At 57.1% G+C, this 114,093-nt stretch carries 111 protein-coding genes (1 of these 111 running past the window's edge); 66 read left to right on the top strand and 45 right to left on the bottom strand.

Annotation, left to right across the window (positions count from 1 at the left end):
* The first annotated feature begins 165 nt into the window (after positions 1–165).
* Positions 166–1,596 (top strand): wax ester/triacylglycerol synthase family O-acyltransferase, encoded by a 1,431-nt coding sequence (locus ACTG20_RS12255; protein WP_439987688.1) that lies wholly within the window; start codon positions 166–168, stop codon positions 1,594–1,596.
* 115 nt (positions 1,597–1,711) lie between these two features.
* On the opposite strand, the gene ACTG20_RS12260 is transcribed toward ACTG20_RS12255, so the two are convergent.
* The 4 genes from ACTG20_RS12260 to ACTG20_RS12275 all read right to left on the bottom strand — a co-directional run bounded on the left by ACTG20_RS12260 (position 1,712) and on the right by ACTG20_RS12275 (position 5,023).
* A complete protein-coding gene (locus ACTG20_RS12260) occupies positions 1,712–2,500 on the bottom strand; it encodes a hypothetical protein (protein ID WP_194494761.1) in 789 nt (262 codons plus the stop codon).
* Positions 2,501–2,525: 25 nt separating this feature from the next.
* Positions 2,526–3,167 (bottom strand): TetR/AcrR family transcriptional regulator, encoded by a 642-nt coding sequence (locus ACTG20_RS12265; RefSeq protein ID WP_194494760.1) that lies wholly within the window; start codon positions 3,165–3,167, stop codon positions 2,526–2,528.
* A 1-nt stretch (position 3,168) separates the two neighbouring features.
* The gene (locus ACTG20_RS12270) at positions 3,169–4,356 is read right to left on the bottom strand and encodes a patatin-like phospholipase family protein (protein WP_194494759.1); all 1,188 of its coding nucleotides are present in this window, start codon (positions 4,354–4,356) and stop codon (positions 3,169–3,171) included.
* Between the two features lie 94 nt (positions 4,357–4,450).
* Positions 4,451–5,023, bottom strand: a complete 573-nt coding sequence (locus tag ACTG20_RS12275; protein WP_194494758.1) for a phasin family protein — start codon at positions 5,021–5,023, stop codon at positions 4,451–4,453.
* Between the two features lie 248 nt (positions 5,024–5,271).
* On the opposite strand from ACTG20_RS12275, the gene ACTG20_RS12280 reads away from it, so the two are divergent.
* Positions 5,272–7,245: an SDR family oxidoreductase gene (locus ACTG20_RS12280; protein ID WP_021230119.1), complete on the top strand. Its 1,974-nt coding sequence runs from the start codon at positions 5,272–5,274 to the stop codon at positions 7,243–7,245.
* Positions 7,246–7,335: 90 nt separating this feature from the next.
* Here ACTG20_RS12280 and ACTG20_RS12285 read toward each other — a convergent pair whose 3' ends face one another.
* Positions 7,336–8,211 carry an esterase/lipase family protein gene (locus ACTG20_RS12285; protein WP_439987689.1) on the bottom strand — a complete coding sequence of 292 codons (876 nt, stop codon included), beginning with the start codon at positions 8,209–8,211 and terminating at the stop codon, positions 7,336–7,338.
* Between the two features lie 170 nt (positions 8,212–8,381).
* Here ACTG20_RS12285 and ACTG20_RS12290 point away from each other — a divergent pair, with 170 nt between their 5' ends.
* The 5 genes from ACTG20_RS12290 (at position 8,382) to ACTG20_RS12310 (ending at position 13,367) form a co-directional block, all read left to right on the top strand.
* Positions 8,382–8,684 carry a YebG family protein gene (locus ACTG20_RS12290; protein ID WP_042055032.1) on the top strand — a complete coding sequence of 101 codons (303 nt, stop codon included), beginning with the start codon at positions 8,382–8,384 and terminating at the stop codon, positions 8,682–8,684.
* 378 nt (positions 8,685–9,062) lie between these two features.
* Entirely contained in the window at positions 9,063–10,340 is a 1,278-nt protein-coding gene (locus ACTG20_RS12295; RefSeq protein WP_194494816.1) for a tyrosine-type recombinase/integrase, read from the top strand.
* 373 nt (positions 10,341–10,713) lie between these two features.
* Entirely contained in the window at positions 10,714–11,052 is a 339-nt protein-coding gene (locus ACTG20_RS12300) for a hypothetical protein (RefSeq protein ID WP_181222366.1), read from the top strand.
* A gap of 568 nt (positions 11,053–11,620) precedes the next feature.
* Positions 11,621–11,890 carry a hypothetical protein gene (locus tag ACTG20_RS12305; RefSeq protein ID WP_194494756.1) on the top strand — a complete coding sequence of 90 codons (270 nt, stop codon included), beginning with the start codon at positions 11,621–11,623 and terminating at the stop codon, positions 11,888–11,890.
* 314 nt (positions 11,891–12,204) lie between these two features.
* Positions 12,205–13,367 (top strand): IS3 family transposase gene (locus tag ACTG20_RS12310; RefSeq protein WP_194494941.1). Its coding sequence is split into 2 segments (ribosomal slippage): positions 12,205–12,460 and positions 12,460–13,367, totalling 1,164 coding nucleotides; the frame shifts between segments, so codons are not numbered across the junction.
* A gap of 566 nt (positions 13,368–13,933) precedes the next feature.
* Here the strand turns inward: ACTG20_RS12310 and ACTG20_RS12315 are convergent.
* The gene (locus ACTG20_RS12315) at positions 13,934–14,143 is read right to left on the bottom strand and encodes a hypothetical protein (RefSeq protein ID WP_234915500.1); all 210 of its coding nucleotides are present in this window, start codon (positions 14,141–14,143) and stop codon (positions 13,934–13,936) included.
* A 141-nt stretch (positions 14,144–14,284) separates the two neighbouring features.
* Here ACTG20_RS12315 and ACTG20_RS12320 point away from each other — a divergent pair, with 141 nt between their 5' ends.
* From ACTG20_RS12320 to ACTG20_RS12360, 9 genes are all read left to right on the top strand, one after another.
* Entirely contained in the window at positions 14,285–16,186 is a 1,902-nt protein-coding gene (locus tag ACTG20_RS12320; protein ID WP_439987691.1) for a phage/plasmid replication protein, II/X family, read from the top strand.
* Positions 16,183–16,509, top strand: coding sequence for a hypothetical protein (locus ACTG20_RS12325; protein ID WP_440008018.1), 327 nt, complete (start codon positions 16,183–16,185; stop codon positions 16,507–16,509). Before ACTG20_RS12320 ends, ACTG20_RS12325 begins: the two co-directional genes overlap by 4 nt.
* Positions 16,510–16,573: 64 nt before the next feature.
* Positions 16,574–16,798 (top strand): major capsid protein, encoded by a 225-nt coding sequence (locus ACTG20_RS12330; RefSeq protein ID WP_439987692.1) that lies wholly within the window; start codon positions 16,574–16,576, stop codon positions 16,796–16,798.
* Between the two features lie 17 nt (positions 16,799–16,815).
* Positions 16,816–17,130 (top strand): hypothetical protein, encoded by a 315-nt coding sequence (locus ACTG20_RS12335; RefSeq protein ID WP_263086283.1) that lies wholly within the window; start codon positions 16,816–16,818, stop codon positions 17,128–17,130.
* Positions 17,131–17,200: 70 nt separating this feature from the next.
* On the top strand, positions 17,201–18,487 hold the full coding sequence (locus ACTG20_RS12340; RefSeq protein WP_439987693.1) for a virulence factor TspB C-terminal domain-related protein: 1,287 nt from the start codon (positions 17,201–17,203) through the stop codon (positions 18,485–18,487).
* Complete coding sequence (locus tag ACTG20_RS12345) at positions 18,484–18,753, top strand: DUF2523 domain-containing protein (RefSeq protein ID WP_236318139.1); 270 nt, start codon at positions 18,484–18,486, stop codon at positions 18,751–18,753. The genes ACTG20_RS12340 and ACTG20_RS12345 overlap by 4 nt, the downstream gene beginning before the upstream one ends.
* On the top strand, positions 18,750–19,781 hold the full coding sequence (locus ACTG20_RS12350) for a zonular occludens toxin domain-containing protein (protein WP_439987694.1): 1,032 nt from the start codon (positions 18,750–18,752) through the stop codon (positions 19,779–19,781). The genes ACTG20_RS12345 and ACTG20_RS12350 overlap by 4 nt, the downstream gene beginning before the upstream one ends.
* Before the next feature lie 121 nt (positions 19,782–19,902).
* Positions 19,903–20,196, top strand: a complete 294-nt coding sequence (locus ACTG20_RS12355; protein WP_439987695.1) for a hypothetical protein — start codon at positions 19,903–19,905, stop codon at positions 20,194–20,196.
* A gap of 22 nt (positions 20,197–20,218) precedes the next feature.
* Positions 20,219–20,557: a hypothetical protein gene (locus ACTG20_RS12360; RefSeq protein ID WP_439987696.1), complete on the top strand. Its 339-nt coding sequence runs from the start codon at positions 20,219–20,221 to the stop codon at positions 20,555–20,557.
* A gap of 642 nt (positions 20,558–21,199) precedes the next feature.
* On the opposite strand, the gene ACTG20_RS12365 is transcribed toward ACTG20_RS12360, so the two are convergent.
* Complete coding sequence (locus tag ACTG20_RS12365) at positions 21,200–21,409, bottom strand: hypothetical protein (protein ID WP_234915500.1); 210 nt, start codon at positions 21,407–21,409, stop codon at positions 21,200–21,202.
* A gap of 141 nt (positions 21,410–21,550) precedes the next feature.
* Between ACTG20_RS12365 and ACTG20_RS12370 the strand changes: the two genes are divergently transcribed.
* The 9 genes from ACTG20_RS12370 (at position 21,551) to ACTG20_RS12410 (ending at position 27,823) form a co-directional block, all read left to right on the top strand.
* Positions 21,551–23,452, top strand: a complete 1,902-nt coding sequence (locus ACTG20_RS12370; protein WP_439987691.1) for a phage/plasmid replication protein, II/X family — start codon at positions 21,551–21,553, stop codon at positions 23,450–23,452.
* The gene (locus tag ACTG20_RS12375; RefSeq protein ID WP_440008018.1) at positions 23,449–23,775 is read left to right on the top strand and encodes a hypothetical protein; all 327 of its coding nucleotides are present in this window, start codon (positions 23,449–23,451) and stop codon (positions 23,773–23,775) included. The genes ACTG20_RS12370 and ACTG20_RS12375 overlap by 4 nt, the downstream gene beginning before the upstream one ends.
* Before the next feature lie 64 nt (positions 23,776–23,839).
* Positions 23,840–24,064, top strand: coding sequence for a major capsid protein (locus tag ACTG20_RS12380; protein ID WP_439987692.1), 225 nt, complete (start codon positions 23,840–23,842; stop codon positions 24,062–24,064).
* Positions 24,065–24,081: 17 nt separating this feature from the next.
* The gene (locus ACTG20_RS12385) at positions 24,082–24,396 is read left to right on the top strand and encodes a hypothetical protein (RefSeq protein WP_263086283.1); all 315 of its coding nucleotides are present in this window, start codon (positions 24,082–24,084) and stop codon (positions 24,394–24,396) included.
* Between the two features lie 70 nt (positions 24,397–24,466).
* Complete coding sequence (locus tag ACTG20_RS12390; RefSeq protein ID WP_439987693.1) at positions 24,467–25,753, top strand: virulence factor TspB C-terminal domain-related protein; 1,287 nt, start codon at positions 24,467–24,469, stop codon at positions 25,751–25,753.
* Positions 25,750–26,019: a DUF2523 domain-containing protein gene (locus ACTG20_RS12395; RefSeq protein WP_236318139.1), complete on the top strand. Its 270-nt coding sequence runs from the start codon at positions 25,750–25,752 to the stop codon at positions 26,017–26,019. The genes ACTG20_RS12390 and ACTG20_RS12395 overlap by 4 nt, the downstream gene beginning before the upstream one ends.
* Positions 26,016–27,047, top strand: a complete 1,032-nt coding sequence (locus ACTG20_RS12400) for a zonular occludens toxin domain-containing protein (RefSeq protein ID WP_439987694.1) — start codon at positions 26,016–26,018, stop codon at positions 27,045–27,047. The genes ACTG20_RS12395 and ACTG20_RS12400 overlap by 4 nt, the downstream gene beginning before the upstream one ends.
* A gap of 121 nt (positions 27,048–27,168) precedes the next feature.
* The gene (locus ACTG20_RS12405; protein ID WP_439987695.1) at positions 27,169–27,462 is read left to right on the top strand and encodes a hypothetical protein; all 294 of its coding nucleotides are present in this window, start codon (positions 27,169–27,171) and stop codon (positions 27,460–27,462) included.
* Positions 27,463–27,484: 22 nt separating this feature from the next.
* On the top strand, positions 27,485–27,823 hold the full coding sequence (locus ACTG20_RS12410; protein WP_439987696.1) for a hypothetical protein: 339 nt from the start codon (positions 27,485–27,487) through the stop codon (positions 27,821–27,823).
* A gap of 642 nt (positions 27,824–28,465) precedes the next feature.
* Here ACTG20_RS12410 and ACTG20_RS12415 read toward each other — a convergent pair.
* Positions 28,466–28,675 (bottom strand): hypothetical protein, encoded by a 210-nt coding sequence (locus ACTG20_RS12415; RefSeq protein WP_234915500.1) that lies wholly within the window; start codon positions 28,673–28,675, stop codon positions 28,466–28,468.
* A 141-nt stretch (positions 28,676–28,816) separates the two neighbouring features.
* On the opposite strand from ACTG20_RS12415, the gene ACTG20_RS12420 reads away from it, so the two are divergent.
* The 11 genes from ACTG20_RS12420 (at position 28,817) to fabA (ending at position 38,013) form a co-directional block, all read left to right on the top strand.
* Complete coding sequence (locus ACTG20_RS12420) at positions 28,817–30,718, top strand: phage/plasmid replication protein, II/X family (RefSeq protein ID WP_439987691.1); 1,902 nt, start codon at positions 28,817–28,819, stop codon at positions 30,716–30,718.
* Positions 30,715–31,041: a hypothetical protein gene (locus ACTG20_RS12425; RefSeq protein ID WP_440008018.1), complete on the top strand. Its 327-nt coding sequence runs from the start codon at positions 30,715–30,717 to the stop codon at positions 31,039–31,041. Before ACTG20_RS12420 ends, ACTG20_RS12425 begins: the two co-directional genes overlap by 4 nt.
* Before the next feature lie 64 nt (positions 31,042–31,105).
* Complete coding sequence (locus ACTG20_RS12430; protein ID WP_439987692.1) at positions 31,106–31,330, top strand: major capsid protein; 225 nt, start codon at positions 31,106–31,108, stop codon at positions 31,328–31,330.
* Positions 31,331–31,347: 17 nt separating this feature from the next.
* Positions 31,348–31,662, top strand: coding sequence for a hypothetical protein (locus ACTG20_RS12435; protein WP_263086283.1), 315 nt, complete (start codon positions 31,348–31,350; stop codon positions 31,660–31,662).
* Between the two features lie 146 nt (positions 31,663–31,808).
* Positions 31,809–33,017 carry a virulence factor TspB C-terminal domain-related protein gene (locus ACTG20_RS12440; protein ID WP_440008020.1) on the top strand — a complete coding sequence of 403 codons (1,209 nt, stop codon included), beginning with the start codon at positions 31,809–31,811 and terminating at the stop codon, positions 33,015–33,017.
* Positions 33,014–33,283 (top strand): DUF2523 domain-containing protein, encoded by a 270-nt coding sequence (locus ACTG20_RS12445; RefSeq protein ID WP_236318139.1) that lies wholly within the window; start codon positions 33,014–33,016, stop codon positions 33,281–33,283. Before ACTG20_RS12440 ends, ACTG20_RS12445 begins: the two co-directional genes overlap by 4 nt.
* A complete protein-coding gene (locus tag ACTG20_RS12450) occupies positions 33,280–34,311 on the top strand; it encodes a zonular occludens toxin domain-containing protein (protein ID WP_439987694.1) in 1,032 nt (343 codons plus the stop codon). The genes ACTG20_RS12445 and ACTG20_RS12450 overlap by 4 nt, the downstream gene beginning before the upstream one ends.
* Positions 34,312–34,432: 121 nt before the next feature.
* A complete protein-coding gene (locus tag ACTG20_RS12455; protein ID WP_439987695.1) occupies positions 34,433–34,726 on the top strand; it encodes a hypothetical protein in 294 nt (97 codons plus the stop codon).
* Positions 34,727–34,748: 22 nt separating this feature from the next.
* Complete coding sequence (locus tag ACTG20_RS12460) at positions 34,749–35,087, top strand: hypothetical protein (protein WP_439987696.1); 339 nt, start codon at positions 34,749–34,751, stop codon at positions 35,085–35,087.
* Between the two features lie 311 nt (positions 35,088–35,398).
* A complete protein-coding gene (locus ACTG20_RS12465) occupies positions 35,399–37,375 on the top strand; it encodes a Lon protease family protein (protein ID WP_021230104.1) in 1,977 nt (658 codons plus the stop codon).
* A 77-nt stretch (positions 37,376–37,452) separates the two neighbouring features.
* The gene (gene fabA / locus ACTG20_RS12470; protein WP_005336586.1) at positions 37,453–38,013 is read left to right on the top strand and encodes a 3-hydroxyacyl-[acyl-carrier-protein] dehydratase FabA; all 561 of its coding nucleotides are present in this window, start codon (positions 37,453–37,455) and stop codon (positions 38,011–38,013) included.
* An 84-nt stretch (positions 38,014–38,097) separates the two neighbouring features.
* Here fabA and rmf read toward each other — a convergent pair whose 3' ends face one another.
* The 15 genes from rmf to ACTG20_RS12545 form a co-directional block, all read right to left on the bottom strand.
* Entirely contained in the window at positions 38,098–38,277 is a 180-nt protein-coding gene (rmf, locus tag ACTG20_RS12475) for a ribosome modulation factor (protein WP_005315693.1), read from the bottom strand.
* A gap of 158 nt (positions 38,278–38,435) precedes the next feature.
* Positions 38,436–40,349, bottom strand: coding sequence for an ATP-binding cassette ATPase Uup (gene uup, locus ACTG20_RS12480; RefSeq protein WP_150995843.1), 1,914 nt, complete (start codon positions 40,347–40,349; stop codon positions 38,436–38,438).
* Positions 40,350–40,422: 73 nt separating this feature from the next.
* The gene (locus tag ACTG20_RS12485; RefSeq protein ID WP_005351911.1) at positions 40,423–40,653 is read right to left on the bottom strand and encodes a glutaredoxin family protein; all 231 of its coding nucleotides are present in this window, start codon (positions 40,651–40,653) and stop codon (positions 40,423–40,425) included.
* A complete protein-coding gene (gene rlmKL / locus ACTG20_RS12490; protein WP_194496444.1) occupies positions 40,653–42,848 on the bottom strand; it encodes a bifunctional 23S rRNA (guanine(2069)-N(7))-methyltransferase RlmK/23S rRNA (guanine(2445)-N(2))-methyltransferase RlmL in 2,196 nt (731 codons plus the stop codon). The genes ACTG20_RS12485 and rlmKL overlap by 1 nt, the downstream gene beginning before the upstream one ends.
* Before the next feature lie 139 nt (positions 42,849–42,987).
* Positions 42,988–43,113, bottom strand: coding sequence for a ribosomal protein bL36 (locus ACTG20_RS12495; RefSeq protein WP_194496443.1), 126 nt, complete (start codon positions 43,111–43,113; stop codon positions 42,988–42,990).
* A complete protein-coding gene (locus ACTG20_RS12500) occupies positions 43,114–43,377 on the bottom strand; it encodes a type B 50S ribosomal protein L31 (RefSeq protein WP_005336598.1) in 264 nt (87 codons plus the stop codon).
* 380 nt (positions 43,378–43,757) lie between these two features.
* A complete protein-coding gene (locus ACTG20_RS12505) occupies positions 43,758–44,294 on the bottom strand; it encodes a cell division protein ZapC (RefSeq protein WP_194496442.1) in 537 nt (178 codons plus the stop codon).
* A 90-nt stretch (positions 44,295–44,384) separates the two neighbouring features.
* Complete coding sequence (gene pyrD / locus ACTG20_RS12510) at positions 44,385–45,395, bottom strand: quinone-dependent dihydroorotate dehydrogenase (protein WP_005336601.1); 1,011 nt, start codon at positions 45,393–45,395, stop codon at positions 44,385–44,387.
* 77 nt (positions 45,396–45,472) lie between these two features.
* On the bottom strand, positions 45,473–50,311 hold the full coding sequence (locus ACTG20_RS12515) for an NAD-glutamate dehydrogenase (protein WP_194496441.1): 4,839 nt from the start codon (positions 50,309–50,311) through the stop codon (positions 45,473–45,475).
* A 278-nt stretch (positions 50,312–50,589) separates the two neighbouring features.
* Complete coding sequence (locus tag ACTG20_RS12520; protein ID WP_033136823.1) at positions 50,590–50,811, bottom strand: DUF2835 domain-containing protein; 222 nt, start codon at positions 50,809–50,811, stop codon at positions 50,590–50,592.
* 70 nt (positions 50,812–50,881) lie between these two features.
* Complete coding sequence (gene pepN / locus ACTG20_RS12525; protein ID WP_439987700.1) at positions 50,882–53,506, bottom strand: aminopeptidase N; 2,625 nt, start codon at positions 53,504–53,506, stop codon at positions 50,882–50,884.
* A gap of 144 nt (positions 53,507–53,650) precedes the next feature.
* Positions 53,651–55,666 (bottom strand): carboxy terminal-processing peptidase, encoded by a 2,016-nt coding sequence (gene prc / locus ACTG20_RS12530; protein ID WP_194496439.1) that lies wholly within the window; start codon positions 55,664–55,666, stop codon positions 53,651–53,653.
* 8 nt (positions 55,667–55,674) lie between these two features.
* Positions 55,675–56,313 carry an RNA chaperone ProQ gene (proQ, locus tag ACTG20_RS12535; RefSeq protein WP_005351923.1) on the bottom strand — a complete coding sequence of 213 codons (639 nt, stop codon included), beginning with the start codon at positions 56,311–56,313 and terminating at the stop codon, positions 55,675–55,677.
* 102 nt (positions 56,314–56,415) lie between these two features.
* On the bottom strand, positions 56,416–56,874 hold the full coding sequence (locus ACTG20_RS12540) for a GAF domain-containing protein (protein WP_005360536.1): 459 nt from the start codon (positions 56,872–56,874) through the stop codon (positions 56,416–56,418).
* A 93-nt stretch (positions 56,875–56,967) separates the two neighbouring features.
* Positions 56,968–57,429 carry a hypothetical protein gene (locus tag ACTG20_RS12545; RefSeq protein ID WP_194496458.1) on the bottom strand — a complete coding sequence of 154 codons (462 nt, stop codon included), beginning with the start codon at positions 57,427–57,429 and terminating at the stop codon, positions 56,968–56,970.
* Positions 57,430–57,710: 281 nt separating this feature from the next.
* Here ACTG20_RS12545 and ccoN point away from each other — a divergent pair, with 281 nt between their 5' ends.
* The 11 genes from ccoN to ttcA all read left to right on the top strand — a co-directional run bounded on the left by ccoN (position 57,711) and on the right by ttcA (position 67,952).
* Positions 57,711–59,135, top strand: a complete 1,425-nt coding sequence (gene ccoN, locus ACTG20_RS12550; RefSeq protein WP_005336616.1) for a cytochrome-c oxidase, cbb3-type subunit I — start codon at positions 57,711–57,713, stop codon at positions 59,133–59,135.
* A gap of 16 nt (positions 59,136–59,151) precedes the next feature.
* Entirely contained in the window at positions 59,152–59,766 is a 615-nt protein-coding gene (ccoO, locus tag ACTG20_RS12555) for a cytochrome-c oxidase, cbb3-type subunit II (RefSeq protein WP_005336618.1), read from the top strand.
* 10 nt (positions 59,767–59,776) lie between these two features.
* Positions 59,777–59,956, top strand: coding sequence for a CcoQ/FixQ family Cbb3-type cytochrome c oxidase assembly chaperone (locus ACTG20_RS12560; protein WP_005336620.1), 180 nt, complete (start codon positions 59,777–59,779; stop codon positions 59,954–59,956).
* Entirely contained in the window at positions 59,956–60,939 is a 984-nt protein-coding gene (gene ccoP, locus ACTG20_RS12565; protein WP_021230094.1) for a cytochrome-c oxidase, cbb3-type subunit III, read from the top strand. Before ACTG20_RS12560 ends, ccoP begins: the two co-directional genes overlap by 1 nt.
* A 140-nt stretch (positions 60,940–61,079) precedes the next feature.
* Positions 61,080–61,580, top strand: coding sequence for a FixH family protein (locus tag ACTG20_RS12570; RefSeq protein WP_194496438.1), 501 nt, complete (start codon positions 61,080–61,082; stop codon positions 61,578–61,580).
* Positions 61,581–61,666: 86 nt separating this feature from the next.
* The gene (locus tag ACTG20_RS12575) at positions 61,667–64,051 is read left to right on the top strand and encodes a heavy metal translocating P-type ATPase (RefSeq protein WP_194496437.1); all 2,385 of its coding nucleotides are present in this window, start codon (positions 61,667–61,669) and stop codon (positions 64,049–64,051) included.
* 138 nt (positions 64,052–64,189) lie between these two features.
* On the top strand, positions 64,190–64,378 hold the full coding sequence (gene ccoS / locus ACTG20_RS12580; RefSeq protein WP_194496436.1) for a cbb3-type cytochrome oxidase assembly protein CcoS: 189 nt from the start codon (positions 64,190–64,192) through the stop codon (positions 64,376–64,378).
* On the top strand, positions 64,362–65,048 hold the full coding sequence (locus ACTG20_RS12585; protein ID WP_194496435.1) for a sulfite exporter TauE/SafE family protein: 687 nt from the start codon (positions 64,362–64,364) through the stop codon (positions 65,046–65,048). Before ccoS ends, ACTG20_RS12585 begins: the two co-directional genes overlap by 17 nt.
* A gap of 68 nt (positions 65,049–65,116) precedes the next feature.
* The gene (locus tag ACTG20_RS12590) at positions 65,117–65,872 is read left to right on the top strand and encodes an FNR family transcription factor (RefSeq protein ID WP_005351934.1); all 756 of its coding nucleotides are present in this window, start codon (positions 65,117–65,119) and stop codon (positions 65,870–65,872) included.
* Positions 65,873–66,021: 149 nt separating this feature from the next.
* Entirely contained in the window at positions 66,022–66,969 is a 948-nt protein-coding gene (gene uspE, locus ACTG20_RS12595) for a universal stress protein UspE (protein WP_005345417.1), read from the top strand.
* Positions 66,970–67,043: 74 nt separating this feature from the next.
* Positions 67,044–67,952, top strand: a complete 909-nt coding sequence (gene ttcA / locus ACTG20_RS12600) for a tRNA 2-thiocytidine(32) synthetase TtcA (RefSeq protein ID WP_005336634.1) — start codon at positions 67,044–67,046, stop codon at positions 67,950–67,952.
* Between the two features lie 103 nt (positions 67,953–68,055).
* On the opposite strand, the gene ACTG20_RS12605 is transcribed toward ttcA, so the two are convergent.
* Positions 68,056–68,742, bottom strand: a complete 687-nt coding sequence (locus ACTG20_RS12605) for a DUF2987 domain-containing protein (protein WP_194496434.1) — start codon at positions 68,740–68,742, stop codon at positions 68,056–68,058.
* Between the two features lie 16 nt (positions 68,743–68,758).
* Positions 68,759–69,496: a hypothetical protein gene (locus ACTG20_RS12610; protein ID WP_439987888.1), complete on the bottom strand. Its 738-nt coding sequence runs from the start codon at positions 69,494–69,496 to the stop codon at positions 68,759–68,761.
* A 201-nt stretch (positions 69,497–69,697) separates the two neighbouring features.
* Here ACTG20_RS12610 and potA point away from each other — a divergent pair, with 201 nt between their 5' ends.
* From potA to ACTG20_RS12630, 4 genes are all read left to right on the top strand, one after another.
* Entirely contained in the window at positions 69,698–70,801 is a 1,104-nt protein-coding gene (potA, locus tag ACTG20_RS12615; protein WP_042083132.1) for a spermidine/putrescine ABC transporter ATP-binding protein PotA, read from the top strand.
* Entirely contained in the window at positions 70,788–71,675 is an 888-nt protein-coding gene (gene potB / locus ACTG20_RS12620) for a spermidine/putrescine ABC transporter permease PotB (RefSeq protein ID WP_194496433.1), read from the top strand. Before potA ends, potB begins: the two co-directional genes overlap by 14 nt.
* Positions 71,672–72,442, top strand: coding sequence for a spermidine/putrescine ABC transporter permease PotC (gene potC / locus ACTG20_RS12625; protein WP_005345410.1), 771 nt, complete (start codon positions 71,672–71,674; stop codon positions 72,440–72,442). Before potB ends, potC begins: the two co-directional genes overlap by 4 nt.
* Before the next feature lie 81 nt (positions 72,443–72,523).
* Positions 72,524–73,591, top strand: coding sequence for an extracellular solute-binding protein (locus tag ACTG20_RS12630; protein ID WP_194496432.1), 1,068 nt, complete (start codon positions 72,524–72,526; stop codon positions 73,589–73,591).
* Positions 73,592–73,982: 391 nt separating this feature from the next.
* On the opposite strand, the gene ACTG20_RS12635 is transcribed toward ACTG20_RS12630, so the two are convergent.
* Complete coding sequence (locus ACTG20_RS12635; RefSeq protein ID WP_194496431.1) at positions 73,983–74,774, bottom strand: hypothetical protein; 792 nt, start codon at positions 74,772–74,774, stop codon at positions 73,983–73,985.
* A gap of 443 nt (positions 74,775–75,217) precedes the next feature.
* Between ACTG20_RS12635 and ACTG20_RS12640 the strand changes: the two genes are divergently transcribed.
* The 7 genes from ACTG20_RS12640 (at position 75,218) to ACTG20_RS12670 (ending at position 81,970) form a co-directional block, all read left to right on the top strand.
* A complete protein-coding gene (locus tag ACTG20_RS12640) occupies positions 75,218–75,835 on the top strand; it encodes a glutathione S-transferase family protein (protein ID WP_194496430.1) in 618 nt (205 codons plus the stop codon).
* 233 nt (positions 75,836–76,068) lie between these two features.
* The gene (gene rbsD, locus ACTG20_RS12645) at positions 76,069–76,488 is read left to right on the top strand and encodes a D-ribose pyranase (protein WP_194496429.1); all 420 of its coding nucleotides are present in this window, start codon (positions 76,069–76,071) and stop codon (positions 76,486–76,488) included.
* A gap of 36 nt (positions 76,489–76,524) precedes the next feature.
* On the top strand, positions 76,525–78,054 hold the full coding sequence (rbsA, locus tag ACTG20_RS12650) for a ribose ABC transporter ATP-binding protein RbsA (RefSeq protein WP_075114653.1): 1,530 nt from the start codon (positions 76,525–76,527) through the stop codon (positions 78,052–78,054).
* Complete coding sequence (gene rbsC / locus ACTG20_RS12655; protein WP_005336670.1) at positions 78,051–79,019, top strand: ribose ABC transporter permease; 969 nt, start codon at positions 78,051–78,053, stop codon at positions 79,017–79,019. The genes rbsA and rbsC overlap by 4 nt, the downstream gene beginning before the upstream one ends.
* Before the next feature lie 30 nt (positions 79,020–79,049).
* Positions 79,050–79,925, top strand: coding sequence for a ribose ABC transporter substrate-binding protein RbsB (gene rbsB, locus ACTG20_RS12660; RefSeq protein WP_005336672.1), 876 nt, complete (start codon positions 79,050–79,052; stop codon positions 79,923–79,925).
* A gap of 108 nt (positions 79,926–80,033) precedes the next feature.
* Positions 80,034–80,966: a ribokinase gene (rbsK, locus tag ACTG20_RS12665; protein ID WP_194496428.1), complete on the top strand. Its 933-nt coding sequence runs from the start codon at positions 80,034–80,036 to the stop codon at positions 80,964–80,966.
* Positions 80,966–81,970 (top strand): substrate-binding domain-containing protein, encoded by a 1,005-nt coding sequence (locus tag ACTG20_RS12670; RefSeq protein ID WP_194496427.1) that lies wholly within the window; start codon positions 80,966–80,968, stop codon positions 81,968–81,970. Before rbsK ends, ACTG20_RS12670 begins: the two co-directional genes overlap by 1 nt.
* 83 nt (positions 81,971–82,053) lie before the next feature.
* Here the strand turns inward: ACTG20_RS12670 and ACTG20_RS12675 are convergent, their stop codons facing one another.
* From ACTG20_RS12675 to ACTG20_RS12740, 14 genes are all read right to left on the bottom strand, one after another.
* A complete protein-coding gene (locus ACTG20_RS12675; protein ID WP_194496426.1) occupies positions 82,054–83,703 on the bottom strand; it encodes a GGDEF domain-containing protein in 1,650 nt (549 codons plus the stop codon).
* A complete protein-coding gene (locus ACTG20_RS12680; RefSeq protein WP_194496425.1) occupies positions 83,703–84,179 on the bottom strand; it encodes a hypothetical protein in 477 nt (158 codons plus the stop codon). Before ACTG20_RS12680 ends, ACTG20_RS12675 begins: the two co-directional genes overlap by 1 nt.
* Positions 84,180–84,270: 91 nt before the next feature.
* A complete protein-coding gene (cobB, locus tag ACTG20_RS12685) occupies positions 84,271–85,044 on the bottom strand; it encodes a Sir2 family NAD+-dependent deacetylase (RefSeq protein WP_005351956.1) in 774 nt (257 codons plus the stop codon).
* A 60-nt stretch (positions 85,045–85,104) separates the two neighbouring features.
* A complete protein-coding gene (locus ACTG20_RS12690) occupies positions 85,105–85,746 on the bottom strand; it encodes a GNAT family N-acetyltransferase (protein WP_194496424.1) in 642 nt (213 codons plus the stop codon).
* Positions 85,747–85,749: 3 nt separating this feature from the next.
* Positions 85,750–86,994: a response regulator gene (locus ACTG20_RS12695; protein ID WP_164536857.1), complete on the bottom strand. Its 1,245-nt coding sequence runs from the start codon at positions 86,992–86,994 to the stop codon at positions 85,750–85,752.
* Positions 86,981–90,970, bottom strand: a complete 3,990-nt coding sequence (locus ACTG20_RS12700) for a response regulator (RefSeq protein ID WP_194496423.1) — start codon at positions 90,968–90,970, stop codon at positions 86,981–86,983. Before ACTG20_RS12700 ends, ACTG20_RS12695 begins: the two co-directional genes overlap by 14 nt.
* 15 nt (positions 90,971–90,985) lie before the next feature.
* The gene (ihfA, locus tag ACTG20_RS12705; RefSeq protein ID WP_005300715.1) at positions 90,986–91,282 is read right to left on the bottom strand and encodes an integration host factor subunit alpha; all 297 of its coding nucleotides are present in this window, start codon (positions 91,280–91,282) and stop codon (positions 90,986–90,988) included.
* Between the two features lie 3 nt (positions 91,283–91,285).
* Entirely contained in the window at positions 91,286–93,673 is a 2,388-nt protein-coding gene (gene pheT, locus ACTG20_RS12710) for a phenylalanine--tRNA ligase subunit beta (RefSeq protein ID WP_005360606.1), read from the bottom strand.
* A gap of 12 nt (positions 93,674–93,685) precedes the next feature.
* Complete coding sequence (pheS, locus tag ACTG20_RS12715; RefSeq protein ID WP_338774869.1) at positions 93,686–94,669, bottom strand: phenylalanine--tRNA ligase subunit alpha; 984 nt, start codon at positions 94,667–94,669, stop codon at positions 93,686–93,688.
* Positions 94,670–95,048: 379 nt separating this feature from the next.
* A complete protein-coding gene (gene rplT / locus ACTG20_RS12720) occupies positions 95,049–95,405 on the bottom strand; it encodes a 50S ribosomal protein L20 (protein WP_005336687.1) in 357 nt (118 codons plus the stop codon).
* Between the two features lie 15 nt (positions 95,406–95,420).
* Complete coding sequence (gene rpmI, locus ACTG20_RS12725) at positions 95,421–95,618, bottom strand: 50S ribosomal protein L35 (RefSeq protein WP_005336688.1); 198 nt, start codon at positions 95,616–95,618, stop codon at positions 95,421–95,423.
* 86 nt (positions 95,619–95,704) lie between these two features.
* Positions 95,705–96,253: a translation initiation factor IF-3 gene (gene infC / locus ACTG20_RS12730; protein WP_026034907.1), complete on the bottom strand. Its 549-nt coding sequence runs from the start codon at positions 96,251–96,253 to the stop codon at positions 95,705–95,707.
* A 3-nt stretch (positions 96,254–96,256) separates the two neighbouring features.
* A complete protein-coding gene (gene thrS / locus ACTG20_RS12735; protein ID WP_064336042.1) occupies positions 96,257–98,185 on the bottom strand; it encodes a threonine--tRNA ligase in 1,929 nt (642 codons plus the stop codon).
* 232 nt (positions 98,186–98,417) lie between these two features.
* The gene (locus tag ACTG20_RS12740) at positions 98,418–99,005 is read right to left on the bottom strand and encodes a tetratricopeptide repeat protein (RefSeq protein ID WP_338774868.1); all 588 of its coding nucleotides are present in this window, start codon (positions 99,003–99,005) and stop codon (positions 98,418–98,420) included.
* Between the two features lie 172 nt (positions 99,006–99,177).
* On the opposite strand from ACTG20_RS12740, the gene ACTG20_RS12745 reads away from it, so the two are divergent.
* Positions 99,178–100,233 carry a PA0069 family radical SAM protein gene (locus tag ACTG20_RS12745; RefSeq protein WP_439987701.1) on the top strand — a complete coding sequence of 352 codons (1,056 nt, stop codon included), beginning with the start codon at positions 99,178–99,180 and terminating at the stop codon, positions 100,231–100,233.
* A gap of 158 nt (positions 100,234–100,391) precedes the next feature.
* Here ACTG20_RS12745 and ACTG20_RS12750 read toward each other — a convergent pair whose 3' ends face one another.
* Positions 100,392–100,778 (bottom strand): hypothetical protein, encoded by a 387-nt coding sequence (locus ACTG20_RS12750; protein WP_194496459.1) that lies wholly within the window; start codon positions 100,776–100,778, stop codon positions 100,392–100,394.
* Positions 100,779–100,808: 30 nt separating this feature from the next.
* On the opposite strand from ACTG20_RS12750, the gene ACTG20_RS12755 reads away from it, so the two are divergent.
* A complete protein-coding gene (locus ACTG20_RS12755; RefSeq protein ID WP_439987702.1) occupies positions 100,809–102,206 on the top strand; it encodes an alpha-amylase family protein in 1,398 nt (465 codons plus the stop codon).
* A 118-nt stretch (positions 102,207–102,324) separates the two neighbouring features.
* On the opposite strand, the gene gyrA is transcribed toward ACTG20_RS12755, so the two are convergent.
* Positions 102,325–105,072, bottom strand: a complete 2,748-nt coding sequence (gyrA, locus tag ACTG20_RS12760) for a DNA topoisomerase (ATP-hydrolyzing) subunit A (RefSeq protein ID WP_106843360.1) — start codon at positions 105,070–105,072, stop codon at positions 102,325–102,327.
* A gap of 198 nt (positions 105,073–105,270) precedes the next feature.
* Here gyrA and ubiG point away from each other — a divergent pair, with 198 nt between their 5' ends.
* The 5 genes from ubiG (at position 105,271) to yfaE (ending at position 111,107) form a co-directional block, all read left to right on the top strand.
* Positions 105,271–105,987 (top strand): bifunctional 2-polyprenyl-6-hydroxyphenol methylase/3-demethylubiquinol 3-O-methyltransferase UbiG, encoded by a 717-nt coding sequence (gene ubiG / locus ACTG20_RS12765; protein ID WP_058058173.1) that lies wholly within the window; start codon positions 105,271–105,273, stop codon positions 105,985–105,987.
* Positions 105,987–106,682, top strand: a complete 696-nt coding sequence (locus ACTG20_RS12770) for an HAD family hydrolase (RefSeq protein ID WP_439987703.1) — start codon at positions 105,987–105,989, stop codon at positions 106,680–106,682. The genes ubiG and ACTG20_RS12770 overlap by 1 nt, the downstream gene beginning before the upstream one ends.
* Before the next feature lie 623 nt (positions 106,683–107,305).
* The gene (gene nrdA / locus ACTG20_RS12775; RefSeq protein ID WP_019838757.1) at positions 107,306–109,573 is read left to right on the top strand and encodes a class 1a ribonucleoside-diphosphate reductase subunit alpha; all 2,268 of its coding nucleotides are present in this window, start codon (positions 107,306–107,308) and stop codon (positions 109,571–109,573) included.
* A gap of 80 nt (positions 109,574–109,653) precedes the next feature.
* Entirely contained in the window at positions 109,654–110,787 is a 1,134-nt protein-coding gene (gene nrdB / locus ACTG20_RS12780) for a class Ia ribonucleoside-diphosphate reductase subunit beta (protein WP_194496416.1), read from the top strand.
* Positions 110,784–111,107: a class I ribonucleotide reductase maintenance protein YfaE gene (gene yfaE, locus ACTG20_RS12785; RefSeq protein WP_194496415.1), complete on the top strand. Its 324-nt coding sequence runs from the start codon at positions 110,784–110,786 to the stop codon at positions 111,105–111,107. Before nrdB ends, yfaE begins: the two co-directional genes overlap by 4 nt.
* 128 nt (positions 111,108–111,235) lie before the next feature.
* On the opposite strand, the gene mltA is transcribed toward yfaE, so the two are convergent.
* Positions 111,236–112,387 (bottom strand): murein transglycosylase A, encoded by a 1,152-nt coding sequence (gene mltA / locus ACTG20_RS12790; protein ID WP_019445143.1) that lies wholly within the window; start codon positions 112,385–112,387, stop codon positions 111,236–111,238.
* A 150-nt stretch (positions 112,388–112,537) separates the two neighbouring features.
* On the opposite strand from mltA, the gene ACTG20_RS12795 reads away from it, so the two are divergent.
* Complete coding sequence (locus tag ACTG20_RS12795; protein ID WP_149152909.1) at positions 112,538–112,789, top strand: DUF1289 domain-containing protein; 252 nt, start codon at positions 112,538–112,540, stop codon at positions 112,787–112,789.
* A 19-nt stretch (positions 112,790–112,808) separates the two neighbouring features.
* Here ACTG20_RS12795 and ACTG20_RS12800 read toward each other — a convergent pair whose 3' ends face one another.
* Together ACTG20_RS12800 and ACTG20_RS12805 are read right to left on the bottom strand one after the other, a co-directional pair.
* Positions 112,809–113,972: an AGE family epimerase/isomerase gene (locus ACTG20_RS12800; protein WP_439987704.1), complete on the bottom strand. Its 1,164-nt coding sequence runs from the start codon at positions 113,970–113,972 to the stop codon at positions 112,809–112,811.
* Between the two features lie 74 nt (positions 113,973–114,046).
* Positions 114,047–114,093, bottom strand: the 3' portion of a protein-coding gene (locus ACTG20_RS12805; protein WP_064341275.1) for a PTS system mannose/fructose/sorbose family transporter subunit IID. 802 nt of this gene lie beyond the right edge of the window; the window shows 47 of its 849 coding nt (coding positions 803–849); its start codon lies beyond the right edge, outside the window; its stop codon occupies positions 114,047–114,049.

Consider the following 114,093-nt stretch of genomic DNA (forward strand, 5'->3'; position numbering starts at 1 on the left):
TATTCGGCGAGGTCTTGATTCTATTTTGTAAGTAATCTTTCATCTTTATTTCATATTTCGAGTCGGCACTCATTAATGTCATTCTGATTGCATCAAGCCTTCATCCGGATATGAGGGAAGGAGCAATTTGCCGCCTCGGTAAATTCATTTTGTAGGGAAACAACCATGCCACTGAGTGAATTTATCTCCTGCGTCGATACCGCCTGGTTACGCATGGACAGACCCAACAACCTGATGCAGATCATCGGTGTCCTGATGTTTGAAGGAGAGCTTGATGAAGCGCGTCTGCGGGCCGGATTACGCCATACCATTTCGGTGCAACCCCGCTTCCACCAGCGGGCCGTGCTGGAGGGGGGCTCCTACTACTGGCGCCATGATCCCGATTTCGATCTCGATCAGCACCTCAAGCGAGTGATCCTGCCGGGTGAAGCAGGCAAGCTGGAGCTGGAGAAGCTGGTGGCCGATCTCGCCTCGACGCCGCTCAACCACCAGCGCCCCCTGTGGGATATGCACCTGACCGACACGTCGCTGGGTGGACAAGCGCTGGTGGTGCGCATTCACCACGCCATGGGCGACGGCTTCTCGCTGGTGCGGGCCATGCTGACCATGATGGATAACACCCCGGAAGGGGCGCCGCGACCACCGTCACCGGAGCCACTGGATGACAGCGATGACGAGGATGAGGAGGATTGCCACCAGGGCAGCCGTCTGGTGCGGGCCGGTCTCAAGCTGACCGGTAGCCTCTGGTCCAAATATGTCGAAGTGGTCACCCATCCCACCAAGGCGGTGGATTACCTCAAGACCGGGCGGGATGTAGCGAGCGAGCTGTGCAATATCGCCACCCTCGGTGATGATTCACCCTGCCGCCTGCGTGGCAAGACCACCAGCACCAAGCGGGTGGCCTGGTCGGAGCAAATTGATCTGCCGGATATCAAGGCAGTGGGCAAGGTACTGGGCTGCTCGGTCAACGATCTGCTGATCGCCGCCACTGCAGGGGCGTTTCGCCACTACCTGCAGGAGAAGGGGGATGATGTCAACAAGGTCAAGATCCGCGCCCTGGTGCCAGTCAATATGCGTGCACCGGACGATGAGGGGGCACTTGGCAACCGCTTCGGACTGGTGGCCCTGGACTTGCCACTTGATGTTGAACACCCGTTACAGCGGCTCTATACCGTACGTGACCGGATGCAGGCGCTGCGCACCTCGCTACAACCCGTGGTAGTGCTCAACCTGTTACATGCCCTTGGCATGGCCCCCAATGCGGTGCAGCAGCAGGCCGTCGAGCTGCTCACGGCCAAGGCCACTGCAGTGATCACCAACGTGCCCGGCCCGCAGCAGACCCTCTATCTGGCTGGAGCAAAATTGCGTCAGCCGCTGTTCTGGGTGCCGCAATCGGGCGATATCGGCGTCGGCGTCTCCATCCTCTCTTACGATCACAAGGTGCAACTGGGCCTAATCACCGACAAGAAGCTGGTACCGGATCCGGATCGGGTGGTCGAGCGGTTTGCAGTGGAGTTCGAGCAACTGCTGTTGCTGGTGCTGATGGAGCCGGAGCTGTTGTTCGACCCGAACGGCCTTGATGCGCTGCTGGGTTGAGCGTGCACTTGAGCGACCGGTGACGACGTAGCCAACCGGTCAGCCCCCATCATAAAAGAGGCCAACCCGCGGGTTGGCCTCTTGTTTTACTACCTCTTAGTGGCAGGAGTGGCGGTTAATCCTCCAGCTCTTCCCGCGCCGCCTCCACATCGAGGCGCTCCATGGCATCCATGGGTTCGCACTCGGCCGCTTCAGCATAGAGGGCTTCGGCTGCTTTCAGGCGGCTCTTGCCGTGCAGCATCACCTGAGCGTTGGCGTACTCCATGCGAGCGATAGCCGATTCGGGGATCAGCGCCAGCGCCTCCTTGAAGTGACGCTCGGACTCCTCCTTCTTGGCGCCATAGGTGAGGCCGCCGATCATGGCCCCCAACTTGTCGACGATCTCGGCGTGCCAGGCGCCAAAGGCAATATGGGCCTCGGCGTGATCTGGCGCCAGCTCCAGCGCCTTCTCAAGGCTTGCCTTGATCTTGTCGCCAATGCCTTGCGAGAGGGCCTTGGAGATGGAGATCACCTGGCTGTAGCGCCCGAGGGCCAGAGCGTGGAAATACCAGGCGTTGGCGTTCTTGGGTTGGCGCTTTTGCAGCTTCTCGGCATGGCTGGCCGCCCGCTCGAAGGCGGCGCGCTTGGCATACTTGTCTTCCAGCAGATAGCTGGCGTGGATCACCAGCGCCTTGTTTGCCACATTGAGGCCCGCCTCACCGGCCGCTTCGCCAAGGGCGACGGCCCGGGCAAAATCCCCGGCATGATAGGCCCGCCAGGCATCCTGTACCTGCTCATCCTCGGGCCAGGGTTCGGCATCCCCCTGATGGAGACGCTCCCAGTTGTCCGCCAGCTTCTGGCCAGCATACTCATAGGCCGCATCCGCGTAGGGGAAGGGGACAAATTCGAGTTGTGAAGTGGTCATGCTTGTTCTCCCTGTAGCATGTGAATCAAACCTTGTCGGTGTAGTGGTGGGCGAGGGCGCCCAGATGAGCGCGGGCATCGGCCCGCAAATAGGGTGCGACCAGTTGCATCACCTGAAAGACGCCGAGGGCGATATCGGCGTCCGCCTTGGGGTACAGTGCCCGCTGGTAAGAGATCCAGAATGTGCCCACCAGCGCCACATTGGCCGCCAGCGTGCGCATCTGTTGCGCCGTGCCCTCCATCAGCCCGACCGTTTGCAGATGGTTGCAAATGGCGATGGCGGTCTGCTCCTTGCGGCGCAGCAGGGCGGAAAAGCGCTGTTCCACCTGATGATAACCACTCATCAGGGTCGCGATATCGTAGTAGAGGAAACGGTACTGCCAGATGGCTTCAAACATCAGGTGGAGAAAGAGCCAGATATCTTCGGGCTCATCGGACGGGGTGCTGACCGCCTCCAGCAGGCGATCCATCTGCTGTTCAAATTCGCAGAACAGGGCGTTGACGATCTCCTCCTTGTTGTGGAAGTGATAGTAGAGATTGCCCTGGCTGATCTCCATCTCGGCCGCAATGGCCGAGGTGGTGACGCTGGGTTCCCCTTGTCGATTGAAGCAGGCGAGGGCAGTGATCAGGATCCGCTCCCGGGTACGGCGTTTGGGTTTGCGATCCATGCTACTCCTTTGGTGATGAACGGTGCACGCCGTGGCGATAGCGTTTGGCAAGCCAGTGCTGCAACTGCTCCAGCGACTTGTCGAGGGCGGCAACCGAGCCAATGCCGGGGGCCAGCAGGGTGCGATCTTCATCGGCCAGCGCGGCCAGATTGAGCTCGAGGCCATGCTTGGCCAGCACCGGCGCCAGCTCGTCACGACGCTGCCAGAGATCGCGACGGGTATGCTGGTAAGCGTGCTCGCAGAGGCGACGACGATCCCGGTAACTGAACACATTGGTGAAGAACATCTCGCCATCGGCAGAAGAGGGCTCAAACAGCAGGGCGTCGGCGTCGGGATATTGGTGTCTGTAGCGATCCATCCCCACATGCATGCGGGAGTGGATGATGGCGCGAAAAGTCTGGGCCAGCACCACCGGCAGACCGCTGTCCACCAGATTGGTCGGCGCGCCGGCGGCCATGTCCGCATCATAGGGCACCAGCGGATTGATGCAGAACACCAGATCCGCCCCCTCTTCCAGCGCTACCGAAGCGTGCAGAGTCTTAATCAGCGCCCCGTCCACATAGTAACGTCCGTTAATCAATGAAGGGGGAAAGAGGCCGGGCAGAGCGGCCGACGCCTGTACCGCCGCCGAGATGGGCACGTCATCGAGCCCCGGGCTACCGAAGGCGACCGGATGGCCGGTGTCGAGTTCGGTGGCGACCACAAACAACCGACTGCGCAGCTGGCGGAAATCGTTGCTGCGACCGGGACGAGAAAAAAACTGGGTCAGGGTGCGATCCACCCCGCGGTTGTCGAACAGTCCGGTCGGAATGGCCTTGGAGAGCCCCTGCAGCGATTCAAACAGGCTGCGCTTCCAGGGCGCCGCCAGATAGTAAGTCAGGCTCTGCCACGCCAGTGGCGGGATCGAGGTCAGGCGGTCGGCATATTCACGAAAGGCGGGTCGCAGCAAGGTGGCCGGGTCAAACATCTCCCCCGAGTCATCGCTGAGCAGGATCCGTACCAGCTTAGCCGGCGAGATACCGTTGGCCAGCGCCGATGCCACTACGGCCCCCGAGCTGACGCCAACATAGATATCGGCATGGTCAAGGCGCAGGCCGTTGATGCTGTCAGAGAGGGCTGCGCAGGCACCGATCTCGTAGATGCCGCCGAGCGGCCCGCCGCCAGCAAGGGCAATTGCGATGGTACTCATAGCGTCGCCTCTCTATCCATGACATTCACCATGACAAGACCGGCCCAGCGCAGGGCATGGGCCGGTATCAATCACCTTCCGTCACCGCGAGGGATCAGGGCAGGACGCTCTCTGCTTTGGCCTTCACCTCTTTCACCGCATCTTCCGCAGCGGAGAGGAGATCGGCGGCCTGCTCAACCACGGCCTCTTTAGCCTTGGCTACCGGTGCCTTCTTTACCGGAGGCTTGCGGGCAGCGGGCTTTTTGGCGGCAGCCGGTTTGGCTTCTGCGGCCGGGGTTTCCTCTTCCTGTGCATCCAGCAGTTGCTGGACCACGTCGGTCAGCTCGGCCATGCGCTTGGAGAGCTTGTCGATATCCTTGCGGGTCGGAATGCCGAGGCTGGCCACAGCGCGGGCCACGCGATCTTCAAACACCTGCTCCAGACGGCCCCAGGTATTGGCGGTCTTGTCGGTCACCGCGGCAATCTTCTCATCTGCGCTCTGACGGGTTTTGGCCTGCAATGCTTCCCCTTCCTGCACCAGGGCTTCAAAGATCTTGCCACCCTCTTCCTGCGCCTTGGCATAGGCACCCAGACCCGCCAACCAGATCTGCTGGGTGGACTCCTTGATGGTGGAGGTGAGTTGGTTGTCGGTCACTGACCCTGCCAGCGCTTTCAATTTCTTAGCCATGATCTTCTCCTTGAATAACGACAGTTAAATGTAATGGCGACAACGAAACTGCAATCGGGTTGTGGCATTACTGATTTTTCAACTTCAGTCTAGGGAGAAAAAATAGAGGGTTCTACCTAATAACGGAACAGGCACACCACCGAAATTAGGGTTTGCTCACGAACCGACAATCAAATTGCGGATTCCCATATGAATCGTGATATATCTAACAACCTAGTAACACCCTAATCAGTAGCAGGATTCTCTTTATGAACTATTTCATTACTGGCGGTAGTGGTTTTATCGGGCGTCGATTGATCAAAAAGTTATTCCAACAGCATCCCGACTGTATCGTCTATTTTCTGATGCGCGCCTCTCATCAGGATAAATTGCCGGAGTTATTTGCATTCTGGAATGTGGATGAATCGCGCGCAGTCCCGGTTTTTGGCGACATGACACAACCGCTGCTGGGGGTCTCGGTCGAGATGCAGGAGCAGTTGATCGGCAAGATCGACCACTTCTTCCATCTGGCGGCCATCTATGACCTCAACGCCAAGGCAGGGATCCAGCAGCAGGTCAACACCGAAGGGACCCGTCAAGCCGTTCAACTTGCCGAGCGGCTGGGGGCGGGGCAGTTCCACCACTGCAGCTCCATCGCTGCAGCGGGCCTGTTCGATGGTCTGTTTCGCGAGGACATGTTCGATGAGGCCGAACACCTCGACATGCCTTATTTCCAGACCAAGCACGAAGCGGAAGGGATTGTGCGAAACGAGTGCACAGTTCCGTGGCGAGTCTATCGACCGGGGATCGTTGTCGGTGACTCCAACACCGGCGAGATGGACAAGATCGACGGCCCTTACTACTTCTTCAAGACCATCCAGAAGCTGCGCCGTCTGCTGCCGCCCTGGATGCCCGCCATCGGAGTTGAGGGCGGGCGCATCAATATCGTGCCGGTCAACTTTGTGGTCGATGCCATGGTGCATATCGCCCATCAGGAGGGAGAGGAGAACAAAACCTTCCACCTGACCGACCCCAACCCGATGCGGGTCGGCGATATGCTGAGCACCTTCTCCCGCGCCGCCCATGCGCCGGAGCCTGCGATCCGCATCAACGCCTCCCTCTTTAACTTCATTCCCCGCCACCTGACCGCCATGCTGATGACCATGGCGCCGGTGCGCCGTATCCGCGATGCCGCCATCGCCGATCTGGGTCTGCCCAAGGATGTGTTCCGCCTTATCAGTTACCCCACCCGTTTCGACAGTCGCGAAACTCAGCGGGTACTGAAAGGGACCGGCATCGAAGTGCCGCCGCTGCACAGCTACGCCTGGCGGCTGTGGGATTACTGGGAACGTCACCTCGACCCGGAGCTCTTCATCGATCGCTCCCTGCGTGGTCGGGTAGAGGGCAAGGTGGTGCTGGTGACCGGGGCCACCTCCGGCATTGGCCGTGCAACCGCGCGCAAGCTGGCGGGGGCGGGGGCCAACGTCGTTACCATCGCCCGCGACGAGCAGAAGATTGCCGAGACTAAAGCGGAGTTTGCCGAGCTGGGGCTGACCATCGAGATCTATCAGGGGGATCTCTCCAATCTGGCGCAAGCCGAGGAGATCACCGCTCGCATCGTGGCCGATCACGGTGGAGTCGATATTCTGGTCAACAATGCCGGCCGCTCCATCCGCCGTTCCATCGAGGACTCCTTCGATCGCTTCCACGATCTGGAGCGCACCATGCAGCTCAACTACTTTGGTGCGCTCAAGGTGATCATGGGGGTACTGCCCACCATGATCGAGAAGAAAAAAGGGCACATCATCAACATCTCCTCCATCGGGGTGTTGACCAATGCGCCGCGCTTCTCCGCCTATGTTGCCTCCAAGTCGGCCCTCGATGCCTGGGTGCGTACCGCCGCCTCCGAGTTTGCCGACAAGGGGGTCAGCTTCTCCATCATCAATATGCCGCTGGTGAAAACGCCGATGGTCGCGCCGACCAAGGTCTATGAGCAGGTGCCGATGATGACGCCGGAAGAGGCGGCTGATCTGGTGTGCGATACCATCATCAACAAACATGTGCGACTGGCCACTCGCCTCGGGGTGTTTGGTCAGGTGGTGCATGCCCTGGCACCTCGCGTTGCGCAGGTGATCATGAACACCAGCTTCCGCACCTTTGCCGATCCCAAAGATGGCGACAAGTCCAAGGCGACCGCCGATCAGGTTGCCGTCTCGACCCTGATCAAGGGGATCCACTTCTAACCGGATGATGGGATAAAGAGATCAACAGGGGCCTGAGCAATCAGGCCCCTGTTTTATTTGGAATAACAGTTGAAGGACGAATAAGGAGGATCAGACTCGGGACAGCAGATCAAGCACCAGATCAGTCGTGCGACGGGAGTAGAGCAAAGAGAGATGGCCAATGGCGGGCAACTCGATATCCTCCATTCCCACCAATCGTTGCCGCTCTTGCGGCATCACCACATTGTCGTGACTGGTGCGCACTGAGATGCCGGGCACGCAAAGCGGCACAGAGGCAAAACGTTGCAACCAGCCGGAACCGGGCTCCATCTCGCGGGCATTGGCCCCAAGCCCAAGGGCGGCCAGCTGACTCCCCTGATGAGGCGTAGCCAGAGTGATCAGGCGCGCGACCTTGTCACCACCATGGATAGCCAGATAGTCGCGGCAGACCAGCCCCCCCATACTGTGGCCGACCAGCACCAGCTTGTCAGCCCCGGTCTGCGCCAGCACATCGTCAATCCGGGTGGCCAGCAGCGGCACCATCTCATCGATATGACCAAATGGTGGCATCAGGGTAATGGTGGCAACCACATGGCCTGCGGCCTCCAGTCGGGTGCGCTGGGTGCGCCAGATACCGCGGCTGCAACCGTAACCATGTACCAGCAATACGGGACGCTGGCATGGACGCAGCCGATCGGGTGCCATCAACAAAGGCTCGAACGGTAACAACAAGGTGAAGGTGTAAAGGTAGGCCAGCATCTCCTGCGCCATCATCTTCACCCTGCGCCAGGGGCCGATAGCCGGGGAGGGGTAGAAGCGGGTAAACAGCCAGCTGCCGAGCACCACCAGACAGCGCAACCCAAGCAGGGCAAACACCACAAACAGCAGGGTCAGCAACCAGGGGAGTCCCACGACCAAGTGGGCGATACTCCCGAGGAGCAGCACCTCTACCATCAGCAGGATAAACAGGTGTCGTACGATCGTCATAAGGCCATGATCCGACCAGTCAGGCGTGGAAGTCAAATGGCACTTTGAGACAACTTGATCCAGCGCGGCTTTTGTCGCTAAACCCCGGCGAACTCTTTTCCGGTGAGGTTATTTGCAATACTGTATATCCATACATATACTCTATCCATCATCACCAAGAGGAGGCCATCATGGCTGTCGAGATCAAATATGTGGTTGTTCGTGGGGGAGTGGAAAAAATGACCTTTGCCAGCAAAAAAGAGGCCGATGCCTATGACAAGCTGCTGGATACGGCCGATGAGTTGATGACCCTGTTGGCTGGCGCCCCGATCGAGCTGGCGCCAGAGCAGCAAGAGAGTCTGGCATTCTACCTGGCAGAGCAGCGCGATGTGCTGCAAACCCTGCTGCGCGGCGGCAAGGTTCAGGCTGGCACGAAAGAGGAAGAGACTCCAGCAGCCAAGCGCAAGGAGAAGCCACTCAAACAGGTGGCCTGATGGCACAGACCTTATTTCTCGGGATAAACAGCTCGCAGCATTCACTTTATTTGCATTTAAAACCATTTTTACGGCTATTTACCCCGAGAATTTTTTAACAACGACGCATATCCCATGCATAACTGAATAGCGTGCACCACTGAGCGACACCAGCCAGATCTATGAGGAAATAATGAGCAAACAGTGGAGAGAACGTTATCCAGATCGCTCCCGGTTACCTTAATCAGCAACAACAAGAGGCAGTACCAATCCCAATAGAAGCCGCATTCATGTATCACGAGCCCTTTTCTAGCAACTCGGCTCACAGGCTCATATCGATTCATCTCAGCATCAACAAGCAACACCATGACTCAACAACCATTATCCTTGCCGCCCGCCATGCCGCTGTTTGACAGCCTTATCTATCTGGAGGCCGGTAACCCACAGGTCAATCAGTACCTTGCCAACCTCAGCCTCAACGATGTGCCCGATGCCGGGCTGGTTTACGAACTGGCGGTCGATTGGCTGCTAGAGCAGCGCAACAGCGAAAACAACTACAAAACCTATCGCAGCGAACTGACCACTTTTTTACACTGGTGCTTTCGCGAGGCGGCCATCAGCCCGAAAGATCTCACTCGCCGCATCATGATCCGCTATCTCGACTACTGTCAGTCGCCCCCTAAAGAGTTGATCGCCTATCGCAACGTGGCGCAGTTTGTCCTCGACAAGGAGTGGGGAGAGCGGTTGCCTAATCCGCAATGGCGACCGTTTCTCGGCAAGCGGGAGCTGGGCCGCACCTTGCCCTATCGTCTTAGCGAGCAGGCGATGAAGACCAAGCTCGCCATCCTGTCGGCCTTCTTCCAGTTCCTGATCCAGGAGGAGTACATGGACAGGAATCCCGCTCTGCTGCTGCAGCGGGTCAAACGGCCGCAACAACAGGAGGCCGATGATCAGGTGCAGGCCTTCAGCGAGTTGCAGTGGTCATACGTGATGCAGGCTGCCGATACCCTTGCCAACGACCATCCGGAGCAGCACGAGCGCAGCCGTTTTCTCACTATTCTGATGTACGCCTGCTATCTGCGGATCTCTGAGGTTGCAGCCCGGCCGGGCTTTACCCCTGTGATGGGGCAGTTCAGACGAGATCGCAAAACCGGCGTCTGGGGCTACTTTATTCCGCAAAGCAAAGGGGGCAAACGGCGTACCGTAGCGGTATCCCAAGCGCTGTTGGCGGCACTCGAACGCTACCGCCGTTTCCTCGGTCTCTCTCCCTTGCCGACACCGGATGAACAGACGCCACTGTTCGTTCGCCATAAAGCGGCAGCCCACGGCCGCGAGCAGGGTGAACTAAACGCCAACCTGGGAATTCGCCAGCTACGGGATTTGATCATGGTGATCATCGGTAAAGGTGCAGAATTGGCAGAGCAGGATGGATTTGCCCAGGATGCAGCCGAAATGCGGCAACTCTCTCCCCATGCAATCCGCCATACCGGGATCACCCATGACATCAATCTGCACGGGCGGCCGCTCTCACACGTACAGGCCGATGCAGGACATGACAGCATCGACACCACTTCGAAATACCTGCACACCAGCAACAGTGAACGACATGAGAGCGCCCAGCAAAAGCCGCTGGACCGACTGAACCAACAAGTGAGAGATAACGTTCACAAAAGCTAACGAACAAGGTGACATGACCTTGATTTGTATTGACTGCTCTTAGAAAACAGAATGGCTTGTTTGGGGTGTCATAGAAGTTGGCTCGGTAATGTTGTACTTCTCTGGATAACAATCGGTTCAGGAAATATTTTTGGCTCACATGGATGATTAAGAACAGGCACCTTCTCATCTGCGGCATAGATATTTATCGCGTAACAGAGAAGCAAAAAACGAAATTGCTTGCTGAAACACCGAGACCACCTGATGCCGAAAGCTAAGTAACATGCCGGAAGCAATCATATTCGGTTTGAACAGCGCCTTGTTATCACACTTGCATATACAGTCATCATTGGTGATATTGATGTCAATATTAATGAGATACCAAGGAGCAGGTATGCAAGTGGCAGTGGTGGAAAAGACCTTCAGGATCGTTGGCAAAGGGTCGCTCATGGCCCAGTTCACCTTTATCTCTTCAGGCACGCTGCATATCTGGTTTCCGGATGTGGGCCTGCAGATGGAGGCCCACTGCAAAGAGTTGCGTATCGAAGATTGCACCATTATCTATACCAATGGCCTCCATCACGGCCAGCCCAGAGCACTCTGGTCCTTAACCCTCCATCCCGATGATATGAACGAGCTCAAACGCATATTGCAGCAGTTCAACAGCAACCTCTACTTGACCTGCCAGCCACCCACATTGGCCATCACCAAGCGTGCCTTGAACATGAATTGACCCAACTTCCAAAAAGAAATGCAAAATACTATTCAAGCCGCAATCATACCAGCCACAACTATAAACCGTGACGATTAAGGGGAGGGGGAATCTATCGTGATAATCGGCATTTTTTATGGCTGTTTTACAAGAAGGAGTATCAACATTTCCAGAGAGAGACCTCTCAAGTAGGGGGCAGATATTTCTAAGAATATTCACGGTAATGACGTTGGTTATAACGGTGCAAATCAATCTTAACGCTCCATTGGTGAGGGGTATCCAGCGCGACGTACTGATTTAATAGTGGACTCTTGTATCAAAATGGGACATTTCGGTGATGTGGGGCAGGGCGGTTGACTGTGTTATTCTATTGTCGCTTCAAGAGCATCTGCAGGAGGAATCAACCAGATATTGTCCTTCTGCTTTGGGCAGTCAGATCGCTGGAGGTCTGTGTGTAGCCTCGATCCTGATCGATTTCCGAACCTTTAAGCTAAGGAAAAGCTGCGGGCTGCAGCTTTCAACAAGCCCTGTTATCTCTCACGATGATGCCGATAACCCTATTTATCGGCATCGGCTGAAAAGGTCAGGCATGTCCGAACATCAAAAAGATCCATTGATTCAGCGGCTGGAATTGTCCATGGCAGATATAGAACAGGGGCTCACTTACAGCCTGTCTGAAGCACGGTCAGCTCTTGCTCAGCGCAGTTCTAGATCAGTGCCGTCAAATTCACGTGACTTGAATGGTTTTTTTGATACCGAACTGGCATCCCTAGATTTCCAGACTGATCGCGAGGATGTCATCACAGTGCGTGGGCCAGACCAGGAAGAACATCCGTCAGAAGCTGCTCCTGATGAGTAATTCTTTATTGTTCAGTTGATTTCGGTGACTTGTCGGATGCATCCCAATCCCAACCGATTTCGTCAGGATCGACCTTGGCCAGTAGCTCCGGCGATAATCCTGGCGCTCTAAACCCACATCGGTCTAAACCCGCATCGGTCCCCAATCTGTTTCACCTGGTGACGTGGCATTGGGGTCACACTGAGCCAACAGTTCTTCCAGCGTGTAGCACGGCTGACCATTCAGTTTTACGCGAGCACGTTCTACTGTAGTGGTCTAATCATCCCGGACATCATTTTAGGTGGTACAGTCGCCACCATGACCTGAGGTGTTCAATGACAAGATTACGTCGCTCATTTACTGCCGAATTCAAACTCGAAGCCGCATCCCTGGTGCTCGACCAGGGATATTCAGTCCCCGAAGCCAGCCGTTCACTGGATGTCGGTGAAACCGTACTGCGCCGCTGGGTTCAGCAGCTCCAATCCGAACGCTGCGGCACAACCCCGATTAGTAAAGCTCTGACCCCGGAACAGCAGAAAATCCAGGAGCTAGAAGCCCGTATCAATCGACTCGAACGTGAAAAGGACATTCTAAAAAAGGCTACTGCTCTCTTGATGACGGACGAGTTCACACGTACGCGCTGATAGACCGATTAAGGGAGCAAGCCCCCATCACTCTGGTCTGCTGCGCCTTCGATGTTCCCACCTCCTGTTTTTACGATTATCTGGCTCGCAGGCGGACGATTAACCGTGAGCGCATGCAACAGCGCTGTGAGTTGCGCCGTTTGTTCAAAGAAAGCCAGAACTCAGCGGGCAGCCGCGCCTTGATGTCGATGATGCGGGAGTTGGGGTATCAGATTGGTCGATTCAAAGTACGTAACCTGATGAAGGAAGCCGGGCTGGTATCCAAGCAACCGGGCGCTCATCGCTATCAGGTCGCTCGGTCTGAACGACCGGACATTCCCAATCTGCTGGCCCGCGAATTTGATGTCCAGCAGCCCAATCAGGTGTGGTGTGGCGATATCACCTACGTCTGGGCCGGTGGTCGTTGGCATTACCTAGCCGCAGTGCTCGACCTGCATACCCGGCGGGTCGTAGGCTGGGCGATGTCTGATAAGCCTGATGCAGAGCTGGCCATCAAAGCACTGGAGATGGCCTATCAGCAGCGGGGTTGCCCATCCGGTGTGCTATTTCACTCCGACCAGGGCAGCCAATATGGCAGTCGGGCATTTCGGCAACGACTGTGGCGCTATCGCATGACCCAGAGTATGAGTCGGCGTGGCAACTGCTGGGATAACGCCCCGATGGAACGGTTGTTCAGAAGCCTGAAGTCAGAGTGGCTCCCGGCTATGGGATATATGAGCTTGCGAGAGGCAAAACGAGATATCAGTTATTACCTGATGAATTACTACAACTGGCGGCGTCCACATCAACACAATGACGGGATACCGCCAGCAAAAGCCGAAGAACGGCCTAACCAAGTGTCCGGATTTAGTTGACCACTACATACATCATCCAACGCAGCTTTCAGCAGCGCCGGATCACCATCTTCAAGAGCTGCCAGCAGATAGGCAACCATGTCGGCCTTTGTTCAGTTCTCTTCATTCCGTCCTCCCGCATCCGCCATTGCGCATAATGTCCAGCGTTTATGTTTAGCGCTGCCGGCCTGCTAACCTGCGAAGCAGCAGGACGCCCGAAGGGGCGTTGAATATAAACCGCATTATGCGCAGCCGTGCGTAACCCCCCCCCCAGAACCCCCACCAAACAGCACCAGATAGACGTAGCTCGCCTTTCTTCGGAGGGGTAGGGACGTACACGCCCTGGGGGATGCGCTTGCGCGCCCCGGGGGCGGGGACGGCCCGACCCTCGGGGTCGGCGAAGCCACGAACTCTAACTGTGGCTTGGACTCCGAGAGCCGGACGCATCAGCTGGACTAATGTTTAGTCTTTTCAGATGGTTAGCGTTAAAAATGAGGGTAGGGGAGTTACTCGGGGGTTCGGGGGTCCCGCGGGGGGCGTAGCCCCGCAGGCCTCGTGATTCAGTACACCTAGATCACGGCCATCAGCTACTTCTCCTTCTTCTTCCGCAGGTAGTTCAGGTAGTCTTCCTCCCTGATCTCCTGGAGCCCCTTCTGTATCAGGATCTTCAGCACCTCTGTGTCCTTCAGGCTCGTCTTTGTGGCGATCACTGCCTTTACAGTCTCAGATTCAACCCGTCTCCACGTCGCGTCATCTATGTGTTTGGTAGGCATATCAACCCTTTCAATTTCAACCATGTGTATCCATACAGTCTAACCGTCTTTGAATCTGAGATTCATAGTTTCTTGACATCTAAGCTCTGAGAACCTAATGTTCCGTGTAATCCTAATTTCTTAGAAAATTAGGCAAAAACGATAATCGGCACGGGACGCCAAAACATGTACGACTTCTGGGAAATCCACATTCCGTTTCAACAACGGTTCTGCACAGTGCAGCGCATCGGCGCTGGTGCATCCGACATCGTTGGAATAGTGGATCTCGAAGAGTGTGGGCGCCGTGGCTTAAGACTGGGCTCGAAGAGAGTCGATTTCTCAATTGACCCGGAGGGGAAACTCCATGACCTGTACCATCCCTGGGAGTCAGTCCCTAGTTCGTTCACTGACATTACCTGCAAGCTCCATCAAGCCCAGCTCAATAGAAGTTGGCCTTGCATTGCTATCAAGGGGTCACCGGCTAAGCTGCTCCAGGGTCACAACGTGTTCGGGCCAGACTGTGCTGCTACTGGCATCCTCGAGCTTATCGCGGCTTTCACTCGAGCCCTGCCCCGAGTCGCTGAAATGCTCGACTTCGGCTCTGCTCACATACGCCGCGTAGACTGCACATACAGCATCCAGCTCCCTGATTCCGAGACAATGGCCAACTGCCTGAGCGCCATCGGCCAGCTGTCTCACCGCCATATGCGCCCATCCAAAGAGGCTGATTACGCCTCTACTATCTACTTCAATCGCCGCACCAAAGACATGCAGGACGCTGGACGTGCTCATGTGCTCGTTGTCTACGCCAAAGACTACGAGATGGAGAATCAGCTTAAGAACCTTCAGGCCGCCGCCCGCAAAGAAAAGACCTCCCGCTATGACTCCGTTATCAAGGCCATGCAATCGCCTGAGCTTCAGGAGTTCGCGCAGCATCGTCTGCGTCTTGAGGGCAGGGGGTACACTCGCTGGTTTGAGAAGAAGCAGATCCCGCGCAACGTGTGGCAGTTCCTGAGCTTTGTCTCTGAGTTCGAGAAGCGTGAGGGCATGAGCTTCTGCGAGTGGGCTTGGCGTGACATGTTCGCCGATATGATGACCGCCCTTGGCGATAGCAAAGTTCACCTGACTCAGGATGCCAAGGTGCAGGAAAAACTGCGTCAGACATATGGAAGATGTAAACAGATTTTAAACCCTGATGGGTCATTCACCGACAAATGGAACTACACCCGCGCCGACAGGCTGATGATGTTCTATCGCTCCCTGGCTACCGATGGCTGGGATAAGGTCAAGCGCCTCACGGCTTCCAGCTCGTTTTATGACTCTGTTAAAGCCTTGATGGATGTTGGTATCACTAAGGCTCAGATGCAGAACCTCCGCGCCAAGAAGACCGTTAAGCTGCTGCACCTGATCAAGATGGACTTCAACAACCAGCGCCCTGCGAACTATGTCGAGCCTGTGGGCACCGTCCTTGATTCAGCCGGTGATATGTCGAGCATTGGCAGCAAGTTCGGCAAGGGCTTCGTCCAGGCACTCGGCGAATCCCGCGAGCAGCTGATAGCCAAAGAGGTCAGCAAGGTCTCCGGTCTGCCGCTCGATGTCGCCGGTTCCTGTGTATCTCACCTTATCGCCGGTCGGCCTATTCGCCTCAATGGCGACCTCGGCGGTATGGGTGGCGAGCAGCTGCACTTGGCTGTGTTTGACGATGGCACGTTCGAGCTGGTTCGTGGCAACGTCACCCAGTACCGCGCAGACAACAAGCTCCCCGAACCTGAGCAGCCGCCCGAGTATGACGATGAGCAATTGGCCATCGACTTTGCCGACTACCTGGGCGCTCCGAAGTCCACCGAATTTGATGCCCGTTCATACGCCGACACCGAGCACCGCAAGTTGTCCATTGTGCTCGATGCTCTTCGCTCTGAACTGGCCGACGCCGAACAAGACCACGAGAAAATCCCGCAGGCCATCGCGCTGCGTGAACGTATTCGCCACACGAAAGCACGGTTAGACCGGCTTTGGTACTGGGCACATCAGGCCACCGACTCACGGGGCCGCACTATCAAAAGCGAGGAAGAGATATGGCAGGCATGAACATGGTTGTGAACGCCCTTCAGGTGCGTTTTGGCTCAATGGATGAGCCGGGCAAAGAGGCCTTTGACTGGGCCAATATGCACGTGATCGAGGATGAGCTGATGATTGATAACGGCTTTGCCGGTGTGAACATCGGTAAGCTCCCGCTCGATACCTCCAACGGCAACAAGCTGGCTAAGGATCTGCACGCAGCAGCTCGGGCCGGTGGTGTTCTGCCTGGCCTTATCGAAGTTCAGTTCGCCCCCCAGTTGGGCATGAAGCAGACCAAGCTGCTCGTTGTCGGCTGGAAGCCAGTGAGCCAAGCCGCTCACGCTAAGGTGTAGTTTCACCGCTCCTTGCCCATGGTCGGGGCAGGGGGTTTAACCAACCCTATAGGGAGATAAGACCATGGAAAAGCAAAATCAAGCTGTTGCTCTGCTCAAGAAAATCGGTGCCACTGCTGTTGTGGCTACTGCGTCCGTTCCGGCCTTCGCTGCTGAGGGTGACATCGATGTGTCAGCAGTTCTGGCTGTTATCGCCAAGGTCGGTACTGCTGCCGGTTTGATTGGTGTCGCCGTTCTGGGGATCTTGGCGGCCATCAAGGGATACAAGATGGTCCGTGCGGCCATGTAATAGCTCGGGGGTGTTGTATGTCATTTCAGTACAAAGGCGTCTGTTATAACACCCCCGAGTCAACGTTGGCCGCCATGGCCGCCGACATGTCAGGGGTAGGAACCGACCAGAACGGCAATCCTACCCCTTACTTTACCCAGGTCGAAGGCTCCTCCCTCAAGACCATATCCAGTACCGGAACGGTCGTTGTATCTACTCCCCAGCTTGTGAACTGCCAGATGATCACCGCCTATCAGGCTGGTGCAATCTGCATTGCTATCGGTGTTGTCTGGGCTATCGCATGGGCCTATCGAACCCTGGCTTCTTCAATGCATGTAGGGGGTGATTCATGACGCCCGAGGCCGTATATGTGTCCATCGCTATGCTGGGCATGTTTTTTATATTCTTCACGTCGAGGTAAATATGGTTACCAAATACAAGGCCGCCGTGTTTATCATCGCGGCCATGTTTTCGTCTATCGTCAGTGCCGGTTATACGACAATGACCCTTGAGGGCGTTAAACAAGTTGATGGTGTTTGGACTGCTGCTGGCGTAATCGATAATATGGGTTTCGTCAGAACTACAGGAGCGGTAACCGTTTCTGGAACTACTGCGTCAACTGCTGTTGCTTTGGCTGTTGAACGTAATATTGCTCGCAATACGTTTCGTAACGTAGTTAGTAAACTTGGCCCCGCTGGTGTAACTGCTGTTGGCGCGTATGAGGTTTATAACTGGTTAACTTCTGATGGTCTTGTTCCCTGTGATGATACTGGCACTGCTTGGTGCCATGCTCCTGATTTAACTGGATACGATAATTCATATCAGTATGGTCAGGCATACAAGGCCTGTTCAGGCACCTGTTATTTTGGTTCAACTCGCACTCAGGCTTGCACTAAAGCAGTTGCCGCCAACCCTTCTTATAAACTCACGAATATCACTGATACAAAGTGTAACGTCTCTTTTACTAATGGTAGTCCCGCTGGTTATTTCGAGCTTGTTGCTGTTTCTTGCACTATCGTCGGCAACGTTGCTACATCCTGCACCAATCCAAAAGACCCTAATAAACCCTCTCCAACTCCATTGCAGTCTGGTTATTTTGATTCCAGAGATATTCCAGATGGAGTTCTTTCTGATGGATTTAATCACATCCCATCACTTAGAGATGGTGGCGTTCCTATTTCATCAACTAGCTTTCCTCCGTTTTCATCTTGGCTCGGTGACCCTTACTTTAAAAATGGCAACTGGTATAGAGACCGCGTTGATATATCTCCCGCGCCCACTCCATCCCAGCCTAACAGGGTTCGCGTAGATGTTGGCCCCGTTAAAATTGAAGGCGCTACCAACCCTAATGTTGTCCCTGATACTGGCCCCGCCGGTGGTTCTGGCGGCACTCAACCAGAGAAGGAAAAACCGACGTTCTGTGAGGCTAACCCTATGTCGATAGCTTGTGCTGAGATGGGTGAACTCAAGGATGAAAAACTCGAGGTCGAGGAACGGCCCGTTGATGTTTCCTATACCCCGTGGGGTTCCTCAACGTCACAATGCCCCGCTGATAAGGTCATACCGCTTTGGGATGAGCACTCCTTGAAGATCTCTTATTCGCCGGTCTGCCAGTTCGCTAGCCTGCTGCGTCCGCTGGTCATTGCGCTGGCCTTCGTGGCTGCTGGCTTTATCGTTGCTGGAATTACTCGCAAGGGGGCTGAATCATGAATATTGCTGCGTGGCTTTTATCCATTGCTGGCCCGATAGTCACTCGGGTTCTTATTCAGTTGGGAGTCGGTGTTGTTAGCTATGCGGCTGTTGTGGCCGCTGTAAATACGCTTATATCCAGAGCGCGGGGAAATTACGACAACCTGCCATCGGATATATTGCAGGTGTTCGCAATCGCGGGTTTCAATGACGCCTTTGGCATTGTTGTAGCTGCCATCATGGCCCGTTTATCAATCCAAGTTTGGAAGAGGTTTCAAATAAAATGATTACTCTGATAACAGGTGTTCCAGGTGGCGGAAAAACGCTTTACGCCGTAGACCAAATATTGCAGCCGGAAGCTAAGGCAGGCCGCCAACTTTACGTTGATGGTATTCCTGACTTGCTGATACCTCATGAAGTAGCCCCTGATATGCTCGACTGGCCAGACTGGGCACCCCAAGGTGCTCATTTGGTCGTTGATGAGGCTCAACGTATTTGGCGGCCAGAGTCAGCGGGCAAAGCGCCGCATCGTTCCATTGCTGAGTTTGAAACTCACCGGCACCGCGGCCTTGATTTCACAATAATCACTCAGCACCCGAACCTTATTCACGCGAATATCCGCCGCTTGGTTGGTCGCCATATTCACGTTCGTAGAACCGCCCTTGGCGTAATGGTCTACGAGTGGAGCGAATGCAAGGCGAGCCCTGATACCGCATTCAAGACAGCGCTCACTAAATTAAAATGGAAGCATCCAAAGCGCTCCTTTGGTTTATATAAGAGCGCCAGTATTCACCAGCAGGTGAAATTCAGAATCCCGAAGGCAGTTTGGTTTATTGTGGTTCCCATCCTGCTGTCGCCGTTGATAGGGTGGGGGATCTACAAGGTATTCAGTGAGGGGTTTGCCCCGCCAGTACCAGGAGCGCCGGTTGCAGCAGCTGCTGCACCTCAAGGCAGTTCCCCGTTTGCAATGTCGTCAACTGGTGAGGCTGGGGCAGGGGTTCAGACCGTGCCGGCCGCGCCAGTTCGTGAGGTGAGGGAAGTCGATATCAGGGAGACTTTCATCCCGAGAGTACAGGGGGAGCCGAACACGGCACCGGCCTATGACCATCTTCGCAACGTGGTCACAATGCCCGTTGTGGCTGCCTGTATCGCTGATGCTGACCGCTGCATGTGTTACACGCAGCAGATGACCAAGGTTGAGATGAGCGATGGCCAGTGCCGCGAACGTGTGGCCCGTGGCACCTTTGACCCATACCGCGAGCCCGAACCCACCAAGACCGATACCAGGACGCCGGTGCAGCAAGTCGAGTCCTGATGTTATCTCTCACCAGATGCCGATAACCCCATTTATCGGCATAAAGTAACTGTTACTTTATCTTGCTCATTTCTTGGTCTGAGCTATAATTAAGTAACAGTTACCAAATGGAGTGATGAACATGGCCAAGCAAAAGGAAGTGCAGCTCGAACTCGGTGTGACTCGTTCCCCAGGGCGTCCATGTTTGGGGGATGCACCGTTGACCCCAGCAGAGAAGCAGCGCCGTTATCGCGAGCGCCAGCACCACAAAAACATAACTCTTACTGTTAATCGGGATGACGTTTCTACGTTGAGTTCTCTGTTGACCGCCGCCAAGTTCTACGGGCCGCGTATCGGTGTAGACCTCGATGCCAAATCTATACAGCGCTTGATCGATGCACTTGATGTATCGTGTTGTGGAATCACTTCTAAGTAACTGTTACTTAAATGGAGTTTCCATGAATTTACTTTTGCTCCGGATGGGAGCCAAAGCTCGGTACATGATCTCTGACATGTCAGAGTCCGTCAGTGAAGACGCTGTTATGAAGCACGCATTGTCATATCTATTTGATATGACAAATGGTTTTGAGATTTTCCGCAGGCCTTCTGAGGCTCTTCCGCTACTAGATTCGTTAATTACGCCGCGTGAGTTGGAACGTTGGGCCTATGAAGGGCCTGATGGCGTTCTTGTGTTTGAGCTTTTGGTTAGTTTTGTTTCCTCATATCAGTCCAGCTCTCTGATGCGTGAATTGATGACCATCCAGGTTGATGATGTCTACGGTCACGAGCGGCCGTAGGCCATGGCGAGTATAAGGCGGCCCTCTGCGGCTGATTGTCGTGACGTAGGTGGGCCCGCCGAAACTTCTTTGGAATGCTGCTGTGAGGCAAGCACCACTCCTTTCCCTGCAAAACCGGCCTTTGAGGCTTTCCGGCACTGAGGGAGGCAAACGCCTCAGCGCATCACGAACGTTGAGGACGCCTTTCCCAGAGGCTTGTGCGACTGCGCATAATGTCCAGCGTTTATGTTTAGCGCTGCCGGCCTGCTAACCTGCGAAGCAGCAGGACGCCCGAAGGGGCGTTGAATATAAACCGCATTATGCGCAGCCGTGCGTAACCCCCCCCCCAGAACCCCCACCAAACAGCACCAGATAGACGTAGCTCGCCTTTCTTCGGAGGGGTAGGGACGTACACGCCCTGGGGGATGCGCTTGCGCGCCCCGGGGGCGGGGACGGCCCGACCCTCGGGGTCGGCGAAGCCACGAACTCTAACTGTGGCTTGGACTCCGAGAGCCGGACGCATCAGCTGGACTAATGTTTAGTCTTTTCAGATGGTTAGCGTTAAAAATGAGGGTAGGGGAGTTACTCGGGGGTTCGGGGGTCCCGCGGGGGGCGTAGCCCCGCAGGCCTCGTGATTCAGTACACCTAGATCACGGCCATCAGCTACTTCTCCTTCTTCTTCCGCAGGTAGTTCAGGTAGTCTTCCTCCCTGATCTCCTGGAGCCCCTTCTGTATCAGGATCTTCAGCACCTCTGTGTCCTTCAGGCTCGTCTTTGTGGCGATCACTGCCTTTACAGTCTCAGATTCAACCCGTCTCCACGTCGCGTCATCTATGTGTTTGGTAGGCATATCAACCCTTTCAATTTCAACCATGTGTATCCATACAGTCTAACCGTCTTTGAATCTGAGATTCATAGTTTCTTGACATCTAAGCTCTGAGAACCTAATGTTCCGTGTAATCCTAATTTCTTAGAAAATTAGGCAAAAACGATAATCGGCACGGGACGCCAAAACATGTACGACTTCTGGGAAATCCACATTCCGTTTCAACAACGGTTCTGCACAGTGCAGCGCATCGGCGCTGGTGCATCCGACATCGTTGGAATAGTGGATCTCGAAGAGTGTGGGCGCCGTGGCTTAAGACTGGGCTCGAAGAGAGTCGATTTCTCAATTGACCCGGAGGGGAAACTCCATGACCTGTACCATCCCTGGGAGTCAGTCCCTAGTTCGTTCACTGACATTACCTGCAAGCTCCATCAAGCCCAGCTCAATAGAAGTTGGCCTTGCATTGCTATCAAGGGGTCACCGGCTAAGCTGCTCCAGGGTCACAACGTGTTCGGGCCAGACTGTGCTGCTACTGGCATCCTCGAGCTTATCGCGGCTTTCACTCGAGCCCTGCCCCGAGTCGCTGAAATGCTCGACTTCGGCTCTGCTCACATACGCCGCGTAGACTGCACATACAGCATCCAGCTCCCTGATTCCGAGACAATGGCCAACTGCCTGAGCGCCATCGGCCAGCTGTCTCACCGCCATATGCGCCCATCCAAAGAGGCTGATTACGCCTCTACTATCTACTTCAATCGCCGCACCAAAGACATGCAGGACGCTGGACGTGCTCATGTGCTCGTTGTCTACGCCAAAGACTACGAGATGGAGAATCAGCTTAAGAACCTTCAGGCCGCCGCCCGCAAAGAAAAGACCTCCCGCTATGACTCCGTTATCAAGGCCATGCAATCGCCTGAGCTTCAGGAGTTCGCGCAGCATCGTCTGCGTCTTGAGGGCAGGGGGTACACTCGCTGGTTTGAGAAGAAGCAGATCCCGCGCAACGTGTGGCAGTTCCTGAGCTTTGTCTCTGAGTTCGAGAAGCGTGAGGGCATGAGCTTCTGCGAGTGGGCTTGGCGTGACATGTTCGCCGATATGATGACCGCCCTTGGCGATAGCAAAGTTCACCTGACTCAGGATGCCAAGGTGCAGGAAAAACTGCGTCAGACATATGGAAGATGTAAACAGATTTTAAACCCTGATGGGTCATTCACCGACAAATGGAACTACACCCGCGCCGACAGGCTGATGATGTTCTATCGCTCCCTGGCTACCGATGGCTGGGATAAGGTCAAGCGCCTCACGGCTTCCAGCTCGTTTTATGACTCTGTTAAAGCCTTGATGGATGTTGGTATCACTAAGGCTCAGATGCAGAACCTCCGCGCCAAGAAGACCGTTAAGCTGCTGCACCTGATCAAGATGGACTTCAACAACCAGCGCCCTGCGAACTATGTCGAGCCTGTGGGCACCGTCCTTGATTCAGCCGGTGATATGTCGAGCATTGGCAGCAAGTTCGGCAAGGGCTTCGTCCAGGCACTCGGCGAATCCCGCGAGCAGCTGATAGCCAAAGAGGTCAGCAAGGTCTCCGGTCTGCCGCTCGATGTCGCCGGTTCCTGTGTATCTCACCTTATCGCCGGTCGGCCTATTCGCCTCAATGGCGACCTCGGCGGTATGGGTGGCGAGCAGCTGCACTTGGCTGTGTTTGACGATGGCACGTTCGAGCTGGTTCGTGGCAACGTCACCCAGTACCGCGCAGACAACAAGCTCCCCGAACCTGAGCAGCCGCCCGAGTATGACGATGAGCAATTGGCCATCGACTTTGCCGACTACCTGGGCGCTCCGAAGTCCACCGAATTTGATGCCCGTTCATACGCCGACACCGAGCACCGCAAGTTGTCCATTGTGCTCGATGCTCTTCGCTCTGAACTGGCCGACGCCGAACAAGACCACGAGAAAATCCCGCAGGCCATCGCGCTGCGTGAACGTATTCGCCACACGAAAGCACGGTTAGACCGGCTTTGGTACTGGGCACATCAGGCCACCGACTCACGGGGCCGCACTATCAAAAGCGAGGAAGAGATATGGCAGGCATGAACATGGTTGTGAACGCCCTTCAGGTGCGTTTTGGCTCAATGGATGAGCCGGGCAAAGAGGCCTTTGACTGGGCCAATATGCACGTGATCGAGGATGAGCTGATGATTGATAACGGCTTTGCCGGTGTGAACATCGGTAAGCTCCCGCTCGATACCTCCAACGGCAACAAGCTGGCTAAGGATCTGCACGCAGCAGCTCGGGCCGGTGGTGTTCTGCCTGGCCTTATCGAAGTTCAGTTCGCCCCCCAGTTGGGCATGAAGCAGACCAAGCTGCTCGTTGTCGGCTGGAAGCCAGTGAGCCAAGCCGCTCACGCTAAGGTGTAGTTTCACCGCTCCTTGCCCATGGTCGGGGCAGGGGGTTTAACCAACCCTATAGGGAGATAAGACCATGGAAAAGCAAAATCAAGCTGTTGCTCTGCTCAAGAAAATCGGTGCCACTGCTGTTGTGGCTACTGCGTCCGTTCCGGCCTTCGCTGCTGAGGGTGACATCGATGTGTCAGCAGTTCTGGCTGTTATCGCCAAGGTCGGTACTGCTGCCGGTTTGATTGGTGTCGCCGTTCTGGGGATCTTGGCGGCCATCAAGGGATACAAGATGGTCCGTGCGGCCATGTAATAGCTCGGGGGTGTTGTATGTCATTTCAGTACAAAGGCGTCTGTTATAACACCCCCGAGTCAACGTTGGCCGCCATGGCCGCCGACATGTCAGGGGTAGGAACCGACCAGAACGGCAATCCTACCCCTTACTTTACCCAGGTCGAAGGCTCCTCCCTCAAGACCATATCCAGTACCGGAACGGTCGTTGTATCTACTCCCCAGCTTGTGAACTGCCAGATGATCACCGCCTATCAGGCTGGTGCAATCTGCATTGCTATCGGTGTTGTCTGGGCTATCGCATGGGCCTATCGAACCCTGGCTTCTTCAATGCATGTAGGGGGTGATTCATGACGCCCGAGGCCGTATATGTGTCCATCGCTATGCTGGGCATGTTTTTTATATTCTTCACGTCGAGGTAAATATGGTTACCAAATACAAGGCCGCCGTGTTTATCATCGCGGCCATGTTTTCGTCTATCGTCAGTGCCGGTTATACGACAATGACCCTTGAGGGCGTTAAACAAGTTGATGGTGTTTGGACTGCTGCTGGCGTAATCGATAATATGGGTTTCGTCAGAACTACAGGAGCGGTAACCGTTTCTGGAACTACTGCGTCAACTGCTGTTGCTTTGGCTGTTGAACGTAATATTGCTCGCAATACGTTTCGTAACGTAGTTAGTAAACTTGGCCCCGCTGGTGTAACTGCTGTTGGCGCGTATGAGGTTTATAACTGGTTAACTTCTGATGGTCTTGTTCCCTGTGATGATACTGGCACTGCTTGGTGCCATGCTCCTGATTTAACTGGATACGATAATTCATATCAGTATGGTCAGGCATACAAGGCCTGTTCAGGCACCTGTTATTTTGGTTCAACTCGCACTCAGGCTTGCACTAAAGCAGTTGCCGCCAACCCTTCTTATAAACTCACGAATATCACTGATACAAAGTGTAACGTCTCTTTTACTAATGGTAGTCCCGCTGGTTATTTCGAGCTTGTTGCTGTTTCTTGCACTATCGTCGGCAACGTTGCTACATCCTGCACCAATCCAAAAGACCCTAATAAACCCTCTCCAACTCCATTGCAGTCTGGTTATTTTGATTCCAGAGATATTCCAGATGGAGTTCTTTCTGATGGATTTAATCACATCCCATCACTTAGAGATGGTGGCGTTCCTATTTCATCAACTAGCTTTCCTCCGTTTTCATCTTGGCTCGGTGACCCTTACTTTAAAAATGGCAACTGGTATAGAGACCGCGTTGATATATCTCCCGCGCCCACTCCATCCCAGCCTAACAGGGTTCGCGTAGATGTTGGCCCCGTTAAAATTGAAGGCGCTACCAACCCTAATGTTGTCCCTGATACTGGCCCCGCCGGTGGTTCTGGCGGCACTCAACCAGAGAAGGAAAAACCGACGTTCTGTGAGGCTAACCCTATGTCGATAGCTTGTGCTGAGATGGGTGAACTCAAGGATGAAAAACTCGAGGTCGAGGAACGGCCCGTTGATGTTTCCTATACCCCGTGGGGTTCCTCAACGTCACAATGCCCCGCTGATAAGGTCATACCGCTTTGGGATGAGCACTCCTTGAAGATCTCTTATTCGCCGGTCTGCCAGTTCGCTAGCCTGCTGCGTCCGCTGGTCATTGCGCTGGCCTTCGTGGCTGCTGGCTTTATCGTTGCTGGAATTACTCGCAAGGGGGCTGAATCATGAATATTGCTGCGTGGCTTTTATCCATTGCTGGCCCGATAGTCACTCGGGTTCTTATTCAGTTGGGAGTCGGTGTTGTTAGCTATGCGGCTGTTGTGGCCGCTGTAAATACGCTTATATCCAGAGCGCGGGGAAATTACGACAACCTGCCATCGGATATATTGCAGGTGTTCGCAATCGCGGGTTTCAATGACGCCTTTGGCATTGTTGTAGCTGCCATCATGGCCCGTTTATCAATCCAAGTTTGGAAGAGGTTTCAAATAAAATGATTACTCTGATAACAGGTGTTCCAGGTGGCGGAAAAACGCTTTACGCCGTAGACCAAATATTGCAGCCGGAAGCTAAGGCAGGCCGCCAACTTTACGTTGATGGTATTCCTGACTTGCTGATACCTCATGAAGTAGCCCCTGATATGCTCGACTGGCCAGACTGGGCACCCCAAGGTGCTCATTTGGTCGTTGATGAGGCTCAACGTATTTGGCGGCCAGAGTCAGCGGGCAAAGCGCCGCATCGTTCCATTGCTGAGTTTGAAACTCACCGGCACCGCGGCCTTGATTTCACAATAATCACTCAGCACCCGAACCTTATTCACGCGAATATCCGCCGCTTGGTTGGTCGCCATATTCACGTTCGTAGAACCGCCCTTGGCGTAATGGTCTACGAGTGGAGCGAATGCAAGGCGAGCCCTGATACCGCATTCAAGACAGCGCTCACTAAATTAAAATGGAAGCATCCAAAGCGCTCCTTTGGTTTATATAAGAGCGCCAGTATTCACCAGCAGGTGAAATTCAGAATCCCGAAGGCAGTTTGGTTTATTGTGGTTCCCATCCTGCTGTCGCCGTTGATAGGGTGGGGGATCTACAAGGTATTCAGTGAGGGGTTTGCCCCGCCAGTACCAGGAGCGCCGGTTGCAGCAGCTGCTGCACCTCAAGGCAGTTCCCCGTTTGCAATGTCGTCAACTGGTGAGGCTGGGGCAGGGGTTCAGACCGTGCCGGCCGCGCCAGTTCGTGAGGTGAGGGAAGTCGATATCAGGGAGACTTTCATCCCGAGAGTACAGGGGGAGCCGAACACGGCACCGGCCTATGACCATCTTCGCAACGTGGTCACAATGCCCGTTGTGGCTGCCTGTATCGCTGATGCTGACCGCTGCATGTGTTACACGCAGCAGATGACCAAGGTTGAGATGAGCGATGGCCAGTGCCGCGAACGTGTGGCCCGTGGCACCTTTGACCCATACCGCGAGCCCGAACCCACCAAGACCGATACCAGGACGCCGGTGCAGCAAGTCGAGTCCTGATGTTATCTCTCACCAGATGCCGATAACCCCATTTATCGGCATAAAGTAACTGTTACTTTATCTTGCTCATTTCTTGGTCTGAGCTATAATTAAGTAACAGTTACCAAATGGAGTGATGAACATGGCCAAGCAAAAGGAAGTGCAGCTCGAACTCGGTGTGACTCGTTCCCCAGGGCGTCCATGTTTGGGGGATGCACCGTTGACCCCAGCAGAGAAGCAGCGCCGTTATCGCGAGCGCCAGCACCACAAAAACATAACTCTTACTGTTAATCGGGATGACGTTTCTACGTTGAGTTCTCTGTTGACCGCCGCCAAGTTCTACGGGCCGCGTATCGGTGTAGACCTCGATGCCAAATCTATACAGCGCTTGATCGATGCACTTGATGTATCGTGTTGTGGAATCACTTCTAAGTAACTGTTACTTAAATGGAGTTTCCATGAATTTACTTTTGCTCCGGATGGGAGCCAAAGCTCGGTACATGATCTCTGACATGTCAGAGTCCGTCAGTGAAGACGCTGTTATGAAGCACGCATTGTCATATCTATTTGATATGACAAATGGTTTTGAGATTTTCCGCAGGCCTTCTGAGGCTCTTCCGCTACTAGATTCGTTAATTACGCCGCGTGAGTTGGAACGTTGGGCCTATGAAGGGCCTGATGGCGTTCTTGTGTTTGAGCTTTTGGTTAGTTTTGTTTCCTCATATCAGTCCAGCTCTCTGATGCGTGAATTGATGACCATCCAGGTTGATGATGTCTACGGTCACGAGCGGCCGTAGGCCATGGCGAGTATAAGGCGGCCCTCTGCGGCTGATTGTCGTGACGTAGGTGGGCCCGCCGAAACTTCTTTGGAATGCTGCTGTGAGGCAAGCACCACTCCTTTCCCTGCAAAACCGGCCTTTGAGGCTTTCCGGCACTGAGGGAGGCAAACGCCTCAGCGCATCACGAACGTTGAGGACGCCTTTCCCAGAGGCTTGTGCGACTGCGCATAATGTCCAGCGTTTATGTTTAGCGCTGCCGGCCTGCTAACCTGCGAAGCAGCAGGACGCCCGAAGGGGCGTTGAATATAAACCGCATTATGCGCAGCCGTGCGTAACCCCCCCCCCAGAACCCCCACCAAACAGCACCAGATAGACGTAGCTCGCCTTTCTTCGGAGGGGTAGGGACGTACACGCCCTGGGGGATGCGCTTGCGCGCCCCGGGGGCGGGGACGGCCCGACCCTCGGGGTCGGCGAAGCCACGAACTCTAACTGTGGCTTGGACTCCGAGAGCCGGACGCATCAGCTGGACTAATGTTTAGTCTTTTCAGATGGTTAGCGTTAAAAATGAGGGTAGGGGAGTTACTCGGGGGTTCGGGGGTCCCGCGGGGGGCGTAGCCCCGCAGGCCTCGTGATTCAGTACACCTAGATCACGGCCATCAGCTACTTCTCCTTCTTCTTCCGCAGGTAGTTCAGGTAGTCTTCCTCCCTGATCTCCTGGAGCCCCTTCTGTATCAGGATCTTCAGCACCTCTGTGTCCTTCAGGCTCGTCTTTGTGGCGATCACTGCCTTTACAGTCTCAGATTCAACCCGTCTCCACGTCGCGTCATCTATGTGTTTGGTAGGCATATCAACCCTTTCAATTTCAACCATGTGTATCCATACAGTCTAACCGTCTTTGAATCTGAGATTCATAGTTTCTTGACATCTAAGCTCTGAGAACCTAATGTTCCGTGTAATCCTAATTTCTTAGAAAATTAGGCAAAAACGATAATCGGCACGGGACGCCAAAACATGTACGACTTCTGGGAAATCCACATTCCGTTTCAACAACGGTTCTGCACAGTGCAGCGCATCGGCGCTGGTGCATCCGACATCGTTGGAATAGTGGATCTCGAAGAGTGTGGGCGCCGTGGCTTAAGACTGGGCTCGAAGAGAGTCGATTTCTCAATTGACCCGGAGGGGAAACTCCATGACCTGTACCATCCCTGGGAGTCAGTCCCTAGTTCGTTCACTGACATTACCTGCAAGCTCCATCAAGCCCAGCTCAATAGAAGTTGGCCTTGCATTGCTATCAAGGGGTCACCGGCTAAGCTGCTCCAGGGTCACAACGTGTTCGGGCCAGACTGTGCTGCTACTGGCATCCTCGAGCTTATCGCGGCTTTCACTCGAGCCCTGCCCCGAGTCGCTGAAATGCTCGACTTCGGCTCTGCTCACATACGCCGCGTAGACTGCACATACAGCATCCAGCTCCCTGATTCCGAGACAATGGCCAACTGCCTGAGCGCCATCGGCCAGCTGTCTCACCGCCATATGCGCCCATCCAAAGAGGCTGATTACGCCTCTACTATCTACTTCAATCGCCGCACCAAAGACATGCAGGACGCTGGACGTGCTCATGTGCTCGTTGTCTACGCCAAAGACTACGAGATGGAGAATCAGCTTAAGAACCTTCAGGCCGCCGCCCGCAAAGAAAAGACCTCCCGCTATGACTCCGTTATCAAGGCCATGCAATCGCCTGAGCTTCAGGAGTTCGCGCAGCATCGTCTGCGTCTTGAGGGCAGGGGGTACACTCGCTGGTTTGAGAAGAAGCAGATCCCGCGCAACGTGTGGCAGTTCCTGAGCTTTGTCTCTGAGTTCGAGAAGCGTGAGGGCATGAGCTTCTGCGAGTGGGCTTGGCGTGACATGTTCGCCGATATGATGACCGCCCTTGGCGATAGCAAAGTTCACCTGACTCAGGATGCCAAGGTGCAGGAAAAACTGCGTCAGACATATGGAAGATGTAAACAGATTTTAAACCCTGATGGGTCATTCACCGACAAATGGAACTACACCCGCGCCGACAGGCTGATGATGTTCTATCGCTCCCTGGCTACCGATGGCTGGGATAAGGTCAAGCGCCTCACGGCTTCCAGCTCGTTTTATGACTCTGTTAAAGCCTTGATGGATGTTGGTATCACTAAGGCTCAGATGCAGAACCTCCGCGCCAAGAAGACCGTTAAGCTGCTGCACCTGATCAAGATGGACTTCAACAACCAGCGCCCTGCGAACTATGTCGAGCCTGTGGGCACCGTCCTTGATTCAGCCGGTGATATGTCGAGCATTGGCAGCAAGTTCGGCAAGGGCTTCGTCCAGGCACTCGGCGAATCCCGCGAGCAGCTGATAGCCAAAGAGGTCAGCAAGGTCTCCGGTCTGCCGCTCGATGTCGCCGGTTCCTGTGTATCTCACCTTATCGCCGGTCGGCCTATTCGCCTCAATGGCGACCTCGGCGGTATGGGTGGCGAGCAGCTGCACTTGGCTGTGTTTGACGATGGCACGTTCGAGCTGGTTCGTGGCAACGTCACCCAGTACCGCGCAGACAACAAGCTCCCCGAACCTGAGCAGCCGCCCGAGTATGACGATGAGCAATTGGCCATCGACTTTGCCGACTACCTGGGCGCTCCGAAGTCCACCGAATTTGATGCCCGTTCATACGCCGACACCGAGCACCGCAAGTTGTCCATTGTGCTCGATGCTCTTCGCTCTGAACTGGCCGACGCCGAACAAGACCACGAGAAAATCCCGCAGGCCATCGCGCTGCGTGAACGTATTCGCCACACGAAAGCACGGTTAGACCGGCTTTGGTACTGGGCACATCAGGCCACCGACTCACGGGGCCGCACTATCAAAAGCGAGGAAGAGATATGGCAGGCATGAACATGGTTGTGAACGCCCTTCAGGTGCGTTTTGGCTCAATGGATGAGCCGGGCAAAGAGGCCTTTGACTGGGCCAATATGCACGTGATCGAGGATGAGCTGATGATTGATAACGGCTTTGCCGGTGTGAACATCGGTAAGCTCCCGCTCGATACCTCCAACGGCAACAAGCTGGCTAAGGATCTGCACGCAGCAGCTCGGGCCGGTGGTGTTCTGCCTGGCCTTATCGAAGTTCAGTTCGCCCCCCAGTTGGGCATGAAGCAGACCAAGCTGCTCGTTGTCGGCTGGAAGCCAGTGAGCCAAGCCGCTCACGCTAAGGTGTAGTTTCACCGCTCCTTGCCCATGGTCGGGGCAGGGGGTTTAACCAACCCTATAGGGAGATAAGACCATGGAAAAGCAAAATCAAGCTGTTGCTCTGCTCAAGAAAATCGGTGCCACTGCTGTTGTGGCTACTGCGTCCGTTCCGGCCTTCGCTGCTGAGGGTGACATCGATGTGTCAGCAGTTCTGGCTGTTATCGCCAAGGTCGGTACTGCTGCCGGTTTGATTGGTGTCGCCGTTCTGGGGATCTTGGCGGCCATCAAGGGATACAAGATGGTCCGTGCGGCCATGTAATAGCTCGGGGGTGTTGTATGTCATTTCAGTACAAAGGCGTCTGTTATAACACCCCCGAGTCAACGTTGGCCGCCATGGCCGCCGACATGTCAGGGGTAGGAACCGACCAGAACGGCAATCCTACCCCTTACTTTACCCAGGTCGAAGGCTCCTCCCTCAAGACCATATCCAGTACCGGAACGGTCGTTGTATCTACTCCCCAGCTTGTGAACTGCCAGATGATCACCGCCTATCAGGCTGGTGCAATCTGCATTGCTATCGGTGTTGTCTGGGCTATCGCATGGGCCTATCGAACCCTGGCTTCTTCAATGCATGTAGGGGGTGATTCATGACGCCCGAGGCCGTATATGTGTCCATCGCTATGCTGGGCATGTTTTTTATATTCTTCACGTCGAGGTAAATATGGTTACCAAATACAAGGCCGCCGTGTTTATCATCGCGGCCATGTTTTCGTATCGTCAGTGCCGGTTATACGACAATGACCCTTGAGGGCGTTAAACAAGTTGATGGTGTTTGGACTGCTGCTGGCGTAATCGATAATATGGGTTTCGTCAGAACTACAGGAGCGGTAACCGTTTCTGGAACTACTGCGTCAACTGCTGTTGCTTTGGCTGTTGAACGTAATATTGCTCGCAATACGTTTCGTAACGTAGTTAGTAAACTTGGCCCCGCTGGTGTAACTGCTGTTGGCGCGTATGAGGTTTATAACTGGTTAACTTCTGATGGTCTTGTTCCCTGTGATGATACTGGCACTGCTTGGTGCCATGCTCCTGATTTAACTGGATACGATAATTCATATCAGTATGGTCAGGCATACAAGGCCTGTTCAGGCACCTGTTATTTTGGTTCAACTCGCACTCAGGCTTGCACTAAAGCAGTTGCCGCCAACCCTTCTTATAAACTCACGAATATCACTGATACAAAGTGTAACGTCTCTTTTACTAATGGTAGTCCCGCTGGTTATTTCGAGCTTGTTGCTGTTTCTTGCACTATCGTCGGCAACGTTGCTACATCCTGCACCAATCCAAAAGACCCTAATAAACCCTCTCCAACTCCATTGCAGTCTGGTTATTTTGATTCCAGAGATATTCCAGATGGAGTTCTTTCTGATGGATTTAATCACATCCCATCACTTAGAGATGGTGGCGTTCCTATTTCATCAACTAGCTTTCCTCCGTTTTCATCTTGGCTCGGTGACCCTTACTTTAAAAATGGCAACTGGTATAGAGACCGCGTTGATATATCTCCCGCGCCCACTCCATCCCAGCCTAACAGGGTTCGCGTAGATGTTGGCCCCGTTAAAATTGAAGGCGCTACCAACCCTAATGTTGTCCCTGATACTGGCCCCGCCGGTGGTTCTGGCGGCACTCAACCAGAGAAGGAAAAACCGACGTTCTGTGAGGCTAACCCTATGTCGATAGCTTGTGCTGAGATGGGTGAACTCAAGGATGAAAAACTCGAGGTCGAGGAACGGCCCGTTGATGTTTCCTATACCCCGTGGGGTTCCTCAACGTCACAATGCCCCGCTGATAAGGTCATACCGCTTTGGGATGAGCACTCCTTGAAGATCTCTTATTCGCCGGTCTGCCAGTTCGCTAGCCTGCTGCGTCCGCTGGTCATTGCGCTGGCCTTCGTGGCTGCTGGCTTTATCGTTGCTGGAATTACTCGCAAGGGGGCTGAATCATGAATATTGCTGCGTGGCTTTTATCCATTGCTGGCCCGATAGTCACTCGGGTTCTTATTCAGTTGGGAGTCGGTGTTGTTAGCTATGCGGCTGTTGTGGCCGCTGTAAATACGCTTATATCCAGAGCGCGGGGAAATTACGACAACCTGCCATCGGATATATTGCAGGTGTTCGCAATCGCGGGTTTCAATGACGCCTTTGGCATTGTTGTAGCTGCCATCATGGCCCGTTTATCAATCCAAGTTTGGAAGAGGTTTCAAATAAAATGATTACTCTGATAACAGGTGTTCCAGGTGGCGGAAAAACGCTTTACGCCGTAGACCAAATATTGCAGCCGGAAGCTAAGGCAGGCCGCCAACTTTACGTTGATGGTATTCCTGACTTGCTGATACCTCATGAAGTAGCCCCTGATATGCTCGACTGGCCAGACTGGGCACCCCAAGGTGCTCATTTGGTCGTTGATGAGGCTCAACGTATTTGGCGGCCAGAGTCAGCGGGCAAAGCGCCGCATCGTTCCATTGCTGAGTTTGAAACTCACCGGCACCGCGGCCTTGATTTCACAATAATCACTCAGCACCCGAACCTTATTCACGCGAATATCCGCCGCTTGGTTGGTCGCCATATTCACGTTCGTAGAACCGCCCTTGGCGTAATGGTCTACGAGTGGAGCGAATGCAAGGCGAGCCCTGATACCGCATTCAAGACAGCGCTCACTAAATTAAAATGGAAGCATCCAAAGCGCTCCTTTGGTTTATATAAGAGCGCCAGTATTCACCAGCAGGTGAAATTCAGAATCCCGAAGGCAGTTTGGTTTATTGTGGTTCCCATCCTGCTGTCGCCGTTGATAGGGTGGGGGATCTACAAGGTATTCAGTGAGGGGTTTGCCCCGCCAGTACCAGGAGCGCCGGTTGCAGCAGCTGCTGCACCTCAAGGCAGTTCCCCGTTTGCAATGTCGTCAACTGGTGAGGCTGGGGCAGGGGTTCAGACCGTGCCGGCCGCGCCAGTTCGTGAGGTGAGGGAAGTCGATATCAGGGAGACTTTCATCCCGAGAGTACAGGGGGAGCCGAACACGGCACCGGCCTATGACCATCTTCGCAACGTGGTCACAATGCCCGTTGTGGCTGCCTGTATCGCTGATGCTGACCGCTGCATGTGTTACACGCAGCAGATGACCAAGGTTGAGATGAGCGATGGCCAGTGCCGCGAACGTGTGGCCCGTGGCACCTTTGACCCATACCGCGAGCCCGAACCCACCAAGACCGATACCAGGACGCCGGTGCAGCAAGTCGAGTCCTGATGTTATCTCTCACCAGATGCCGATAACCCCATTTATCGGCATAAAGTAACTGTTACTTTATCTTGCTCATTTCTTGGTCTGAGCTATAATTAAGTAACAGTTACCAAATGGAGTGATGAACATGGCCAAGCAAAAGGAAGTGCAGCTCGAACTCGGTGTGACTCGTTCCCCAGGGCGTCCATGTTTGGGGGATGCACCGTTGACCCCAGCAGAGAAGCAGCGCCGTTATCGCGAGCGCCAGCACCACAAAAACATAACTCTTACTGTTAATCGGGATGACGTTTCTACGTTGAGTTCTCTGTTGACCGCCGCCAAGTTCTACGGGCCGCGTATCGGTGTAGACCTCGATGCCAAATCTATACAGCGCTTGATCGATGCACTTGATGTATCGTGTTGTGGAATCACTTCTAAGTAACTGTTACTTAAATGGAGTTTCCATGAATTTACTTTTGCTCCGGATGGGAGCCAAAGCTCGGTACATGATCTCTGACATGTCAGAGTCCGTCAGTGAAGACGCTGTTATGAAGCACGCATTGTCATATCTATTTGATATGACAAATGGTTTTGAGATTTTCCGCAGGCCTTCTGAGGCTCTTCCGCTACTAGATTCGTTAATTACGCCGCGTGAGTTGGAACGTTGGGCCTATGAAGGGCCTGATGGCGTTCTTGTGTTTGAGCTTTTGGTTAGTTTTGTTTCCTCATATCAGTCCAGCTCTCTGATGCGTGAATTGATGACCATCCAGGTTGATGATGTCTACGGTCACGAGCGGCCGTAGGCCATGGCGAGTATAAGGCGGCCCTCTGCGGCTGATTGTCGTGACGTAGGTGGGCCCGCCGAAACTTCTTTGGAATGCTGCTGTGAGGCAAGCACCACTCCTTTCCCTGCAAAACCGGCCTTTGAGGCTTTCCGGCACTGAGGGAGGCAAACGCCTCAGCGCATCACGAACGTTGAGGACGCCTTTCCCAGAGGCTTGTGCGACTGCGCATAATGTATATTATGTTAAATTAGATATCTTGTTTCCTGTCACCACTAATTGAACTGTGTATAATGGCAACAATTGATCCTATCTTCGACCGGATGTCTTAAGTGGCTGAATTAACATCAGAACAATTAAAACCCGCTTTTGCGATTGAACAGTTCTCCAAGCTTAGCGAGCTTGAACCTATCCCCTTTGCTGCGCTGCAACCCAGAGCCATTTCCGGCATCAAACGTCTTGCCAGTTTTGATGGTGACTGTCCGGTCATGCTGCTCAACGGATTCCCCGGCGCAGATTACGAAGGCGTTTGCCAGACGCTGATTGCCGACTCTAATGGCAAGGATGGTGACCTGTTTGATCTCTGCTACACCGAGAATCTGAACAACCCCTACAAACCTATCTGGCTGCGCCTGCAACCGGGCACCGGCGTTGAGTTTTGCGAAATGGTTGGCGAGCTGCTCAAGCTGTTGAGCCACCATCTCGATGCCGAACGCATCGTGACCCGCATCATGCGCAAGCAGAACAATGATCCGAAAATCGATGATTTCCTCTCCGATCTGGCGGCTCACGTGGCATTGGGTCTGGAGTTCCAGCACCCCATTCTGATCAACCTGCTGATCCACCACGAAGCGCAGGAAGCGCCGGTAATTTATGGCCGTGACCTCAACTGGGATACCCTGTTTGGCTCCATCAACTACCAGACCGAGCAAGGCTCTGTCTATGCTAACCAGCACCTGCTGGAGCCTGGCTTGCTGCGCGAAGCCAACGGCGGTTACCTCATTTTGCAACTGGATGAGCTGCTGGATCAGCCGCACCTCTGGTTCAAACTGAAAAATGCCATGCAAAAAGGCGAGCTGGACTGGAACGCCTATCAGGAAGGGAAAACTCTGACCCCCTTCTTCGCGCCTGAAGCGACCCCCATCAAGCTCAAGCTGATCCTGGTCGGTGACCGACTCGACGTGGCCGAGTTCCAGATGCTGGATCGCGATATGTCCGAGCGCATCTTCCTGCGCGCGGATCTGGTGTCAGAGGTGAATATTGAAGAGGATCTGCAGGAATTTCTGCAGTACCTGGCCTGGCTGCGCCAGCGCTGGAGCCTGCTGGACTTCACGCCAGCCGCCCTCGCCGCCCTTTGTCGTCATGCCAGCCGCCTCTGTGACCATCAGGAGTGGTTGTCGCTCTCCGAAGTGCAACTCTCCGCCATCATGCGGATGGCTGACAGTCTGGCCCGGGAGCTGGAATCTGATGTGGTCACCGACGAGCATATTCGCGGCGCACTGGAAGAGCAGGATTACCGCCTCAACTATCTGGTTGAGCAGTCCGATCAGGGGGTTATCGACGGCCAGATCCTGCTGCAAACCGATGGCGAAGAGATTGGCCAGATCAACGGCCTGTCTGTCATTCAGGTCTCCGGTCACCCTTATGACTTCGGCGAGCCGGTGCGCCTCACCGCGACCGTACACCTTGGTGATGGCGATGTGGCGGATATCGAGCGCAAAGCGGAGCTGGCCGGTCATATCCACGCCAAGGCGATGATGATTATCCACGGCTATCTCTCCAACAAATTTGGTGCAGAGAACCCCTCCCCCCTGTCGGCCAATCTGGTGTTCGAGCAGTCTTACCACGAAATTGATGGCGACAGCGCCTCCCTGACCGGCTTGTGTGCCCTGCTCTCTGCCCTCGCCCGCCAGCCTATCTATCAGCACTTCGCCGTGACCGGTGCGGTCGATCAGTTTGGCAATGTGCAGGCCGTTGGTGGCGTGAACGAGAAGATTGAAGGCTTCTTCCGGGTGTGCAAAATCCACGGCATCACCGGCAAGCAAGGGATCATTTTACCGGGCACCAACATCCAGCAGCTGAACCTCTCTGACGAGGTGATAGCAGCGGTTGAAGCGGGCCAGTTCCATATCCACCCGGTGGATCATGTGGAAGAGGCCATCGAGTTGCTGACTGGCTGTGTCGCCGGTGAGCCTGATATGCCCGATACCCTGTTTGGCCGTATTCAGGAGCGGTTGGACGAGTTGAACGGCTCCACTGCCAAAGTCGGACTGCTGCAATCCCTGCTGGGGCGCCTGTTTGGCCGCTGATGAAGTGATCGGAGTTGTTTAGCGAACAACTGTAAGCTAAATTGGCCCGGCTTTGACCCATTTGAAGGAAATACCGCGTGACCGTAGACAATACCACCATGGAAGCCCGCCTTTCCCTGTGCGAACAGGGCAAGAACTCTTTTACCCGTGAAGAGCTGCTGGCTTGCAGCCGTGGCGAACTGTTTGGTGAGGGTAACAGTCAGCTGCCAGCCCCCAACATGTTGATGATGGACCGCATCGTCAAGATCAATGACAACGGCGGCGAACACGGCAAGGGCGAGATCCTGGCTGAGCTCGACATTACTCCGGATCTCTGGTTCTTCGATTGCCACTTCCCGGGTGATCCTGTGATGCCTGGCTGTCTCGGTCTGGACGCCATGTGGCAGCTGGTTGGCTTCTTCCTTGGCTGGAAAGGTGGCCCCGGCAAGGGTCGTGCTCTGGGCGTAGGTGAAGTGAAATTCACCGGCCAGATCCTGCCGACTGCCAAAAAAGTGACCTACAAGATCACCTTCAAGCGCGTCATCAACCGTAAGCTGGTGATGGGAATTGCTGATGGTGTGGTCGAAGTCGACGGCCGTCCGATCTACAGCGCCACCGACCTGAAAGTGGGCCTGTTCAAAGATACCACCGCATTCTGATCTCTCTGATTGGTGGTTAAACAGCATTAACGCAAAGGGGCCACAACGGCCCCTTTCCTTTTGTAATGAGTGATGAAGTACCTGCTACTTCATGAAGAGGCCTGAGCCCCGCCCTTCCATGGCGTCACGCCAACCACCAAGCCAATGCCCTCGGGCATCCAGGCATTGATACGGACACGCTTCTTTCTGTTTGCCGACCACGCCAGCCTGATAACCACGAGCACGAGCTCTTTCCAGACGGTCCCGCTTCTGTCTCTTCATCATCTACGACCCTCTTCGTGGAACAAAAAAAGCGACCAATTCTGCATCGGTCGCTTTCATCTTTACTCCTGCGAGCGCACTGGGTCAAACAAAAACTTCCACCCTAACTGGGCTATGTGACACAAGGCACTGAACTGGATTAAGTTTTAATTACAGGGAACTTACTCCTGATTTTTGAGTCCTTCCAGCTCTTCCCAGCGAGCAAATGCCTGCTCCAGCGCGGCTTCAGCGGCATTGAGCGCATCCAGTTTCGGCTGGGTTTTATCTGCCGGAAGCGAGAAGAACCCGGGCTGGTTGATCTCGCTTTGCAGCGCATCCAGCTCGGCTTCCAGCTGCTCAAGACGAGCAGGCAACCCTTCTAGTTCAAGCTGCAGCTTGTAGGAGAGCTTCTTGCTTTTCTTCGGCGCTTCTGGCGCGGCGGCAACGACCGGCTCGGGCGCCTTGACCGGTGCACTCTTGGCCTGTTGTTGAGCGTTCTGCTGCTCGCGGGTCGCCATCATGTCGGCGTAACCACCCACGTAATCGCTGATGCGGCCATCCCCTTCAAACAGCCAGCAGCCGGTCACTGTGTTGTCGATGAAGCGACGATCGTGACTCACCAGCAGCAGGGTGCCGGGGTAGTCGGAAAGCAGTTCTTCCAGCAGCTCCAGAGTCTCGACGTCGAGGTCGTTGGTCGGTTCATCGAGGATCAGCAGGTTGCTCGGCTTGAGGAACAGCTTGGCCAGCAGTAGCCGGTTCTTCTCACCACCGGAGAGCGCCTTGACCGGCGTACGGGCCCGCTTGGGCTCGAACAGGAAGTCCTGCAGGTAACCGAGGATATGACGGGAGCGGCCACGCACCATCACCTCCTGCTTGCCCTCCCCGACGTTGTCCACCACCGTCTGCTCGGGATCAAGCTGCTCGCGGTACTGATCGAAGTAGGCCACCTCCAGATTGGTGCCCCCCTTGACGGTGCCACGGGTCGGCTCAAGCTGCCCCAGCAACAGCTTGATCAGGGTCGATTTGCCGCAGCCATTGGGACCGACCAGCGCAATCTTGTCGCCACGCAGCACTTGCAGATCGAGCCCCTTGAACAGGGTGCGATCGCCAAAGTCCAGCCCCAGCCCTTCGGTCTCGAACACCAGCTTGCCGGAGCGATTGACCTCGTCCAGTTGCAGCTTGGCCTTGCCCTGCAACTCGCGACGCTGGGAGCGCTCCATCCGCATCGCCTCAAGGGCGCGCACCCGGCCTTCGTTACGGGTACGGCGAGCCTTGATACCCTGACGCACCCACACCTCTTCCTGCGCCAACTTGCGGTCGAACTCGGCATTTTTCAGCTCTTCGACCCGCAGCCACTCCTCTTTCCCCTGCAGGTACTCGTCGTAGTTACCCGGCCAGGAGGTGATGGCGCCGCGATCGAGATCGATGATCCGGGTAGCCAGCTTGTGGATGAACTCCCGATCGTGAGAGATAAAGACGATGGCGCCGCGAAAATCCTTGAGGAAATCTTCCAGCCAGTTGATGGCTTCGATATCCAGGTGGTTGGTCGGCTCATCGAGCAGCAACAAGTCGGGATCGCAAGCCAGCGCACGGGCCAGCGCCACTTTGCGCAGCCAGCCACCGGAGAGGCTATCGAGGGTCACATCGGGATCCAGCCCCAGCAGGGTCAACACCTGACTGATGCGGGTCTCGAACTGCCAGCCGTTCTGATAGTCGAGCTGCTCTTGCAACTCGCTCATCTTGCGAATGTTGGCATCTGACGGATCATGCGCCAGTTCCATGGAGATATGGTGATACTGTTTGAGCAGCTCCCCTACCCCGGCCAGTCCTTCGGCGGCATAGTCAAACACCGTCAGCTCGCTGGAAGCAGGCGGATCCTGCTCAAGGCGGGTCACTTTCAAATCTTGTTGCAGCACCAGACGCCCGTCGTCCAGCGGCAATTCGCTGGCAATGACCTTCATCAGGGTGGACTTGCCCGCCCCGTTGCGGCCAACCAGACAGAGGCGCTCGCCCCGCTCGATGGTCAATTCGGCATTGTCGAGCAGCGGGAAATCACTGAACGACAGACATGCGCCGTGCAATGTTAAAAGAGCCATGTGTGTTCCTTATTTCATATGAAAAAAACGGGCAGCAGACTGGGTCTGCCCCCGTTTTATCGTCAAATCACTCTCACCCCTGACAGGCGGCCCAGCTTTTTAGCTCGGCCAGTGTGAAGGGCCAACCGAGCTCGCGGCCTGCTTCGTCACGCAGCACCGGAATGCGCACCCGATAGGCGGCAAGCCACTGCTCATCATCCATGATGTCGCACTGGCGGGTGGCGGTGGCAAGACCAGCCTCCTCCACCAGCGCCCAGGCCTGCTCGCACAGGTGGCAACCGTCGGTATGAAACAGGGTCAGCATCACGCCTCGCCTTGCTCAGGCGCATGGGTGATGATCCAGCAGTTGTGGATGTGCTGGTTACGTTCGAAATCCATCGGTCGCGTCTTCTGGGTGATGTTCTGGGCCTTGAGACCAGTGGCCTCGAGACCGGCCAGATCCATCTTGAAGTGACGCTTGTTGTTGGAGAAGACCAGAGTGCCGTCCGCCGCCAGCAGGCGCTTCAGGTGCTGCATCAGCAGCAGGTGATCGCGCTGTACGTCGAAGCTCTCGTCCATCCGCTTGGAGTTGGAGAAGGTGGGCGGATCGATGAAGATGAGGTCGTACTGCTCATCGGCTTCAGACAACCACTTCAGGCAATCTGCCTGCACAAACTTGTGCTGACGGCCCACCAGCGAGTTGAGACGCATGTTGTCCTGCGCCCAGTTCAGGTAGGTGTGGGACATGTCCACCGTGGTGGTCTCGCTGGCACCGCCAAGACCCGCGTGCACGGTGGCACTGCCGGTGTAGGCAAACAGGTTCAGGAAGCGCTTGCCCTTGGCCATCTGGCCCAGCATACGGCGAGTCTGACGGTGGTCGAGGAACAGACCGGTATCCAGATAGTCATAGAGGTTGACCCACAGACGGGCGCCGTACTCCTGCACTTCCATCCGGTGCTGCTCTTCGGAGAGCTTCTGATATTGCTGTTTGCCCTCCTGACGCTCACGCACCTTCAGGATCACCTTCTCGCCATCCATGCCGGTCACCTTGATGGCGGCCTGAACCATGTCAAGCAGACGCTGACGGGTCTTCTGGGCGGGGATGTCCTTGGGCGCGGCATACTCCTGCACCACCAGATAGTCCTGATAGCGGTCGATGGCGGCGTTGTATTCCGGCAAGTCGGCATCGTAGATGCGATAGCAATCGATGCCCTCTTTGTTGGCCCATTTCTCGAGGGTTTTCAGATTCTTGCGCAGACGGTTTGCAAAGTCCTGTGCCACCTCTTTTTGGGAAGCCACGGAGTCCAGTGCGATCTGGTAGTTACGCAGCTGACACTCGAGGGCGCCGTTGAACAGGCGATATTGCTTGTCGGCGCGCAGGCGCAGACAGCTGAGCAGCTCGGGCGATGCGGAAAGAATGGAGACTTTCCAACCCTGGAAGCTGCGACGCAGGGCATCGCCGAGGGCCTGATGCACTTCCAGCAGCGCCGGAAATTCGCCAAGACGCTCGCCATAAGGCGGGTTGGAGATCAGCATACCGACCTGGCGGGCCTCCCCTTGACCTTCTTCCCCTTCAACAGGGGCAGGCATCGGCAGCGGGTTTTCCAGCTTGGTGACATCGGCCTGCTTGAAGGTGATGAGATGGGCCACACCGGCCGCTTTGGCATTGTCGCGAGCTTTGAGCAGCACGCGCTGGTCGGCATCACAGCCAAACAGCTTCACTTCGCAACGTTGCATGCCGCGTTTGGCGCGCACTTGCGCTTCCATCATCAAGCTCTGCCACAGCTTACTATCGTGCTGCAGCCAGCGATCGAAACCGAAGCGCTCGCGGCGCAGCGCCGGCGCCATGTCGGCGGCGATAAAGGCCGCTTCAATCAGCAAGGTACCGGAACCGCACATGGGGTCCATCATGGGCTCACCGGCCCAGCCGCTACGGGCAATCATGGCGCAGGCCAGGTTCTCTTTGAGTGGTGCTTCACCTGTGCCTTGACGATAGAAACGCTGGTGCAGCGCCGGGCCTGACAAGTCCAGCGTGATATTGGCCTTGCCTTTGCCCAGGTGCGCCATGATGCGAATATCCGGCGCCTTTTTGTCCACGTCCGGACGCACGTGACCGCGCTTGGTGAAGCGGTCAACGATGGCATCCTTGATCTTCAGCGCGCCATATTGGGTATTGCGAATGGCGGGGTTGGTACCGGTAAAGTCCACCGCGATGGTAGCGGTACCGGAGAAGTGCTCTTCCCAAGGGATGGTGTGGGCACCGAGATAAAGATCCAGATCGTCGTTCATCTGGAATTCGGAGAGCACCAGCACGATGCGGGAGGCAAAACGGCTCCACAGGCAGGCCTTGTAGCCAATCGCCAGTTCGCCTTTGAAATGGACGCCAGCCACGGTCTCACGGACCTGCTCTGCGCCAAGATTGGTCAGCTCATCGGCCAACAGGTTTTCCAGCCCCTTGGGGCAGGTTGCAAAAAATTCTTTCATCACGCTCACGGGGAACCCATAAAAATAGTGCCGCATTATACCTCATCAGGCGGGCTGGAGCATGCAAAAGTCGGCGCAAACAGCAGGATGGAAACAGATTGATAGGTGGCGAAAAGGTAAAAGGCCCCATGACTACCCGATGGCGAGAGCATGGGGCCAAACATCATTTAGCGGATCACTTCATACGAGCCTTGAAAAGGGGATTGCTTTTGCAAATCACGAACAATTTGCCGCGGTGGCGCACCAATTGACAATCGGGATGGCGCGCCCTTGCGGATTTGAGTGAACAGACGACCTGCATTCAGGACTCCTTCTTGCTTGAAAATGCGCCAAAGCGCTTGTTGAAACGGGCCACACTCCCCTCGCTCGATACCTGCTTCTGCTTGCCGGTATAGAACGAGTGCGACTGGCTGGAAACATCGAGCGATACATAGGGATACTCCTTCCCGTCTTGCCACGTATAGCGGCGATCGCTCTTGATGGTTGAACCGACCAGGAAAAAGGCATCTGCCGCCGTGTCATGGAACAGCACCAAACGATAATCCGGGTGAATATGAGGCTTCATGGTAACTCCATTTTGTTATGTTATAACAAAATGTAAGTGAGAATAGCTCTCGTTTCAAGCATAAAATGTCGTATGAAGAAAATCGCTTCAGTGAGTGATGTGTTGATGCTGAGGTGAAGGCACTACACAAGCAGAACGAAACAAGAATGAGACACCATGCTTGCAGAACGGAAGACCAAGATACTGCGTGGGTTAGAACACAAGGTGCAAGTGACTGTAACAAGCCTCAAGAGAGGCTAGATCACAACCATGAAGATCAATGAGAATGGGCAAGATGTTCGCGGATCAATGAAGTATCAGAAACGAGGCACTATGGAGGTGACAACAGTAAAAACAGGCAGCGGTGTAATCACAGAGATAAAAAGATTGATGAAAATATATCAACTGACCTGACGATATTGCTCGGTCACGGTAATACGCGGCTTCATCCGGTTATTCATCACCTTGATCACCCCGAAACGCGGCAAGGTTTTATTGGTGGTCAATACCAGATCGGCAGTGAGGTTCAAACAGACGCTAGCCTGATCCCCTGCCTCAATGACCATAAATTCGCCGTTGCCATGAGGTGTATTCATCAGGACCAGATCACCGTTTTGCGGGATCACTTGCGGATGCTGTTCACTAAAAAACCAGCTTTGCGGCATCAGAGGTTTATAAAAGCGACTGACCGCGATGGCATTAAGCACCAACTGAACCTGATGCGGAACACTCCACTCAAGTTCGGCTGCTTTATCCATCAACTGATAATAGAGGGCGGCATCATCGACACAAAAAGGTTGGGTCGTAAACGAGCTGGGTACCAATTGCCGCCCTTTATACTCGGTCGCAAATAACATGTTATCAGACAGGTCCAACATCAGACGGTCACTCTGGGCATCATAGTGCCATTGCCAGCTATCGGTCGGTTGGATAAACATGTTGGAGCCCTTACTTGATAATTACCAGTTGACTTTATTCCATATGCAGGAAATCAGCAACGTCAAATAAAGGGCTCCGCCATCTATTTCTTAAATATTGGTCACAATCTCTTTGACCAGCCCCGGCCCTTTATAAATAAAGCCGCTATAAATTTGTACCAGACTGGCACCGGCGGCCAATTTTTCACGGGCGGCCATGGCACTATCAATACCACCCACCCCGATAATTGGCAGAGCACCATTGAGCGCCTTGGCCAGATGGCGGATCACCTCGGTACTCTTGTGTTGCAGCGGACGACCGCTCAAGCCACCCGCTTCACCGGCATGAGGCATGTCATAAATCATCTCGCGCTCGAGGGTGGTATTGGTGGCGATAACCCCATCAATGCCATTACGCACCAGCGAAGCAGCCACCTGATCTATTTCCTCAAGGCTTAAGTCAGGGGCAATTTTAACCGCCAGCGGCACATACTTTTTATATTGGGCGGCAAGCTCTTGCTGGCGCACCTTGAGAGCTGCCAGCAATTCATCCAGCGCCTCGCCATATTGCAGCGAACGCAAACCCGGGGTGTTGGGGGAAGAGATATTGACGGCAATATAACCGGCGTGATCATAAACCTTGTCCATGCAGATCAGATAATCATCCTTGCCCTGTTCGATGGGAGTATCTTTGTTCTTGCCGATATTAATGCCGATGACCCCCTGATATTTGGCCTCTTTTACCTTGGCCACCAGATGATCAACCCCCTTGTTGTTGAATCCCATCCGGTTGATGATCCCCTCTGCCGGAATAACCCGGAACAGGCGCGGCTTGTCATTGCCGCTCTGGGGTCTGGGGGTGACGGTACCGACTTCGATAAAACCAAATCCCATGGCGCCCAGCGCGTCAATGCACTCACCATCTTTATCCAGACCGGCCGCCAATCCCACCGGATTGGCAAAAGAAAGCCCCATGACAGTGACGGGGCGTTTCGGCAAATTCTGGCGGAAGAAACAATCGAGTGGCGTACCGAGAAGGCGGGGCAAATATTTCATGGAGAGATCGTGAGCCTGTTCCGGATTGAGTTTGAACAGGAAATGCCTGGCGATGGGGTACAACATCTTTGCTCCTTAAAGAAAGCCCCGGCAACTGGCCGGGGCTTTGGGTGTAGTGTCGGTGTCATGCCTTAATCTGGCAATTAAAGTGCCCGACAATTCAACTGGAGCAGGTTCAACTCTCGCAAGGCCACCGAGAACTTGGCGAACTCGTGAGTGCTGGTGGTCTTGAAGTCGGCCAACATGTGGGTCCAACGGGACAAGAGTTGTTCATGCTCCGAAATCCAGTCGGCCAGTATGGTAGCGCATTCTCCCTGCTCTTTGCACCCTTCCAGTACCACAGAAGTGAGACTGCGCTGCTGCCAGTCCAGATCTTCGCGGAAGGAGGCTCGCGCCATCGCCTGCCAGTGGTTGCCGACCGGCTGATGGTTGATCTGGTCGAGGAACCAGTGCAGATCCAGTTTGGCTCCGAGGCGATAGTAAACGTTGGCGGCGCGCAGGATATCGGTTTTGTGCTCGGCGGCAATCTGCGCCAGATCCAGGCTGGAGAAGAGGCTGCTCATATGGGCGACCTGACGGGCAATGGCCTCCGGCACCTGTTTCTCCATCCACTTGGCAACAGCCTGACGATGCTCGGCTACTTCGCTCTCATCCATCACCTCGTAAAGGTGTGTGCCGAGGGTCTCGAACGCCGGACGGAAGAAGGCGATGTTCTCGCTGATGCTCCAGCTGCGATTGCGGGCACGCAGGAACCAGCGGGTGGCTCGGCGCACAATGCGGCGGCTGTAGAACATCAGCTCGAGCTGAGTCTGGGCATCCACCAGGTTGTCGCACCCTTCGATATCGCGCCACAGCTGGTTCATGCCAAACACTTCGCGGGCCATGGCGAAGCAGCAAGCCACTTCGGCGACCGAGGCACCGGTCTCGTCCTTCATCCGGCTGGCGAAGTTGAGCCCCATGTCGTTAACCAGCATGTTGGCCACCCGGGTAGCGATGATCTCGCCGCGTAGCGGGTGATCGGCCAGCTGGGCACCAAACTGCTGCTGTACTTTGGCCGGGAAGCTGGTGACCAGCATGTTGGCGAGGAAGGGCTCGTCGGTCACTTCCGGGCAGTTGAGCTGCTCTTTCAGCACCATCTTGCCGTAAGCCACCAGCACCGCCAACTCGGGGCGGGTCAGTCCCTGCCCTGCCGCCATCCGTTCGGAGAGCTCCTCGTCAGAGGGAAGGAACTCTAGCGCACGGTCGAGCTTGCCTTCCCGCTCCAGTCCCTGAATAAAGCGCTGCTGCTCTTTGAGTTGTTCAGAGCCGCGGAAGCTGGTGACCGAGATAGACTGGGACTGGCGATAGGCGTTGGTGATCACGATCTGTGCCACGTCGTCGGTCATCTCATACAGCATCTGGTTACGCTGCTTGAGGGTCAGATCGCCAGCAGCCACCAATTGGTTGAGCAGGATCTTGATGTTCACCTCGTTATCGGAGCAATCCACCCCACCCACGTTGTCGGTAAAATCGGTGTTAATGCGACCGCCCTGACTGGCGTACTCCACCCGGCCGAGCTGGGTAAAGCCGAGGTTGCCCCCCTCACCCACGATACGGGCCCGCAGATCGCGGCCGTTGACTCGCAGTGCGTCGTTGCTGCGATCCCCAACTTCCCCATCGCTCTCCCGAGCGCTCTTCACATAGGTGCCGATGCCGCCGTTCCACAGCAGATCGACATTGAGGCAAAGCAGCGCCTTGATCAGCTCGTTTGGCGCCATGCTAGCCTTGTCGGTACCGAGCAGGGTTTGTATTTCCGGGCTCAGCTTGATGGACTTGGCCGAGCGCAGGAAGATGCCGCCCCCCTGTGATATCAGCTCGCGGTTGTAGTCATCCCAGCTGGAGCTCGGCAGATCGAACAGGCGCTGGCGCTCGACAAAACTCTTGGCCGCATCCGGAGCGGGGTCAACGAAGATATGCATATGGTTGAACGCGCCCACCAGCCGGGTGTGCTCGGAGAGCAGCATGCCGTTGCCGAACACGTCGCCGGCCATGTCCCCAATCCCCACGCAAGTGAAGTCGGTGGTCTGGCAGTTGACGCCAATTTCACGAAAATGCCGTTTGACCGACTCCCAGGCGCCGCGGGCGGTGATACCCATCTTCTTGTGGTCGTAACCGACCGAGCCGCCGGAGGCGAATGCATCACCGAGCCAGTGACCGTATTCGAGGCTTATTTCGTTGGCGATGTCGGAGAAGGTGGCTGTGCCCTTGTCGGCAGCGACCACCAGGTAGTAGTCATCCTCATCGTGACGCACCACGGATTTGGGCGGGATCACCTCGCCGCCGATGATGTTGTCAGTCACATCGAGCAGACCGCGGATAAACAGGCGATAACAGGCCTTGCCCTCCTCCTGGATGACGGCGCGAGGCGCCCCCACCGGCATCTGTTTGCAGTAGAAGCCGCCCTTGGCCCCCACCGGCACGATGACGGTGTTCTTCACCTGTTGGGCTTTCACCAGACCCAGCACTTCAGTACGGAAATCTTCTTTACGATCGGACCAGCGCAGGCCGCCACGGGCAACCTTGCCCCAGCGCAGATGCACCCCTTCCACCCGCGGCGAGTAAACGAAGATCTCGAATTTCGGCAGCGGCAGTGGCATGTCGGTGATGCTGGACGGCGCCAGTTTGAAGGAGATGTAGGGCTTGATGTTGCCCGCCTTGTCCAGCTGGTAGTAGTTGGTGCGCAGGGTAGCGTCGATCATCTCCACATAGCGGCGGATGATGCGATCGTCATCCAGGTTGGCCACCTGATCCAGCTTGGCGGCAAGCTCCTCGTGCAGCTTGGCCTGTACCTTGGCGTCCTGCTTGCCGACAGGATCCAGGCGCTGTTCGAACAGAGCAAACAGCAACTGGGCAATGTCGGGGTAACGGGTCAGGGTCTCTTCGATATAGGACTGGCTGAAGGAAACGCCGGTCTGACGCATGTATTTGGCATAGGCGCGCAGCACCGACACTTGGCGGCCGGTAAGTCCCGCCCCCAGCACCAGCCGGTTGAAGCCGTCATCTTCCAGCTGCTTGTTCCAGATGGCGGCAAACGCCTGCTGGAAGCGCTGCTGGCTCTGGGCCAGATCAAAGGGCTGCTCGCCGTGCAGCAACATGGAGAAGTCGAGGATCCAGAACAGATCACCGCCCGGAGTGCGCACCTGATACGGGGTCTCGCCGATCACCCGCAGCCCCATGTTCTCCAGCATCGGCAGCACATCGGAGAGGTGAATGGGCTCGGTGCGATGGAACAGCTTGAGCCGTACCCGACGGTCGTTCTCCTCCTCCTGAGCGCGGTAGAACAGCATGCCCAGCGGCTCGGCTTCGCTCAGGTTATCGAGCGCCATGATGTCGGCCACGGCAGAGCCAGGCAACACATCTTCCTTGTAAGCACGGGGGAAGGCGGTACTGAAACGGCGGCGCAGCTCATTGCCACGGGCCTCGCCATAGTGGGAAAGCAGCACGGAGTCGAGTCTGTCGTCCCAGCTGCGGGCCGCTTCAATCAGGTTGTTCTGTACTTCGTTCACATCCACATCCACGTTGTTGTTGTTGACCCGCACTATGTAGTGGGTCCGCGCCAGCACGCCCTCGGTGAAGTAGACGTTGAACTCCACCTCTTCATTGCTGCCAAAATATTTCTGCAAAATTTGCTGGGTCTTGATCCGCAGCGCCGTGTTGTAGCGCTCCTTGGTGACATAGACCATGCAGGAGAAGAAACGGCCATACACGTCGCGGCGCACGAACAGCCGTAGCATGTCCCGCTCCTGCATCTCCAGCACCCCAAGACCGGTGGCCAACAGCTCCTCTTCACGGGCCTGGATCAGCTCATCGCGCGGGTAGGTTTCCAATACGTTGAGCAGCGCCTTGTAGGCGTGGGAGCCCTTCTCGTGACCGGAGGCGGCCATGATGCGCTCGAGACGATGGCTGATGAGCGGGATCTGGGTCGCGCTGGTGTTGTAGATGGAAGAGGCGTAGAGGCCGATGAAGCGATCTTCCCCGATCACCTTGCCATGCTCGTCAAAGCGCTTGATGCCGATGTAATCCACATAAGCCGGACGGTGCACCCGGGACTTGCTGTTGGATTTGGTGAGGATCAGCAGGTCAGAACTCAGAGCGGCATGACGGGCGCTGGCCGGCATGTTGCCAAGGCGCTGACCCACCTCCTTGATGGAGTTCTTCATCAGCCCAAGGCTGGAGCTCGCCTGCGGCAGGATCTCGTGATCCCCCTCCACCGCCTTGACGTCGTAACGGCGATACCCCATCAGGGTAAAGTTGTGGGCAGCTACCCATTTGAGGAAGGCAACGCAGGAGGCCACCTCCTCCTTGCTGACCGGGTGCTTGCGCTTGGGCAGTTCGTCGATGATCTCATTGAGCTTGGCCAGCATGGGCTGCCAGTCGCCGACTGCCAGCGCCACTTCACCGGCCACGGAGTTGAGCTCGGCAGCCAGCGCGGCCATCTGCTCCTCGCTGGTGAGGTGATCGATCTCGATAAGGAATGCCGTTTCAACCGAGGTCTGCCCGTCGGTGTTGTCGAGCTCCAGGATGGCGTCAATCTTGCCATCCGAACTACGAATGAGGTGCAGCGGTTGGTGCAGCATCATGTGGGCGGTGATATTGAGCCGTTTAAGCGCCATCCGGATGGAGTCCACCAGGAAGGGCGAGTCCTGCAGGATCACCTCGACGATGGTATGGGGCGATTGCCAGCCGTGACGGGTCAGCTCGGGATTGTAGACCCGGATGTAGGGATCGGTACCGCTGCGCTGATTGAGGGCATTCCACAGGCTCAGGGCCGCGCCGTAGAGATCGCTGTCATTGCGATCGTGCAGATCGGAGCTCGCCATGTTGCCGTAGAACTTGGCAACGAAGCGCTCGACCAGAGAGGCGCTGTTTTTGGGCAACTTCTGATGGATCAGGCTGAGAACGTTTTCGAGCAGAACTGAGGTAGGGGCGTCTTTCAATGCCATTTTTATATTCCTTATCGGACGACATTAACCACCGACGCAGAGGCAACCACCCTGGTTACCCGCTGGTGCAGAGTTGTTGCGAAGTGTAATGGCTTGGATAAGGGAAGGCGAGGAAAGGTGCTAACGAGATGTTAAAAACAAGGTGCAGATCACGGCTTAAACTGTGAGAAATTTTGCAAATAACCAAAAATACAGAAATTCCCACTACCTTTGTGCCGGTTTACCGGATAGATAGTGACGCAAAGCAGATAAACAGTCGGTAATCTGTTCGATTTTTGTTAATTTATGCGTTCGAGACTGATAAAGCGGTAATCGTCCTGGGTTTTCAGCCGAAAATAGCCATGCACACCATTGATGGCGACAAAGGGGCGTATTTTTTCTATGCCAAGCTCCAGGGTCAACCCCTGTTCGCTGCGCACCACCAGCCGTCTGGCATGGCCCTGATACATCAGCATCACCTCGTCACTGCTCAATGAGAGCCGAAAAGTAAACTGCTTCACGCTTGCTCCTGATCACACAACAAATCACACAATAGGGGCAGGCGCATTCACGCCCCTGCCCCGTCGACACTTACTGCTGCAGCGCCTTGCTGACCTTCTCGAACAGATCCCGTGCCAGCCCCTCAAGGTTGGCAAGGCGGGTCAACTCGGCGCGGATCAGCGCCTTGCGCGCCTCATCCAGTCGCTTGAACTGGATAAGCGGAGTGATGAGGCGGGAGGCCACCTGCGGATTGACCTCGTTGAGCTCGATCAGCAGATCGGTCAGGAAACGGTAACCGCTGCCATCCACCGCATGGAACTGCACCTGATTGCTCATGGCGAAGCTGCCGATCAGCGCCCGCAGCCGGTTCGGATTGCGAATGCTGAAAGTGGGGTGAGCCATCGCCTGTTTCACTTCGCTAAGCACATCGGCTGCCGGTTTGCTGCCAATCAGCCGCAGCCAGTTGTCCAGCACCAGTCCATCCTTGGCCCACTTGCCTTCAAAATCGGCCAACAGCGCGGCGCGGCATGGCAACAGATATCCGTTGGCCACCTGCAACGCCGCCAGGGTGTCGGTCATGTTGTCGGCAGCTGCATACTGCTCGCGCACCAGCGCATCAGCATGCTCCGCATCCAGTGCCGCCAGATAGCCGAGCACGGCCCCTTTGAGGGCCCGTTTGGCCATGTCGGCATGCACCACCTGATAACCGTTCAGACGCAGGCTCTGATAGGTTGCCGCCAAGCGCGCACCAAAGGCCTCGGCAAGACGGGTGTGGATCGCGTCGCGCACCTGATGGATGGCATCGATATCGGCCACCTCGAACAGCTCGGCCAGGGTCGCTTCACCGGGCAGCGCCAGGATCTCCGCCTTGAGGGCCAAATCCAGTTCACTGTCGTCCAGAATGGCGACGAAGGCGGCCAGCAGGGTTTGGGAGAGCTCAACCCCCTGCCCATGCTGGACCCGTGCCACCCCGTCGATGACCGCTTTGTTGATCAGCATCTGGGCCGCATCCCAGCGGGCAAACTCGTTGCGGGCAAAGCGCATCAGGAAGGCGAGCGCTTCGTCGCTGTAGTCATAGTGCAGCTTGACCGGTGCGGAGAAGTCCCGCAGCAGGGAGGGAACCGGCTTGACCGGCACCCGATCGAATTCGAAGGTCTGCTCCGCTTCCAGCACGTCGAGCACGTTGCCGATGGCCTTTCCCTGATACTGCAACGGGATAACGGCACCCTGCTCGTCATAGAGCTCGATATCGAGGGGGATATGCAGCGGCAGCTTTTGCGGCTGATCCTGAGTCGGCGGGGTGTGCTGGCTCACATGCAGACGGTAAACACCGCTCGCGGAATCGTACTCGTCGGTGACGGTCAGCTCGGGGGTGCCTGACTGGCTGTACCAGCGGCGGAAACGGCCAAGATCGACACCGGAAGCATCCTCCATCGCCTGCACGAAATCATCGCAGGTGGCGGCCGAGCCGTCGTGACGCTCGAAATAGAGGCGCATACCGGCCTGGAAGGCATCTTCCCCCAGCAGGGTGTGCATCATGCGGATCACTTCCGACCCCTTCTCATAGACGGTCAGGGTGTAGAAGTTGTTCATCTCGATCACCACATCCGGGCGGATCGGGTGCGCCATGGGGCCGGCATCTTCGGCAAACTGCGGGCCGCGGACGGTACGCACGTTGTTGATGCGGTTGACGCCACGGGAGCCCAAGTCGGAGGAGAACTCCTGATCCCGGAATACCGTCAGCCCCTCTTTCAGGCTGAGCTGGAACCAGTCTCGACAGGTGACGCGGTTGCCGGTCCAGTTGTGGAAATATTCGTGACCGATCACCCGTTCGATACCGTGGTAGTCGCTGTCAGTGGCAGTGGCCGGATTGGCCAGCACGAACTTGGAGTTGAAGATGTTGAGCCCCTTGTTCTCCATGGCGCCCATGTTGAAGAAGTCCACCGCGACGATCATGTAGATGTCGAGATCATACTCGAGACCGAAACGCTGTTCGTCCCAACGCATGGAGTTGATGAGGCTCTCCATGGCAAAACCGGCGCGATCGAGGTTGCCCTTGTCGACGAAGATCTCGAGGGCCACTTTGCGGCCGCTCTTGGTGGTGTAGTGGCTGCGCTCGACATCGAAATCACCGGCCACCAGCGCAAACAGGTAGCTCGGTTTGGGGAAAGGATCCTGCCACTGCACGAAGTGACGGCCGCCATCCAGATCACCGCTGTCGACCTTGTTGCCATTGGAGAGCAGGAAGGGGAACTGGGCTTTGTCGGCGGTAATGCGGGTGCTGTAGCGCGCCAGAATGTCGGGGCGGTCCAGATAATAGGTTATGCGGCGAAAGCCTTCCGCTTCACACTGGGTGCAGTAGGCATCGCCTGACTTGTAAAGCCCTTCCAGCGCGGTGTTGGCGGCCGGATCCAGCAGGGTGACGATGGTCAGCACACATTCGGCTGGCAGGTTGAACAGGGTCAGACTGCTCTCGCCTTGCTCGTAGTGGTCACAGGGAATGCCATCAATAGCAACGCTTTTGAGGGTCAGCTGCTCACCATCGAGGACGAGCGGCGCATTGTGCTCGCCGTTGCGACGAATGCGAGTGATGGCGGTGACCTGGGTCAGCGGCTCCTGCAGTTGGAAATCGAGGTCGATGGTGTCGATCCAGTAGAGCGGCGCCTGATAATCCTGGCGATATTTGGCCGTCATGGCCTGAGAGTGATCGGTCATTATTGTCTGCTTCCACGCTTGTTAAAGGCGAGAAAGAGGCTGTCACAACCAACTGGCGGGGTCAAACAATTTGCATTACGCCAGATAAGCCAGACAAAAAGAAAGGGCGACCGCAGTCGCCCTTGTGCATTGGAGGTCGCTTTGTCAGCTGCGTTTGCTGACCTTGGCCAGATCTGCCGTGATATTGGCCGCTTCGATGAGATACTCATCCGGCGCTTCAAAATCAGCGGGCAGCTCATCCAGACTCTTCACCGCCGGCTTGCCAAGACGTGCCAGACGCTCGTTGGTACGTTTGAGCGCTTTCTCATCCTGTCTAGCCTGCTCTGCAACACGCTCCGCCTCGTTGAGGGAGACCGACTTCTTGTCTTTCTCCTCCTTGTAGTCGGCGATGTCTTGCATCACATAGGCAAACTCGGGATCCTTGGCGATCCGGGCATCGTGCGCTGCCTGCAACTTGGGCAGTACGCTGGCGAAGTTGCCGAGTTTCTCGTAGTTGGCGGAGGCAATCTTGTCCCACGGCAACGCATTGAACTCACGGCTTTCGCCCGTCTCTTCCGGAGCAACCGGTGTCGGGAAGCTGATATCCGGCGCAACGCCCTTGTTCTGGGTGCTGCCACCGTCGATCCGGTAGAACTTGGCGATGGTGTACTGCACGTGACCGAGCGGCTGCTCGTAGAAGTCATAGACCTTGGCGAGGCTGCGATGCTGCTGCACCGTCCCCTTGCCGAACGAGTTTTCACCCAGGATCAGGGCGCGGCCATAATCCTGCATGGCCGCAGCGAAGATCTCGGAGGCCGAGGCACTGTAGCGGTCTATCATCACCGACATCGGGCCGCCGTAGTAGACGTTGCCATCGTCATCGCCATTGACCGTGATACGGCCCATGTGATCACGAATTTGCACCACGGGACCGCTGGCAAAGAAGAGACCGCTGAGGGCGGAAGCTTCAGTCAGGGCGCCGCCGCCGTTACCGCGCAGATCAATGATCAAGCCATCGATCTTCTTCTTGTTCAGGCTGGAGAGCTCCTTGATCACGTCATCGTGCAGATTGACGTAAAAACTCGGGATCTCGATGACACCAATCTTCTTGCCTTCGGCGTTAATCACCTTGGACTTGGCAGCCCGGTCTTCAAGGCGCACCTTGTCGCGGGTCAGCTCGATCTGCTCGGTCTTGGCAGTTGCGCCCTTGCCGCGCTGGATCTCCAGCTTGACCTTGCTCCCCTTGGGCCCCTTGATGAGCTCGACCACGTCATCAAGACGCCAGCCGATCACATCGACAATCTTGCCATCTTCCTGCCCCACCCCGGTGATCTTGTCATCGGGCTTGAGGTGGTTGGATTTGGCAGCCGGGCCACCGGGCACCAGAGAACGGATGACGGTAAAGTCATCTTCCGCCTGCAACACGGCACCAATCCCCTCCAGCGAGAGGTTCATCTCGGTATTGAAACGATCGGCACTGCGCGGTGAGAGGTAACTGGTGTGCGGTTCGATGGCGCGAGCGAAGGAGTTCATGAAGAGCTGGAAGACATCCTCGCTCTCGGTCTGGGACATCCGCTTGATGGCGTTGTTGTAACGCTTGCCAAGCAGCTCCTTGATCTCGGGCCACTCCTTGCCACTGAGCTTGAGGCTCAGAGCATCAAACTTGACCCGCTGACGCCACAGCTCGTTGAGCTCTGCTTCATCTTTGGGCCAAGCCGCCCCTTCCCGATCAAACACATAGTTGTCGGTCTGGGTAAAATCGAAAGGAGTATCAAGCAGTTTGAGGGCGTATTCGAACCGCTCATAACGCCGCTGCTGACTCAGGTTGAACATCTCGTAGGCGGGAGCCAGACGGCCTCTTTCGAGGTCGGTGTCAAAACCGTTACGGTACTTTTCAAAACGGCTGATATCAGAGGCCAAAAACAGGTTGCGGCTGTAGTCCAGATTCTCCAGATATTTATCGAAAATCACGGAGGAAAAGGCATCGTCCAGCTTGAACTGTTTGTAGTGCGAGCGGGTAAACAGATTGGTAATTCGCTTGCTGGCCGTAGCATGTTGGCTCTCTTGAGCCAACACAGGCAAATCACTCTCCTTGAGCACCGGCTCGATGGCCTGTGCAAGCCCGGCAAGCGCCAGGCTACAGGCAACGAGGGAAAAACGAATTACGCCATGCTTCAACATTTGTCTCCTTAGAGAACCAAGTGCTCTGATTTGACCCGCACCATCATGCCGGTCTGCAGTTGGACCTGTACATCGTCCTTGGTTACTTCCTTGATGGTTGCCGGAACCGGGAATTTACCCATAACGACGCGCACATCCTGGCCCACTTTCAGCGTAGCGGCATCCACTTTAACCAGCGGAGCGTCAGCGACCGGTGCCTTGGCGGCAGCTTTCGGCTTGGCAGCTACATCAGCTTTCTCGGTTTTGCGCACAGCAGGACGACGGGGTTTCTTGGCCTTCTCATCCTTCTCTTTGGTATTGGTACGACGGCTGGCGAATACGCGCTCTTTGCTCTCTTTCAGAGCTTGCTTGGCGTGCTCGATGTGCTCTTCGGTCAGCAGCTCGCCCGGGTTGCCATCCAGATCAACGCGAGCCTGGCCAGCTTTGAGACCGTGCAGGTAGCGCCAGCTGGAGGTGTATTGACGCAGTGCGGAACGCAGCATGGTCTTGGAGACTCTGGCATCGTCAGCAAGACGCTCGGCCAAATCCTGGAAGATGCCAATCTTGAGCGGCTTGGCCTCTCCTTCAGCAACGAAGCAGGCCGGGAATTTCTCGACCAGGTAGGCAACGATCTCTTTACTGTTCTTCAGCTTCTCAGTGTTTTCCATGTATAACCTTGGCTTTCATATAAACGCACGGGCACGTCCCGAGCACAACAAAGGCCCCATTATAGAGAGCTTGGGGCCTTTTGCGAACCATCTAGCAATGACTTAGAGCATGCTTTCCAAAATTTGCACCGTTTCTTCGAGGCCAATCCGGTCTTGCTGGTCGAAACGGTTAAAAATCGGACTGTCGATATCGAGCACCCCGATGATCTCGCCACCACGGCGCACCGGGATCACGATTTCCGAGTTGCTCGCGCCATCGCAAGCGATGTGACCGTCGAACTGGTGGACATCGTCAATGAGCTGGGTTCTCCCCTCTGCCACTGCCGTACCACACACCCCGCGGCCGACCGGGATCCGCACGCAGGCCGGTTTACCCTGAAATGGCCCCAATACCAGGGTCTCGCCCTGCAACAGATAAAAACCGACCCAGTTGATCTCCGCCAGCTCCTGATTAAGCAGTGCGGAGAGGTTGGCCAGATTGGCAATAAGATCGGTTTCCCCCTCCAACAGCGCCTTGGCCTGCTGGTTGAGGGTGCGATAAAACGGTTGTTTTTCAATCATGATTAAATGAACTTCACTCCCTGATGGTTTGGGGAAGGTAACGCCTGGCCGGGAAATTTCAAATATTTTTTCCACTCCCCACCTCTTGCGCCGTTATTCCCGGGCAACGGAAAGCGCCAATTGCTGGCGTTGACCATTACTCCACTCGATATTTAACAACCAGATCATGACGGGTGATGTACAGCTCCCCACCTGGGTCACCCCCTGCCACTGTCCGTCTATTCCTTCAAAGCTCACCGGAATGGTGCCCATAAACATATCTTTGCCTTCGAGTGTCGCTTTCACCGGTTTGATGGCCGGATCGCCGCCGGTAATAGCGATGGCAAAGTCATGTTCGGCGCGCAGCGGTAATTCCTTGATGGCGACCGTCAGCGGCTTGTCACCAATCAGCGCGCTGCAAGGGGTGTGGGAAAGATCACAAATCTGATCTTTTTTCTGGTCAGCAGAGACGCTGTTATCGGCCGAAAACCAGGTGCGATAGGCCATCAGCGCCAATAACAGCGCCAATACCAGTACGAGGTGCAAAACTTTACGTGCGGTAAGTCTCTCTTTCATCAAAAACAGCCCGATTAAGATGCAATTAAAATAGTTTTTTGTGATCTCGAACAAGGTAAAAAACTGCCATATCGAGACCAGACGGAGCCAAATATATCACTGTTTATACTGTTATTTTACCTGTCACTTCAGTATCATTCCCATGCAGTTTTCATTTAGCCATCTTTTGCTTTTCCTTTCGTTAACAGATGTTAACAACTGGTCGGCGGTGGCTGATGAAGCCAGTCCGGTCCTCCGGATACAAAACCAAACAACAGCAGCATCGGAAGCGGAATATAACGATGAGCCATACAACTAACCATCCTGAGTACAACTACACCGTTGTTCGCCAGTTTACCGTCATGACGATTGTCTGGGGAATTGTCGGCATGTCGGTTGGCGTACTGATCGCAGCCCAGTTGATCTGGCCTGCCCTCAACTTCGAGACCCCGTGGCTGACTTACAGTCGTCTGCGGCCCCTCCATACCAACGCAGTGATCTTCGCCTTCGGCGTCAGTGCACTGATGGCCACCTCGTTTTACGTGGTGCAGCGCACCTGTCAAACCAGACTGTTTGGTGGCCCGCTGGCAACCTTCGTCTTCTGGGGCTGGCAAGCAATCATCCTCTCTGCCGCCATCTCTCTGCCGCTGGGTTACACCTCCGCCAAAGAGTATGCCGAGCTGGAGTGGCCGATTGATATCGCCATCACTGTGGTATGGGTCGCCTATGCCATCGTCTTCTTCGGCACCCTGATGAAGCGCACCACCTCCCACATCTATGTGGCCAACTGGTTCTTCGGCGCCTTCATCATCACCGTTGCGGTGCTGCACATTGTCAACAACATGGAAGTGCCGCTCTCCGGCATGAAGTCCTACTCCATGTACTCCGGCGCCATGGACGCCATGGTGCAGTGGTGGTATGGCCACAACGCGGTAGGCTTCCTGCTGACCGCTGGCTTCCTAGGGATGATGTACTACTTCGTGCCCAAGCAGGCCGGTCGCCCGGTTTACTCCTATCGCCTCTCCATCGTCCACTTCTGGGCGCTGATCTCCCTCTATATCTGGGCCGGTCCGCACCACCTGCACTACACCGCACTGCCTGACTGGGCTCAGTCACTGGGCATGGTGATGTCCCTGATCCTGTTCGTCCCCTCATGGGGCGGTATGATCAACGGCATCATGACCCTCTCCGGTGCCTGGCACAAACTGCGTTATGACCCCATCCTGCGCTTCCTGATCGTCTCCCTCTCTTTCTACGGCATGTCGACCTTCGAAGGCCCGATGATGGCGATCAAAACCGTCAACGCCCTCTCCCACTACACCGACTGGACCGTCGGTCACGTGCACTCCGGTGCGCTGGGCTGGGTTGCCATGGTCTCCATCGGTGCGGTTTATCACCTGATCCCGAACTTGTTCGGCCAGGGCCGGATGTACAGCGTCAAGCTGATCAACGTTCACTTCTGGCTGGCGACCGTGGGCACCGTGCTCTACATCGTTGCCATGTGGATTTCCGGCGTGATGCAGGGCCTGATGTGGCGTGCAGTCAACGAAGACGGCACCCTGACCTACAGCTTCGTTGAAGCGCTGCAGGCATCCTATCCCTTCTATTTCGTGCGCTTCCTGGGTGGCTGCTTCTTCGTCACCGGCATGTTGCTGATGGCTTACAACGCCTATCGCACCATCACTGCGCCCAAAGGTTCTCTGGAACCTGTCGCCCAGCCAGCATGATTGAAGAGGTCAACCCATGAGCAACAATAACCGTCACGAAATATTTGAAAAAAGCGTTCCCATGCTGGTGGTCGGCATCATCTTCGCCATCAGTCTGGGGGGCCTGGTTGAAATCACTCCGCTGTTCTTCCAGAAGCAAACCACCGAGCCGGTGGAGGGCCTCAAGCCCTACACCGCCCTGCAGATGGAAGGACGCGACATCTTCATTCGCGAAGGCTGCACCAACTGCCACAGCCAGATGATCCGTCCGTTCCGTGCCGAAACCGAGCGTTACGGTCACTACTCGGTCGCAGGCGAGAGCGTCTGGGAGCACCCCTTCCTGTGGGGCTCCAAGCGTACAGGTCCGGATCTGGCCCGTGTCGGTGGCCGCTACTCCGACGAATGGCACAAGGTTCACCTGATCAACCCGCGCGATGTGGTACCGGAATCCAACATGCCCGCCTACCCCTGGCTTGATACCAATGTGCTGACCGGCGAGATGACCGCCAAGAAGCTGGCGCTGTTCCGCGATCACTTCGGTGTGCCCTATACCGACGCCGATATTCAGGGTGCGGGCGAAGCCGTCAAGGGCAAAACCGAGCTGGATGCGCTGGTGGCCTATCTGCAATCACTGGGTCATGCCCTGAAATAAGGAGGCGAAGATGGACTACGGCACATTTCGCGGTCTGTATACCCTGCTGTTGATGGCCATCATGATTGGCATCATCGTCTGGGCCTACAGCAAACGCCGCAAGACCTCTTTCGACGAGGCTGCCAATCTGGTTTTTGCCGATGATGAGCAACCCGGTGCTGATAAAAAGAACGCAGGAGCGAAACAATAATGAGCACTCTGTTTAGCATTTTTGTGACTGTCATCAGTCTGGGAACCATCCTCGGCTGCTTCTTGCTGCTGATGTGGTGCCGCAAGGACAAGATGGGTGTTGAAGAAGGCAAATCGATGGGTCACTCCTTCGATGGCATCGAGGAGATCAACAACCCGCTGCCGAAGTGGTGGACTTACATGTTCCTCTTCTTCATCGTCACCGGTCTGGTCTATCTGGTCGCCTTCCCGGGGCTTGGCAACTTCAAAGGCCTGCTGGGCTGGCAAAGTTCCAACCAGGACGTGCGCTCGCTGGCCGAGTCCAAGGCTGCAACCGAATCGGCCAAGGCCGAAGGTCGCGCAGTGGAGTATGACCGCGAGGTCGCCAAGGCTGACGAGATCTACGGCGCCAAGTTCCGTGAACTCACCTATGAAGCGGATGGCAAAACCTATCGTGCCATTACCGAGATCGCCAAGGATCCGGAAGCCCTGAAAGTGGGTCAGCGCCTGTTCCTGCAGAACTGCTCCCAGTGCCACGGCTCCGATGCCCGTGGTGGCCGTGGCTTCCCGAACCTGACCGACAGCGAATGGCAATGGGGCGGCCAGCCAGATCAAATCAAGACCACCATCATGGGCGGTCGCCAGGGGATCATGGCTGCCTGGGGTGAAATCCTCGGCAAAGATGGCGTTCAGGAAGTGGCCTCCTATGTGCTGAGCCTCTCAGGTCGCAAAGTCGACCTGGTGGAAGCGAAGAAAGGTGAAGCACGCTTTGCCATCTGCGCTGCCTGCCACGGGGCCGATGCCAAGGGCGGTGTTGCCGTCGGTGCGCCTGATTTGACCAACAACACCTGGCTCTACGGTGGCTCCCGCGAAGTGGTGGTGCAAACCATCACCCACGGTCGTCACGGCGTGATGCCAGCCTGGAAAGACATTCTGGGTGAGGACAAGGTTCACCTGCTGGCCTCCTACGTTTACAGCCTGTCTCATCAACAGTCTGCCAAATAAGGTTCGCCCGTAACGTTGTAACATGTGATAAACACGTGATTACACAGCAAAAAGCCTCGACTCCTCGAGGCTTTTTGTTATCTTGTGTTGCGTAAAAACCATCTTCCACGTTAATCATTCGTTTCATGGCAGTAGCAATCATGACCCAACCTCTATCCAAACCGTGGTATCGCCAATTCTGGCCCTGGTTTATCATCGCCCTCCCCACTGCCGCCGTGGTCGGCAGCATCGCCACCGCCATCATCGCCAGCAAGGATGGGGTCAATCTGGTGGCCGAGGACTATTACAAACAAGGGAAAGAGATCAATCAGGACTTGAGCAAGTTTGACCGCTCCGAAGCGCTCAATATCCGCTTTGGACTGGAGGTTGACGGCAACGAGCTGACCCTCAAACCCATCAGCGGTGACATTCCTGCCGGGCAAGCTCTCTATCTCTCATTGTTTCACCCGACCTTGGCCGGTCAGGACAGCGAACACATGATCACCGCCGATGCGAGCGGCACCTATCGCCTCCATTTCGACAAGCCGCTGGTCGGCAAGTGGCACATTCGGGTCGATGCCTTCGATCATGAGTGGCGATTGCAAGAGACCGTCCAGCTGCCCACCCTGGGCCCTGTCGAACTCGACCCGAAAGGACGCTAAGCCATGACCGGCTGTTCTCACTGTGGCGAGCCGGTGCTCGCCAGCGCCCCTGCTGCTTGCATTCTGCATTCAGGGGGGCATAACGCATGACCCCCTGTTTTCACTGTGGCGAGCCGGTACCCGCCAATAGTGGCTATTCCCTCGAGATAAAGGGGATTGTTCGCCCCATGTGCTGCCCCGGTTGTCAGGCGGTGGCGGAAACCATCATGGAGTGCGGCCTCGCCAGTTACTACGATCACCGCACCGCCCCCGGTACCAAGGGGGATCTGGTACCCGAGGAGCTAGCCGCCCTCACCCACTACGATCTGGCAGAAGTGCAACAGGATTTTGTCACCGACAGCGGTACCCTTCGCGAAATCCAGCTGACAGTTGAAGGGCTCACCTGCGCCGCCTGTGCCTGGCTTATCGAACGCCACCTGATGACCCTTGGCGGCCTGCGCTACATCAACGTCAACACCACCACCCACCGGGCCCGCATCAAGTGGGATCCGGGCCAGCTCTCCCTGAGTGACATTCTCAAGGGATTTGCCCAAATCGGCTATCGTGCCTACCCGTTCCAGACCCATCAACAGGAGGCGCTCTACGCCAAAGAGGTGCGCAGCTATATGTTCCGGCTGGCACTGGCAGGGCTGGGCTCGATGCAGGTGATGATGTGCGCCGTGGCCCTCTATATGGACCTCTTCATCAGCGTTGAAGATGAGTTCATGGTCTACTTCAAGTGGATAAGCCTGTTGCTCTCCACCCCCATCATGATCTATTCAGCCCAACCCTTTTACGTGGGTGCCTGGCGCAGCCTGAAACAGGGCCACCTGTCGATGGATGTGTCGGTGTCGCTGGCGCTGATCGGGGCTTTTATCGCCTCCATGTGGGCCACCGTGTTCAATACCGGTGAGGTCTATTACGACTCCATCACCATGTTCGTCTTCTTCCTGCTGCTGGGGCGCTTTCTCGAGTTGCGGGCCCGGCGTAAGGCGTCGGAATCGAGCTCCAACCTGGCCAGACTGGTGCCCATCATGGCGACCCGCATCGATGATGAAGGGGAGCATGAGGTAGCGGCCAAGACCTTGCAGGTCGGTGATCGGGTACGGGTACTGGCCGGCGCCACCTTGCCGGCGGACGGCATCATTGTCGAAGGGCAAGCCAGCCTCAACGAATCCATGCTGACCGGTGAACAGCTGCCCCTGCTCAAACAGCGCGGTGAGCAGGTCTATGCCGGCACCATCAACACGGATGCGCCGCTGCAGATCCGGGTCAGCCACCGTATTGAAGAGTCGCGGATCGCCCAGATCATGCGGCTGCAGGATCACGCCCTCGACGACAAACCGGCCATCGCCCAGATGGCGGATCAGCTGTCGCGCCACTTTATTCTGGTGTTGCTGATCATTGCCGCTGCGGTCTGGACCTTCTGGCACTTCCATCAACCGGATCAGGCGTTCTGGGTCACCCTCGCCGTGCTGGTTGCCACTTGCCCCTGTGCTCTGTCGCTGGCCACCCCGACGGCGCTGACCTCGGCTACCGCCAATCTGACCCGCAACGGCATTCTGCTGCGCCGTGGTCATGTGCTGGACGTGCTGACCAAGGCCAACCGGATCGTGATGGACAAGACTGGCACCCTGACCACAGGTGAGATCAGTCTGACAGGCACCACTTCCTTGGCAGAGATGGACGAGACGCAATGCCTCGCCATCGCCCGGGCCATGGAGGCGCAATCCGAACACCCCATTGCCCGCGCCTTCCGGCTACCTGCCGACAGCATCGCCGTGCTGCCATCCGCCCGCGAGATCACCCCGGTCATCGGTCACGGCATCACGGCGCTGGTGGATGGCGTACGCTACCGCATCGGCAGTGCCCGCTGGCTTGGGCTGGATCCGGCGCAAGAGCGCGGCCGCGGTCTGGCTATCTATCTGGCCGACGAGCAGCATGTCTTGGCCCGCTTCAATCTGGAAGATACCCTGCGCCCCGATGCCAGGGCGCTGATCGCGGCATTCAAGGCAGCCGGTCTGCAAACTACCGTGCTCACAGGCGACAGCTCTTTGCAGGCAGACGAGATTGCCCGGGAACTGGGGGTGGATGAGCTGGTCAAGGGAGTCTCACCCGATGGCAAGCTGGCCTACCTCAAGGCCCGGGAAGCCCAGGGGGATATCAGCATCATGGTGGGCGATGGCATCAACGACGCCCCGGTACTGGCCGGGGCGCACGCATCGTTCGCCATGGCCGGTGGCACCGATCTGGCGAAAAACAGCGCCGACGCCATCCTGCTGGCCGATGACCTGAGCCGACTTCTCGAGGCCAGAGTGCTGGCAATGCGTACCCGCAAGATCATCATCGAGAACTTCGCCTGGTCCATCGGTTACAACCTGCTGGTGCTGCCGCTGGCAGCCTGCGGCTGGCTGCCCCCCTATCTGGCGGCGGCGGGCATGTCGCTCAGTTCACTCATCGTGGTAACCAACTCCATGCGCCTCAACCGATGAGGCTGGTGGCGGAAAATAGCTGAAAATGTGGCCTGCCTCCGATGCAGGCCACATTTCTCACTGATAGCGGCTGGCCCCCTGCCAGAACAGGGTTACCATAGGGGACGCTTGCCAAGGATGAACGCCAAGGTACCTCCCATGAATATAATTTTTGTCCTGATCCCCATCGCTATCCTGTTTGTGATCATCGCCGGGGTCGTCTTCTTCTGGGCCATTCGCTCCGAGCAGTTTGAAGATCTCGACCGGCAGGGTTCCAACATCCTGTTTGACGAAGAGCAACCTGCCCACAAACCCGTAAAGCCTACTGACCATGACCCACAACCTTGATCTGGCCGGCGCCCTGCTGGTCGGACTGGCAGGCTCCGCCCACTGCTTCGGCATGTGCGGTGGCGTCTCTGCCGCGCTCTCCATGGCGATCCCCGCCAACAAGCAGCATTTTTGGGGGCGGCTTGCCTATCTGCTCAACTACAACCTCGGCCGGATCCTGAGCTATGTCATCGCAGGAGCCTTGGTGGGCGGCCTGCTCGCCACCACCAGCGAGCTGGGCGCAGGCAAACACGCTATTGCCGGCTTACGCCTGGTGGCGGCGTTATTGATGATTGCGCTTGGCCTCTATCTGGCGGGCTGGTGGCAAGGGATCTTGCTGCTGGAGCGGCTCGGCGCCAGACTTTGGCCCCGTATCAAACCGCTGGCGGGCAAATTTCTCCCCTTCACCTCACCGCTGCAGGCATTGCCCTTTGGCATGGTGTGGGGTTGGCTGCCCTGCGGGCTGGTCTACTCCATGCTGACCTGGAGCGCGGCGGCCGGTTCGGCCAGCGGCGGGGCGCTCATCATGCTCTTTTTTGGTCTCGGCACCCTGCCCACCCTGTTCGCGTTGGGCGGGCTTGCCGATCGCCTGAGATACTGGCTCACCCTGCGCAGTTTGCGCCTTGGCGGGGCCCTGCTGCTCATTTTGTTCGGGGTGCATACCTTCTGGATTGGCATTGCTTCCTTTTGAAACCCTATCCAAAACGGATGAGTTGATGGTAAACTTGTTTGATATAAATCAATTATTCGTATGAGCCTATGATCCCGGAAAAGAAACCTGGCAGACGTATCCAGAGCGGTGGCTGTGCAATTCATTGCCAGGATTGCAGCATCAGTCAGCTCTGTATTCCCTTCACTCTGAACGACAACGAGCTTGATCAGCTGGACAGCATCATCGAGCGCAAGAAGCCGATCCAGAAGGGTGAAGAGCTGTTCAAGGCTGGCGATGAGTTCAAATCGCTCTATGCCATCCGTTCCGGGACCATCAAGTCTTACACCATCACCGAGCAAGGGGATGAGCAGATCACTGCGTTCCACCTCGCTGGCGATCTGGTCGGGTTTGATGCCATCAACAAGCAGGCCCACCCCTCCTTCGCCCAGGCGCTGGAAACGGCCATGGTGTGCGAGATCCCGTTTGAAGTGCTGGATGATCTCTCCGGCAAGATGCCCAAACTGCGCCAGCAGATCATGCGTCTGATGAGCAGCGAAATCATGGGCGATCAGGAGATGATCCTGCTGCTCTCTAAGAAGAATGCTGAAGAGCGCCTCGCTGCCTTCCTGCACAATCTGTCGGTACGCTTCTCCGAGCGCGGTTTCTCCGCCAAGGAGTTCCGTCTCTCCATGACCCGTGGTGACATTGGCAACTATCTGGGGCTGACCGTTGAGACCATCAGTCGTCTGCTCGGCCGCTTCCAGAAGTCCGGTCTCATCAGCGTCAAAGGCAAATACATTACCGTGCTGGATCAGGTCGCGCTGGGCATGATGGCCGGTGCAACTCGCCCGCCCTGCGGCTGATTTTCCGCTCCCCTCTCACTTTTCTCCTGCTTTTCCTGCCGGATCCTTTCCTCTGGAATGTGATCCGGTACGTTCCCCATACCCTCCTCCTGCGCTAAGCTGTAATGGCTAAGATTCTGCTGTCATTGGACTTTTCCAAGGAGGAGAAGATGGTCAAATATCAGAATATTCTGGTGGTTATCAATCCAGAAGAGGAGCGTCAAATCGCCCTCGAACGGGCAGTCAAAGTCGCCGAGCTGGACGAAAACGCCCATCTGACCCTGCTGCTCACCATCTATGACTTCTCGTATGAAATGACTGCCATGCTCTCGGTGGACGAGCGGCAAGAGATGCGCGACGGCGTCATTTCACAGCGACGTGAGTGGCTGGACGAGATCCTGACCCCCTATCGGGCACAGGGGATCGAGTGCGAGGTGAAAGTAGTCTGGCACAATCGCCCCTTCGAGTGCGTCATTCAGGAAGTGCTGGAGCAGCGCCACGATCTGGTGGTCAAAGCCACTCATCATCACAGCTTCCTGCAAACCTTCATCTTTACCCCCACCGACTGGCACCTGCTGCGCAAATGCCCCTGTCCGGTGCTGCTGGTCAAGGAGGGGCACTGGCAACGGGGCGGCAACATCATCGCCGCCATCAACTGCTCAAGCGACGATCCGGATCAGAAATTGCTCAACGAACGGATCACCCAGGAAGGAAGCGACATCGCCGAGCTGCTGGGCTCCAACCTCTATCTGGTCAACACCTACCCAGGCACTCCGGTCAACGTGGCCATCGAGCTGCCGGAGTTTGACCCCAACGCCTACAACGAAGCGATCCGCAAACATCACGAAAGCCTGCTGCTAAGCCATGCCGACAAGTTCGGGATCGGTCATCTCTGGACCCGGGTAGCAGAGGGGCTACCGGAAGAGGTGTTGCCGGATATGGCCGAAGAGCTCAAGGCGACCCTGATGATCATGGGCTGCGTCGGCCGTACCGGGCTTTCTGCAGCTTTGCTCGGCAATACTGCCGAACATGTGATTGACCGCCTCTCCTGCGACATCCTGATCCTCAAACCGGCGGACTACAGCTGCCCGGTCGACAGTCGTCGCAATCAATCATAAGGTGCCTGGCACCTTGCCCTCCCCCGGGACATGGCTATAATAACGCGCTTATTTGTGTCCCGGGTTTTACGAGCATGCTAGAAGAGCTGAACGCCAAAGAAAAATACAGTTTTAACAAACTGCAGAAGCGCCTGCGGCGCAACGTGGGTCAGGCCATTGCCGACTTCAACATGATTGAAGAGGGCGACAAGGTCATGGTCTGCCTCTCCGGCGGCAAGGACAGCTTCGGTATGCTCGACATACTGATGAGCCTCAAAGCCAGCGCCCCCATCCATTTCGATCTGGTTGCCGTCAACCTGGATCAGAAGCAGCCCGGCTTCCCCGAGCATGTGCTGCCCGAGTATCTGGATTCCCTCGGCATCGAGTACAAGATAGTCGAGGAAGATACCTACTCCATCGTCAAGGAGAAGGTACCGGAAGGCAAAACCACCTGCTCCCTCTGCTCACGGCTGCGCCGCGGTATTCTCTACCGCACCGCCCAGGAGCTGGGTTGCACCAAGATTGCCCTTGGCCACCACCGCGACGACATCCTCGAGACCCTGTTCCTCAACATGTTCTACGGTGGCAAGCTCAAGTCCATGCCGCCCAAACTGGTGAGCGACGATGGCAAGAACGTGGTGATCCGCCCGCTGGCCTACTGCAAAGAGAAGGATCTGATCCGCTACGCCGACGTCAAAGCCTTCCCCATCATTCCGTGCAACCTGTGCGGCTCGCAGGAGAACCTGCAGCGTCAGGCCATCAAGCAGATGATGCAGGATTGGGATCGCCGCTTCCCCGGTCGTATCGAGACCATGTTCACCGCCATTCAGGACGTGATCCCGAGCCACCTGCTCGACCACAAGCTGTTTGACTTCAAGAGCATCAACCGCGACTCCGGCATCATCGATGGCGGCGACAAGGCGTTTGATCCGCCCGAGATGCCAAAGGCGCCGCTGCTGGACATCGACGAGATGGACATGCTGGATGTGATTGAAGTGCGCTAAGCCGCGCTCACAGTAGTAAACGCCAAACAATAAAAAAGGAGCGAACATCGCTCCTTTTTGCTTTCTGGATTGGCCTGTCACTGCGGTGACAGCGCGACCGATCTCACCCTTTATGCAGCCAGGGGGTCAGTCGCAGCACGTCAGCCTGCAGGCGCAGTTGCCCGGCGGCGAACGCGGCCAGTTGCTCATTGCTCAGCAGCAGGTGGCCTTCCTGCCAGGGTAGTGCTTCCTGACGGGCGCCATCAATCAGATAAGCAGTGCCGCTCTGCTGCACCAGGGTAATGCGCACCCCTTCCATCTTCGGCAGGAAGTGCTTGCCGACCATGCCTGCCATCTTGTCGAGCAGCGACTGCATCTGCAGCTGACGGGCCGCCAGCTCGGCCAAGGGCAGCTCGGGCCCGTTCGGCGCATCTGCCATTACCTGTACCGTCATATCGCATGTGGCGTGCTCTTCTTTCAGGCCGACGGTCACGATCCCCTTGTCGAGGTTGAGATCCTCATCAAAAGGCAGGCGCAGTTCGCTATCGACCGTCACCTCGCCCGCCACTTCCTTGCTGTCGGTTGCAACCCGGGCAAAGGTGAGGCCGCAGCGCTGACCATTTTGCGGATCGGTCAGATAAAACCCCAGTCTGGCGTGACCAAACTCCCCTTTGGCAAAGGTCTTCATCTGGCTGTAGAAGGTGCTGTATTGCAGAGCCAGCACTGGCTCAGCCAGCGCCAGCCCTGGCAGCAAGAGCGTGGCCAGCAGACTCTGGCGCACAGCCTTGGTCACTCCATATCGACGGGTCATTCAACGTCCTTTTGCATCATGCATTGAAATGGTTGGGGCCTTCTGTCACCTCGTTAACCTCTACCCCCACCCCGCAGAGATCCCGATAGAGGATCCCCTTGCAGTTGAAATAGAGCGGTGCCACCCAGATAAGCCCCAACCCCATGGGGATCAGAGCCAGGAAGAAGAGCGCGGTCATCACGCAGTGGAACAGCACAATGCTTGGCCAGCCGCGTGCGAAAAGCTTGAGAGAGACCAGAATGGCCTGGGGCGGCGTCAGGCCGCGCTCCAGCACCAGCGGGACGGTAAAGAGCAGCCCCATGCCGATCAGAGCCGAGGGGATGAAAGAGAGTACTGCGGGCAATCCCAGCAGATCGAACAGCGGGCCAAACAGGCTGGTGAGCAGACTGCCAAGCAGGCTCAACATGCCGAGACGCACAAAGTGGCGAAAGAAGTCGAACACCTGGTTGGCTCTAGCGCGCACCCCGACCGACTGCTGCAACCCCAGCATATCGAGGGAGCTGGTCATGGGGGCCATCACCACCGTCATCAGCAGGCTCAGCACCATGGCCACATTCATCTGGCTGTCATCCCCCAGATAGGGCAACAGCAGCACATTGCTGAGCAGGATCCAGATCGCCGTCACTCCGACAATCGCCAGCAGCAGGCCAAATCCGGTACGGCGGGTCTGTTGCCATCCCTCCTGGATGACCCCTTTCAGATCAAGGCGATAGCCCTGGTTCAGAGACTGCTCAAGGGAGCCGCCAATACGCATTTTATTACTCAATTGACTATCCAATATCGAAAACGACCAAATCAGGTGGCACATTATAGCGATTTGGTCTGCTATTCGTAGCCGTTTTTCCTGCGCACTTGCGGCTAATTCGGGCCAAAAAGCCTTTAATTTCATGTGTCGGCTGCATAGAATGCGGCCCTCTTTCAACACGATGGCCACTGGCTGGGGTGAGACTGGCGGATGATGAACAATCCACAGGTAATTGTCGCGCTGAACAAGATCAGCAAAAAATACGATGGCAAGGTGATCCTGAGTGACCTTGACCTTGAAATCTATGACGGTGAATTTCTTACCCTGCTGGGCCCCTCCGGCTGTGGCAAGACCACCCTGCTGCGCCTGCTGGCCGGGCTAGAATCGGTCGACGGTGGCACCATCCATCTGGCCGGTGACGAGATCACCCATATCCCCGCCGAACACAGGCACATCAACACCGTGTTCCAGAGCTATGCGCTCTTCCCCCATATGACGGTGTTTGAAAACGTCGCCTTTGGCCTCGAGATGCAGAAAGTACCGGCCAGCGAGATCCGCCAGCGGGTCGAGGAGACCCTCGCCATGGTGCAGCTCACCGAGCTGGCCAACCGCCGCCCGGATCAGCTCTCCGGCGGTCAGCAACAACGGGTCGCCATTGCCCGCGCCGTGGTCAACAAGCCGCGCCTGCTGCTGCTCGACGAATCCCTCTCGGCGCTCGACTACAAGCTGCGCAAGCAGATGCAGAGCGAGCTCAAGGCGCTGCAGCGTCGCCTTGGTATCACCTTTGTCTTCGTCACCCATGATCAGGAAGAGGCGCTCACCATGTCTGATCGCATCCTGGTGATGGAAGGCGGCAAGATCATCCAGCGCGGCACCCCGCGCGATATCTACGAATCGCCAGCCAACCTGTTCGTGGCCCGCTTTATCGGCGAGATCAACGTGATGGATGGCAAGCTGATCAGCCAGCGCGAACCCGGTATCTGGCAGGCCGAGGTAGAGGGGCGAGAATGCCTGCTCCATACCGCCTTGCCGTTCCAGCCAGACGACAAGGTGCTGGTGCTGCTGCGCCCGGAAGATCTGCGCATTCTCGATCAGGATGACGATCAAAGTGGCGCGCTGCGGGGCAATATCCGCGAGCGCAACTACAAGGGGGCGACGCTGGATTCGGTGATCGAGCTCGAAAGTGGCAAACAGCTGCTTATCTCCGAGTTCTTCGACGAGGATGACCCCGACTTTGACTATCGCCTGGGTCAGGAGGTGGCGATCCACTGGGTCGACAGCTGGGAGGTGGTGCTGCCCTATGAGCCTCACTAATCTGCGGGTACCACACAGCTTTGCCCACAACGGCTTTCGCAACGGGGCCATCGCGCTGATCCTCGGCTGGCTGACGCTGTTTGTCTTCCTGCCCAACCTGATGATCATCGGCGTCAGCTTCCTGACCCGTGACGAGTCCGAGCTTATCGCGCCGCTCTTTACCCTGAGCAACTATGGCCGCCTGCTAGACCCGCTCTATTTCGAGGTGCTGCTCCACTCCCTCTGGCTGGCGCTGCTCGCTACAAGCATCTGCCTGCTGGTGGGCTACCCCTTTGCCTGGCTGCTGGCTCATCTGCCAGCGCGTATCCGCCCGCTGCTGCTGTTTCTGGTGGTGGTGCCGTTCTGGACCAACTCCCTGATCCGCACCTATGCGCTGAAAGTGCTGCTCGGCACCCGGGGGTTGATCAATGGCTGGCTGCTGGATCTGGGGCTTATCGAACGACCGCTGCAGATGATGTATACCGAGGTGGCCGTCATCATCGGGCTGGTCTACGTACTGCTCCCCTTTATGGTGCTGCCGCTCTACTCCAGCATCGAGAAGCTGGATAGCCGTTTGCTGGAGGCGGCGCGAGATCTCGGCGCCAACGGCTGGCAGCGGCTGGTGCGGATCATCTTGCCCCTCACCCTGCCCGGCATCATCGCCGGTTGTCTGCTGGTGTTCCTGCCCGCCATGGGGATGTTCTACGTCTCCGACTTGCTGGGGGGCGCCAAGCATCTGCTGATCGGCAACCTGATCAAGACCCAGTTCCTCAACAGCCGTGACTGGCCCTTTGGCGCCGCCATCAGCGTGATGCTGACGGTGCTGATGGCGCTCTTGGTCTACTGCTACTGGCGGGCGGGCAAGCTGCTCAGCAAGAAGGGGGAGCTGGCATGATGCGCGCACTGAAGGCTCTGTTCTTGCTGCTGGTGTTTGGCTATCTCTATGTACCCATCGGAGTGCTGATCGCCAACTCCTTCAACCTGTCGAAATATGGCATCGACTGGCGCGGCTTTACCCTGGGCTGGTATGAGAAGCTGTTTGCCAGCGCCAGCCTGATGCAGGCGGCCCAGCACTCCCTGACCATCGCCGCCCTCACCGCCACCGCAGCGACCCTGATCGGCACCCTCACCGCCGTGGCGCTGTTTCGCTATCGCTTTCGCGGCAAGCAGTACGTGAGCGGCATGCTGTTTGTGGTGATGATGTCCCCCGATATCGTGATGGCCATCTCCCTGCTGACCCTGTTTGTGGCCACCGGCATTGCGCTGGGCTTCTGGTCGCTGTTGATCGCCCACATCACCTTCTGCCTGCCGTTCGTGGTGATCACCGTCTACTCGCGGCTGTGCGGTTTTGATGTGCGGATGCTGGAAGCCGCGCGGGATCTGGGGGCTGGTGAGTGGATCATCCTGCGCCGCATCATACTGCCGCTGGCCCTGCCGGCGGTGATGGCGGGCTGGCTGCTCTCCTTTACCCTGTCGCTGGACGACGTGGTGGTCAGCTCCTTTGTGACCGGCCCGGCCTACGAGATCCTGCCGCTCAAGATCTACTCCATGGTCAAGGTGGGGGTCTCCCCCGAGGTCAACGCCCTGGCCACCCTGATGCTGGTCGCCTCCCTCGGGATGGTGCTGCTGGCGCAACTGTTACTGCGTAAACGGCAGGGTTAACCCTGCCCGTTTCGTCCCCGCCATCTTTGGCGAACTCTGTCACGGTGGGCCGCAAGGCCCCATAACCCCAAGGAGTTGTTGATGACAATCCAACACAAGGCCGGCGCCCTGCTGGCAGCCGCCCTCACCCTCACCACCCCGCTGCTGAGCCAGAGCGCTCAAGCGGCCGACGACAAGGTGGTCTACTTCTACAACTGGTCGGAATATGTGCCGGACGGCCTGCTGGAGCAGTTCCAGCAAGAGACCGGCATCAAGGTGATCTACTCCACCTACGAATCCAACGAGACCCTCTACGCCAAGCTGAAAACCCATGGCGACGGCTATGACGTGGTGGTGCCCAGCACCTATTTCATCTCGAAAATGGCCAAGGAGGGGATGCTGCAGCCGCTGGAGCGCGCCCAGCTGCCCAACTTCAAGCACCTCGACCCCACCCTGCTCAACCATGAGTACGACCCGGACAACCGCTACTCCATCCCCTATATCTGGGGCGCAACCGGGATCGGCACCAACACCGACATCATCGAACAGCCGGTGACCAGCTGGAAGCAGCTCTGGGCACCGGAGTGGAAAGAGAGCCTGCTGCTGATGGACGATGCCCGCGAGGTGTTCCATATCGCGCTGGTGCAGTTGGGCTATAGCCCCAACACCCGGGACAAGGCGCAAATTGCCGAAGCGTTCGAATACCTGAAAAAGCTGATGCCCAACGTCAAGGCGTTCAACTCCGACAACCCGGCCGACCCCTTTATCGCCGGTGAGGTCAATATCGGTATGCTGTGGAACGGCTCAGCCTACGGCGCCCAGCGCGAATACCCCTCCATCCAGATGACCTACCCCGAAGAAGGCGCCGTGCTCTGGATGGACAACCTCGCCATCCCGGCCAAGGCCAAGCATGTGAAAGAGGCCCACGCCCTGATCAACTTCCTGATGCGCCCCGATGTGGCCGCCAAGGTGGCTGAGGCTATTGGCTACCCCACCCCGGTCAAGGATGCCATTCCCCTGCTCACCCCGGCGTTTCGCAACAACCCCATGGTCTTCCCGAGCGACGAGATCAAACGCAAGGGCGAATTCCAGTCCGATGTGGGTGATGCCTCCCGCCTCTACGAGCAGTACTTCCTGCAGCTGAAAGCCATGGTGGCCAAGGCCGGTTAAGTCGGCGGTTAATCGGCCCTGACGGGCATAATGGATAAAGGGGGCAATATTTGCCCCCTTCTCTTTTTAACCACCAGCGCAATTTTTAAGCACAACAGTCATAGACACTGAGAGGCACAGGCGCGCATCGATTAACAGCAAAATATATAGATAGTCATCGTTAAGCCAGACAGACCACAATTTTTGTAAGTGCTCCACTGCAGCCGGCTTCAGAGCAAATTTGTAGGGAAATATGAGGGGGGCAATGTATTTCTCCATTTAGAAGGGAGGAACTCATAGCGACCCCACTGTGGAGATATAGGCAAAACGGATGTGTTTATGGGGAATAACTGTGCAATTTTATCGAAACAGCTAACGTCCGATTACGATTCGCTAATCTAACTAACAGTCTTTATACCCCCTTTTCATAGGACAAATTATTATTTAGTGGATCGCCATATGCACTCTCTAAAACAGTATTTTGTTTAGCGCTTGACATTTTGTCCTCCATAACGAATTTAAAATTAACTATCGATGGTAGCGGTTTATTATGAACTTTATAGTTACGTCTATATGTGTTTACTTCTCTTTGATTCAGTCGCTTACAAACAACACTACCTTTTAATTTGTTAAGACCAACATCTGGTCGGCATGAGATATTTACACTCCCCAGTTTTAACTCACTCCAATCGCTGTATGCTGAAGATAAAAAATACCCTTGACGATTATGTTGATCTGAAGGGTTAGCTTTCAAATTAGCCTCCAACTCGGAACCTGCCTTCACTATAAAATAGCCAACAGAATCTAGCACCCAATTACATCGGCCAGGCAATAAATAGTCTTTTGACACTTTTACACTGAATCTGGTTGATTGATATTTCTTAATGGGGTTATCTATTTGCCATCCCCTGAGTCTAGTATTTGCAGGTATAACACCGAACGCATAAAAAGTTTTGCTGCAAGTAGAGTCAGTTTTATTAGATGCAATGAAAGTACTATGAACAGCTAATTGATAGCCCTTATCAAAAGGAAACTCGCCCTGAATAGTAAACAATTCTGTTGGGGTGGGATTAATCTCTGGCTCAATATAGGGCTCTTTAAGCCACCAGTACCACCCTCCGCCTATCACGGCCAAAGCTACAAAACCCGATATCAGTTTGGTTTTACTTTTGATATTACTTGAGTTTCCCTTTTCATCATCCATTGGTCACTTCTTTATTTTCCTTAACCTACTTCCTACCTTTCCTTAAGACTCTCAATTTCGCTGAGTTTCACTCCCCTTCTCTTTAGATAGGATTCATTGTAACGACCCAAAAATTAGAATATCTGATGACGATCATATCGTGCAAGAGTGGGAGAACAACCAAGGACGCTATTGTGCCCCAGTCCTTTCAGTACCAACCGCCCATCCTCAGGTATCAACTATCCCATCAAGTTCAACACCATCTGATTTGCGCCTTTAGCCGAGGAATTTATGAAATGGGCAAACAAACCGATTAATTCTGCGCTTTTTCATCGCCCCTTAGGGGTGTAGATTGGTTGTGGGGGCAAGCGTTGCCCCCTCTCTTTTTTCATGACTGCCCGTGGTGTTACGCGAAACAATCTTTCGCCAATTTCGCGGGTGGCCTGAGCCAATCAGGAGTATTCATGTCCGATCTGACCCTCTATTTCGCTCCCGGCACTTGTGCCATGGCCGTGCAGATTGCCCTGCTGGAAGCAAATGCCCCGTTCCAACCCCGTCTCGTCAACCTCGCCGCAGGGGAACAGCGTGACCCTGCGTATCTTGCCATCAACCCCAAAGGGCGGGTGCCTGCCCTTGTCACCGAGCAGGGCACCCTGACCGAAACCCCGGCCCTGCTGCTCTATGTGGCGCAGCGCTTCCCCGATGCCAAGCTGGCGCCGCTGGACAACCCGTTCCTGCTGGCCCGCATGCAGGAGGTCAACAGCTTCCTCGCCTCCACCGTGCATGTCTCCCACGCCCACGGTCGCCGTGGCAGCCGCTGGGCCGATGACGAGCAGGCCATTGGCGCCATGCAGCAGAAAGTCGCCAGCAATATGCGCGATGGCTTTGCCCAGATTGAGCAGCACTATCTGGCAGGCCCCTGGGTGCTGGGCGAGCAGTTCAGCGTGGCGGATATCTATCTGTTCGTGGTCGCGGGCTGGCTGAAAAGCGATGGGGTCGAGATCAGTGAATTCCCCAAGGTTGCCGATCATTATCAGCGCATGCTGAGCCGTCCGGCGGTCGCCAAGGCACTGGCCAACTAACCATAAAATCAATAGCTCGATAAATAACAAGGGTGTCAGGGCTCTGCTGACACCCTTCCTGCCTCCTCCCCTGCACTTCTTCTCCCGCCTTTGAGATCGTTTTCACATTTCCGTGGTTTTGCCGTGGCCCTTCCTTAGTAAAAAGCCTATCTTTGCGCCATGACGCAACCGGTTGCGTAACCGGTTGCCTAGCGGTTCACAGATTGACGGGCCAAGGCCTGATGAGGTGCTGTATGAAACGAGGCGTACTGCTCAATGCTCCCCTGAGTGCTCTGGTGGCACAGATGGGCCACACCGACGAGATCACCGTCTGCGATGCAGGCTTGCCCATTCCGGCAGGTCCGGAGCGGATCGATCTGGCGCTGATGGCGGGGACACCCAGCCTTGAAACCGTGCTGACCGCCCTGCTCACCGATCTGGTGGTGGAGAAAGCGATCATGGCAAGCGAGATCAAGCAGATCAGCCCCGCCGCCCATCAGGCGCTGGTCGATCAGCTTGAAGCGCACGCAGCCGCCCAGGGCAAGCCCATCGCCATCGAATACTGTCTGCACGAGGAGTTCAAGGCCCGCTCCCGCCAGAGCAAGGCTATCGTGCGCAGCGGCGAGGTGACTCCCTACGCCAACCTGATCCTCTGCGCCGGTGTGGCGTTCTGACATTCTTCAAAGAATGCCTCTTCAAGGAAGCTGCAAATGAGCACAACCTCCCCCCTCTCCCCCATTCTGGAGCTGACCGGGATCGTCAAGACCTTCCCCGGTGTTCGCGCCCTCGACGAAGCGGGTCTGCGGGTCTATCCGGGCCAGGTGATGGCCCTGCTCGGTGAAAATGGCGCCGGCAAATCCACCCTGATGAAGGTGCTGACCGGCATCTATCAGGCCGATGCGGGCAGTGTCAGCTACCGCGGTCAGTCGGTCCACTTCAAGGGCCCCCGCGACTCTCAGGATCAGGGGATCAGCATCATCCACCAGGAGCTGAACCTGCTGCCGGAGTTGTCGATTGCCGCCAACATCTTCCTCGGGCGCGAACCCCGTACCCGTTTTGGCAGCATCGACCACAAACAGCTGCGCGAGCGGGCAAGCGGCCTGCTGGCGCGACTTGGTGTCAAGCATGGGCCGGATACCCGACTCGGGGATCTCTCCATCGGCGAACAGCAGATGGTGGAGATCGCCAAGGCGCTGTCGTTCGATGCCAGCGTCATCATCATGGACGAGCCGACCGATGCGTTGACCGATACCGAGACCGAGCAGCTGTTCAAGGTGATCCGCGAGCTGCGCGAACAAGGTTGCGGCATCGTCTATATCTCCCACCGCCTCAAGGAGATCTTCGAGATCTGCGATCGGGTCACTGTGCTGCGCGATGGCAAGTGGATTGGCGAGAAGGCGGTGAGCGATCTGGATGAAGACAAGATCATCGAGATGATGGTAGGTCGCCGACTGGAAGAGCAGTACCCGCGTCTTGAGCGCGAGCTTGGCCCCGTCAGCCTGCAGGTGAAAGATCTGGCCGGTCCCGGCGTGCGCGGGGTGAGTTTCTCCCTGCGTCAGGGGGAAATTCTGGGCTTTAGCGGCCTGATGGGCTCCGGCCGTACCGAGCTGATGAAGCTGATCTATGGCGCCAGCCCCATCAGCGCCGGTGAAGTGCAAGTTGACGGTCATGCGCTGGTGCCCAAAAGCCCGGCCGATGGGCTGGCCGCAGGCATCGCCTATATCTCCGAGGATCGCAAGGGGGATGGGCTGGTGCTGGAGCTGTCGGTGCGCGAAAACATGAGTCTCTGCGCCCTCGACGAGTTCATCAGCAACGGCAAGATTGACGGCAAGGCCGAACGGCAGGCGGTGAGCGACTATGTGCGCCTGTTCAACATCAAGACCCCGAGTCAGGATCAGCTGATAAAGCTGCTCTCCGGTGGCAACCAGCAGAAGGTGGCCATCGCCAAGGGGCTGCTGACCCGGCCCAAGGTGCTGATCCTCGACGAGCCGACCCGCGGCGTCGACGTGGGGGCGAAGAAGGAAATTTATCAGCTGATCAACCAGTTCAAGAAGGAGGGGATGAGCATCATTCTGGTCTCCTCCGAGATGCCGGAAGTGCTCGGCATGAGTGATCGCATCATGGTGATGCACGAAGGGCGCATCAGCGCAGAGTTCAACACCCGCGATGCCAATCAGGAGAAGCTGATGGCGGCGGCAGTCGGTAAACAGTGGCAAGCAGAGCAAGAGGCATCCCAATGACAACCCAAACCCTTTCCCGCCGTGGCGTCATGAGCAAGGCGTGGTGGATCGAGAACAAATCCCTGGTCGCGCTGCTGGTCCTGATTGGTGTGGTCTCCTTTCTGAGCCCCAACTTCTTCACCGCCGACAACCTGCTCAACATCCTGCGCCAAACCTCGGTCAACGCCATCATGGCGGTCGGCATGACGCTGGTTATCCTTACCGCCGGTATCGATCTGTCGGTCGGCTCTGTGCTCGCCCTGTGCGGCGCGCTGGCCGCCACCATGGTCGCCATGGAGTTGCCGATCTGGCTGGTGGTGCCCCTCACTCTGGGTGCCGGTGCCCTGCTGGGTGGCGTCAGCGGCCTCATCATTGCCAAGGGCAAGGTGCAGGCATTTATCGCCACCCTGGTCACCATGACCGCCCTGCGCGGCATCACCATGGTCTATACCGAGGGTCGCCCCATCTCCACTGGTTTCAGTGACGGCGCCGATCATTTCGCCTGGCTCGGTACCGGTTACCTGTTCGGTCTGCCGGTGCCCATCTGGCTGATGGCTATCGTCTTCCTGCTCGCATGGTTCATGCTCAACCACACCCGTCTCGGTCGCTACATCTACGCGCTGGGTGGCAACGAATCTGCTACCCGCCTCTCCGGTATCAATGTGGATCGGGTGAAGCTGGCGGTGTATGGTCTGTGCGGCGCGCTCTCGGCGCTGGCAGGGCTTATCGTTACCTCTCGTCTCTCCTCTGCCCAGCCGACGGCGGGCATGGGTTACGAGCTGGATGCCATCGCCGCAGTGGTGCTGGGTGGTACCAGCCTGATGGGCGGCAAGGGCCGCATCATGGGGACCCTGATCGGTGCCTTGATCATCGGCTTCCTGAACAACGCCCTCAACCTGCTCGACGTATCCTCCTATTACCAGATGATCGCCAAGGCCAGCGTGATCTTGCTTGCCGTGATGATCGATAACAAAAGCAATCGTTGATAAGACAAGCCACACACAAGGAATGAAATGATGAAAAAGCTCAATACCCTGCTCGCTGCCGCCATCATGTCCGTGCTGGGCACCGCCCATGCCGCCGATCAAACCCTGGCCATGGTGGTCTCCACCCTCAACAACCCCTTCTTCGTCACCATGAAAGAGGGTGCCGAAGCCAAAGCCAAAGAGCTTGGCTACGAGCTGGTGGTACTGGATTCCCAGAATGACCCGGCCAAAGAGCTCTCCAACATGGAAGATCTCACCGTGCGCAAGGTCGGCGCCATCCTGATCAACCCCACCGACTCCGAAGCGGTCGGCAACGCCATTCGTCTGGCCAACCGCGCCAGCATCCCGGTACTGACCCTGGACCGCGGCGCTGCGCAGGGTGAGGTCAAGGCCCACATTGCCTCCGACAACGTGGCGGGCGGCAAGCTGGCCGGTGACTTTATCACCGAGAAACTGGGTACCGGTGCCAAGGTGATCCAGCTGGAAGGGATTGCCGGTACCTCCGCCGCCCGTGACCGTGGCGAAGGTTTTGCCCTGGCCGTGGCGGCCAACAAACTGCAGGTGCTGGCTTCCCAGCCTGCCGACTTTGACCGCACCAAGGGTCTGAACGTCATGGAAAACCTGCTGGCTGCCCACCCGACCGTTCAAGCCGTCTTTGCCCAGAACGACGAGATGGCGCTGGGTGCCATCCGCGCCGTGCAGGCTGCCGGTAAAGAGGTGATGATCGTCGGCTTCGACGGCACTGACGATGGCAAAGCCGCCGTTGCCAAGGGTAAACTGGCCGCCACCGTGGCCCAGCAACCCGCCCTGATCGGTGCCATCGGCGTCGAGACTGCCGACAAGGTGCTGAAAGGTCAACCGGTAGAGAAATCCATTCCGGTACCGCTGCAAGTGGTCAGCAAGTAAGTGCTCGAGGGGAGGTTCGCCTCCCCTTTTCCCTCTCGTTCAGGTGCCTCCCGGCTTGGGCTCACTCCATCACTGTGTTCAAGCCAAGATGCATCAGGAGTAGTCAACATGAATCGTCTCGTCGTTCTGGGCAGTGTCAATGCAGACCACGTGCTGCGCGTTCCCCACTTTCCTCGCCCGGGTGAAACCCTGACCGGCCACAGCTATCAGGTGGTGCCCGGCGGCAAGGGGGCCAATCAGGCGGTTGCTGCCGCCCGCCTTGGCGCCGTCGTCTCCTTTATCGCCCGCATCGGTGATGACGCCATCGGCCACCAGATGAAGAGCAGCTTTGCCAAAGATGGCATCGACGTCAGCGCCGTCGAACTCGATCCCAAGCTCCCGACCGGTATCGCCATCATCTATGTGAGCGATGAGGGGGAGAACAGCATCGGTATCTCCGCTGAAGCGAACGGGGCCATCACTCCGGCTGTGGTGAAAAACCACGAAGCGATGATCGCCGACGCCCACACCCTGCTGTTGCAGCTGGAAGTGCCGCTGGAGAGCGTCCATGAAGCTGCACGCCTGGCCCGCGCCCACGGCACCCGGGTAGTGCTCAACCCCGCCCCCGCCCGCCCGCTCTCGAGCGAACTGCTGGCGCTGGTGGATCTCATCACCCCCAACCAGACCGAGGCCGAGCTGTTGACCGGCGTGAAAGTCACCGACGAAGCGAGTGCCCGCGAGGCGGCCGCCCGCTTCCACCGGATGGGGATTGCGGACGTGATGATCACCCTGGGGTCGCAGGGGGTCTATTGCAGCAACGCACAGCAGCAACAACTCATCCCGGGCTTTCGGGTCAAGGCGGTGGATACCACAGCCGCGGGCGATACCTTCAACGGCGCCCTGTTGGCGGCGGAACTGGCCGGTGCCGATTTCCACAGCGCGGTGCGCTTTGCCCACGGGGCGGCGGCGCTCTCCGTCACTCGGTTCGGCGCCCAGAGCTCCATCCCGAGCAAGCAGGAGGTAGACACCTTCCTGCTTGAGCAGACTGCACAGGGGCACTGATGGCCAATATCAAGGAGGTGGCGGCGAGGGCCCAGGTCTCCACCACCACCGTCTCCCACGTCATCAACGAGACCCGTTTCGTGGCCGAGGAGACCCGCGAGCGGGTCTTTGCGGCCATGCGTGAGCTCAACTATGCCCCGAGTCTGGTGGCCCGCAGCCTCAAAGTGAAGGAGACCAACAGTATCGGCATGCTGGTCACCACCTCCAGCAACCCCTTCTTTGCCGAGGTGGTGCGCGGGGTGGAGCGTTACTGCTTCGAGCAGGGCTACAACCTGATGCTGGGCAACACCGAGGGGCAAGCCGAGACGGCTCTCTCCTACCTCAAGATGATGCTGCGCAAGCGGGTCGATGGCCTGCTGATCATGTGTAGCGAAGGCCAACAAGAGGTGTTCAACCAGCTCGACTGGCTCAAGAGCCTGCCGGTGGTGGTGATGGATTGGGGGCTGGTCAGCGAAGATGTGGATCTTATCGCCGACAACTCCTTCCACGGCGGTTATCTCGCAACCCGCCATCTGATTGAGCTGGGCCATACCGCCATCGGCTGCATCACAGGCCCCCACAGCCGCGCCCCCGCCAACCAGCGCCAAGCTGGCTTTGAGCAGGCGTTGCAGGAGGCAGGTCTCACGCTCAATCAAGAGTGGATCCAGGAGGGTGATTTTGACTGCGCCAGCGGCCATCAGGCGATGACCCACCTACTGGCGCTGCCCGAACGCCCCACAGCCCTCTTTGTCTGCAACGACATGATGGCGATGGGAGCCATCAGTGCCGCCCATCAGGCGGGGCTGGTGATCCCGCGGGATATCTCCATCGTTGGCTATGACAATGTGGCGCTGGCTGAATTTATGTCGCCGCCGCTCACCACCGTCAACCAGCCCAAAGAGGAGCTGGGGCGCCTCGCCGTCACCCGCCTGCTGGCGCGGATCAACGGCGAAACGGTGGAGAACCACCTGATTACCGTCGACCCGGATCTGGTGATCAGGCAATCCTGCGCCCCTCGCCCCTGACGTTCAGGGGCAATAAACGAACAAGGCGACCCCGAGGTCGCCTTGTTTCGTTTTATCTCTGCCGTGCAATACCGCTTTTGCCCTCAGGCCAGCGACCTGGTCTCCCTGGTTGCCAGCACTTGCAGTGGCACCAGCCCCAATCGTCTGGCCAGAGGTTGCAACAACTCGCCATCTTCATCACCCTGCGGCAACCAGTAGCGAACAGGCCAGCCTGCTGCCAGCTGCGCCGCGGTGGTGCTGCCAATCTCTCTGAGCGCCAGAGTGCAACCCTGCTGCCGCAATCCCGCCAGCAAGACACCATCCGGCTGCAGCGTCGGTATCAGCAACACCAGCGGCGCACGGGAAGCCTCCGGCAAATAGGCCAGTAGATGGGTCAGCTGGGCCTGGTTGTCGAGCGGGACCAGCAGTGCCTGACCATCGGCATACTGCGCCTCGTGCGTTTGCAGCACACGGGCCAACACGGGCCCAAGCACACCGCACTCCTGCAGCCAGCGCATATGGCAAGGCACTCCCTGCTCACGCCACTCAAGCGCCAATTGCCACATCTCGTTGCCCTGCCCGTCCGTCAGCTCCTGCAATGCCACTCGCAGCGGTGCAGGCTCGCGCCCCGCCAGCCACTCTCGCAGCTGATGAAGCTGCTGCTGACTCAACTGCAACTGCTGCAGCATGGCTGGCTCAAACCAGCTGATCGCCCCCTCCTGGCTACGCTTGGCCTGGTTGAGGGCCAGGATGGCCTGATCCAGCAACCGGGCGGCATCCTGTTGCTGCGCCTTGGCGACCCCGAGTCGACAGGCCAGATCGAAGCTGTACTCCCGGGTCACGAACTCGAAATGGAGCAGATCCACCAGCTCATGAATGGCGGTTTCCAGCGCATCATCCGCCTTGGTCAGCACCACGGCAAATTCGTCACCACCGAGCCGGTAAGCGTGACTGCCATGGGCCTGTTGCAGCTTGTTGGCCACCATCTGCAACAACCGATCACCGACCTGATAACCCAGCAGATCATTGACCTGCTTGAAGCGCTTGAGATCGAGCACCACCAAAGCGCTCACCTCGCCGGCATGCAGAGCGCGAGAGAGCTGCTCCTGCAGGGCACGGCGGTTGCCAAGCTGGGTCAGGGGATCGAGCAGGGCCAGCCGACGGTTCGCCAGATTGGCGCGAATGAGGGCAGCGACCAGAGCGCCACCGGTCAGCAACAGGAGCAGTTGCCAGATCTGCAGCCAGAACAGGCTGTTGCGGATCTGGCTGACCGAATGCTCCCGCTCCTGGCCGGAGAGGATCTGATCCCCTATCTGTTCGATGAGACGGGTCTGGCTGGCGATCGCCTCCTGCAAGCGGGCAAGCTCAGCCCCCTCGCGCAGCGCACCGGCCTCCATCTGGGGTTCGAGCTGCTTGATCTGCTCGAACAGGGTGGCCAGCACTTTTCCGAGCCCGTGCCGCTGGCGCATCTCGGCGGTTTCACTGCTGATGAGGAAGATGTCGAGCCGGTTCCACAGCAGATCGTAATCGAGGCTCAGGGTCTCCATCGACTGTCTGCCAGCCCGATAGAGCTGCAGGTCGTAGAGGAAACGCTGGGATTCGAGCATTACCTGGCTGATGTTCCAGTGGACATTGCGGTAGAAAGTATCGACCAGCTGCTCCTGCCGATACTGCAGATAGAGGCTGCTGCCCGACGAGAGCAGAAACAGCAGCGACACCGCAACCAACAGCAGATTTTGGCGGGATAGCCCCATCAATCGACGATCTCGATGCGGGTCACCTGCCACACCATACAGTTGTGAATGGCAGGGACGTCCAGCTTGGGATAGGTGGTGAACGGGATGAGCAGCCAGAGCGGCCCCTTGTTGCGCCGGGTCAGCGGTTTGCCGTCCTCCTGACGCACCAGGGTCAGCGGCACGCCGTCGAACAGGGCCAGATCCACCACCTGCTGATAGCCGTTGAGGGCCGAAACGGCGATCTTGCGAGCATCCGGGATCCCTTGCGCCGCCAGCACGGCTGACAGGGTCGGCCCGCGATAGTGGTGGGTGCCCTGGGTCCAGGGGGTAGTGGTGGTGAATTCGGTCTGTGGCAAGGCGGAGAGGGCCGATTCATCGAGAGTCACCTGCTGGCCATCTGGCAGTACCAGGGTCATCAGGGGGATGGAGGCCGCTGCACTGGCACTGGCCAGCATCAGGAGAAAAAAAGCGATCCATTGCTTTACTGCGGTCATGGTAATTTGCGCCAACTGAGTCCCATTTTTTAAATGGTTGCCAGTGTGGCGATTTCACCGAACCATTGCAACTGTCCCGTCGCACAGTAGCTCAGGGACCACGCATCTCCATCCAGTTGTGCCCCTCGACTTGCCTCGGTTGATGAATGCCGCACGCCTCCAGCAACTCATCGACATAGGCGGGTACCAGCAGGGAGGCTGGGCCATAGCGTTTTTCGTCAAACTGGCTACCTACCTCGCTAGGCTCGAGATTGAGCTCGATGGTGTGCGCCCCGTTCAATCCCGCTTCATGGACAAACCCGGCGGCCGGATAGACAGCGCCAGAGGTGCCGATGGAGATAAAGAGATCGCACTGGGCAAGCGCGCTGTAGATGCGATCCAGCCCGAGCGGCATTTCGCCAAACCAGACCACATGGGGACGCATCGGCTGAGGGAACTGGCAGCAGGAGCAGAGCTCGTCCTGATGGAGATCTCCGCGCCACTCGATCACCTGACCGGACTCGGGGCAGCGGGCCTTGAGCAGCTCCCCGTGCATATGGATAAGGTTCTTGCTGCCAGCGCTCTCGTGCAGATTGTCGATGTTCTGGGTCACCAGGGTGACCGTGCCGGGCAGCAGTCGCTCGAGGCGGGCCAGCGCATAGTGGGCCGGATTGGGGTGAACCTGGGGCTGTTGCAGCTGTTTGCGGCGGGAGTTGTAAAAGCGCAGCACCAGTTCGGGATCCCGGGCATACCCCTCGGGGGTCGCCACATCCTCGACCTTGTGCTCTTCCCACAAACCGTCGCAGGCACGAAAAGTCTTGATGCCGGATTCGGCAGAGATCCCCGCGCCGGTCAGGATCACGATATGTTTGTATGACTGCGCCATAAGCTGCTCCGTCTATCCCCGCACAATAAATGTGACCTTAGCACAGGGAAAAAAGTGTCACTATTCGCCCTTGGTCTTAAGCGGCGCCGCTGGCGGCACGGGCAACCAGGCATCCAGTACCGACAGATCCAGCCTGACAAAGACCATCTCCCGTCCGGTCACCAGGGTCAGCGGCAAGCCAAGGCGCTTGAGCAGGGTCAGCATGGGCCGGTTCTGGGCCAACACTTCCGCCGTCCACTCCCGGATCCCGTCCTTCCTGGCCAGCAGTGCCAGCGCCAGCAGAATGCGCCTCCCCGCCCCCTTGTGCTGAAAGTGATCCGCTACGATGCAAGAAAACTCCGCCCGATCGGGATGAAGGCGGCGGCGGATTGATTGCGCCTGAGCCAGCGGCTCACCAGCCAGATCGGTCAGTAGCAGCGAGATCTGTTGTTCGGGATGGTAATTGAGAAATTGGGCCACCTGTTCCGGTGGCGGTGTCCGTTTCGGACGCATAAAGCGCAGATAGATGCTCTCTTCACTCAATGCATCGTAAGCGGCCAGCATGCGGGCAGGTGCCACACCATGCAGCTCGCGCAGCAAGCACGGCACCTCGGAGACCTGCATCGCCAGTGGCAGCGCGGCCCGGGAAAGCGGATGGGGCCAGCCCTCCAGTCCTTTGCCAAGGCGCTCCCGGTGCATGGGCCAGCAGAGGTAGCGCGGCATGGCTTACCAGCGCCCCGTCATACCGCGCTCTCGCCACACCTCGACGTCGAGCAGGTTGTAAGGATCATCCAGATAGACGGCGATCCCCAGCTCTCGAACCCGGGCCATAAAGCGTCCCAGCAGGGAGTCACCGGTCAAGGACTCCATCTCCGGCAAGATCCCCTGCCCCAGCAGCAAGGCTTGCAGCGGCAAACGCTCCAGCAGATCGAATGGCAGATGCTGGCTGTTATCGAGCAGCAGCGCCAGCTTGCTCCCCGCCAGGCTGGCTTGCAGCACCAGCGCGAAGCGATCGGCATTGCCGAGCAGGTGGTCACGACGGTGGATCAGCAGGGTCAGTTCGGCTGGGGTACGCGACTGCTCCGTCAGCCAATCCTTGAGCGCCTCCCAGCGGCTGGGCAAGCCGGTCACCGCCAGCCAGACCGGATGAGGGGTCGCGGGACTGGAGAGCAGCCCAAGCTGACCCTGCACCTCCCCCTGCCACCGGCGGATGGAGCGGCGCTGGCCGCTCAAGCGCTGCTGACGCAGCGGGCCCAGATAGAGTCGACGCAGCAACCTGAGCAGCTCGTCGCAATCAAGCGGCTTGGCCAGCGCCGCCAGAATATTGAAACCGGCATCGTGCAGCAGGCGGCGGGCACCGTCGATCAGCGTCTGCTCATGGGCCGAAAGCAGCACAATGGGCAGCCCGGCCTCCTGCAACTGGGGCTGGTTCATCAGCAGACTGATGGCATCTTGCTCCACCAGACTGAGATCGCACACCAGCAGGCTGATGTCGCCCGCCGACAATGCCGCAAGGCAGGCCGATTCATCCTGTACCCACTGACAGGAGAGCCCCAACCCGGCGATGGTCTGTTGCAATTGCATCCCCTGAAACGGGTGATCCTCGAGCAGCAGCACCTTGTTAGCGGCCAGCCAGTTGCACCAGTTACGGTAACTGGCGGCAAGCCCCCCCAGCCAATCCTCGCCGATAGCGTAGATCCCCTCATGCTGCTGCAACTGGGGGAAATAGTCCGCCTGCTGATGAGCGGCGGGGTCGTAAAGGGCAATGGCACCTGCCGCAAACAGCCCTTCCCACTGCCAGCAGGCATCCGGTCGGGTACGGTGCAGCGTGACATAGGAGGGCAATGTCATGGTGCTGGCCAACTCATGGGCGGTACGGTCGAGGGCATAGAGCACAATGGGGCAAAATCCTGCCGCCTCATGCTCTTCCGAATCGAGCAACGCCAGTAATTCTTCATCAGTGATGATCATCTTGAGCCCTCTTTGAAAACTGCTGGCTGAACTCATCCAGTGCCCGGTTCAATCTGGCTTGCAGCATCGGATGGGGCGCCTGTTGCCACTCTTCAATGACCGCCACCAACGCAGTCGCCCCTACCATTCTGGCGGCCCCCTTCAACTTGTGTAAAGCAGCATTCACGCCAACTTCATCTTCTTCTGTGCTGCAGCGCTCAAGTTCGGCCAAATCATCACGGGTAGCCTTCAGATAAAGGGCGGCCAGTTCATCGGTCAGCAGCGAGGCAACCGGTGTCGGGGCGATAACATTGCTCCCCTCTTTGGCAATATGGCGCAGCAAGGTCGCCAGCTCCTTGAGGGCGACCGGCTTGTCCAGATGGCCATCGCAACCGCAGGATTGCAGCTCCCTTGCCGCCTGATCACTGAGATCTGCGGTGATCACATAGACCGGCAGACGGGCCCAACGTGCGGATTGGCGCAATTGCCTGCACAGCTCGGCCCCGTTCATCACCGGCATCTGCAGATCGGTTAGCACAAAATCCACCTCTTGCTGCGCCAGCATCTCCAGCGCCAGCTGCCCGTTGGCGGCAGTGATAACGCTGGCACCAAGTTGCCCCAGTTGCAGGCTGATCAGCTCGCGATTGACATCGTGATCTTCAACCAGCAGAACCCGCATGCCAAGCCCGGGCTGGGTGCCTGCGACCGGTTGATCCGGGGTCAAGCGTGGCTGCAGCAGGGTGATGATGGTCCCGGGCACCCAGGACTCCCCTTGCCAGGCCCAATAGTAGAGCCCCTTCTCGTCCACCTCCGCTTGCAGCGTATCAACGGCGTTGCTGACGGTGGCGATCCCCAATCGGCTGAGCCAGGGCGACAACGCTTGCGCCTCATCGTGGGGTAAAGAGAGTGCCAGCTGTCGCACATTGGGCTGCCAGTCCGGCTCCTGCTGCACCCGCTTCAGCGGCAACTCGCAATAGAAGCGGCTACCGCCACCGACGCGCCCCTCGACATCGATAAGACCACCCATCTGCTCGATCAGCTGCTTGCAGATCGCCAGACCAAGACCGGTGCCCGGCGCCCGCAACTGCCCTTCAACGGCAAACTGCTCGAACGGCATAAAGAGCGTGGTGCGCATCTTGGCGGTGATCCCCGGTCCCTGATCATCCACACCAAAGCGCAAGGTTGATGCGACCACCCCGGCCCACAGCACCACTTCCCCACGCTGGCTGAACTTGATGGCATTGGAGAGCAGGTTGTGGAGCACTTGTCGTACCCGGTGAGGGTCGAGGGTCTGCAGGGCTGGCAGAGCCGGGTCCAACTTAAGGCGCAGTTGCAATCCCTTGGCCCGCGCCTTGGTCCAGTGCACTGCCGCCACGTGCTCGCACAGCTCGGCAAAATCGGTGGGCTGGGGCGAGAGGGAGAGTTTGCTGTTTTCGTTGCGGCTAAAGTCGAGCACATCGTTGAGCAGGCCGAGCAGCTCATCCCCCGCCTGACGCACCCGCGCCAGCGCAGAGTCTTGCTCTCTGGACAAAGGGGTGCTGGCCAGCCACTCCAGCAAGCCGAGCATGGCGTTCATCGGCGTGCGGATCTCGTGGCTGATGGCAGCCAAAAAGCGCCCCTTGGCCAGAACTGCCTGTTGCGCCTGCTCATGGGAGTGCTGCAATGCCTGATCCTGCTCGACCCTGGCAGTGGCATCCTGCATCACCGCATAAATTCGCCAACCCTGCGGTTGACTGCGGCCACGGCCATAGAGCTGCAACCAGCGCAGACCCTTGGTCGGATGGTGGTAGCGCATGGTGAATGCGAAGGGTTTGCCAGCCTGCAACATGGCGAACATCTCACGGCTTACCCGACGGCGATCCTCGCGCTCCAGCATAATGAGCACCCGTTTGGGCTCACGACGGATCTGCTGACTCGCCAGCCCCAGCAGCTCGTAACAGCCCCGGCTGATAAACTCGATACCCCCCACCCGTCCCCGCTCGAACATAAACTGCAGCACCACGCCGGGAACGGTATTGGTCAGGGCGCGCAGGCGGCGCTCTGCCTGACGCAAAAAACGGGCCTGCTCACGCAGCACACTGATATCCGACAGGGCGATAAGATCGGTGGCAGGTGCTTGCTTGTCCAGTCGCAGCGGATGCTGGACATAGGCGAAGACCTGATCCCCCAGCACCAGCTCTCCTTCACTTTTTTGGGACTGAACCGGCGGCAGCATCAACTGCTGCGAGTAGCGCAGGGCCAGACGTCGCCCCTGTTTATTGGATTTGATCACCTTGCCCTGGCTGTTGCGCAGATAGACGGGCACCGGCAACGCCTGAAACATGGTTTCCCGCAGTTCGCTCTCGATGGCCAGCGCCTTCTCGGCGGCGTGACGCTGGGCGACTTCCCGTGCCAGTTGCTGACGAGACCGCCAGATCCCGCCGATGACAATGCCGCTGATCAGCAGTGCCATGGCGATGGAGCCAAACCAGGCAGCGTAGCTCACGCCGGGCTGCTGCACGACGAGCAAGCGGCGCCAGCGCTGGTTAAGTTCGTCGATCTGGGTGCTGGTCAGTGCCATCAGGTTGCGATCCATCACCCCGGCCAGTTCGGTCTGACTCTTGTTGATGGCAAAGCCAAGACTGAAGCGATCTTCCAGCTCCTCGATATCGAGCCCTTCCAGCAAGTTGGTACGCTGGGGATATTGCAGCTGATATAGCTCGCTCAGCATGGCGTCAGCCTTGCCCTGTTTGATCGCGGCAAGCCCCTGCTCGAGGCCGTCGGTGCGAACCCACTCCTGATCACCGAGCAGGGCGAGCAAGGAGGGATCGTAGAGGGACTCCGGCACCAGAATACGCTGCCGCTTGAGTTGGGTGATGCGATCGGCAGCCAGCTTGCGCTTGCTGATCAAGGCAAACCGGTTGGTGGAGATCGTCCGGCTGAAAATGAACCGATCCGTCAATGCCGGAGATTCCGGCAAGCCGGCCATCATATCCGCCTCACCACGGCGCAGCTTTTCTACGGCCTCCGCCTTGCTAGCGGCAGGCACCAGCTTGTATTTCAGGCCGGTCTCCTGGGTGACCCAGCGCAGCACATCCGCGCTCCACCCTTTCGCCTCCCCCAGATCATTGACGCCGCTATAGGGCATCAACTCGGGATTGACCACCAGGCGAATGGTGCGCCCGCGACCGGATAACCAGGCCTGCTCGGTATCGCTGAAGTGGGGCTGGTTGACATATAGTGACCCCTGATCGAGATAGCGAGCCAGATCGGTATAGATAGTACCGGCGGGCATATGACGGATCAGGGTGTCCACCAGATTGGCCAACTCAGGCTGATCACGCATCATCAGGCGATAGCTGATGATCCGATCCTCACCAAACAGGCGGCGCAGGCGCAAACCATCGGCAGGAAACTCGCGCATCAGATAGCGCAGTTGCAGATAGTCCCCCAGATAGGCATCTCCCTTGCCGCTCTGCAGCGCGTCGTAGACCTTCTCTCCGCTTTTTAGGGAAATAATGCGTGCCTGGGGATAGAGCTCGTGCAGCAGGCGGGCTGAGTCTGCCACCGAGTAGACCAGAAAGCGGGCCTGTTTGAGATTTTCACCCTTGTAGAGGATGGCGGCATCTGTCTCCATCATCGGACGGCTTAACCGCATACCCTCCACGGCCTTCTTGCGGGTTCCGACATAGGGAATGATGTCGCAGTCACCCTCTGCGAGCCCGTTGCGCAATGTCTTCCAATCGGGCAACTCTTTGAGCACGAGGGGAACCGGGAACAGCTCCTGCAACCGGGCGAGACGATCCTTGAGCAGTCCCCCCTCGGCCATCAGGTATGGTGGAGGAAGCGTCGCAGGATAGCAGAGCGAAAGCTGACTCAGTGAATTTACATAAGCCTGGGTCGCCGGCGCCAACGGCAGCACTGTGGTCTGCAAAGGCTTGGCGTGCAATGGCAGTGCCAGTACGGCACCCAGAAGAAAAACGGGGAATTTGGTCATCTGAAAACAAAAGCCAGGCATCTGCCTGGCTTTTTATCACTCGTTGGGTTCAACATTTTCTACCCTGGCCTTGAGCTTCTGGCCAGGCCGGAAGGTCACCACGCGGCGGGCGCTGATAGGAATATCCTCGCCCGTCTTGGGGTTGCGTCCGGGACGCTGATTCTTCTCACGAAGGTCAAAGTTACCGAAGCCTGAAATCTTGACTTGTTCACCACGCTCAAGCGCCTGTCGGATTTCCTCAAAGAAGGCTTCCACCATATCTTTGGCTTCACGCTTGCTCATCCCGAGCTGGGTGAACAGGTGCTCTGCAATGTCGGCTTTGGTAAGCGCCATAGATCAATCCCTCAAGGATGCATTCAACTCTTCACCAAGGGCCCGCACGACATTGTCTACGGTCTCGGCAATCTCTTTCTCCTCCAGGGTACGCTGGGTGTCTTGCAATACAAGACTGATGGCCAGGCTCTTCTTGTCCTCTGCCATACCAGCACCCTGGTATACGTCAAACAAGTTTATTCCAACTACCTGATTTCCGCCAACTTTTTTAATTACCGCAAGCACATCACCTGCCAGAACCTGACGATCGACCACGACGGCGATGTCGCGACGGTTCGCCGGGAACTTGGAAACTTCGGCTGCCACAGGCACCTTGGCCGGGGTCAGCTTGTCCAGCTCCAGCTCAAACATCACCGCGCGGCTCTTGAGGCCCAGCTTCTTCTCGAGGCTCGGGTGGATCACGCCGATGTGGCCGATGATCTCGCCATTGCGCAGGATGGCTGCGCTCTGGCCCGGGTGCAGGGCGCTGTGCTCGGTGCGCTCGAAGGTAAAGGTGGCCCCTTCGGCGGTCAAATCCAGCACCGCTTCCAGATCCCCTTTCAAATCAAAGAAGTCGGCTGCGCGGGTTTTGATGTCCCAGTGCTCGTCACTCTGGTTGCCGGTGATGATACCGGCCAGCATCGGCTCCTGACGGATGCCATTCTCGGCGCTTTCATCCTTGATGAAACGCAGACCCTGTTCAAACAGACGCACACGCGGCTGCTGACGGTTCTGGTTGTAAACAACGGCCTGCACCAGACCCGGGAACAGAGAGACGCGCATGGCGGACATCTCGACCGAGATCGGGTTCGGCAGTACGATGGCATCGCTCTGCGGGAACAGGGTTTGCTGGGTCTTGGGATCAACGAAGCTGTAGGTGATCGCTTCCTGGAAACCGCGGTCAACCAGCAGGTCGCGCACGCGCTTCAGGGTCACCTGCCCTTCTGCCTGCTCCACCATCGCCAGAGAGGCGGCGGGTTTCAGGTTCGGGATGTTGTTGTAGCCGTAGATGCGAGCCACTTCCTCGATGAGGTCTTCCTCGATGGCGATATCGAAACGCCAGGAGGGTGCCAGCGCGGTCCAACCGTCAGCATCCACAGTGACCTGCATGCCAAGGCGAGTCAGGATCTCGACCACCTGAGCGTCAGCCACGCTGATACCGATCACCTTGTCGAGCTTGCTGCGACGCAGCTTGATGGGGGCCGCTTTCGGCAGATGGGCATCGGATTTGACCTCGATGACCGGACCCGCTTCGCCGCCGCAGATATCCAGCAGCAAGCGAGTTGCACGGTCCATCACCTTGGCTTGCAGCTGCGGATCAACCCCGCGCTCGAAGCGATGGGAAGAGTCGGTGTGCAGACCGTAAGCACGGGCACGGCCGGTGATGGAGAGCGGCGCGAAGAAGGCGCACTCCAGCAGGATATCGGTAGTGGTCTCGGATACACCGGTGCGGTTGCCACCGAAGATACCGGCCATACAGGCAGGACCTTTGGCATCGGCAATCACCAGGGTGGTCTCTTTGAGCTTCACTTCGTTGCCGTCGAGCAGGGTCATCGGCTCGTCAGCGTGGGCGCGACGTACCACCAGCTCCCCTTCCAGGGTAGCCAGATCGAAGGCGTGCATCGGCTGACCGTATTCCAGCAGCAGGTAGTTGGTGATGTCGACGATGGCGTCGATGGAACGAATGCCGCCACGGCGCAGCTTCTCTTGCATCCAGAGCGGGCTCTGGGCCTGCAAGTTCAGCCCCTTGATAACGCGCCCCAGATACCGTGGGCAATCGGCGGTTGCTTCAACCCGGATCGGGAAAGTTGCATCAATGGTGGCAACAGCTGGTGCCCAGGTCGGCTCGACCACGTCCACGCTGTTGAGCACGCCGATTTCACGGGCCAGACCGGCGATACCGAGGCAATCGGCACGGTTCGGAGTCAGATCCACGTCGATGGATACGTCGTTCAGATTGAGGTAGTCGCGAATATCGGTACCGATGGGGGCATCGGCCGGCAGCTCAATGATGCCATCGGCTTCAACGTCGATACCCAGCTCGCTGAAAGAGCAAAGCATGCCGTGAGACGGCTGGCCACGCAGCTTGGCTTTCTTGATGGTGAAATCACCCGGCAGGGTCGCCCCTACTTTGGCCACGCACACTTTCAAGCCCTGACGGCAGTTCGGCGCACCGCAGACGATATCCAGCAGCTCGGCCTCGCCCACGTTGACCTTGGTCACCCGCAGCTTGTCGGCGTCCGGATGCTGGGCACACTCGACCACTTCACCCACGACCACATTGTTGAACTGGCCAGCCACCGCTTCAACGGCGTCCACTTCCAGACCGGCCATGGTGATCTGCTCGGCCAGCGCGTTGTCACTCAACTCGGTGCGGACCCACTCCATCACCCAGGATTTACTGAATTTCATGTTCTCTCGCCCTTATTTGAACTGCTTGAGGAAGCGCAGGTCGTTTTCGAAAAAGGCACGCAGGTCGTTGACCCCGTAACGCAGCATGGTCAGGCGCTCAACGCCCATGCCGAAGGCAAAGCCCGCGTATTTTTCCGGATCGATGCCGACCGAACGCAGTACGTTCGGGTGCACCATGCCGCAGCCCAGCACTTCCAGCCACTTGCCGTTCTTGCCCATCACGTCTACTTCGGCGCTCGGTTCGGTGAACGGGAAATAGGAAGGACGGAAGCGAATGGTCAGGTCTTCCTCGAAGTAATTGCGCAGGAAGTCGTGCAGGATGCCCTTCAGCTCGGTAAAGCTGGCATGCTCGTCAACCAGCAGACCTTCAACCTGATGGAACATCGGGGTGTGGGTCATGTCGTAGTCGTTACGATAGACGCGGCCCGGTGCAATGATGCGGATCGGCGGCTGCTGATGTTCCATGGTGCGGATCTGCACGCCCGAGGTGTGGGTACGCAGCATCAGATCAGGATTGAAGTAGAAGGTATCGTGATCGGTACGCGCCGGGTGATGAGCCGGAATGTTCAGCGCATCGAAGTTGTGGAAGCCATCTTCAATCTCGGGACCACGGGCAACCTTGAAGCCCATCTCGCCAAACAGGCGCTCGATGCGCTCGATGGTGCGGGTTACCGGATGCAGACCACCATTCTCGATGCGGCGGCCCGGCAGGCTGACGTCGATGGTCTCGGCGGCCAGCTTCTGGTTCAGCACGGCAACTTCGAGCGCTTCACGACGCGCGTTCAGCGCATCCTGAACCTGCTGTTTTGCCTGGTTGATCACGGCGCCCGCGGCGGGACGCTCTTCGGCAGACAAGGCACCCAGGCCCTTCATCTGCTCGGTAAAAAAGCCCTTTTTACCCAGATATTTGACCCGGATTTCGTCGAGGGTAGCGATATCGCTCACGCCCTCAATTTCGGCTCTGGCTTGGCCGACTACTTCTTCAAGCTGTTGCATGTCTTCCTCGTCACCACTCCCGGTACAGGAGCCTTTAGGCTAAATAAGGTCAAGAGGGGAATAATACAAAAAAAGCCCCTTCGCTGACCATAGCTAAGGTTGGCTTTTCTCCCTACAAATCATTTTGTTATATCAAGCGAGTCTTATCGGTTCACCGTAACTCCTGAAATAATGGAACAAATATCTAGTTTGTTGGCATATAAACTATTTGTAGAACAGGTCATCTCGCACATATCACCTTGTGTGGAGAAATATGCAGCTCGTGTAAAACAGTGGACATAATATGGGCGGGAGAAAGGAAAAAGTAATGTAAAACAGAGAGTTATAGATACAAAAAAGGAGGCCTGAGCCTCCTTTTAGCGTTTATAACAGGACTGGATTAAACCAGAGCTGCTTTAGCTTTTTCAACCAGGGCGGTGAAAGCCATTTTGTCGTGAACGGCGATATCGGACAGGATCTTGCGATCGATCTCGATAGAAGCCTTCTTCAGACCGTTGATCAGACGGCTGTAGGACAGACCGTTCTGACGGGCTGCAGCGTTGATACGCGCAATCCACAGCTGACGGAACTGACGCTTTTTCTGGCGACGGTCACGGTAGGCATACTGACCAGCTTTGGTTACCGCTTGTACCGCTACGCGGTAAACACGGGAACGGGCGCCGTAGTAACCTTTGGCGGCTTTCATTACTTTCTTGTGACGAGCGCGAGCAGTCACACCACGTTTAACTCTTGGCATTTTTCACATCCCCCCTTATGCGTACGGCAGACAAGCGACAACACGTTTGTGGTCGGCAGCAGAAACCATGAATTTCGGCCCCAGCTGACGCTTACGCTTGCTGCTCTTCTTGGTCAGGATGTGACGCAGGTGGTTGTGCTTGCACTTGAAGCGACCCGAGCCAGTCTTCTTGAAGCGCTTTGCAGCACCCCGGTTGGTTTTCATCTTCGGCATTTCATACTCCGCATTGTGAGTGACAACAAAATCGCAAGGCGAACCGACCCATGGGGCAAGCCCCATGAGTCAATTTCTTGTGGGCCTTAAGATTTCTTCTTAGGTGCGAGGACCATCACAGCTTGACGGCCTTCGACTTTCGGGAACGACTCGACTACGGCCAACTCTTCCAGATCGTTCTTGACGCGCTCCAGAACCTTGATACCAAGATCCTGGTGGGCCATTTCACGACCACGGAAGCGCAGGGTGACCTTAGCCTTGTCCCCGTCTTCCAGAAAGCGAACCAGGTTGCGTAGTTTTACCTGATAGTCGCCTTCGTCAGTGCCAGGACGGAATTTGATTTCCTTAACCTGGACGACTTTCTGCTTTTTCTTCTGTTCTTTGGTTGTTTTGCTCTTTTCGTAGAGGAATTTGCCGTAATCCATGATCCGGCAAACGGGCGGCTCAGCATTTGGACTGATCTCTACCAGATCAACTCCGGCCTCTGCGGCCAAGTTCAGAGCATCCTGAATGGATGTGATGCCAATGGCTTCACCATCCAGACCAGTCAGACGAACTTCTTTCAGACGGATCTCTTCATTGATCCGGTGAGCGCGGGCTTGCGGTTGCTTGCCCAGTTTTTTTCCGCCTTTTATAGCTTATTCCTCCACTTTCTTTTGTCCGCGGGTCTGAACTTCCTGGGTCAACAGAGCGATGAACTCTTCAACAGGATAAGTGCCCAGGTCAGCCCCTTTACGAGTCCGTACTGCAATCTTACCGGCTTCAACTTCTTTATCGCCGCAGACCAGCATGAAAGGTACTCGCTTCAAAGTATGCTCGCGGATTTTAAAGCCAATCTTCTCATTTCTCAAGTCCGCTTTTGCGCGAAGGCCCGCATCATTCAATGCTTTGGCTACTTTCACCGCATAATCGGCCTGATTGTCCGTGATATTCATGACCACAGCCTGAGTCGGTGCCAACCAGGTCGGGAACAGACCGGCGTACTCTTCAGTCAGAATACCGATGAAGCGCTCGATAGAACCCAGGATGGCCCGGTGGATCATCACAGGTACATGGCGATCGTTGTTTTCGCCCACATAAGTGGCACCCAGACGACCAGGCAGGGCAAAGTCGAGCTGCACGGTACCACATTGCCACGCACGATCAAGGCAATCGTGCAGGGTAAATTCAATTTTGGGACCGTAGAACGCCCCTTCACCCGGCTGCAGATCGTACTTCAGACCGTTGAGCTCCAGCGCTTCGGCCAGGGCTTTCTCGGCGCGATCCCACATCTCGTCGGAGCCGATACGCTGCTCGGGACGAGTGGAGAGCTTGACCACGATGTTTTCGAAGCCAAAGGTACCGTAGACGTCATAGACCATACGAATACAGCCGGAGACCTCTTCCATGATCTGCTCTTCGGTACAGAAGATGTGAGCGTCATCCTGAGTGAAACCGCGCACCCGCATCAGACCGTGCAGGGAACCGGACGGCTCGTTGCGGTGGCAGGAACCAAACTCGGCCATACGCAGCGGCAGGTCGCGGTAGGACTTCAGACCCTGGTTGAAGATCTGGACGTGACCCGGGCAGTTCATCGGCTTGATGGCGTACTCGCGGTTTTCGGACTGGGTAGTGAACATGGCCTGGGCGTATTTCTCCCAGTGACCTGAACGCTCCCACAGGACGCGGTCCATCATGAACGGACCTTTCACTTCCTGATAGTCGTACTCTTTGAGCTTGCCGCGGATAAAGGTTTCCAGCTCACGGAAGATGGTCCAGCCATCGTTGTGCCAGAACACCATACCGGGTGCTTCTTCCTGCATGTGATACAGGTCAAGCTGCTTGCCGATCTTGCGGTGGTCGCGCTTGGCGGCCTCTTCCAGACGCTGCAAATAGGCCTTGAGCTGCTTCTTGTCAGCCCAGGCGGTACCGTAGATACGCTGCAGCATCTTGTTGTTGGAGTCGCCGCGCCAGTAGGCGCCGGACATCTTCAGCAACTTGAAGTGGTGGCAGTGACGCATGTTGGGCACGTGCGGGCCGCGACACATGTCGATGTACTCTTCGTGATGATAGAGACCTGGCTGGTCATCACGGGCAATGTTCTGATCCAGGATTTCGACTTTGTAAGACTCGCCGCGCGCCTCGAATACATCGCGCGCTTCTTGCCAGGAGACTTTCTTCTTGATGACGTCGTAATCCTTGGCTACAAGCGCCAGCATGCGCTCTTCCAGGGCAGCCAGATCTTCATCGGTCAGGGTACGGTCAAGATCAACGTCATAGTAGAAGCCGTTGTCGATGACAGGACCGATGGCCATCTTGGTCTGGGGCCAGAGTTGCTTGATAGCATGACCCAGCAAGTGGGCGCAGGAGTGGCGCAGGATGTCCAGACCTTCTTCGTCTTTGGCGGTGATGATGGCCAGCGAGGCATCGGCTTCGATCAGCTCGCACGCATCCACCAGTTCACCGTTTACCCGACCGGCAATGCACGCTTTGGCGAGACCGGGACCGATGTCCGCAGCCACATCCATAACGGAAACAGAGTGGGCAAATTGACGTTGGCTGCCGTCAGGCAGAGTAATGATTGGCATTATGTGTTTCCTTATACAGTGGTGACCCCTACCAAAGGTCACATGCGGGATGGAAAAGAGATTCAAAAAGGTGATGTTCTGGTTCTCCACAGCACTTTGCGAAGACGGCCTGACACGTAAACCACATGTCTAACGTGACAAACCAAGCCAAAACGGTCCCATGCTACCAGAAGTCGGGCGTGCTGTATCGGATTTGCAGATATTTTCTACAGTCAAATGAGTCGCCTGCCGACTATTCGCCAAGCAGGGATTGCCAGTTGAAGTCAAAGTCACTGCTCCCCTCCTCTGCCAGCGCCAGCTCTTGCAGCACCTGAAGCGCCAGTTTGTTGCCCTTTTGAGCCGCCTGATAGAGCCACTGTTTCCCCTGCGAGAGATCGACACGCCCGCTCGCCCCCATCAGATGGAGCACCCCGACTTTCAGCATCGCCGGCACATCGCCATTACGGGCGGCAAGATCCATCCAGTGAAAGGCTTCGCGCAGATCCCGCTTCACCCCGGTGCCACGCAAATAGGCATCCGCCAACCGGTATTGGCCAAAGGAATCGCCCGCCTGCGCCGACTGGCGATAGAGCGTGATGGCCCGATTGACATCCTGCTCGCTCCCCTGCCCCACCTCATGGCTCCAGCCCATCAAGGCTTGCGCCCTAAGTTGCCCTTGCTCGGCCAGTGGCGACCAGATCCGGGTCGCCTCATCAAAGTGACCGGTACGCCAGGCACGGTTGGCGGCAGCCATCTCCTGCTCGGTGGAGAGCGGAAGCAGACGCCAGATAACCAGCGCAAGCAGACAGATAAATAGCCAACGGGAAGTGGTGGGGCTCATGATAATTTCCGTGATCCAGTTCTCATTTCGTCTATGTAAACGAAATGTAGCGCCGCGATCAAGCAAGAGATCCCTGCGACAACCCTTTTGCACCCGGTCGTTCAGCAGTAGTTGTCATTTATCTAGGGCACCGGCAAAATAACTGTATGTATAAACAGTATTGGTGCACAATATGGCAGGACGAGGCAGCCCCCACAATATCGATCACCGTTTTAGCGGCCCCCTTGTTGAAGCGGTCGATGACGACTGGCAATCGTCCGATTGGGATGCCGCATTCACCCCCTCTGTGCCTGGCACCGAGGTGCGGGAGATCGATGCACGCAGCATCATCAGCTACAACAGCTCGCCGGATGTGCCTTTTGGTCGCTCCATCAACCCTTATCAGGGGTGTGAGCATGGTTGCATTTACTGCTATGCCAGGCCCAGCCATGCCTATCTGGAGCTCTCCCCCGGTCTTGATTTCGAGAGCAAGCTGTTTGCCAAACGCAATGCAGCCGACCTGCTGCGCCGGGAGTTTGCCAAACCTGCCTATCAGCCACAGACCATTTTCATTGGCGCCAATACCGACCCCTATCAACCCATCGAGCAGCGCTATCGCCTGACCCGGCAGTTGCTGGAAGTGATGCTGGCCCACCGCCATCCGGTCGGGCTCATTACCAAGAGCGCCATGATCTTGCGCGACCTCGATCTGTTGACCGAGCTGGCCAGAGAGAGACTGTGTCAGGTGATGGTGTCGGTGACGACCTTGAACGAAACCCTGCGCCGACAGCTGGAGCCCCGCGCCAGCACAGGTGCAGGCCGCTTGAAAGTGATCGAGAAGCTGGCCAACGCTGGCGTGCAGGTGGGGGTACTGGCCGCCCCCATGATCCCGCGGCTCAATGAACCGGAGCTGGAGCAGATCATCAAATCGGCCGCCGAGGCTGGCGCCAGTTGCGCCGATTACATCCTGCTGCGCCTGCCCCACGAGCTGGCGCCGCTATTTGGTGACTGGCTCGATACCCACTATCCGGGCCAGAAGGAGGCTATTTTGAATCAGTTGCGAGCCAGCCGCGGTGGCGGGCTCAACAGTACCGCCTTCGGTACCCGCATGCGCGGTGAGGGGCACTTTGCCGATCTGCTGGCCCAGCGCTTTCGCCTCATCAGCAAGCGCCTCGATCTGGGCAAACGTCATATTCAGCTCAGACTGGATGGGTTTATCCGCCCCGGGGAGCAGCTGTCGCTCTTCTAATCCCCCTGTTCACTCCCTTCACACATCAGGTGTGCCAAGAGGCTGAGAGGAAGGCCTGCCGCGACACATCCTGTGGAAACCCCGCTTTTCAGAATTTTCCAACGAAGTAGCCATGTCACGTCAGGATCGCGCTATCCGGTAAAGAGAAGACTAACGCCTTAGCCTGCGCGCTGATCCCGACCCTGCTGCACCATTTCAACCGGTAGTCGCGAGGGTTCATGAGCCACTTCGTGCTCATCCTCTTCATACTGCGGCACCTCTGATTCGCCCCATACCCGGCTCCACCAAATTTCCCACGTGATCCAACTGGTCATATGCAGCTCCTGACGGTGAAGGTGATGGCAACAACGCACCACTCGCCCGGCAGGATAGCGACTGGGAATGACAGGGAAATGACAAAAAATCAGTTGTAAAAAGGCAACTGGCGGTGGCGAGGAAAAGCCGAAACAGTTCACATATTCGGCGAAATCATCCTGAAAGCGGTCACAAATCTGCAGGTTGTGGATTGCAGCACATCCTGTTCCCGCCAAAGCTGGCTTGCCCATTCAGGCATCTATAAAAACAGGGACACAATAATGAAACACACAGCGGGAATATGGGCGATCGCAGGCATGCTGATCGCCCCCTTGGCGCACGCCGACGTCATACTTCACGCCTTCAACTGGAAGTACAGTGAAGTGACCGCCAAAGCCGACCTTATCAAGTCGGCCGGTTACAAACAGGTACTCATCTCGCCGCCTCTCAAGTCATCAGGCAACGAGTGGTGGGCTCGTTACCAGCCGCAGGATATGCGTCTTGTCGACTCCCCTCTTGGCAACAAGCAGGATCTCGAGCAGCTGATCGCCGCCATGAAGGCGCGGGGTATCACCGTCTATGCCGATGTGGTGCTCAACCACATGGCCAACGAAAGCTGGAAGCGCCAGGACCTCAACTACCCAGGCAGCGAACTGCTTGGTCAGTACGCCGCCAACCCGGCCTATTTCGAGCGCCAGAAACTGTTTGGCGATCTGGGGCAAAACTTCCTCTCCGGTCAGGATTTTCATCCGGAAGGGTGCATCAGCGACTGGGGCGATCCGGGTCATGTCCAGTACTGGCGTCTCTGTGGCGGTGCCGGTGATAAGGGGCTGCCGGATCTGGATCCCAACAACTGGGTGGTAAACCAGCAACAGGCCTATCTCAAGGCGCTCAAGGAGATGGGGATCAAGGGTTTCCGGGTCGATGCGGTCAAACACATGAGCGATTACCAGATCAACGCCGTGTTCACCCCCGAGATCAAACAGGGGATGCACGTGTTTGGCGAGGTGATCACCACTGGCGGCGCAGGCAGCACCGATTACGAGCGCTTCCTCAAACCCTACCTCGACAGCAGCGGCCAGGGAGCCTATGACTTTCCGCTGTTTGCCTCCCTTCGCGGTGCCTTCAGTTACGGTGGCAGCATGAACCTGCTGGCGGATCCGGGCGCCTACGGCCAGGCGCTACCGGGCAGTCGCGCCGTCACCTTTGCCGTGACCCACGACATCCCCACCAACGACGGCTTCCGCTATCAGATCTTAAGCCAGACTGACGAGAAGCTGGCCTATGCCTACCTGCTCGGCCGCGATGGTGGCTCGCCGCTGGTCTACTCCGATCACGGCGAGACCCGGGCCAAGGATGGACTGCGCTGGCAGGATTACTACCAGCGCGCCGATCTCAAGGGGATGATCCGCTTCCACAATGCTGTGCAGGGTCAACCCATGCAGTTGATCGGCAGCGGTGACTGCTTCGTGCTGTTCAAACGGGGCAAACAGGGGCTGGTCGGCATCAACAAGTGCGACTATGAGCAGGAGTATTGGCTCGATACCGCCAAATTCGAGATGAACTGGTATCGCAACTATCGTGACGTGCTCGACCAAGGCGCCGTGGTCAACGTGCAGAGCCAGTGGGTACGGGTCGCCATTCCCGCCCGCAGCGCCAGAATGTGGCTGCTGGAATGAGCAGGCCAGCACCCTGCCCTACTTTCATCTGCCTGTCATAAAAAGCAGACAAATAAAAAGAGCGACCATCAGGGTCGCTCTTTTTGCTCAGAGACGTTGCTCGGGTAACAGGTGACGATTACTCGTCGCCCGCTTCCCCAGCATCGACCGCATCAGTGCCGGTCGCGGTATCGGTACCTTCAGATACCTCACCGTCAACGGCCAAAGCGTCGTTCTCGTCTTCGTCGCTCTCGGCGATGCGCTGCAGGCCAACCACGGTCTCGTCTTCACCGGTACGGATCAGACGGACACCGCCGGTGTTACGGCCAATGACACTCACCTCGGCAACACGGGTACGCACCAGGGTGCCGCCGTTGGTGATCAGCATGATCTGGTCGGTATCTTCGACCTGGATCGCATCGATCACCTTGCCATTGCGCTCATCCACCTTGATGGAGATAACGCCCTGGGTACCACGGCTCTTGGTCGGGTATTCGGCCAACGCAGTCCGCTTGCCGTAACCGTTCTCGGTGGCGGTGAGGATGGCACCTTCGCCGCGCGGAACGATGAGGGAAACCACCTTGTCACCGGCACCCAGCTTGATGCCGCGCACACCGGCCGCGGTACGACCCATCGGACGCACGCCCTTGAAGGTACCCTTGCTTTCGGTGCCTTCGCCGTTGTCGCTGCCGTCATCGTCATTGCCGGCATCGTCGTCGGTTTCAACGTCATCGCTGACATCGGCATCGGCGCGACCGCTGCCTTCGGCGAAGCGAACAACTTTGCCCGCGTCGGAGAAGAGCATGATCTCGTTGCTGCCGTCGGTGATATCCACCCCAATCAGCTCATCGCCCTCTTTGAGGTTGATGGCGCGGATACCGGAGGAGAGCGGACGGCTGAAGTCAGAGAGACTGGTCTTCTTCACGGTACCGTTGGCGGTGGCGAAGAAGACATACTTCTCGGCGTCATATTCCTTCACCGGCAGGATAGCGGTGATACGCTCACCCTCTTCCAGCGGTAGCAGGTTGATGATCGGACGACCACGGGCGCCACGGGACGCCTCCGGCAGCTGGTAAACCTTGAGCCAGTAGACCTTGCCACGGGTGGAGAAGCACAGAATGGTGTCGTGGGTGTTGGCCACCAGCAGACGCTCCACAAAGTCCTCTTCCTTGATCCGGGTGGCCGACTTGCCACGACCACCGCGGCGCTGGGCCTCGTAGTCGGAGAGCGGCTGATACTTCACATAGCCCTGGTGAGACAGGGTAACCACCACATCTTCCGGGGTGATCAGATCTTCGATGTTGATCTCGGCACTGGACATGCTGATCTCGGTGCGACGCTCGTCGCCATACTGCTCGCGCACAGCCAGCAGTTCATCGCGGATCACTTCCATCAGACGAGCCGGGCTCGCCAGGATGTGCAGCAGCTCGGCGATCAGATCCAGCAGAGATTGGTACTCTTCCAGGATCTTCTCGTGCTCGAGGCCGGTCAGCTTGTGCAGACGCAGGTCAAGGATGGCCTGGGCTTGCTGTTCGGTCAGGAAGTATTGACCTTCACGGATACCGAACTCGGGCTCCAGCCACTCTGGCCGTGCCGCGTCGTCGCCCGCTTTTTCCAACATGGCGGCCACGTTGCCGAGTTCCCAGCCCTTGGCAACCAGGCCCGCTTTCGCGTCGGCCGGGGTCGCGCTGTGGCGGATCAGCTCGATGATGGGATCAATGTTGGCCAGCGCAACCGCCAGACCTTCCAAAATGTGCGCCCGATCCCGCGCCTTGCGCAATTCGAACACGGTCCGGCGAGTCACCACTTCACGGCGGTGCAGCAGGAACGCATCCAGGATCTCTTTAAGGTTCATCACCTTGGGCTGGTTGTTATCGAGCGCCACCATGTTGATGCCGAACGTGGTCTGCATCTGGGTGTGCTTGTAGAGATTGTTCAGCACAATCTCGCCGGACTCGCCGCGCTTGATCTCGATAACGATGCGCATGCCGTCTTTGTCAGACTCATCGCGCAGGGCACTGATGCCCTCGATCTTTTTCTCTTTGACCAGCTCGGCGATCTTCTCGATCAGTCGAGCCTTGTTCACCTGATAGGGGATCTCGTGAACGATGATGGTCTCGCGACTGGTCTTCTCGTCCACTTCCACTTCAGCTTTGGCCCGCACATAGATGGAGCCACGACCGGTACGGTACGCCTGCACGATGCCGGAACGACCGTTGATAATGCCGCCGGTGGGGAAATCCGGGCCGGTGATGTAGGTCATCAGCTCGTCAATGGTGAGGTCGCCGTTTTCGATCAGCGCCAGGCAGCCATTGACAATCTCGGTGAGGTTGTGAGGCGGAATGTTGGTCGCCATGCCCACCGCGATACCGGAGGAGCCGTTGACCAGCAGGTTGGGAACCTTGGTAGGCATGACCGCCGGGATCATCTCGGTGCCGTCATAGTTCGGCACCCAGTCCACGGTCTCTTTGTCCAGATCGGCCAGCAGCTCGTGGGAGATGCGGGCCATCCGCACTTCGGTATAACGCATCGCCGCGGCGCTGTCGCCGTCGACTGAACCGAAGTTGCCCTGACCATCGACCAGCATGTAACGCATGGAGAAATCCTGCGCCATCCGGACAATGGTGTCATACACAGCGACATCGCCGTGCGGGTGATATTTACCGATTACGTCACCGACCACACGGGCCGATTTTTTATAGGGCTTGTTCCAGTCGTTCCCCAACTCGTTCATAGCAAACAGAACGCGGCGGTGAACCGGTTTCAAGCCATCACGCACATCCGGCAGAGCTCGTCCTACGATCACGCTCATGGCGTAATCAAGATAGGAACTCTTGAGCTCTTCTTCGATGTTGACCGGCGTGATCTCTCTGGCCAGATCGCTCATAGAAAGCCTTATCCCTAATTAGTTGTTCTTTGGCTTAAACAGCGCGACATGGTAACACACTGAGCCAAATACCTTAAGCCACAAATCGGGTATCAGATCGGGCTGGTGTGACAAAGTCCGTCCGTTATAATGCCCGCCAGGACAATAGATTGCGCCCATGACTCAGAAGCGGGCGCCCTGCCACAGGATCTTCGAAAAATGAACAGTGATGCCAATGTCGATCTGACAGAAATCGCCAAGTTTGAAGCCATCGCCTCCCGCTGGTGGGACATGGAAGGTGAATTCAAACCCCTGCATCAAATCAATCCGGTACGCCTTGACTGGATCACCGACAAAAGTGGCGGTCTGTTTGGCAAGCGCATGCTCGATATCGGATGTGGTGGCGGCATCCTCTCCGAGAGCATGGCCCGCCGTGGTGCCAGGGTCACCGGCATCGACATGGGCAAGGAGCCCCTCGGCGTCGCCCGCTTGCACGCTCTGGAGCAGGGTGTCGAGCTCGAGTACCGCCAGATCACTGCCGAAGCCCATGCTGCCGAAGTGCCGGGCCAGTATGACGTGGTCACCTGCATGGAGATGCTGGAGCATGTGCCGGACCCCGCCTCCGTGCTGCGCGCCATCGCCACCCTGGTGCGCCCGGGCGGCCGGGTGTTCGTCTCCACCATCAACCGCAACCCCAAATCCTATCTGATGATGATCATCGGGGCCGAATACCTGATGAAGATGGTGCCCAAGGGTACCCACGATCACAAAAAATTCATCACCCCGGCCGAACTGTGTCGCATGGGTGAAGCAGCTGGCCTGCTGGTGCGGGACATGAGCGGGGTGCACTATGCACCGCTCTCCAACAGTTTCAAGCTCGGCAAGAATGTCGACGTCAACTATATGGTGGAGTTTGTCCGCCCGGAGCACGGTTGATGAGTGCCTCTCGCCCTATGCCCCTGCGCGGTGTGCTGTTCGATCTGGATGGCACCCTGCTCGACACAGCCCCGGATCTGGGGGCCGCCGTCAACCATGTCCTGATCAGCGAAGGCTTTGCGCCGCTCTCTGACGAGATTATTCGTCAGACCACCTCCCACGGGGCGCTCGGGCTGCTGAAAGCGGGCCTCGGCGATGAACTGCTTGAAGAGCTGGGGGCCACGCGCCTGCGCAATGCCCTGCTCGACTACTACGCGGCCAACCTCTGTGTCGGGACCCGTCCCTATGAGGGAATGGTGGATCTTATCGAGTTGCTCGACGAGAAACAGCTCCCCTGGGGCATAGTCACCAACAAGCCGGGCTTTCTCACCGAACCGCTGCTGGCGGCCCTGCCACAGCTTGCCAACTGCGGCGTCACCGTCAGCGCCGACACCCTGCCGGTACGCAAGCCCGACCCCGCCCCCATGTTCTTTGCTTGTGAGAAGCTGGGGGTCGAGGCGGCTCACTGCCTCTATGTGGGTGATCATGTGCGGGATATCGAAGCGGGCCGCAATGCTGGCATGCGCACCGCGGTCGCTGGCTGGGGCTATCTCAATGATGAGGAAGATCCCGCCCAGTGGGGCGCCGATCTGCACTTTGATACCGTGCAGGCTCTGCACCACTGGCTGCGCTATGAGTTGACGGCCAAAGCGTAACGCGCAGCCTTACCGGCTGACATGCGATAACGGGGCGAAGAGACTCTCCGCCCCTTGCATCTTTTCCTTTACGCTCCTGCTTCCTGCGCCACCATCACTCGTCTATTCATGGATAATAAAGGCGGCTTTCTGCCTGTTGGATACCCATTTGACAAGCTCACAGCCGTCACAAAGCGGCTACAAACCACTGTCATCTGATGCAAAGCCCTTGCCACGCTGAGCCTGCGGCTGCGACAACTGGACAGCTTTTGACCCTTGTTGCATAAGGGATAATCAGCCGCCGTTTGCTAGTAAAAAGCCCCCCGTTTCGCAAGCAAAAAAAGTTATTTAAATTTTCCATCTTCGATCGGGAGACTTGCATTTAGCGGAGCGGACGAATGAAAACCCGCTCACTGTGAGCGGTCACTAACTGATGGAGCAAGACTCACAATTTATCCACAGCTCGTCACTTATCCACACATTGCAATGGCGGGCTGACCTCACTATCTTGTAGCTCGAACTTAAAATAACACTACATCTTGTGATTCATCGCACAATCTCTACTCAACTCCCGCACACCGCCGGGGCCTGGGTGGCGTCATTGTGCGATGGTTTTTCGGGAATCAACTGAAGGTCATCAGCCAATGAACTTGTTTGTGACGAAGCGTAACGGACACAAAGAACCCATCGATCTGGATAAAATTCACCGCGTGCTGGACTGGGCCGCCGAAGGGCTCGACAACGTGTCGGTCTCCCAGGTAGAGCTCAAATCCCACATCCAGTTCTATGACGGTATCCGTACCGCCGACATTCACGAAACCATCATCAAGGCGACGGCTGACCTCATCTCCGAGCAGACCCCGGACTACCAGTACATGGCAGCCCGTCTGGCCATCTTCCACCTGCGCAAGAAGGCCTATGGCCAGTTCGAACCGCCCCACCTCTACCAGCACGTGGCTCGTCTGGTGGACATGGGCAAGTACGACAAGCACCTGCTGGAGGACTACACCCAGGCTGAATTCGAAGAGCTGAACACCCATCTGGATCACTGGCGCGACATGGATTTCTCCTACGCGGCAGTCAAACAGCTGGAAGGCAAATATCTGGTCCAGAACCGCGTTACCGGCGAGATCTACGAGAGCCCGCAGTTCCTCTATATGCTGGTTGCGGCCTGCCTCTTCTCCAAGTATCCGAAAGATACCCGTCTGGACTATATCAAGCGCTTCTATGATGCGGTCTCGACCTTCAAGATCTCCCTGCCGACCCCGATCATGAGCGGCGTGCGCACCCCGACCCGTCAGTTCAGCTCCTGCGTACTGATCGAATGCGACGACAGCCTGGACTCCATCAACGCCACCGCCAGCTCCATCGTGCGTTACGTTTCCCAGCGCGCCGGTATCGGCATCAACGCCGGTCGCATCCGCGGTCTGGGCAGCCCCATCCGTGGTGGCGAAGCGTTCCACACCGGTTGCATCCCCTTCTACAAATACTTCCAGACTGCCGTGAAGTGCTGCTCCCAGGGCGGCGTGCGCGGCGGTGCGGCCACCCTGTTCTACCCGCTGTGGCATACCGAAGTCGAGAGCCTGCTGGTACTGAAGAACAACCGCGGCGTGGAAGAGAACCGTGTCCGTCACATGGACTACGGCGTGCAGATCAACAAACTGATGTACCAGCGCCTTATCAAGGGCGGTGACATCACCCTGTTCTCCCCGTCCGATGCGCCGGGTCTGTACGATGCTTTCTTTGCCGATCAGGACAAGTTCGAAGAGCTCTACGTCAAGTACGAGCAGGATCCGGCCATTCGCAAGAAGACCCTCAAAGCTGTCGATCTCTTCTCCCTGATGATGCAGGAGCGTGCCGGTACCGGTCGCATCTACATCCAGAACGTCGATCACTGCAACACCCACAGCCCGTTCGACCCGAGCGTGGCGCCGGTACGCCAGTCCAACCTCTGCCTCGAAATTGCGCTGCCGACCAAGCCGCTCAACAACATCGACGACGAGAGTGGCGAGATCGCCCTGTGCACCCTCTCCGCCTTCAACCTCGGTGCCATCGAGAAGCTGGAAGATCTGGAAGAGATGGCCGATCTGGCCGTGCGTGCCCTCGACGCCCTGCTCGACTATCAGGACTACCCGATTGCCGCCGCCAAGAAGGGCAGCATGGGTCGTCGCACCCTGGGGATCGGCGTCATCAATTACGCCTACTACCTGGCTAAAAACGGTGCCCGTTACTCCGACGGCTCCGGTCTGGCACTGACTCACCGCACCTTCGAGGCCATTCAGTACTATCTGCTGAAAGCCTCCGTGCAGCTGGCCCGCGAGTTCGGCCCCTGCCCGCTGTTTGGCGAGACCACCTATGCCCAGGGCATCCTGCCCATCGACACCTACAAGAAGGATCTGGATGCGCTGTGTAACGAGCCGCTGCATCTGGATTGGGAAAGTCTGCGTGAAGAGATCAAGTCCGTGGGCTTGCGTAACTCCACCCTGACCGCCCTGATGCCGAGCGAGACCTCCAGCCAGATCTCCAACGCAACCAACGGCATCGAGCCGCCGCGCGGCCTGGTGTCGGTCAAGGCCTCCAAAGATGGCATTCTCAAACAGGTGGTGCCCGAGTATGATCGCCTGAAAGATCAATACGAATTGCTCTGGAAGCAACCGAGCGTTGACGGCTACCTGCAGCTGGTCGGTATCATGCAGAAGTTTGTGGATCAGGCGATCTCCGCCAACACCAACTACGACCCTGCCCGTTTCGAAGGCAACAAGGTCCCGATGAAACAGCTGCTCAAGGACTTGCTGACCGCCTACAAATACGGCCTCAAGACCCTGTACTATCACAACACCCGTGATGGTGCAGACGATGCCCAGACCGATCTGCAAGATGACGGTTGCGCTGGCGGGGCTTGCAAAATCTAAGTCACGGCAAGAACTGATAACCGGGCGGGAGCATGAAGCTCCCGCTCTCCTGTTTTCTCTATTCACATATTCTGGTAACCATGGCCTATTCAACTTTCTGCCAAACCCAAAACGACCAGCTCAAAGAGCCGATGTTTTTTGGCCAATCGGTCAACGTAGCCCGTTATGATCAACAAAAGCACGAAGTGTTCGAGCGGCTGATTGAAAAGCAGCTCTCCTTCTTCTGGCGCCCGGAAGAGGTGGATGTCTCCCGTGATCGCATCGACTATCAGGCCCTGCCGCCCCACGAGCAACACATCTTCATCTCCAACCTGAAGTACCAGACTCTGCTGGACTCCATTCAGGGCCGCAGCCCCAACGTGGCCCTGCTGCCGCTGGTCTCCATTCCGGAGCTGGAAACCTGGATTGAGACCTGGGCCTTCTCCGAGACCATCCACTCTCGCTCCTACACCCATATTATCCGCAATATCGTCAACACCCCCGCCCAGGTGTTTGACGACATCGTGACCAACGAGCAGATCTTGAAGCGCGCCGGCTCCATCAGCCACTTCTACGACGACCTGATCGAAGCGACCGCCCTCTACAACCTGCACGGTGAAGGGACCCACACTGTCGCGGGCCGCGAAGTGACCATCACATTGCGCGCGCTCAAGAAGAAGCTCTATCTGTGCCTGATGAGCGTCAACGCGCTGGAGGCAATTCGCTTCTACGTCAGCTTCGCCTGCTCCTTTGCCTTCGCCGAGCGTGAACTGATGGAAGGCAACGCCAAGATCATCAAGATGATCGCCCGCGACGAAGCGCTGCACCTCACCGGCACCCAGCACATGCTGAACCTGATGCGCAGCGGCCAGGATGACCCGGAGATGGCCGAGATCGCCGCCGAGTGCGAACAGGCCTGCTTCGAGATCTTCAAGGAAGCGGCCATTCAGGAGAAAGAGTGGGCCGAGTACCTGTTCCAGGACGGCTCCATGATCGGCCTGAATAAGGACATCCTCTGCCAGTATGTGGAGTACATCACCAACCTGCGCATGAGCGCAGTCGGCCTGCAGCCAGCCTTTGCCGGCACCAAGCAGAACCCGATCCCCTGGATCAACACCTGGCTGTCATCCGACAACGTACAGGTCGCCCCGCAAGAGGTAGAGGTAAGCTCCTATCTGGTCGGCCAAATCGACAGCGAAGTCAATGCCGACGACCTGGGTGATTTCGAGCTGTGAGTGACGCCACCAACACGCTGACCCCTGCCCCGCACGCACCTGCCGAACAGCATGCGGTCGTGGCACCACGGGTACATACCCGGGATGGTGCCGTGCTGCACGCCCATCCAGGCGAAAGCGTGTTGGAGACCCTGGAGCGCCATGGTCATCATGTGGAATTCCAGTGTCGCAGCGGCTATTGCGGCGCCTGCCGCACTCCGCTGATGGCTGGCAAGGTGCACTATCCTGCGGTGCCCTTGGCATTTGTCGCCCAAGGGGAGTGTCTCCCCTGCTGCTGCAAACCGGTCGGCGCCATCCAGCTGGATATCCAGAAGAGCTGACGCAGCCACCAGCTGCCACTCTCACAAAATAGAAAGCCGCCGGAGCAATCCGGCGGCTTTTTTTGTCTCTTCATCTTTGCTCGGGTTTGCTCGGGCGCCCGATGACAGACGCACACCCCCTCAGAGGATTACAACCAGGGGGCGGCAGTCGGCCCGTGGTGCAGACCCAGCTTCCAGACCCGGCCAAAGTGCTTGTAGTGACCGGCTGCGACGCCAGCCTTCTCGCCCATACCGTGGTAGAGATCGAGGTGCCCCTTCTTCACCGCCCCGCCCACATCCAGCGCAATCAACAGCCGCAGCTGGTGCTTGCCGGTCCAGTTGCCCTCTTTATCGAGCAAGGGGACTTCGGCGAGGATCGGGGTACCCATCGGCAGCAGGGTCTTGTCGGCAGCGACGGCCGCCAGCGGCAGCAGCGGGATACCGGCCGCACCGATCACATCATTGGTGGGTCGACGCTCGAAGAAGACATAGGAGGGGTTCTGCTCCACCAGCTCCTTGACGCTCTCCTCCGGTTGACGGTTGGCCCACTCCTTGATGGCCTTCATCGACATCTGCTCTTTGGGCACTTCACCGCGATCGATTAACACCCGGCCGATACTGACGTAACCGTGACCGTTCTTGCCGCTGTAGCCCAGATATTGCAGCCGATCGTCATCCCCGTAATGGACAAAGCCCGAGCCCTGCACATCCATCAGGAAGTTGTCGATAAGGGATTTGCTGTAACCCAGCTCCAGTCCACGGTTGGCCAGGGCCCCCTGATGGATCTCGGCCCGGGTCGGACAGCGACCGCCACATTTGGGCATGGCATAGATGGGATATTTGTACTTGGCATCCGGGCGGTGACGCACCTCCAGCACCGGCGAGTAGTAACCGGTAAAGAGCACGTTGCCCATGCGATCGGCACCGCCCAGCTGAGCGAGGCTGATACCGTAACGGGTGATGTCGGCAGGATTGCCGCCGCCCGCTACCCAGCGGGAGAGCTGATGATAGAGTTCGCCATAACGGCGGGTCATCTTGCCGGAGCGCTCCAGCACCAGCCGGCTCTGGGGGCCAAACTTGCTGTAGTCGGCACGCGCACGGCTATTGACCCGCTCCACCCTCACCAGATCCTCTGGCAAGGTCCCGTCCAGATACTGCTTGCCCAGATTTTCCGGCACCTCGCAGTTAAGAAAGCATCTGTTGTCGGTCTGCTTTTTGGGCACTTCTGCTTTATCAGAGTTGCCCGCACAACCGGCCAGTCCCAGCACTGCGGCGGTCAGCCAGTACGCGTGTTTGTTCATATGTCCTCATATAACGCCAAGAGCCATGCTCGGCGGGGAAGATGCCAAATTTGCAGGGGGAAAGCAAACGACATCAATCACTTGAAGCAGGATTTCTCCAAAGGGGATCCGCTGGGTTATAACAAGGTGACAGGATGTGCGAGGTGATGGATGGAACAGCTCGAAATATTCCCGCTGCAGAGCCCCTGTATCGGGGTCTGCGAAGTGAACAACAAAGGCTACTGCAAGGGGTGCCTGCGCAATCGCGAGGAGCGTTTCAACTGGCTCACCATGACCCCTGCCCAGCAACAAGAGGTGATGCGCCTGTGCCGGGATCGCAAACGCCGGGTCGAGGCTGCGCGGCGCAAGGCACAGGAAGGCGCGCTCAATGAACCGCAAGCGCAACCCGGCTGGGATTTTTAAGCGTCTCCCATAGGCCACCCTACTCCCCGATACCCACCCCTGCGACCCGTGCCAGTTCGCTAAACGCCACAAACAGATGATAAAACGTGCTGGCTGGCGCATGAGAGGTCAGCGGCTTCCCCTCGCTATCCACTTGGTCAATCCACTGTCCGGGCTTCGCGGGCAACAAGTAGTAGTGGAAGATCCGCGCAACCACCTCGCAGATCTGACAGGCGGTAGCCTCATCTCCCTGTTGTTCATAAGCCGCCAGGAGCGCTTTCAAATGTTCGGTCTGGCACCAGAGCCGGCTGGTATCGCGATAGATTTGCCCATCATCGGTCAGCTCATCGATCACCAGCCCGGTTTGCCCGTGCCCGTGGCGGATGGCAAAGCGGGTCAATATCCCGATTGCCTCGTCAATCTCGGTGCTGGTTGGCTGGATTTCCCAGCTGCTGGCAAGAGTCCGGTAGCGTGCCAGCAGCCAGCACCACTCGTAGTGATGACCCGGGTCGATAAGACGGGAATCGGCATGACGCGCCAGCAGCGCATCGTCGAAAAACTCGCGCAGTAACCCGGGTTCCAGAAAACGCTGACGAAACAGCCGATACAGCGCGGTTGCCCGCTGCTGCCATATCACATCATCAAAGCTGTCTGCCGCTACCAGCAGCGCCTCGAACAGATGCATATGGGGATTTTGGCTGCGCAGTGGGCCAGATGGCCAACTGGAGTGGAATCCACCGTGCAGCGGGTCCAAAAAGAGTTGCTCAATGGCCTGATAGCTCGACTCGGCCTGTTGTTGCCAACGTGGATCGCCACTCAGACGATAGAGCCAACACCCAGCCAGCAGGGCAAACGCGTATTCATAGCTGCAGACTGATGCGTCAGCAATCGAACCATCCCGATTAATGGAGAAAACGCTATGCCCCGCCCCATCGTCAAAATGACCCATACCGACCAAAGCAGAACGCTCGGCAAGGGTGCGCCCGTCGTACCACCCCAGCAGAGTGGCGTGGCTGAACACATAGATCTGGCGGCTCTGTACCCGAAAACGGGTCGGCTGCCACAAAGGCTGCCCAGCACTATCCAATCCCTTGGCAAACAGACCACGCTCGGGGTCAACCCCCTGCGCGCCCCAAAGGGGCAGCGCCTCGGAGACCAGCCAGCGATGGCAATGCTGTGCAGCCTCAATAACCTCGATATGCATGAATTACCTCTCGCAACGGCGATAAAAAGGGAGAGCCAAGCTCTCCCATTGGTGACCAAATGGCCTTGACCCCATCAGAAAAGACCGATGGCGACCCCGACAAAGGCCAGCACCAACAGCC

This window comes from Aeromonas sp. 84A (assembly GCF_051919345.1).
Lineage (GTDB): Bacteria > Pseudomonadota > Gammaproteobacteria > Enterobacterales > Aeromonadaceae > Aeromonas > Aeromonas veronii.

Bases quoted from the DNA above. Each gene is read 5' to 3' on its own strand.
- ACTG20_RS12255 (WP_439987688.1), top strand. From the start codon at position 166: ATGCCACTGAGTGAATTTATCTCCTGCGTCGATACCGCCTGGTTACGC.
- ACTG20_RS12260 (WP_194494761.1), bottom strand. From the start codon at position 2,500: ATGACCACTTCACAACTCGAATTTGTCCCCTTCCCCTACGCGGATGCG.
- ACTG20_RS12265 (WP_194494760.1), bottom strand. From the start codon at position 3,167: ATGGATCGCAAACCCAAACGCCGTACCCGGGAGCGGATCCTGATCACT.
- ACTG20_RS12270 (WP_194494759.1), bottom strand. From the start codon at position 4,356: ATGAGTACCATCGCAATTGCCCTTGCTGGCGGCGGGCCGCTCGGCGGC.
- ACTG20_RS12275 (WP_194494758.1), bottom strand. From the start codon at position 5,023: ATGGCTAAGAAATTGAAAGCGCTGGCAGGGTCAGTGACCGACAACCAA.
- ACTG20_RS12280 (WP_021230119.1), top strand. From the start codon at position 5,272: ATGAACTATTTCATTACTGGCGGTAGTGGTTTTATCGGGCGTCGATTG.
- ACTG20_RS12285 (WP_439987689.1), bottom strand. From the start codon at position 8,211: ATGACGATCGTACGACACCTGTTTATCCTGCTGATGGTAGAGGTGCTG.
- ACTG20_RS12290 (WP_042055032.1), top strand. From the start codon at position 8,382: ATGGCTGTCGAGATCAAATATGTGGTTGTTCGTGGGGGAGTGGAAAAA.
- ACTG20_RS12295 (WP_194494816.1), top strand. From the start codon at position 9,063: ATGCCGCTGTTTGACAGCCTTATCTATCTGGAGGCCGGTAACCCACAG.
- ACTG20_RS12300 (WP_181222366.1), top strand. From the start codon at position 10,714: ATGCAAGTGGCAGTGGTGGAAAAGACCTTCAGGATCGTTGGCAAAGGG.
- ACTG20_RS12305 (WP_194494756.1), top strand. From the start codon at position 11,621: ATGTCCGAACATCAAAAAGATCCATTGATTCAGCGGCTGGAATTGTCC.
- ACTG20_RS12315 (WP_234915500.1), bottom strand. From the start codon at position 14,143: ATGGTTGAAATTGAAAGGGTTGATATGCCTACCAAACACATAGATGAC.
- ACTG20_RS12320 (WP_439987691.1), top strand. From the start codon at position 14,285: ATGTACGACTTCTGGGAAATCCACATTCCGTTTCAACAACGGTTCTGC.
- ACTG20_RS12325 (WP_440008018.1), top strand. From the start codon at position 16,183: ATGAACATGGTTGTGAACGCCCTTCAGGTGCGTTTTGGCTCAATGGAT.
- ACTG20_RS12330 (WP_439987692.1), top strand. From the start codon at position 16,574: ATGGAAAAGCAAAATCAAGCTGTTGCTCTGCTCAAGAAAATCGGTGCC.
- ACTG20_RS12335 (WP_263086283.1), top strand. From the start codon at position 16,816: ATGTCATTTCAGTACAAAGGCGTCTGTTATAACACCCCCGAGTCAACG.
- ACTG20_RS12340 (WP_439987693.1), top strand. From the start codon at position 17,201: ATGGTTACCAAATACAAGGCCGCCGTGTTTATCATCGCGGCCATGTTT.
- ACTG20_RS12345 (WP_236318139.1), top strand. From the start codon at position 18,484: ATGAATATTGCTGCGTGGCTTTTATCCATTGCTGGCCCGATAGTCACT.
- ACTG20_RS12350 (WP_439987694.1), top strand. From the start codon at position 18,750: ATGATTACTCTGATAACAGGTGTTCCAGGTGGCGGAAAAACGCTTTAC.
- ACTG20_RS12355 (WP_439987695.1), top strand. From the start codon at position 19,903: ATGGCCAAGCAAAAGGAAGTGCAGCTCGAACTCGGTGTGACTCGTTCC.
- ACTG20_RS12360 (WP_439987696.1), top strand. From the start codon at position 20,219: ATGAATTTACTTTTGCTCCGGATGGGAGCCAAAGCTCGGTACATGATC.
- ACTG20_RS12365 (WP_234915500.1), bottom strand. From the start codon at position 21,409: ATGGTTGAAATTGAAAGGGTTGATATGCCTACCAAACACATAGATGAC.
- ACTG20_RS12370 (WP_439987691.1), top strand. From the start codon at position 21,551: ATGTACGACTTCTGGGAAATCCACATTCCGTTTCAACAACGGTTCTGC.
- ACTG20_RS12375 (WP_440008018.1), top strand. From the start codon at position 23,449: ATGAACATGGTTGTGAACGCCCTTCAGGTGCGTTTTGGCTCAATGGAT.
- ACTG20_RS12380 (WP_439987692.1), top strand. From the start codon at position 23,840: ATGGAAAAGCAAAATCAAGCTGTTGCTCTGCTCAAGAAAATCGGTGCC.
- ACTG20_RS12385 (WP_263086283.1), top strand. From the start codon at position 24,082: ATGTCATTTCAGTACAAAGGCGTCTGTTATAACACCCCCGAGTCAACG.
- ACTG20_RS12390 (WP_439987693.1), top strand. From the start codon at position 24,467: ATGGTTACCAAATACAAGGCCGCCGTGTTTATCATCGCGGCCATGTTT.
- ACTG20_RS12395 (WP_236318139.1), top strand. From the start codon at position 25,750: ATGAATATTGCTGCGTGGCTTTTATCCATTGCTGGCCCGATAGTCACT.
- ACTG20_RS12400 (WP_439987694.1), top strand. From the start codon at position 26,016: ATGATTACTCTGATAACAGGTGTTCCAGGTGGCGGAAAAACGCTTTAC.
- ACTG20_RS12405 (WP_439987695.1), top strand. From the start codon at position 27,169: ATGGCCAAGCAAAAGGAAGTGCAGCTCGAACTCGGTGTGACTCGTTCC.
- ACTG20_RS12410 (WP_439987696.1), top strand. From the start codon at position 27,485: ATGAATTTACTTTTGCTCCGGATGGGAGCCAAAGCTCGGTACATGATC.
- ACTG20_RS12415 (WP_234915500.1), bottom strand. From the start codon at position 28,675: ATGGTTGAAATTGAAAGGGTTGATATGCCTACCAAACACATAGATGAC.
- ACTG20_RS12420 (WP_439987691.1), top strand. From the start codon at position 28,817: ATGTACGACTTCTGGGAAATCCACATTCCGTTTCAACAACGGTTCTGC.
- ACTG20_RS12425 (WP_440008018.1), top strand. From the start codon at position 30,715: ATGAACATGGTTGTGAACGCCCTTCAGGTGCGTTTTGGCTCAATGGAT.
- ACTG20_RS12430 (WP_439987692.1), top strand. From the start codon at position 31,106: ATGGAAAAGCAAAATCAAGCTGTTGCTCTGCTCAAGAAAATCGGTGCC.
- ACTG20_RS12435 (WP_263086283.1), top strand. From the start codon at position 31,348: ATGTCATTTCAGTACAAAGGCGTCTGTTATAACACCCCCGAGTCAACG.
- ACTG20_RS12440 (WP_440008020.1), top strand. From the start codon at position 31,809: ATGACCCTTGAGGGCGTTAAACAAGTTGATGGTGTTTGGACTGCTGCT.
- ACTG20_RS12445 (WP_236318139.1), top strand. From the start codon at position 33,014: ATGAATATTGCTGCGTGGCTTTTATCCATTGCTGGCCCGATAGTCACT.
- ACTG20_RS12450 (WP_439987694.1), top strand. From the start codon at position 33,280: ATGATTACTCTGATAACAGGTGTTCCAGGTGGCGGAAAAACGCTTTAC.
- ACTG20_RS12455 (WP_439987695.1), top strand. From the start codon at position 34,433: ATGGCCAAGCAAAAGGAAGTGCAGCTCGAACTCGGTGTGACTCGTTCC.
- ACTG20_RS12460 (WP_439987696.1), top strand. From the start codon at position 34,749: ATGAATTTACTTTTGCTCCGGATGGGAGCCAAAGCTCGGTACATGATC.
- rmf (WP_005315693.1), bottom strand. From the start codon at position 38,277: ATGATGAAGAGACAGAAGCGGGACCGTCTGGAAAGAGCTCGTGCTCGT.
- uup (WP_150995843.1), bottom strand. From the start codon at position 40,349: ATGGCTCTTTTAACATTGCACGGCGCATGTCTGTCGTTCAGTGATTTC.
- ACTG20_RS12485 (WP_005351911.1), bottom strand. From the start codon at position 40,653: ATGCTGACCCTGTTTCATACCGACGGTTGCCACCTGTGCGAGCAGGCC.
- rlmKL (WP_194496444.1), bottom strand. From the start codon at position 42,848: ATGCGGCACTATTTTTATGGGTTCCCCGTGAGCGTGATGAAAGAATTT.
- ACTG20_RS12495 (WP_194496443.1), bottom strand. From the start codon at position 43,113: ATGCAGGTCGTCTGTTCACTCAAATCCGCAAGGGCGCGCCATCCCGAT.
- ACTG20_RS12500 (WP_005336598.1), bottom strand. From the start codon at position 43,377: ATGAAGCCTCATATTCACCCGGATTATCGTTTGGTGCTGTTCCATGAC.
- ACTG20_RS12505 (WP_194496442.1), bottom strand. From the start codon at position 44,294: ATGTTTATCCAACCGACCGATAGCTGGCAATGGCACTATGATGCCCAG.
- pyrD (WP_005336601.1), bottom strand. From the start codon at position 45,395: ATGTTGTACCCCATCGCCAGGCATTTCCTGTTCAAACTCAATCCGGAA.
- ACTG20_RS12515 (WP_194496441.1), bottom strand. From the start codon at position 50,311: ATGGCATTGAAAGACGCCCCTACCTCAGTTCTGCTCGAAAACGTTCTC.
- pepN (WP_439987700.1), bottom strand. From the start codon at position 53,506: ATGACCGATCACTCTCAGGCCATGACGGCCAAATATCGCCAGGATTAT.
- prc (WP_194496439.1), bottom strand. From the start codon at position 55,666: ATGTTGAAGCATGGCGTAATTCGTTTTTCCCTCGTTGCCTGTAGCCTG.
- proQ (WP_005351923.1), bottom strand. From the start codon at position 56,313: ATGGAAAACACTGAGAAGCTGAAGAACAGTAAAGAGATCGTTGCCTAC.
- ACTG20_RS12540 (WP_005360536.1), bottom strand. From the start codon at position 56,874: ATGATTGAAAAACAACCGTTTTATCGCACCCTCAACCAGCAGGCCAAG.
- ACTG20_RS12545 (WP_194496458.1), bottom strand. From the start codon at position 57,429: ATGAAAGAGAGACTTACCGCACGTAAAGTTTTGCACCTCGTACTGGTA.
- ccoN (WP_005336616.1), top strand. From the start codon at position 57,711: ATGAGCCATACAACTAACCATCCTGAGTACAACTACACCGTTGTTCGC.
- ccoO (WP_005336618.1), top strand. From the start codon at position 59,152: ATGAGCAACAATAACCGTCACGAAATATTTGAAAAAAGCGTTCCCATG.
- ACTG20_RS12560 (WP_005336620.1), top strand. From the start codon at position 59,777: ATGGACTACGGCACATTTCGCGGTCTGTATACCCTGCTGTTGATGGCC.
- ccoP (WP_021230094.1), top strand. From the start codon at position 59,956: ATGAGCACTCTGTTTAGCATTTTTGTGACTGTCATCAGTCTGGGAACC.
- ACTG20_RS12570 (WP_194496438.1), top strand. From the start codon at position 61,080: ATGACCCAACCTCTATCCAAACCGTGGTATCGCCAATTCTGGCCCTGG.
- ACTG20_RS12575 (WP_194496437.1), top strand. From the start codon at position 61,667: ATGACCCCCTGTTTTCACTGTGGCGAGCCGGTACCCGCCAATAGTGGC.
- ccoS (WP_194496436.1), top strand. From the start codon at position 64,190: ATGAATATAATTTTTGTCCTGATCCCCATCGCTATCCTGTTTGTGATC.
- ACTG20_RS12585 (WP_194496435.1), top strand. From the start codon at position 64,362: ATGACCCACAACCTTGATCTGGCCGGCGCCCTGCTGGTCGGACTGGCA.
- ACTG20_RS12590 (WP_005351934.1), top strand. From the start codon at position 65,117: ATGATCCCGGAAAAGAAACCTGGCAGACGTATCCAGAGCGGTGGCTGT.
- uspE (WP_005345417.1), top strand. From the start codon at position 66,022: ATGGTCAAATATCAGAATATTCTGGTGGTTATCAATCCAGAAGAGGAG.
- ttcA (WP_005336634.1), top strand. From the start codon at position 67,044: ATGCTAGAAGAGCTGAACGCCAAAGAAAAATACAGTTTTAACAAACTG.
- ACTG20_RS12605 (WP_194496434.1), bottom strand. From the start codon at position 68,742: ATGACCCGTCGATATGGAGTGACCAAGGCTGTGCGCCAGAGTCTGCTG.
- ACTG20_RS12610 (WP_439987888.1), bottom strand. From the start codon at position 69,496: ATGCGTATTGGCGGCTCCCTTGAGCAGTCTCTGAACCAGGGCTATCGC.
- potA (WP_042083132.1), top strand. From the start codon at position 69,698: ATGATGAACAATCCACAGGTAATTGTCGCGCTGAACAAGATCAGCAAA.
- potB (WP_194496433.1), top strand. From the start codon at position 70,788: ATGAGCCTCACTAATCTGCGGGTACCACACAGCTTTGCCCACAACGGC.
- potC (WP_005345410.1), top strand. From the start codon at position 71,672: ATGATGCGCGCACTGAAGGCTCTGTTCTTGCTGCTGGTGTTTGGCTAT.
- ACTG20_RS12630 (WP_194496432.1), top strand. From the start codon at position 72,524: ATGACAATCCAACACAAGGCCGGCGCCCTGCTGGCAGCCGCCCTCACC.
- ACTG20_RS12635 (WP_194496431.1), bottom strand. From the start codon at position 74,774: ATGGATGATGAAAAGGGAAACTCAAGTAATATCAAAAGTAAAACCAAA.
- ACTG20_RS12640 (WP_194496430.1), top strand. From the start codon at position 75,218: ATGTCCGATCTGACCCTCTATTTCGCTCCCGGCACTTGTGCCATGGCC.
- rbsD (WP_194496429.1), top strand. From the start codon at position 76,069: ATGAAACGAGGCGTACTGCTCAATGCTCCCCTGAGTGCTCTGGTGGCA.
- rbsA (WP_075114653.1), top strand. From the start codon at position 76,525: ATGAGCACAACCTCCCCCCTCTCCCCCATTCTGGAGCTGACCGGGATC.
- rbsC (WP_005336670.1), top strand. From the start codon at position 78,051: ATGACAACCCAAACCCTTTCCCGCCGTGGCGTCATGAGCAAGGCGTGG.
- rbsB (WP_005336672.1), top strand. From the start codon at position 79,050: ATGAAAAAGCTCAATACCCTGCTCGCTGCCGCCATCATGTCCGTGCTG.
- rbsK (WP_194496428.1), top strand. From the start codon at position 80,034: ATGAATCGTCTCGTCGTTCTGGGCAGTGTCAATGCAGACCACGTGCTG.
- ACTG20_RS12670 (WP_194496427.1), top strand. From the start codon at position 80,966: ATGGCCAATATCAAGGAGGTGGCGGCGAGGGCCCAGGTCTCCACCACC.
- ACTG20_RS12675 (WP_194496426.1), bottom strand. From the start codon at position 83,703: ATGGGGCTATCCCGCCAAAATCTGCTGTTGGTTGCGGTGTCGCTGCTG.
- ACTG20_RS12680 (WP_194496425.1), bottom strand. From the start codon at position 84,179: ATGACCGCAGTAAAGCAATGGATCGCTTTTTTTCTCCTGATGCTGGCC.
- cobB (WP_005351956.1), bottom strand. From the start codon at position 85,044: ATGGCGCAGTCATACAAACATATCGTGATCCTGACCGGCGCGGGGATC.
- ACTG20_RS12690 (WP_194496424.1), bottom strand. From the start codon at position 85,746: ATGCCGCGCTACCTCTGCTGGCCCATGCACCGGGAGCGCCTTGGCAAA.
- ACTG20_RS12695 (WP_164536857.1), bottom strand. From the start codon at position 86,994: ATGATCATCACTGATGAAGAATTACTGGCGTTGCTCGATTCGGAAGAG.
- ACTG20_RS12700 (WP_194496423.1), bottom strand. From the start codon at position 90,970: ATGCCTGGCTTTTGTTTTCAGATGACCAAATTCCCCGTTTTTCTTCTG.
- ihfA (WP_005300715.1), bottom strand. From the start codon at position 91,282: ATGGCGCTTACCAAAGCCGACATTGCAGAGCACCTGTTCACCCAGCTC.
- pheT (WP_005360606.1), bottom strand. From the start codon at position 93,673: ATGAAATTCAGTAAATCCTGGGTGATGGAGTGGGTCCGCACCGAGTTG.
- pheS (WP_338774869.1), bottom strand. From the start codon at position 94,669: ATGCAACAGCTTGAAGAAGTAGTCGGCCAAGCCAGAGCCGAAATTGAG.
- rplT (WP_005336687.1), bottom strand. From the start codon at position 95,405: ATGCCAAGAGTTAAACGTGGTGTGACTGCTCGCGCTCGTCACAAGAAA.
- rpmI (WP_005336688.1), bottom strand. From the start codon at position 95,618: ATGCCGAAGATGAAAACCAACCGGGGTGCTGCAAAGCGCTTCAAGAAG.
- thrS (WP_064336042.1), bottom strand. From the start codon at position 98,185: ATGCCAATCATTACTCTGCCTGACGGCAGCCAACGTCAATTTGCCCAC.
- ACTG20_RS12740 (WP_338774868.1), bottom strand. From the start codon at position 99,005: ATGAGCCCCACCACTTCCCGTTGGCTATTTATCTGTCTGCTTGCGCTG.
- ACTG20_RS12745 (WP_439987701.1), top strand. From the start codon at position 99,178: ATGGCAGGACGAGGCAGCCCCCACAATATCGATCACCGTTTTAGCGGC.
- ACTG20_RS12750 (WP_194496459.1), bottom strand. From the start codon at position 100,778: ATGGGCAAGCCAGCTTTGGCGGGAACAGGATGTGCTGCAATCCACAAC.
- ACTG20_RS12755 (WP_439987702.1), top strand. From the start codon at position 100,809: ATGAAACACACAGCGGGAATATGGGCGATCGCAGGCATGCTGATCGCC.
- gyrA (WP_106843360.1), bottom strand. From the start codon at position 105,072: ATGAGCGATCTGGCCAGAGAGATCACGCCGGTCAACATCGAAGAAGAG.
- ubiG (WP_058058173.1), top strand. From the start codon at position 105,271: ATGAACAGTGATGCCAATGTCGATCTGACAGAAATCGCCAAGTTTGAA.
- ACTG20_RS12770 (WP_439987703.1), top strand. From the start codon at position 105,987: ATGAGTGCCTCTCGCCCTATGCCCCTGCGCGGTGTGCTGTTCGATCTG.
- nrdA (WP_019838757.1), top strand. From the start codon at position 107,306: ATGAACTTGTTTGTGACGAAGCGTAACGGACACAAAGAACCCATCGAT.
- nrdB (WP_194496416.1), top strand. From the start codon at position 109,654: ATGGCCTATTCAACTTTCTGCCAAACCCAAAACGACCAGCTCAAAGAG.
- mltA (WP_019445143.1), bottom strand. From the start codon at position 112,387: ATGAACAAACACGCGTACTGGCTGACCGCCGCAGTGCTGGGACTGGCC.
- ACTG20_RS12795 (WP_149152909.1), top strand. From the start codon at position 112,538: ATGGAACAGCTCGAAATATTCCCGCTGCAGAGCCCCTGTATCGGGGTC.
- ACTG20_RS12800 (WP_439987704.1), bottom strand. From the start codon at position 113,972: ATGCATATCGAGGTTATTGAGGCTGCACAGCATTGCCATCGCTGGCTG.